100 protein-coding genes, 1 tRNA gene and 1 pseudogene (2 of these 102 cut by a window edge) are annotated in these 115,343 nt (G+C 64.8%); 45 read left to right on the top strand and 57 right to left on the bottom strand.

Annotated features, from left to right (window positions below; translation table 11 throughout):
• The 3 genes from atpD to IVB26_RS37730 all read left to right on the top strand — a co-directional run.
• A protein-coding gene (gene atpD, locus IVB26_RS37740; RefSeq protein WP_246931249.1) for a F0F1 ATP synthase subunit beta crosses the window boundary here: on the top strand, positions 1–937 show its 3' portion. Its footprint begins 506 nt before the window's first position; 937 of the gene's 1,443 nt are visible here — the last part of the coding sequence; its start codon lies beyond the left edge, outside the window; the stop codon is at positions 935–937.
• Positions 938–1,032: 95 nt separating this feature from the next.
• Positions 1,033–1,440 carry a F0F1 ATP synthase subunit epsilon gene (locus IVB26_RS37735; RefSeq protein WP_247969906.1) on the top strand — a complete coding sequence of 136 codons (408 nt, stop codon included), beginning with the start codon at positions 1,033–1,035 and terminating at the stop codon, positions 1,438–1,440.
• Positions 1,441–1,592: 152 nt separating this feature from the next.
• Positions 1,593–3,260: an adenylate/guanylate cyclase domain-containing protein gene (locus tag IVB26_RS37730; RefSeq protein WP_247969905.1), complete on the top strand. Its 1,668-nt coding sequence runs from the start codon at positions 1,593–1,595 to the stop codon at positions 3,258–3,260.
• Positions 3,261–3,549: 289 nt separating this feature from the next.
• Here IVB26_RS37730 and IVB26_RS37725 read toward each other — a convergent pair whose 3' ends face one another.
• The 10 genes from IVB26_RS37725 to proB form a co-directional block, all read right to left on the bottom strand.
• Complete coding sequence (locus IVB26_RS37725; protein ID WP_247969904.1) at positions 3,550–4,053, bottom strand: RNA pyrophosphohydrolase; 504 nt, start codon at positions 4,051–4,053, stop codon at positions 3,550–3,552.
• Positions 4,054–4,245: 192 nt separating this feature from the next.
• Positions 4,246–4,752, bottom strand: coding sequence for an RNA pyrophosphohydrolase (locus IVB26_RS37720; RefSeq protein ID WP_247969903.1), 507 nt, complete (start codon positions 4,750–4,752; stop codon positions 4,246–4,248).
• A 76-nt stretch (positions 4,753–4,828) separates the two neighbouring features.
• A complete protein-coding gene (locus tag IVB26_RS37715) occupies positions 4,829–6,058 on the bottom strand; it encodes a divergent polysaccharide deacetylase family protein (RefSeq protein WP_247969902.1) in 1,230 nt (409 codons plus the stop codon).
• A 159-nt stretch (positions 6,059–6,217) separates the two neighbouring features.
• Complete coding sequence (locus IVB26_RS37710) at positions 6,218–7,576, bottom strand: S41 family peptidase (protein WP_246930276.1); 1,359 nt, start codon at positions 7,574–7,576, stop codon at positions 6,218–6,220.
• The gene (locus IVB26_RS37705; RefSeq protein WP_247969901.1) at positions 7,573–8,898 is read right to left on the bottom strand and encodes a murein hydrolase activator EnvC family protein; all 1,326 of its coding nucleotides are present in this window, start codon (positions 8,896–8,898) and stop codon (positions 7,573–7,575) included. Before IVB26_RS37705 ends, IVB26_RS37710 begins: the two co-directional genes overlap by 4 nt.
• A gap of 32 nt (positions 8,899–8,930) precedes the next feature.
• A complete protein-coding gene (rlmH, locus tag IVB26_RS37700; protein ID WP_246931392.1) occupies positions 8,931–9,413 on the bottom strand; it encodes a 23S rRNA (pseudouridine(1915)-N(3))-methyltransferase RlmH in 483 nt (160 codons plus the stop codon).
• A 111-nt stretch (positions 9,414–9,524) separates the two neighbouring features.
• Entirely contained in the window at positions 9,525–9,881 is a 357-nt protein-coding gene (rsfS, locus tag IVB26_RS37695; protein WP_027515020.1) for a ribosome silencing factor, read from the bottom strand.
• Between the two features lie 214 nt (positions 9,882–10,095).
• The gene (locus IVB26_RS37690) at positions 10,096–10,740 is read right to left on the bottom strand and encodes a nicotinate-nucleotide adenylyltransferase (protein ID WP_247969900.1); all 645 of its coding nucleotides are present in this window, start codon (positions 10,738–10,740) and stop codon (positions 10,096–10,098) included.
• 20 nt (positions 10,741–10,760) lie between these two features.
• The gene (locus tag IVB26_RS37685) at positions 10,761–12,056 is read right to left on the bottom strand and encodes a glutamate-5-semialdehyde dehydrogenase (protein WP_247969899.1); all 1,296 of its coding nucleotides are present in this window, start codon (positions 12,054–12,056) and stop codon (positions 10,761–10,763) included.
• A gap of 239 nt (positions 12,057–12,295) precedes the next feature.
• On the bottom strand, positions 12,296–13,417 hold the full coding sequence (proB, locus tag IVB26_RS37680) for a glutamate 5-kinase (RefSeq protein ID WP_247969898.1): 1,122 nt from the start codon (positions 13,415–13,417) through the stop codon (positions 12,296–12,298).
• A 187-nt stretch (positions 13,418–13,604) separates the two neighbouring features.
• Between proB and IVB26_RS37675 the strand changes: the two genes are divergently transcribed.
• The gene (locus IVB26_RS37675) at positions 13,605–14,570 is read left to right on the top strand and encodes a Bug family tripartite tricarboxylate transporter substrate binding protein (RefSeq protein WP_247969897.1); all 966 of its coding nucleotides are present in this window, start codon (positions 13,605–13,607) and stop codon (positions 14,568–14,570) included.
• A gap of 148 nt (positions 14,571–14,718) precedes the next feature.
• Here IVB26_RS37675 and IVB26_RS37670 read toward each other — a convergent pair whose 3' ends face one another.
• The 3 genes from IVB26_RS37670 to IVB26_RS37660 form a co-directional block, all read right to left on the bottom strand.
• Positions 14,719–16,353, bottom strand: coding sequence for an alkaline phosphatase family protein (locus IVB26_RS37670; RefSeq protein WP_247969896.1), 1,635 nt, complete (start codon positions 16,351–16,353; stop codon positions 14,719–14,721).
• A gap of 258 nt (positions 16,354–16,611) precedes the next feature.
• On the bottom strand, positions 16,612–17,652 hold the full coding sequence (gene obgE, locus IVB26_RS37665) for a GTPase ObgE (RefSeq protein WP_247969895.1): 1,041 nt from the start codon (positions 17,650–17,652) through the stop codon (positions 16,612–16,614).
• 102 nt (positions 17,653–17,754) lie between these two features.
• The gene (locus IVB26_RS37660) at positions 17,755–18,234 is read right to left on the bottom strand and encodes a MaoC family dehydratase (RefSeq protein WP_247969894.1); all 480 of its coding nucleotides are present in this window, start codon (positions 18,232–18,234) and stop codon (positions 17,755–17,757) included.
• Between the two features lie 261 nt (positions 18,235–18,495).
• On the opposite strand from IVB26_RS37660, the gene IVB26_RS37655 reads away from it, so the two are divergent.
• Positions 18,496–19,410 carry a DMT family transporter gene (locus IVB26_RS37655; RefSeq protein WP_247969893.1) on the top strand — a complete coding sequence of 305 codons (915 nt, stop codon included), beginning with the start codon at positions 18,496–18,498 and terminating at the stop codon, positions 19,408–19,410.
• A 31-nt stretch (positions 19,411–19,441) separates the two neighbouring features.
• Here the strand turns inward: IVB26_RS37655 and IVB26_RS37650 are convergent, their stop codons facing one another.
• The 3 genes from IVB26_RS37650 to rplU form a co-directional block, all read right to left on the bottom strand.
• Positions 19,442–20,035: a GNAT family N-acetyltransferase gene (locus IVB26_RS37650; RefSeq protein WP_247969892.1), complete on the bottom strand. Its 594-nt coding sequence runs from the start codon at positions 20,033–20,035 to the stop codon at positions 19,442–19,444.
• 149 nt (positions 20,036–20,184) lie between these two features.
• Complete coding sequence (rpmA, locus tag IVB26_RS37645) at positions 20,185–20,454, bottom strand: 50S ribosomal protein L27 (protein ID WP_011083253.1); 270 nt, start codon at positions 20,452–20,454, stop codon at positions 20,185–20,187.
• A 102-nt stretch (positions 20,455–20,556) separates the two neighbouring features.
• Positions 20,557–20,943: a 50S ribosomal protein L21 gene (gene rplU / locus IVB26_RS37640; protein WP_063198396.1), complete on the bottom strand. Its 387-nt coding sequence runs from the start codon at positions 20,941–20,943 to the stop codon at positions 20,557–20,559.
• A gap of 318 nt (positions 20,944–21,261) precedes the next feature.
• Here rplU and IVB26_RS37635 point away from each other — a divergent pair, with 318 nt between their 5' ends.
• Together IVB26_RS37635 and IVB26_RS37630 are read left to right on the top strand one after the other, a co-directional pair.
• Entirely contained in the window at positions 21,262–22,392 is a 1,131-nt protein-coding gene (locus IVB26_RS37635) for an ROK family protein (protein WP_247969891.1), read from the top strand.
• Positions 22,393–22,813: 421 nt separating this feature from the next.
• Positions 22,814–22,903, top strand: a tRNA-Ser gene (locus tag IVB26_RS37630).
• Positions 22,904–23,025: 122 nt separating this feature from the next.
• Here IVB26_RS37630 and IVB26_RS37625 read toward each other — a convergent pair.
• The 4 genes from IVB26_RS37625 to IVB26_RS37610 all read right to left on the bottom strand — a co-directional run bounded on the left by IVB26_RS37625 (position 23,026) and on the right by IVB26_RS37610 (position 27,343).
• Positions 23,026–25,299, bottom strand: coding sequence for a xanthine dehydrogenase family protein molybdopterin-binding subunit (locus IVB26_RS37625; protein ID WP_247973372.1), 2,274 nt, complete (start codon positions 25,297–25,299; stop codon positions 23,026–23,028).
• Positions 25,300–25,340: 41 nt separating this feature from the next.
• Complete coding sequence (locus IVB26_RS37620; RefSeq protein ID WP_247969890.1) at positions 25,341–26,327, bottom strand: FAD binding domain-containing protein; 987 nt, start codon at positions 26,325–26,327, stop codon at positions 25,341–25,343.
• Complete coding sequence (locus IVB26_RS37615) at positions 26,324–26,833, bottom strand: (2Fe-2S)-binding protein (RefSeq protein ID WP_247969889.1); 510 nt, start codon at positions 26,831–26,833, stop codon at positions 26,324–26,326. The genes IVB26_RS37620 and IVB26_RS37615 overlap by 4 nt, the downstream gene beginning before the upstream one ends.
• 75 nt (positions 26,834–26,908) lie before the next feature.
• Positions 26,909–27,343 (bottom strand): MarR family winged helix-turn-helix transcriptional regulator, encoded by a 435-nt coding sequence (locus IVB26_RS37610; RefSeq protein ID WP_247969888.1) that lies wholly within the window; start codon positions 27,341–27,343, stop codon positions 26,909–26,911.
• A 177-nt stretch (positions 27,344–27,520) separates the two neighbouring features.
• On the opposite strand from IVB26_RS37610, the gene IVB26_RS37605 reads away from it, so the two are divergent.
• The 4 genes from IVB26_RS37605 (at position 27,521) to IVB26_RS37590 (ending at position 30,770) form a co-directional block, all read left to right on the top strand.
• Positions 27,521–27,778, top strand: coding sequence for a hypothetical protein (locus tag IVB26_RS37605; protein WP_247969887.1), 258 nt, complete (start codon positions 27,521–27,523; stop codon positions 27,776–27,778).
• Positions 27,779–27,936: 158 nt separating this feature from the next.
• Positions 27,937–29,208 (top strand): DUF2157 domain-containing protein, encoded by a 1,272-nt coding sequence (locus IVB26_RS37600; protein ID WP_247969886.1) that lies wholly within the window; start codon positions 27,937–27,939, stop codon positions 29,206–29,208.
• A complete protein-coding gene (locus tag IVB26_RS37595; protein WP_247969885.1) occupies positions 29,205–29,801 on the top strand; it encodes a GDYXXLXY domain-containing protein in 597 nt (198 codons plus the stop codon). The genes IVB26_RS37600 and IVB26_RS37595 overlap by 4 nt, the downstream gene beginning before the upstream one ends.
• 108 nt (positions 29,802–29,909) lie before the next feature.
• Entirely contained in the window at positions 29,910–30,770 is an 861-nt protein-coding gene (locus tag IVB26_RS37590) for a DMT family transporter (protein ID WP_247969884.1), read from the top strand.
• 10 nt (positions 30,771–30,780) lie between these two features.
• Here the strand turns inward: IVB26_RS37590 and IVB26_RS37585 are convergent, their stop codons facing one another.
• Positions 30,781–31,995, bottom strand: a complete 1,215-nt coding sequence (locus IVB26_RS37585; protein WP_247969883.1) for an EAL domain-containing response regulator — start codon at positions 31,993–31,995, stop codon at positions 30,781–30,783.
• 626 nt (positions 31,996–32,621) lie between these two features.
• A complete protein-coding gene (locus IVB26_RS37580; protein ID WP_247969882.1) occupies positions 32,622–33,785 on the bottom strand; it encodes a hypothetical protein in 1,164 nt (387 codons plus the stop codon).
• A gap of 337 nt (positions 33,786–34,122) precedes the next feature.
• Here IVB26_RS37580 and IVB26_RS37575 point away from each other — a divergent pair, with 337 nt between their 5' ends.
• Entirely contained in the window at positions 34,123–34,746 is a 624-nt protein-coding gene (locus IVB26_RS37575; RefSeq protein WP_247969881.1) for a helix-turn-helix domain-containing protein, read from the top strand.
• Between the two features lie 74 nt (positions 34,747–34,820).
• Here the strand turns inward: IVB26_RS37575 and IVB26_RS37570 are convergent, their stop codons facing one another.
• The 4 genes from IVB26_RS37570 to IVB26_RS37555 all read right to left on the bottom strand — a co-directional run bounded on the left by IVB26_RS37570 (position 34,821) and on the right by IVB26_RS37555 (position 37,186).
• Entirely contained in the window at positions 34,821–35,069 is a 249-nt protein-coding gene (locus tag IVB26_RS37570) for a hypothetical protein (RefSeq protein WP_246928461.1), read from the bottom strand.
• A gap of 99 nt (positions 35,070–35,168) precedes the next feature.
• Positions 35,169–35,543, bottom strand: coding sequence for an Hpt domain-containing protein (locus tag IVB26_RS37565; RefSeq protein WP_247969880.1), 375 nt, complete (start codon positions 35,541–35,543; stop codon positions 35,169–35,171).
• Positions 35,544–35,690: 147 nt separating this feature from the next.
• Positions 35,691–36,389 carry a Crp/Fnr family transcriptional regulator gene (locus tag IVB26_RS37560; RefSeq protein WP_247973371.1) on the bottom strand — a complete coding sequence of 233 codons (699 nt, stop codon included), beginning with the start codon at positions 36,387–36,389 and terminating at the stop codon, positions 35,691–35,693.
• Between the two features lie 197 nt (positions 36,390–36,586).
• Positions 36,587–37,186: a Crp/Fnr family transcriptional regulator gene (locus IVB26_RS37555; protein ID WP_247969879.1), complete on the bottom strand. Its 600-nt coding sequence runs from the start codon at positions 37,184–37,186 to the stop codon at positions 36,587–36,589.
• A 601-nt stretch (positions 37,187–37,787) separates the two neighbouring features.
• Here IVB26_RS37555 and IVB26_RS37550 point away from each other — a divergent pair.
• The 7 genes from IVB26_RS37550 (at position 37,788) to IVB26_RS37520 (ending at position 44,250) form a co-directional block, all read left to right on the top strand.
• On the top strand, positions 37,788–38,201 hold the full coding sequence (locus IVB26_RS37550; RefSeq protein ID WP_247973370.1) for a response regulator: 414 nt from the start codon (positions 37,788–37,790) through the stop codon (positions 38,199–38,201).
• A 416-nt stretch (positions 38,202–38,617) separates the two neighbouring features.
• Positions 38,618–41,425, top strand: a complete 2,808-nt coding sequence (locus IVB26_RS37545; RefSeq protein WP_247969878.1) for a hybrid sensor histidine kinase/response regulator — start codon at positions 38,618–38,620, stop codon at positions 41,423–41,425.
• A gap of 27 nt (positions 41,426–41,452) precedes the next feature.
• On the top strand, positions 41,453–41,929 hold the full coding sequence (locus IVB26_RS37540; protein WP_179739766.1) for a chemotaxis protein CheW: 477 nt from the start codon (positions 41,453–41,455) through the stop codon (positions 41,927–41,929).
• Between the two features lie 33 nt (positions 41,930–41,962).
• A complete protein-coding gene (locus tag IVB26_RS37535) occupies positions 41,963–42,349 on the top strand; it encodes a response regulator (protein WP_028143851.1) in 387 nt (128 codons plus the stop codon).
• Positions 42,350–42,409: 60 nt separating this feature from the next.
• Positions 42,410–43,288 carry a CheR family methyltransferase gene (locus tag IVB26_RS37530; protein WP_247969877.1) on the top strand — a complete coding sequence of 293 codons (879 nt, stop codon included), beginning with the start codon at positions 42,410–42,412 and terminating at the stop codon, positions 43,286–43,288.
• Positions 43,289–43,290: 2 nt separating this feature from the next.
• Complete coding sequence (locus IVB26_RS37525; protein ID WP_018321617.1) at positions 43,291–43,608, top strand: hypothetical protein; 318 nt, start codon at positions 43,291–43,293, stop codon at positions 43,606–43,608.
• Between the two features lie 138 nt (positions 43,609–43,746).
• Positions 43,747–44,250 carry a response regulator gene (locus IVB26_RS37520; protein ID WP_247969876.1) on the top strand — a complete coding sequence of 168 codons (504 nt, stop codon included), beginning with the start codon at positions 43,747–43,749 and terminating at the stop codon, positions 44,248–44,250.
• A 54-nt stretch (positions 44,251–44,304) separates the two neighbouring features.
• On the opposite strand, the gene IVB26_RS37515 is transcribed toward IVB26_RS37520, so the two are convergent.
• Positions 44,305–44,646 (bottom strand): hypothetical protein, encoded by a 342-nt coding sequence (locus IVB26_RS37515; RefSeq protein WP_247969875.1) that lies wholly within the window; start codon positions 44,644–44,646, stop codon positions 44,305–44,307.
• 150 nt (positions 44,647–44,796) lie between these two features.
• Between IVB26_RS37515 and IVB26_RS37510 the strand changes: the two genes are divergently transcribed.
• Positions 44,797–45,432, top strand: coding sequence for a response regulator transcription factor (locus IVB26_RS37510; protein WP_246931233.1), 636 nt, complete (start codon positions 44,797–44,799; stop codon positions 45,430–45,432).
• 163 nt (positions 45,433–45,595) lie between these two features.
• Here the strand turns inward: IVB26_RS37510 and IVB26_RS37505 are convergent, their stop codons facing one another.
• From IVB26_RS37505 to IVB26_RS37495, 3 genes are all read right to left on the bottom strand, one after another.
• On the bottom strand, positions 45,596–49,189 hold the full coding sequence (locus IVB26_RS37505; protein ID WP_247969874.1) for a PAS domain S-box protein: 3,594 nt from the start codon (positions 49,187–49,189) through the stop codon (positions 45,596–45,598).
• Entirely contained in the window at positions 49,167–49,586 is a 420-nt protein-coding gene (locus IVB26_RS37500; RefSeq protein ID WP_063198352.1) for a response regulator, read from the bottom strand. The genes IVB26_RS37505 and IVB26_RS37500 overlap by 23 nt, the downstream gene beginning before the upstream one ends.
• Before the next feature lie 191 nt (positions 49,587–49,777).
• A complete protein-coding gene (locus IVB26_RS37495; RefSeq protein ID WP_247969873.1) occupies positions 49,778–50,494 on the bottom strand; it encodes a GntR family transcriptional regulator in 717 nt (238 codons plus the stop codon).
• Between the two features lie 94 nt (positions 50,495–50,588).
• On the opposite strand from IVB26_RS37495, the gene IVB26_RS37490 reads away from it, so the two are divergent.
• The 6 genes from IVB26_RS37490 (at position 50,589) to IVB26_RS37465 (ending at position 56,994) form a co-directional block, all read left to right on the top strand.
• A complete protein-coding gene (locus tag IVB26_RS37490; RefSeq protein WP_247969872.1) occupies positions 50,589–51,608 on the top strand; it encodes an ABC transporter substrate-binding protein in 1,020 nt (339 codons plus the stop codon).
• On the top strand, positions 51,608–52,369 hold the full coding sequence (locus IVB26_RS37485) for an ABC transporter ATP-binding protein (protein ID WP_247969871.1): 762 nt from the start codon (positions 51,608–51,610) through the stop codon (positions 52,367–52,369). The genes IVB26_RS37490 and IVB26_RS37485 overlap by 1 nt, the downstream gene beginning before the upstream one ends.
• Before the next feature lie 10 nt (positions 52,370–52,379).
• Entirely contained in the window at positions 52,380–53,240 is an 861-nt protein-coding gene (locus tag IVB26_RS37480) for an ABC transporter permease (RefSeq protein ID WP_247969870.1), read from the top strand.
• A complete protein-coding gene (gene araD / locus IVB26_RS37475) occupies positions 53,237–54,976 on the top strand; it encodes an L-arabinonate dehydratase (RefSeq protein ID WP_247969869.1) in 1,740 nt (579 codons plus the stop codon). Before IVB26_RS37480 ends, araD begins: the two co-directional genes overlap by 4 nt.
• A 131-nt stretch (positions 54,977–55,107) precedes the next feature.
• Positions 55,108–55,827: a ribonuclease activity regulator RraA gene (locus IVB26_RS37470; RefSeq protein WP_247969868.1), complete on the top strand. Its 720-nt coding sequence runs from the start codon at positions 55,108–55,110 to the stop codon at positions 55,825–55,827.
• Positions 55,828–55,902: 75 nt separating this feature from the next.
• Entirely contained in the window at positions 55,903–56,994 is a 1,092-nt protein-coding gene (locus IVB26_RS37465) for an SMP-30/gluconolactonase/LRE family protein (protein WP_247969867.1), read from the top strand.
• A gap of 118 nt (positions 56,995–57,112) precedes the next feature.
• On the opposite strand, the gene IVB26_RS37460 is transcribed toward IVB26_RS37465, so the two are convergent.
• Positions 57,113–59,158: a S9 family peptidase gene (locus tag IVB26_RS37460; RefSeq protein WP_247973369.1), complete on the bottom strand. Its 2,046-nt coding sequence runs from the start codon at positions 59,156–59,158 to the stop codon at positions 57,113–57,115.
• A 324-nt stretch (positions 59,159–59,482) separates the two neighbouring features.
• Here IVB26_RS37460 and IVB26_RS37455 point away from each other — a divergent pair, with 324 nt between their 5' ends.
• Both IVB26_RS37455 and IVB26_RS37450 read left to right on the top strand, forming a co-directional pair.
• A complete protein-coding gene (locus IVB26_RS37455; protein ID WP_247969866.1) occupies positions 59,483–60,919 on the top strand; it encodes an MBOAT family O-acyltransferase in 1,437 nt (478 codons plus the stop codon).
• Positions 60,919–62,022, top strand: coding sequence for a hypothetical protein (locus IVB26_RS37450; RefSeq protein ID WP_247969865.1), 1,104 nt, complete (start codon positions 60,919–60,921; stop codon positions 62,020–62,022). Before IVB26_RS37455 ends, IVB26_RS37450 begins: the two co-directional genes overlap by 1 nt.
• 162 nt (positions 62,023–62,184) lie before the next feature.
• On the opposite strand, the gene IVB26_RS37445 is transcribed toward IVB26_RS37450, so the two are convergent.
• The 3 genes from IVB26_RS37445 to IVB26_RS37435 form a co-directional block, all read right to left on the bottom strand.
• On the bottom strand, positions 62,185–63,372 hold the full coding sequence (locus tag IVB26_RS37445) for a pyridoxal-phosphate-dependent aminotransferase family protein (RefSeq protein ID WP_247969864.1): 1,188 nt from the start codon (positions 63,370–63,372) through the stop codon (positions 62,185–62,187).
• Between the two features lie 100 nt (positions 63,373–63,472).
• Positions 63,473–64,198 carry a thermonuclease family protein gene (locus IVB26_RS37440; RefSeq protein WP_247969863.1) on the bottom strand — a complete coding sequence of 242 codons (726 nt, stop codon included), beginning with the start codon at positions 64,196–64,198 and terminating at the stop codon, positions 63,473–63,475.
• Between the two features lie 164 nt (positions 64,199–64,362).
• A complete protein-coding gene (locus tag IVB26_RS37435; RefSeq protein WP_247969862.1) occupies positions 64,363–66,093 on the bottom strand; it encodes a hypothetical protein in 1,731 nt (576 codons plus the stop codon).
• Positions 66,094–66,526: 433 nt separating this feature from the next.
• On the opposite strand from IVB26_RS37435, the gene IVB26_RS37430 reads away from it, so the two are divergent.
• On the top strand, positions 66,527–67,375 hold the full coding sequence (locus tag IVB26_RS37430) for a caspase family protein (protein ID WP_246932049.1): 849 nt from the start codon (positions 66,527–66,529) through the stop codon (positions 67,373–67,375).
• A gap of 244 nt (positions 67,376–67,619) precedes the next feature.
• On the opposite strand, the gene IVB26_RS37425 is transcribed toward IVB26_RS37430, so the two are convergent.
• From IVB26_RS37425 to IVB26_RS37415, 3 genes are all read right to left on the bottom strand, one after another.
• A complete protein-coding gene (locus tag IVB26_RS37425; RefSeq protein ID WP_247969861.1) occupies positions 67,620–68,510 on the bottom strand; it encodes an efflux RND transporter periplasmic adaptor subunit in 891 nt (296 codons plus the stop codon).
• A 242-nt stretch (positions 68,511–68,752) separates the two neighbouring features.
• On the bottom strand, positions 68,753–68,923 hold the full coding sequence (locus IVB26_RS37420) for a hypothetical protein (RefSeq protein WP_247969860.1): 171 nt from the start codon (positions 68,921–68,923) through the stop codon (positions 68,753–68,755).
• Positions 68,924–68,993: 70 nt separating this feature from the next.
• Positions 68,994–70,121: a lactonase family protein gene (locus IVB26_RS37415; protein WP_247969859.1), complete on the bottom strand. Its 1,128-nt coding sequence runs from the start codon at positions 70,119–70,121 to the stop codon at positions 68,994–68,996.
• A 397-nt stretch (positions 70,122–70,518) separates the two neighbouring features.
• Here IVB26_RS37415 and IVB26_RS37410 point away from each other — a divergent pair, with 397 nt between their 5' ends.
• Together IVB26_RS37410 and IVB26_RS43070 are read left to right on the top strand one after the other, a co-directional pair.
• On the top strand, positions 70,519–70,695 hold the full coding sequence (locus IVB26_RS37410) for a hypothetical protein (protein WP_247969858.1): 177 nt from the start codon (positions 70,519–70,521) through the stop codon (positions 70,693–70,695).
• A gap of 82 nt (positions 70,696–70,777) precedes the next feature.
• Positions 70,778–70,900, top strand: coding sequence for a hypothetical protein (locus IVB26_RS43070; protein WP_256468902.1), 123 nt, complete (start codon positions 70,778–70,780; stop codon positions 70,898–70,900).
• Between the two features lie 79 nt (positions 70,901–70,979).
• Here IVB26_RS43070 and IVB26_RS37405 read toward each other — a convergent pair.
• Positions 70,980–71,187: pseudogene (locus IVB26_RS37405) on the bottom strand (MBL fold metallo-hydrolase); the annotation flags it as partial.
• A 128-nt stretch (positions 71,188–71,315) separates the two neighbouring features.
• Between IVB26_RS37405 and IVB26_RS37400 the strand changes: the two are divergent.
• The gene (locus IVB26_RS37400; RefSeq protein ID WP_247969857.1) at positions 71,316–72,314 is read left to right on the top strand and encodes an ABC transporter substrate-binding protein; all 999 of its coding nucleotides are present in this window, start codon (positions 71,316–71,318) and stop codon (positions 72,312–72,314) included.
• 87 nt (positions 72,315–72,401) lie between these two features.
• Here IVB26_RS37400 and IVB26_RS37395 read toward each other — a convergent pair whose 3' ends face one another.
• Positions 72,402–75,065, bottom strand: coding sequence for a bifunctional diguanylate cyclase/phosphodiesterase (locus IVB26_RS37395; protein WP_247969856.1), 2,664 nt, complete (start codon positions 75,063–75,065; stop codon positions 72,402–72,404).
• A gap of 273 nt (positions 75,066–75,338) precedes the next feature.
• Positions 75,339–76,034 (bottom strand): hypothetical protein, encoded by a 696-nt coding sequence (locus IVB26_RS37390; protein WP_247969855.1) that lies wholly within the window; start codon positions 76,032–76,034, stop codon positions 75,339–75,341.
• A 176-nt stretch (positions 76,035–76,210) separates the two neighbouring features.
• Between IVB26_RS37390 and IVB26_RS37385 the strand changes: the two genes are divergently transcribed.
• Both IVB26_RS37385 and IVB26_RS37380 read left to right on the top strand, forming a co-directional pair.
• Positions 76,211–77,251: a LysM peptidoglycan-binding domain-containing protein gene (locus IVB26_RS37385; RefSeq protein WP_247969854.1), complete on the top strand. Its 1,041-nt coding sequence runs from the start codon at positions 76,211–76,213 to the stop codon at positions 77,249–77,251.
• 330 nt (positions 77,252–77,581) lie between these two features.
• A complete protein-coding gene (locus tag IVB26_RS37380; RefSeq protein ID WP_247973368.1) occupies positions 77,582–78,850 on the top strand; it encodes a Spy/CpxP family protein refolding chaperone in 1,269 nt (422 codons plus the stop codon).
• Here IVB26_RS37380 and IVB26_RS37375 read toward each other — a convergent pair whose 3' ends face one another.
• The 3 genes from IVB26_RS37375 to IVB26_RS37365 all read right to left on the bottom strand — a co-directional run bounded on the left by IVB26_RS37375 (position 78,851) and on the right by IVB26_RS37365 (position 85,382).
• Positions 78,851–79,678, bottom strand: a complete 828-nt coding sequence (locus tag IVB26_RS37375; RefSeq protein ID WP_247969853.1) for a hypothetical protein — start codon at positions 79,676–79,678, stop codon at positions 78,851–78,853.
• Between the two features lie 948 nt (positions 79,679–80,626).
• Positions 80,627–83,074 carry an adenylate/guanylate cyclase domain-containing protein gene (locus IVB26_RS37370; protein WP_247969852.1) on the bottom strand — a complete coding sequence of 816 codons (2,448 nt, stop codon included), beginning with the start codon at positions 83,072–83,074 and terminating at the stop codon, positions 80,627–80,629.
• A 244-nt stretch (positions 83,075–83,318) separates the two neighbouring features.
• A complete protein-coding gene (locus IVB26_RS37365) occupies positions 83,319–85,382 on the bottom strand; it encodes an AsmA family protein (protein ID WP_247969851.1) in 2,064 nt (687 codons plus the stop codon).
• Between the two features lie 247 nt (positions 85,383–85,629).
• Here IVB26_RS37365 and IVB26_RS37360 point away from each other — a divergent pair, with 247 nt between their 5' ends.
• A complete protein-coding gene (locus IVB26_RS37360) occupies positions 85,630–86,304 on the top strand; it encodes a Crp/Fnr family transcriptional regulator (RefSeq protein WP_247969850.1) in 675 nt (224 codons plus the stop codon).
• 73 nt (positions 86,305–86,377) lie between these two features.
• Here the strand turns inward: IVB26_RS37360 and IVB26_RS43580 are convergent, their stop codons facing one another.
• The 6 genes from IVB26_RS43580 to IVB26_RS37335 all read right to left on the bottom strand — a co-directional run bounded on the left by IVB26_RS43580 (position 86,378) and on the right by IVB26_RS37335 (position 93,550).
• A complete protein-coding gene (locus IVB26_RS43580) occupies positions 86,378–86,653 on the bottom strand; it encodes a DUF5615 family PIN-like protein (protein WP_458309304.1) in 276 nt (91 codons plus the stop codon).
• Between the two features lie 14 nt (positions 86,654–86,667).
• Positions 86,668–86,907: a DUF433 domain-containing protein gene (locus tag IVB26_RS37355; protein WP_246930292.1), complete on the bottom strand. Its 240-nt coding sequence runs from the start codon at positions 86,905–86,907 to the stop codon at positions 86,668–86,670.
• 66 nt (positions 86,908–86,973) lie between these two features.
• A complete protein-coding gene (locus IVB26_RS37350) occupies positions 86,974–90,108 on the bottom strand; it encodes an efflux RND transporter permease subunit (RefSeq protein WP_247969849.1) in 3,135 nt (1,044 codons plus the stop codon).
• The gene (locus IVB26_RS37345; RefSeq protein ID WP_247969848.1) at positions 90,108–91,037 is read right to left on the bottom strand and encodes an efflux RND transporter periplasmic adaptor subunit; all 930 of its coding nucleotides are present in this window, start codon (positions 91,035–91,037) and stop codon (positions 90,108–90,110) included. Before IVB26_RS37345 ends, IVB26_RS37350 begins: the two co-directional genes overlap by 1 nt.
• A 158-nt stretch (positions 91,038–91,195) precedes the next feature.
• Positions 91,196–91,867 carry an OmpA family protein gene (locus tag IVB26_RS37340; protein WP_247969847.1) on the bottom strand — a complete coding sequence of 224 codons (672 nt, stop codon included), beginning with the start codon at positions 91,865–91,867 and terminating at the stop codon, positions 91,196–91,198.
• A gap of 144 nt (positions 91,868–92,011) precedes the next feature.
• Positions 92,012–93,550 (bottom strand): caspase family protein, encoded by a 1,539-nt coding sequence (locus IVB26_RS37335; RefSeq protein WP_247969846.1) that lies wholly within the window; start codon positions 93,548–93,550, stop codon positions 92,012–92,014.
• 380 nt (positions 93,551–93,930) lie between these two features.
• On the opposite strand from IVB26_RS37335, the gene IVB26_RS37330 reads away from it, so the two are divergent.
• The gene (locus IVB26_RS37330) at positions 93,931–94,737 is read left to right on the top strand and encodes an N-acyl homoserine lactonase family protein (protein WP_247969845.1); all 807 of its coding nucleotides are present in this window, start codon (positions 93,931–93,933) and stop codon (positions 94,735–94,737) included.
• Positions 94,738–94,841: 104 nt separating this feature from the next.
• Here IVB26_RS37330 and IVB26_RS37325 read toward each other — a convergent pair whose 3' ends face one another.
• Entirely contained in the window at positions 94,842–95,381 is a 540-nt protein-coding gene (locus IVB26_RS37325) for a MarR family winged helix-turn-helix transcriptional regulator (protein ID WP_247969844.1), read from the bottom strand.
• A gap of 110 nt (positions 95,382–95,491) precedes the next feature.
• Here IVB26_RS37325 and IVB26_RS37320 point away from each other — a divergent pair, with 110 nt between their 5' ends.
• From IVB26_RS37320 to fahA, 5 genes are all read left to right on the top strand, one after another.
• Positions 95,492–97,132, top strand: coding sequence for an FAD-dependent oxidoreductase (locus IVB26_RS37320; RefSeq protein WP_247969843.1), 1,641 nt, complete (start codon positions 95,492–95,494; stop codon positions 97,130–97,132).
• An 8-nt stretch (positions 97,133–97,140) separates the two neighbouring features.
• Positions 97,141–97,365, top strand: coding sequence for a DUF2783 domain-containing protein (locus tag IVB26_RS37315; RefSeq protein WP_246925979.1), 225 nt, complete (start codon positions 97,141–97,143; stop codon positions 97,363–97,365).
• Positions 97,366–97,389: 24 nt separating this feature from the next.
• On the top strand, positions 97,390–98,346 hold the full coding sequence (locus IVB26_RS37310) for an MBL fold metallo-hydrolase (protein WP_247969842.1): 957 nt from the start codon (positions 97,390–97,392) through the stop codon (positions 98,344–98,346).
• A gap of 2 nt (positions 98,347–98,348) precedes the next feature.
• Positions 98,349–99,695, top strand: coding sequence for a homogentisate 1,2-dioxygenase (hmgA, locus tag IVB26_RS37305; RefSeq protein WP_247969841.1), 1,347 nt, complete (start codon positions 98,349–98,351; stop codon positions 99,693–99,695).
• 179 nt (positions 99,696–99,874) lie between these two features.
• Positions 99,875–101,149: a fumarylacetoacetase gene (gene fahA / locus IVB26_RS37300; protein ID WP_247969840.1), complete on the top strand. Its 1,275-nt coding sequence runs from the start codon at positions 99,875–99,877 to the stop codon at positions 101,147–101,149.
• A gap of 99 nt (positions 101,150–101,248) precedes the next feature.
• On the opposite strand, the gene IVB26_RS37295 is transcribed toward fahA, so the two are convergent.
• Together IVB26_RS37295 and IVB26_RS37290 are read right to left on the bottom strand one after the other, a co-directional pair.
• On the bottom strand, positions 101,249–101,560 hold the full coding sequence (locus IVB26_RS37295) for a DUF1272 domain-containing protein (protein WP_247969839.1): 312 nt from the start codon (positions 101,558–101,560) through the stop codon (positions 101,249–101,251).
• Between the two features lie 72 nt (positions 101,561–101,632).
• A complete protein-coding gene (locus IVB26_RS37290; RefSeq protein WP_247969838.1) occupies positions 101,633–102,112 on the bottom strand; it encodes an Lrp/AsnC family transcriptional regulator in 480 nt (159 codons plus the stop codon).
• A 117-nt stretch (positions 102,113–102,229) separates the two neighbouring features.
• Here IVB26_RS37290 and hppD point away from each other — a divergent pair, with 117 nt between their 5' ends.
• Positions 102,230–103,345 (top strand): 4-hydroxyphenylpyruvate dioxygenase, encoded by a 1,116-nt coding sequence (gene hppD, locus IVB26_RS37285; protein ID WP_247969837.1) that lies wholly within the window; start codon positions 102,230–102,232, stop codon positions 103,343–103,345.
• Positions 103,346–103,467: 122 nt separating this feature from the next.
• Here hppD and IVB26_RS37280 read toward each other — a convergent pair whose 3' ends face one another.
• From IVB26_RS37280 to IVB26_RS37265, 4 genes are all read right to left on the bottom strand, one after another.
• Positions 103,468–104,592 carry a CaiB/BaiF CoA transferase family protein gene (locus tag IVB26_RS37280; RefSeq protein WP_247969836.1) on the bottom strand — a complete coding sequence of 375 codons (1,125 nt, stop codon included), beginning with the start codon at positions 104,590–104,592 and terminating at the stop codon, positions 103,468–103,470.
• A gap of 254 nt (positions 104,593–104,846) precedes the next feature.
• Positions 104,847–105,647: an FAD binding domain-containing protein gene (locus IVB26_RS37275; protein ID WP_247969835.1), complete on the bottom strand. Its 801-nt coding sequence runs from the start codon at positions 105,645–105,647 to the stop codon at positions 104,847–104,849.
• 15 nt (positions 105,648–105,662) lie between these two features.
• Positions 105,663–108,005, bottom strand: coding sequence for a xanthine dehydrogenase family protein molybdopterin-binding subunit (locus tag IVB26_RS37270; protein ID WP_247969834.1), 2,343 nt, complete (start codon positions 108,003–108,005; stop codon positions 105,663–105,665).
• A gap of 85 nt (positions 108,006–108,090) precedes the next feature.
• A complete protein-coding gene (locus IVB26_RS37265; protein WP_247969833.1) occupies positions 108,091–108,576 on the bottom strand; it encodes a (2Fe-2S)-binding protein in 486 nt (161 codons plus the stop codon).
• Between the two features lie 385 nt (positions 108,577–108,961).
• On the opposite strand from IVB26_RS37265, the gene IVB26_RS37260 reads away from it, so the two are divergent.
• The gene (locus tag IVB26_RS37260) at positions 108,962–111,001 is read left to right on the top strand and encodes a methyl-accepting chemotaxis protein (protein WP_247969832.1); all 2,040 of its coding nucleotides are present in this window, start codon (positions 108,962–108,964) and stop codon (positions 110,999–111,001) included.
• Positions 111,002–111,332: 331 nt separating this feature from the next.
• Positions 111,333–113,366 carry a methyl-accepting chemotaxis protein gene (locus IVB26_RS37255; protein ID WP_247969831.1) on the top strand — a complete coding sequence of 678 codons (2,034 nt, stop codon included), beginning with the start codon at positions 111,333–111,335 and terminating at the stop codon, positions 113,364–113,366.
• A gap of 186 nt (positions 113,367–113,552) precedes the next feature.
• On the opposite strand, the gene IVB26_RS37250 is transcribed toward IVB26_RS37255, so the two are convergent.
• A complete protein-coding gene (locus tag IVB26_RS37250; protein ID WP_458309303.1) occupies positions 113,553–113,981 on the bottom strand; it encodes a DUF3175 domain-containing protein in 429 nt (142 codons plus the stop codon).
• Positions 113,982–114,108: 127 nt separating this feature from the next.
• Here IVB26_RS37250 and IVB26_RS37245 point away from each other — a divergent pair, with 127 nt between their 5' ends.
• A protein-coding gene (locus tag IVB26_RS37245) for an MFS transporter (RefSeq protein ID WP_247973367.1) crosses the window boundary here: on the top strand, positions 114,109–115,343 show its 5' portion. The gene runs 250 nt beyond the window's last position; only the first 1,235 of its 1,485 coding nucleotides appear in the window; it begins with the start codon at positions 114,109–114,111; the stop codon falls past the right edge of the window.

Raw genomic sequence — 115,343 nt, 5'->3', positions numbered from 1 at the left:
CAACGTCGCGAAGGCGCACGGCGGTTACTCCGTGTTCGCTGGCGTCGGCGAGCGTACCCGCGAGGGCAACGACCTCTATCACGAGTTCATCGAATCCAAGGTCAACGCCGATCCGAAGAATCCGGATCCGAGCGTGAAGTCGAAGTGCGCGCTGGTGTTCGGTCAGATGAACGAGCCCCCGGGCGCCCGCGCCCGCGTCGCGCTCACCGGTCTGACCATCGCGGAAGACTTCCGCGACAAGGGCCAGGACGTGCTGTTCTTCGTCGACAACATCTTCCGCTTCACCCAGGCCGGTTCGGAAGTGTCGGCGCTGCTCGGTCGTATTCCGAGCGCCGTGGGTTATCAGCCGACGCTCGCCACCGACATGGGCGCGCTGCAGGAGCGCATCACCACCACGCAGAAGGGTTCGATCACCTCGGTGCAGGCCATCTACGTTCCGGCCGACGACTTGACCGACCCGGCGCCCGCGACCTCGTTCGCGCATTTGGACGCGACGACCACGCTGTCGCGCTCGATCGCCGAAAAGGGCATTTATCCGGCGGTGGATCCGCTCGACTCGACCTCGCGCATGCTCTCCCCGCTGGTCGTCGGCGAGGAGCACTACGCGGTTGCCCGTCAGGTCCAGCAGGTGCTGCAGCGCTACAAGGCGCTCCAGGACATCATCGCCATTCTCGGCATGGACGAGCTTTCGGAAGAGGACAAGCTGACGGTGGCCCGCGCCCGCAAGGTCGAGCGCTTCATGTCGCAGCCGTTCCACGTCGCCGAAATCTTCACGGGATCGCCGGGCAAGTTCGTCGAGCTCGCCGACACCATCAAGGGCTTCAAGGGCCTGGTGGAAGGCAAGTACGACCACCTGCCGGAAGCTGCCTTCTACATGGTCGGCACCATCGAAGAAGCCGTCGAGAAGGGCAAGAAGCTGGCGGCGGAAGCCGCCTAAGGGGCGAATGGCGAATAGGGAGTAGCGAAAAGACGCGCTGCTCCCTCGTTCGGTTCGCCACTCGCCATTCGCTATTCGCTACTCGCAGGTACACCATGGCCACCTTCCACTTCGATCTCGTCTCTCCGGAAAAGCTCGCCTTCTCGGGCGAGGTCGATCAGGTCGACATCCCCGGCGTCGAGGGTGATTTCGGCGTGCTGGCAGGACATGCGCCGGTCGTGGCCGCGATCCGGCCGGGCATTCTCACCATCACCACCGCTGGCCGCCACGAGAAGGTCATCGTGCTCGGCGGTCTCGCCGAAGTTTCCGAAAGGGGCCTGACCGTGCTCGCCGATGTCGCGACCTCGCTGGCCGAGCTCGACCGCGCCCGGTTCGCCGAGACTATCTCGGAGATGGAAGAGGGCCTGAAGGAGCACGAAGGCAGCGAGCTCGACAACGCCATCGAGCGGCTCGACCACTACAAGAGCATCCAGCAGCAGCTCAACTCGACGGCTATGCACTAAGCCCCGGGGCACCGCTCCGGGGCTTTAGGCCTAAAATTCCTGAACAAGTTCAGCGCTCGTCACTGACCGTGGCGGGCGCTGAAACTTTGTTGCACCGCGCTTCCGATAACGGCATTCTGCCTTGCGAATTTTGTTCCCGGGGCGGGTGACAGATGAAACGCAAGATCGCAGCGATATTCGCAGCGGATATTGCCGGTTATTCGAGGCTGGTCGCGGAAGACGAGGAGGAGACGCTGCGGCGTCTGGCCTCCTATCGCGAGGTCATCGACGATTTCATCGCCAGGGCCGGCGGACGCATCTTCAACACGGCGGGCGATGCCGTGCTGGCGGAATTCCCGAGCGCGGTCGATGCGGTGCGTTGCGCGATCGACATCCAGGAGTCGTTGCGGACCCGCAACATGGCCTATCCGCCGAGCCGGCAGATGTCGTTCCGCATCGGCATCACCATCGGCGACGTGGTCGAGCGCAACGGCGATCTGCTGGGCGACGGCGTCAACATCGCGGCAAGGCTGGAAGGTCTCGCCGAGGTCGGCGGCATCTGCGTCTCCCGCGCCGTGCATGAGCAGGTCGCCAACAAGCTCTCGGTGCAGTTCGCCGATATCGGCGCGCAGGAGGTCAAGAACATCCCGACGCCCGTGCATGCCTACATGGTGGCGATGCGGCGCGAGGACGGGACCTATAGCAAGCCGCAACTGAAGAAGCCGGGCTCGAAGTTGGCCGCCGCCCCCGTGTGGATGTGGCCGCTGGTGGTCGCGGTGGTCTCGATCGTCGCCATCGCCGTCACCGGCTTTCTCTACAACACCAAGCTCAAGCAGACGGCAAATGTCGCAGCGGCGCCGGCCGCGGCACCAAGTGCCGCGCCGACGGCAAACGCAGCGGCGCCGAGCCCAATGCCGACCCAGCTTGCCAAGGCGCCGATGACACCAATGGCGCCGCAGAATGCCGGAGCTGCCATGGCTCCGATGCCTGCGCCGCCGCCGTCGGCCGCGCCGATGGCCGGCAAGTTTGCGGCCGACAGCGTGCCCTTCATCAACGAGCGTGTCCGCAACTTCCTCGCCGGCGACTATTCCACGGCCGGCGACTACAAGGCCTTCGCGCTCAATGTCGGCGGCTTCACCGGCTCGGCGCTGAACCAGCCGAACGAGGAGGCCGCGCGCAACGGCGCGCTCGAGCAGTGCCAGAAGCGCGCCGATGCCGCGCAATCACCACGGCGCTGCGAGCTCTATGCGGTCGGCAACACTGTCGTCTACACCCACGGCAAGCCGCCGATGCCGCCACAGCCCTGGGTGCGGCATGACGCCATGACCGAGCGGGCGTTCGCCTCAAAGGACTTTCCGATCGTGCGCGAACCGCAAAAAGTCCGGCTCGAGAACATGTTCGTGCCGGCAGCGAAATCGCGTTCGGTCGCACTCGGGCCGGGCGGACAATATTTCATGGTGCTCGGCGCCTCGTCCGCCGACGACGCCGCGCGCCGCTCCCTGGAATCATGCGGCGCGATCGCCGGCGTGGCGTGCCTCGTGGTCGCGGTCGACGACAATTTCGTCGTGCCGATCCCGACCCTGTTCAGGATCACCGGCTTTTTCAATGCCGCCTCCAATGCCTCGATCGTGGCCGATGCGCGCGGCGAGGTGGTGCGCAAGCTCGCGGACGCCATGGGCTGGAATGCGATTGCCGTCGGCACTGCCGGCCGGCCGGGCCTCGGCCTCAAGGCCGCCGACGAGCAGACCGCCGTCAACTCCGCGCTCGCCGACTGCGCCAAGTGCGACAGCGATTGCCACGTCCTCGCAATCGGTCCGTTCACGGTGGGACCGATCAATTAGCCTGGAATGTGCTTAGGTTGAATCAAGCGGCTGCGTGGCTCGGTGCACCTCTCCCGCCTGCGGGAGAGGTCGGCGCAACGCGCCGGGTGAGGGCTCTCTCCTCTTGGGGGTTCTCGGTTGCGGAGATACCCTCTCCCCAACCCTCCCCCGCAAGCGGGGGAGGGAGCGCAGCGGAGCAAGCGGTGGCAGTCTTGCTGACGAGAATGGTGCCTCAGGCGCAAATCTCCGGCGGAAATTCTCCAACGACTTCAACCCCCGTCCTACTGTGCATGGGGTTGTTTTCGCGGTTCTAGTTTCCAAAGGCCGCAAACTCTCGCGCCACCGCGCGATAAACCTCCCGCCGGAACGGCACCACGATGTCGGCGACGCGATCCAGACGCTCCCAGCGCCAGGCGTCGAACTCCGCGGGCTGGTCGTTGCGCGGCGTCAGCGGATCGATCTCGTCATCCTTGCCGGTGAAGCGCAGCGCGAACCATTTCTGCCGCTGCCCGCGAAACTTCGCCAGCCGGTGTGTCTGCGGGCCGTCATAGGGCGGGAATTCGTAGGTCAGCCAATCGGTCTCGCCGAGATAGTCCGCACTGACGACGCTGGTCTCTTCCCAGAGCTCGCGCATCGCGGCATCGCGCAGATTCTCGCCCTCGTCTACGCCGCCCTGCGGCATCTGCCAGTCGAGCCCCGGCAGGATGATCTCGGGGCCGTCGCCCTTGAAGCGGTGGCCGATCAGCACGCGGCCATCGGCGTTGAAGAGGGCAATCCCCACATTGGGGCGGTAGGGCTTTTCCTGGTCGGTCACGGGCTACTTCTCTTCGTCATTCCGGGGCGCGCGAGAGCGCGAGCCCGGAATCCATAACCACAGGCGGTCGTTGGTTGAAAGGTCGTGGTCGATACCTGCCGCCAACTTCGCCCTGGGGTTATGGATCCCCGCCCCCCGTGCGCAATTTGCGCACTAGGTGGAGATGACGGGCGAGGGTGGAGCGACCGCAAATCATTCATCCGCCAGCGCGGAAAATTCCTGCACCACGCGCTCATAGACCGGGCGCTTGAACGGGATGATCAGCCCAGTCAGATTCTTCATCGATTCCCAGCGCCAAGTCACGAACTCGGCCTTGTGGCCGCCGCCGCCGGGCTTTTCGACGTTGATCTCGCTGTCCTTGCCGGTGAAGCGCACCGCGTACCATTTCTGGCGCTGGCCGCGGTAGCGGCCCTTCCAGGCGCGACCGGCGACCGTGCGCGGAATGTCGTAAGTGAGCCAGTCCGGGACCTCACCGAGCCGCTCGACCGAACGCACGCTGGTCTCCTCATAGAGTTCGCGCTTGGCGGCCGCCCAGGTGTCTTCGCCGGGATCGACGCCGCCCTGCGGCATCTGCCAGACATGGGTGTCGTCGACATGTTCGATGCCGCCGGCGCGGCGGCCGATGAACACCAGGCCTTTCGTGTTGATCAGCATCACTCCGACGCAGGTCCGGTAGGGCAGATCCTCGTAACGCGCCATTCCGCCAGACCTCTCGCATGCTGTCGGTAGGGCGCGAATGGCCCCGCGAGGACCCGTGCCGTACCAATCCGTTGATTTAGCTGGATTTTGATTTCAGCATCGCGGTTGTCAATGGCACCAAAAGAATACCCCGGTCGCCCAATGTCTTGGTCCAGGCGCCGATGCGCTCGATCGAGACGGGCAGGGCGGAGGCGGTGCCGACAGCCGCGCCGCGCTCGCGTGCCGCCGATTCGAGCTTGTTCAGGGCGCGGTCGATCTCGGTCGGGGTCGGCACCACGTCGATCGCGATGTCGCCCTTGCCGAACGGCATGGCCTGGTTCGCCGCGGCCTGTGGCGCGATGCTGCGCGGCGAGGAGCCGTCGTCGAAGAAGCCGAGGCCGCGCTTGGCCGCCTCGCGGATGATCGGCTGCATCGCCGGCTCCGTCGCGATGAAGCGGGCGCCCATGAAATTGGTGAGCCCGGCATAACCCTGCATCCGGCTCAAATGCCAGTACAGGCGGTCCATGTTCTGGTCGGCGCTGAGCGAGGTCAGCAGCGTCTGCGGCCCGGGATCGTTGTCGGGGAAGTCGTAGGGCTCCATCGGGATCTGCAGGAAGATCTCGTGGCGCTGCGCGCGGGCCCGCTCGGCGAGCTTGCCGGGATCGGCGCCGTAGGGCGTGAAGGCCAGCGTCACCGCCGGCGGCAGCTTCATGATGGCGTCGGTGGTCTTGGCGGCGCCGACGCCGAGACCGCCGATCACGATGGCGACCACCGGCATCTTGGCCGCCTTGGCGCGGTCGGCATCCGCTGCGTAGACGTTGAACGGCTTCAGCCCGTCGGCGACCACCGGGATCATGCCGTAGCGTGACTTCTCCAGCAGTTTTGGATTGATCCCGGCCATGACTGGCGGCGGTGCCGACCCTGCGGCATCGCCCTTGTCGGCGGCCTCGCCGGCGCCGATCACCACGTCGTGGCGGGCGCCGGTGGAGCCGTCGATCATGGTGACGGTCTTCTGCTCGCCGGGAGCGGCCTGCTTCGGCGCTTCGTTGGTTTCGTGCTTGCCCTCTTGCTTGGTTTCGGACCCATGGCCTGCGGCGGCGGGCTTCTCGTCCGATGCCTTGTCCATCGGCTTGAGCGCGATCCGCGTCATCGGCTCGCCGCCGAGCGGATCCTTGTTGAAGATGGCGAAGCCGGCAAAGGTAGCCAGGAACAGGCCGAGCAGGACGGCGAGCAGCTGCATGGCCGTGAACGGCAGCCGCAGCCGGCGTTTCCGGCGCGGCTTATCCTGTCCGAGCGGGGCGCTCAGATCATCGGCCGTTTCAGTCATGCGCGATCCCGAATCACTGCGAATGACGATACCACGCCGAGGTCAAGCGGCGGCAGGCCGGGATAGGCCGGGGATGCCGGGAGTTCCAAGCAAAAAGGGCGGCTCCAGGAGCCGCCCTTTCGTGATGTCGCAGGATGCCAAAACCTGGCTTGAAAAGACCTAGTTCGCCGCCTTCGGCTTGTCGGTCGTGGCCTTGTTGTCGCCGCCAGGGGTGGGCGCGGCGGAGGCGCTGTTCTTGATGCCGTGGAGCAGGTCGTCGGCGAGCTTGAGCGCCTTGTCGTCCTTGGCGTCCGGCGGGACGTAGGACTGCGAGCCGGTCTTCTCGTCGCCGTCGTTCTTGAGATGGCCGCGCAGCGAAGCTTCGCCCTTGGTGTCGGTGCGCGACTTCAGCTCGTCCGGCACGTCCTGCAGCACTTCGATGTCGGGCACGATGCCCTTGGCCTGGATCGACTTGCCCGACGGCGTGTAGTAGCGCGCGGTGGTCAGACGCAGCGCGCCGTTGCCGCTTCCGAGCGGAATGATGGTCTGCACCGAACCCTTGCCGAACGAGCGGGTGCCGACGATGGTCGCGCGCTTGTGGTCCTGCAGCGCGCCGGCGACGATTTCCGACGCCGAAGCCGAGCCGCCATTGACCAGCACGATGACTGGCTTGCCCTTGGTGAGGTCGCCCGAATGCGCGGTGCGGCGCTGGGTTTCCTCGGCATTGCGGCCGCGGGTCGACACGATCTCGCCCTTCTCCAGGAACGAGTCGGAGACAGTGACCGCTTCCTCGAGCAGGCCGCCCGGATTGTTGCGGAGGTCGATGACGTAGCCCTTGAGCTTGTCGCCGATCTGATTCGAGAGGTTGGCGACCTCGCGCTTCAGGCCTTCGGTGGTCTGCTCGTTGAAAGTGGTGATGCGGATATAGGCGATGTCGTCCTGCTCGACACGCGCGCGCACCGAGCGGACGCGGATGTTGTCGCGCACCAGGGTGACGTCGATCGGATTGTCCTGGCCCTTGCGGATGATCTTGAGCTTGATCTTGGTGTTGACCGGGCCGCGCATCTTCTCGACCGCCTGGTTCAGGGTCAGGCCCTGCACCGCCTCATCGTCGAGATTGGTGATGATGTCGTTGGCCATGACACCGGCGCGCGAGGCCGGCGTGTCGTCGATCGGCGAGACCACCTTGATGAGGCCGTCTTCCATCGTGACCTCGATGCCGAGGCCGCCGAACTCACCGCGGGTCTGCACCTGCATGTCGCGGAAGCTCTTGGCGTCCATGTAGCTCGAATGCGGATCGAGGCCGGTGAGCATGCCGCTGATGGCGGATTCGATCAGCTTGGTGTCGTCGGGCTTCTCGACATAGTCGGAGCGCACGCGCTCGAAGACGTCGCCGAACAGATTGAGCTGGCGATAGGTGTCCGCGGTGGCAGCTCGCGCGCTCGAGCCCATGAACACCGCGCGCGGCTGCGTCACGAACAGCGTCAGCGCCGCACCGGTGGCTGCGCTGAGGAGGATTACTGAAGTCTTGCGCATCATCCGCGAACCTTCTCGCCTTCATTTGCGGCCCACCATGGGCCTGGATCGATTGGAGTGCCGTCCTTACGGAACTCGACATACAGCACAGGTTGACTCGCGTTCGTCGCGAGAATGGAAGCGACCTGAGAGGTCGACCCCATGGTCGCGACCGGCTCCCCCGTGAGCACAAACTGTCCGATGTTGACCGAAATGCGCTCCATCCCGGCGATCAGGACATGATACCCGCCCCCGGCGTTTAGGATCAAGAGTTGTCCATAGCTGCGGAACGGGCCGGAATAGACCACCCAGCCGTCACACGGCGTTGTGACCTGGGAGCCGGGCTTGGTCGCCAGCGAAATACCCTTCTGGACCCCGCCGACCCCGTCGGAACCGCCAAAATCCCTGATCTTGTTACCGTTAACCGGAAGCGGCAGCAGACCCTTGGCCGAGGCGAAGGCAATCGCGGGGGTGGTCCGGGACCGGTCCTTGAATGCGCCCGGGCCGGATTTGGCGCTGGCGGCCGCCTTGGCCTCGGCGAGCTTTGCCGCCTCCGCGGCCTTCTCGGCTGCCTTGGCGGCGCTTTGCAGGTCCTGCTCCATCTTGGTGATCAGCCCCTGGAGATCCCCGACCTGCTTTGAAAGCATGATCGCGCGAGAATTCTCGGCGTCGAGATCCTTTTCGCGCCCCGCCTGCTGGCGCTGCCGCTCGTCGACGAGCGCGGTGAGCCGGGTCTGGTCGCTGCGGACCCGGTCGCGGTCAGAGGCGAGCTGGTCGCGCTCGGTGGCGATGGACTTGCGCAAGGCGACGAGCTCGCCGAGCTCGCTTGCGATCTTTTCGGCGCGGCCGCGCAACTCCGGCACCACGGCGCCGAGCAACATCGCCGTGCGCAGCGATTGCAGCGCATCTTCGGGTCGCACCAGCAGCGCCGGCGGCGTGCGCCGCCCGGCCCGCTGCAACGCTGCCAGCACTTCGACGATGTCGGCGCGGCGCGAATCCAGCGAGGTGCGCATCGCCTGCTCGCGTCCGTTCAGCGCGCGCAGCCGTGCTTCGGTCTCGTCGATCTTGGTCTCCACGCTGCGCACATTGGCGGCGGTGTCGATCAGCTGCTGGTTGAGCTGGGTGCGGTCCTGGCCGAGCGCGGTGATCTCGGCCTTGAGCTTGGCCTGTGCTTCCTCCGCGCTCTTCTGCCTGGCGCGGGCGGCTTCCAGCTCCTGCTCGCGCTGCTTGATGGCATCGGGCGAGACGGCTGCGGTCTGCGGCGCCGGATTTGCCGTCTGAGCTTGCGCGAGGCTTGCGCCGGCAACGCTTGTGATCAGCAACAGGTTGAGGAGCGGCGCTCGCATCGTGTCGGCAAAGGTGCTCGTTGTGGCGCGCATCACGCGCGGTGATAGGGGTGGCCGGCCAGAATGGTGGCGGCCCGATAAAGCTGTTCCAGAAGCATGACGCGGACCATTTGGTGCGGCCAGGTCGCAGAGCCGAACGCGATCGCGAGCTTGGCCTTACGGCGCAATTCGGGCGAAAGTCCGTCCGCCCCTCCGATCACGAAGATAGTATGTCCGGCCCCCTCGTCGCGCCAGCGGCCGAGATGCCGTGCGAATACGGTGGAATCCAGATTCTGGCCGCGCTCGTCCAGCGCCACCAGGATCGACTTTTCCGGAATATGGACGGAGATCGCCGCGGCCTCCTCGCTCATCCGCGTCGCGGTGTCTCGCGCGCGGCTTTCGGGGATCTCGTGGACCAGGAGCTCGCGGAATCCGAGCTTGCGGCCGGCCTCATCGAACCGCTCGAAATAGCGGTCGGCAAGCTCCCGTTCGGGGCCCTGCTTCAGCCGGCCCACCGCAATGACAGCAACACGCATGATATCTTCAGGGTCTGATATCTTCAGGGTCGCGTTTTCAAGACCGCGCGCAATAAGCGCGCGCACGACGCTAGCATGCGCGTCAGCCGATTCGAAATCGGCCCGATGAGCCTAGATCGCCTTCGCCGCCCCTGGGCCCTGCGTGTACAATCGCTCGAGATTGTAGAACTCGCGGACCTCGGGTCGGAAAACGTGCACGATCACGTCGCCGGAATCGATCAACACCCAGTCGCAATTGGGCAAGCCCTCGACGTGGATGTTCTTGATGCCGTTTTCCTTGAGGCCCTTGGCGACGTTTTCCGCGATCGCGCCGACGTGCCGGTTCACCCGGCCGGTGGTGACGATCATGTAGTCGGAGTACGCCGATTTGCCGCGAAGGTCGATGGTGACCGTCTCTTCCGCCTTCATGTCGTCGAGGCGGGAGAGGATCAGGCTCAGCGTCTTGTCGGCGTCGGGTTGCGCCTTCAAGGCCGCAGCTTTGGTCGATGTTTTACGCGCCGGCTTGGCAACCTTGGGTAAAACAGACTCTGTCTTGGACAATACAGATGTGGTCAGGGACCATTCCTTTCACTGTATCGCGAACACCGAATCCGGCGCTCACTGGTTACACTACATCATGTGGGGTTAAGGGTTTCAATATGCCAGAGAGCCCGAAGTCCACACCACGTCGGCATAGTCTCACTCACTTCGTACCTTTCCAGCTCCCGTCCGGGTTCCGCAGGCCCGTCGAGGAGAGATTCAGCTTCAATCCGGTCAAAAACACCCAGGCCGGCGGCCTCCGGTCCGCCAGCAGTGCCGCTTTTTCCTCGGGAAGGCGGTAGCGCGATAATGCCTGTCCCGCGGGGGAGGCGAGGGCGCGAAAACTCTGCGGCGGGCGATCGATGATGGCCATCGGCACCTGGGCGGCGATGCGCCGCCAGTCCTGCCAACGGTGGAATTGAGCGAGGTTGTCGGCGCCCATGATCCAGACAAAGCGCAAGCCGGGAAAGCGGCGGCGCAAGATGTTGATCGTGTCGATAGTATAGCGGGTACGAATGACGGATTCGAGACAGCTGACCTCGATGCGCGGATCATCAGCGACCTCGCGCGCCGCCTGCATGCGCGCGCCGAGCTCATGCAGCGCGCCGTTCTCCTTGAGCGGGTTGCCAGGCGTCACCAGCCACCAGACGCGATCGAGTTGCAATCGCTTCAGCGCAAACTGGCTGATGGCGCGATGGGCCTGGTGCGGCGGATTGAACGAGCCGCCGAGCAGGCCGATGCGCATGCCCTTCGTGGTGGGCGGGACCGCTTGCGCCGGGAAACGCGGCACGACGAAATTGTTGCTCAATGCCCGCCCCGCGACATTGCTTACGGCCGCGTCTGCCCGGTGCCGCGAACGCGATATTTGAAGCTCGTCAGCTGCTCGGCGCCGACAGGGCCGCGAGCGTGGAAGCGGCCGGTGGCGATGCCGATCTCGGCGCCGAAGCCGAACTCGCCGCCATCGGCGAACTGCGTCGAGGCGTTGTGCAGCACGATCGCGGAATCGACCTCGCTCAGGAATTTGTTCGCAGCCGCCTCATCCGCGCTCACGATCGCATCGGTGTGATGCGAACCGTGGTTCTGGATGTGCGCGATCGCGCCGTCGACGCCGTCCACCACCTTCGCCGCGATGATCGCGTCGAGATATTCGGTGTCCCAATCATCTTCGCTCGCAGGTTTTACGCGCGCATCCGTCCCTTGCACTGTTTCATCCCCGCGCACCTCGCAGCCGGCTTCGATCAGCATCTCGACCAGCGGCTTCAGATTTTTGCCGGCAGCAGCGCGATCGACCAGCAGCGTCTCGGCCGCGCCGCAGACGCCGGTGCGGCGCATTTTTGCGTTCAGCACGATCGACTTCGCCATGGCAAGGTCGGCGCCGGCATCGACATAGACGTGATTGACGCCTTCGAGATGCGCAAACACCGGCACGCGCGCTTCCTGCTCGACGCGTGCGACGAGGCTCTTGCCGCCGCGCGGCACGATCACGTCGACGGCGCCGTTCAAACCCGACAGCATCATGCCGACCGCCGCGCGGTCGCGCGTCGGCACCAGCGTGATCGCAGCTTCAGGCAAACCCGCTTCGCGCAGGCCTTGCACCAGGCAGTCATGAATTGCGCGGCACGACCGGAAACTGTCGGAGCCGCCGCGCAGGATCACGGCATTGCCGGATTTCAGGCACAGCACGCCGGCGTCCGCCGCGACGTTGGGCCTGCTCTCGAAAATCACACCGACGACGCCGAGCGGCACGCGCACGCGCTCGATCGTCATGCCGTTCGGTCGCTGCCAGCTCTCGATGACGATGCCGATCGGATCGGCGATGCCGCGCACGATGCCGATGCCTTCGGCCATCGCCTCGACCCGCGACGGCGTCAGCGTCAGGCGGTCGATGAAGGAGGAGGTGGCGTTACTGGAGGCGCGGGCCTCGGCGACGTCCTCGGCATTGGCGGCGAGGATCGCCGCAGCATTGCCGCGGATCGCCCGTTCCATGGCTTCCAGCGCCCGGTTCTTCTGCTCCGGCGGCGCCAGCGCCAGCACGCGCGCGGCAGCGCGGGCACGGGTTCCGAGATCGGTCATCAGGGCCTGAAGATCGGCGTTGCCGTCGACGGCTTTGAGGGGAGCGGCCATTGGAGTTTCAACCTTCTGCTAAGGCGGTGTCCTAGCACGGAAATCCCGCTTTTGCGAAGGGCCGGGAGGGTATGGCTGGGCTTCCGCCGGATGGGACGAGGCCTCGGCCACTGGCCCAGCCCAGACGTCATTCCGGGGCGATCTGAAGCATCGCACCCGGAATCTCGAGATTCTCAGGTGCGCAATTGCGCACCATAGTTCGGCGCTGGCGCACCGCCTCGGAATGACGGAGGAGGCCCCTATCCGCCCATCACCAGATCGTCGCGGTGGATCATCTCCGACCGCCCGCTGATGCCGAGGATGGCCATCACGTCCGGGGATGAGCGGCCCTTGATCTTCTCGGCGACCTCGGCGTCATAGGCGATCAGGCCGCGACCGACCTCGCTGGCATCAGGGCCGCGCACGATCACGGCATCGCCGCGGGCGAACTGGCCCTCGACCTTGATCACGCCGGCCGGCAGCAGGCTGGCGCCGGCGCGCAGCGCCGTCACCGCGCCGGCGTCGATGGTCAGCGTGCCCTTCGGCTCCAGCGTGCCCGCGATCCAGCGCTTTCGCGAGGTGATGGGATTGGCCGGCGTCAGGAACCAGGTGCAGCGGCCGCCATCGGCGATCGCCTGCAGGGGATGCTCGATCTTGCCGGAGGCGATCAGCATATGCGTGCCGCCTGTCGTCGCGATCTTGGCGGCCTCGACCTTGGTGCGCATGCCGCCGCGCGACAGCTCCGACTCGGCGTCTCCCGCCACGGCCTCGATCTCCGAGGAGATGCTCTCGACCACCGGAATGAGCTTTGCGTTCGGGTTGTTCTTCGGCGGGGCGTCGTAGAGCCCGTCGATATCGGACAGCAGCACCAGCAAATCGGCGCTCGCCATGGTCGCGACGCGCGCGGCGAGGCGGTCGTTGTCGCCGTAGCGGATCTCGTTGGTGGCCACCGTGTCGTTCTCGTTGATCACGGGGATGGCGCGCCATTCCAGCAGCTTGCCGATGGTGGAGCGCGCGTTGAGGTAGCGGCGGCGCTCCTCGGTGTCCTGCAGCGTCACCAGGATCTGGCCGGCGCCGATGCCGTGCGCGCCCAGCACCTCCGACCAGATCCGCGCCAGCGCGATCTGGCCGACGGCGGCGGCGGCCTGGCTCTCCTCCAGCTTCAGCGGACCGCGCGGCAATTTGAGGCGGCTGCGGCCGAGTGCGATCGAACCTGAGGAGACGACCAGCACGTCGCGACCCTCGCGGTGCAGTTTGGCCATGTCGTCGGCGAGCGCGGCGAGCCAGGACGCTCGCACCTCGCCCTTGCCAGAATCGACCAGCAGCGCGGAGCCGACCTTGACGACGATGCGGCGGAATTGACTGAGTTCGGGGCTGGCCATGGCGCGTCTGATCGATTGCTCTGTTGGAAACGGCGAGCGACAGGCGGCGCCGGTAAGGCCTGCTTTTGCAGCAGGACAGTGACCGGCGCAAGGCAGCCGGCATGGTAAACGGCGCATCTCGACCTTGTGTCGGACGTCCGCCTGGCTCTAATTGCGGCCAACGAGAACGGGCCGAAAGAGGAAACGAATGGATCGCCGCAAATTCATGGCCGGATGCCTGGGGTTGCCGCTGCTCTCGCAGGCGGGCGAAGCGCAAGCGCAGGCGGGACTGAGCAAGATGATCTTCCCGTTCGCGGCGGGGGCGGGCGGTGACACGCTATGCCGGCTGATCGCGCAGGAGATGGCGCCGGCGCTGCAGCGGACCATCGTGGTCGAGAACCGCACCGGCGGCGACGGCCTGATCGGCATCAAGGCGGTGAAGGGCGCAAGCCCCGACGGCAGCATGGTGCTGGTGACGACGGGGCCGACCATGTACCTGCTGCCGATGGTGGAGACGACACCGAGCTTCGACTCGGCGAAGGACTTCATGCCGGTGTCGCTGCTGGCGCGGTTCGAATTCGCGCTGGTGATCAATCCGGGGGTCGAGGCCACCGATTTCAAGAGCTTCGTGACGTGGCTGAAGGCGCATCCGGACAAGACCTCGTTCGGCGTGCCCAGCAATGGCACCATTCCGCACTTCATGGGTTCCAAGCTCGAGAAGGACCTCGGTATCCCCCTGACCCGCGTGCCCTATCGCGGCAGCGCGCCGATCCTCAACGATCTCGTCGGCGGTCACATTTCTTTTGGGATCACCACACTGGCCGATGCGCTGCCGCAGCATCGCGCCAAGGGCGTGAAGATCATCGCCGTCTCGAGCGCAGAGCGTTCGCCCTTCGCAGCCGAGGTCCCGACGCTGAAGGAGAGCGGCATCGATCTCGTCGCCGATGCCTGGTACGGCATGTGGCTCCCCGCCGGCAGCCCGCCGGAGTTTGCGAGCAAGCTCGGCGCGGCCGCAAGCGCGGCGCTCGCCAAGCCGGAGGTGAAGGAGAAGCTGACGGCGATCGGGCTCATTCCGGTCGGCAGCAATGCGGACGGGCTATCCAAGGAACTCGCCGCGAACATTGCGTTGTGGCAGCCGATCGTGAAGGCGACGGGATACAAGATCGAGAATTGAGGCTCTCCTCTCGTCATTGCGAGGAGCACTTGCGGCGAAGCAATCCAGAATCTCTCCGTGGAAGGAATCTGGATTGCTTCGCTGTGCTCGCAATGACGGTGTGGATGGAGTTTCGATTGTGTCGATGATGCAGACTCGCGATGAGGGTCTACATCTTCGCGCGTTGCGCTATCCCGTCCTTGATCGCCGCAAGCTCTTTCTCATCCCAGATGCCGATCAAAACGCCGGCCTTCACCTGGAGCTGGTTGTCGGCATAGGCCGCGATCTTCTCGCGCGGCGTGGTGATATGGTCGTTGGGATGCAGCGCCCAGTCGAACAGCTCGGCCTGAAGCCGCGCGATGATGCCGGCGCATTCCGGATCGTCGCCGCGATCCAAATACTCTTCCGGATCGGTTTCGAGGTCGTACAGCATCGGGCGGAAGCCGGAGGCGTGGATGTATTTCCAGCGGCCGTCGAACACCATGAACAGGCGGCAGCGCTCGATCGGCTGGTTCAGCTTCAGCCGCACATCCTGCATCGCATAGTCATATTCGGAGAACGCGACCTTGCGCCACTCCGGCGGCGTGGAGCCGCGCAGCAGCGGCAGCAGCGAACGTCCTTCGAGAATGTGGCCCGGCGCCTTGCCGCCGAAATAATCGACGAAGGTCGGTGCCAGATCGATGGCCTCGACCAGCGCATCGCTGCGCGTGCCGCGCGTGGCATCGGCCTCTTGCGACGGGTCGATGATGATCAGGGGGATCTTCGCCGATTGTTCGTGGAATAGATCCTTCTCGCCCATCCAGTGATCGCCGAGATAGTCGCCGTGGTCGGAGGTGAACACGATCATGGTGGTTTCCAGCAGGCCACGCGCCTCCAGAAACTTCATCAGCACGCCCATCTGGTCGTCGATCTGGGTGATCAGGCCCATATAGGTCGGGATCACCTTCTCGCGGACGTCGTCGCGCGCCATGTTGCGGGAATAGCGCATGTCCATGTAGGCGCCGAACACCGGATGCGGATTCTGCCGCTCGCGCTCGGAGCGGATCGCCGGGATCATGTCGTCCGTCGAATACATGCTCACGTAAGGCTCCGGCGCGATGTAGGGCCAGTGCGGCTTGATGTAGGACAGGTGCAGGCACCACGGCCTGCCGTCGGTCTCGGCCTCGCTGATGAAGTCCATCGCGCGCCGCGTCATGTAGGGCGTCTCGGAATGCTCGTCCGGCACGCGCGCGGCCTTGTCGGCGTGCACCAGCAGCCAGCCGTTCTGCAACGAGCCGTCGTCCGCCGCGCCCGAATTGGCCCAATGCTCCCAGGGATTGGTGGCTTCGAAGCCGTGCTTACGCAGATACTCGTCGTATTTCGGCCGGGGCCGGCCGGTCGGGTGCAGGCCGTCGTCGCGCTCATAGGGTTCGAAGCCGCATTCGGCGACATGCACGCCGATCATCGATTCCGGCGGGATGCCGAGCGCCTTCATGCCTTCGAGATCGGGCGCCATGTGGGTCTTGCCGACCAGCACATTGCGCACGCCGATCTTCTTGAGATGATCGCCGAGCGTCGGTTCGCCGACGCGCAGCGGCCAGCCGTTCCAGTGCGAGCCGTGCGAGCGCATGTAGCGTCCCGTGTAGAACGACATCCGCGACGGCCCGCAGATCGGCGATTGCACATAGGCTTTGCTGAACAGCACGCCGCGCTTGGCCATGGCGTCGATGTTCGGCGTCTTCAACGTGGGATGGCCGGTGCAGGCGAGATAGTCGTAGCGAAGCTGGTCGCACATGATCCAGAGAACGTTCTTCGCGCGCGCCATGCGTCATCCCTGCCGTTTCTTGATTGTGTGATGCTGCGCTACCGGAGCGGCGATGACAAGGTGTCAGCGATGCGTGTGTTCTGTGGCTACACATTCCACTGTCGACCCCGCCCCGTGCGCAATTGCGCACGGGGCGCGGGGACCCATAACCACAGGGAGAGGTTTGGCGAAGACTGGAAGTTCGGTACTGTAACCACCCGCTATCGATAGATCACGCGGTATGGGTCCCGCGTTCGCATGGACGACAGTGGAGAGAATCTACACCGACCAGGGCTCCGCTTCCGCCGCGCTCTTGGCCTTCGCCGACACCGGGGCCTCGCCGATCACCTCGACGAGCGCGCGCAAGGCTTCCTTGACGCCATCGCCGGTGATGCCGGAGAGCAGCAGCGGCGTCTTCTTGGCCGCACGCTTCAGCCGGTCCTTCTGCTTCTTCAATTCGTCCGGCTCGACCGCGTCGATCTTGTTCAGTGCGACGATCTCGATCTTGTCGGTCAAGAGCCCGCCATAGGCGTCGAGCTCCTTGCGCACCGTCTTGTAGGCCTTGCCGGCATGCTCGCAGGTGGCATCGATCAGATGCAGCAGCACGCGGCAGCGCTCGACATGGCCGAGGAAGCGGTCGCCGAGACCGGTGCCTTCATGCGCGCCTTCGATCAGGCCAGGAATGTCGGCTAGCACGAACTCGCGGCCGTCGGCGTTCACGACGCCGAGCTGCGGATGCAGCGTGGTGAAGGGATAGTCGGCGATCTTCGGCCGCGCCGCGCTGACCTTGGACAGGAAGGTCGACTTGCCGGCATTGGGCATGCCGACGAGACCGGCATCGGCAATGAGTTTCAGTCGCAGCCAGATCCAGCGCTCTTCGCCCACTTGGCCGGGATTGGCGTTGCGCGGCGCGCGGTTGGTCGAGGTTTTGAAATGTGCGTTGCCGAAGCCGCCATTGCCGCCCTCAGCCAGCACGAACTTTTCGCCGACATTGGTGAAGTCGTGGATCAGCGTCTCGCGGTCCTCGTCGAAGATCTGCGTGCCGACAGGAACCTTCAGCACGATGTTCTTGCCGTTGGCGCCGTGGCGGTCCGAGCCTGAGCCGTTCTCGCCCTTCTGGGCCTTGAAGTGCTGCTGGTAGCGGTAGTCGATCAGCGTGTTGAGGCCGTCGGCGACCTCGATGATGACATTGCCGCCGCGGCCGCCATTGCCGCCGGAGGGACCGCCGAATTCGATGAACTTCTCGCGGCGGAACGCCACGCAGCCGTTCCCGCCGTCACCGGAGCGGATATAGACCTTTGCTTCGTCGAGGAATTTCATGGGCCATAGGTAGGCCAGCCGGTCCCGTGCGGCAACCCGGATTGACCCGCAAATCGGCCGAATTTCTTGCGATTTCGGCCCTTGCTTAACCCCAGGACGACTTCAGAGGGGCCGCCGCCGGATCAGGAATTTCTGCGTGCCCTCCAGCACCAGCTCCTTGCGCTGGTTGAACACGGTACTGCCCAGCGTCACCACGCCGGTCGTACGGCCCGGCACCAGCTCGGTGACCTCGAGCGCGGGATAGAGGGTGTCGTCGGCGAAGACCGGTTTGAGAAACCGGCTCGATTGCTCGAGGAAGCCGACCAGGGATTCCTCGACCATGAACGGAAACAGGCCGGCGCCGGGCGCGGTGTGGATCAGGGTCTGGAAGCCGTGGGCAAGCAGGTGCGGCATGCCGCGGCTGCGGCAATATTCCAAATCGTAGTGCACGGGATGGGTATCGCCGCTCGCGGTCTGAAACGCCGCGAAGATCGCCGGCGTCTGGGTCCGGCTCGGCAGCACGAAGCGTTCGCCGATGACGAAATCCTCAAACCAGCGTTGCGTGGGGATCATGCGATGCTGGGTCGGATCGAAATCGGTCATGTCCATGCTCTCTGCTCGTGGTCGGCCTATCGCTACCGCGGCGCGAAGAGTGCGACAATCCGTTCAATTCGGCGTTGCGGGCTTGTCGCGGCGGCTCACGTCATTAAAACGACCGCAAGCGACACTACCAGCCGATTCCTAACGCTCTCTCCTCCGTCATTGCGAGCGCAGCGAAGCGACGAAGCAATCCAGACTGCCGCAGCGAAAGACAGTCTGGATTGCTTCGCTTCGCTCGCAATGACGACCCCTCACAGTCCGATCATGCCCTTCTTCAAATCTCTCTCCGCCTATGATGATCGATCCGCGCGCCTGGCCGGCATCGGCCTGATGGTGCTGTCGATCTTCATGTTCTCGTTCGGCGACGCCATGGGCAAGTTCCTGGTCGGGACCTATTCGGTGGGGCAACTCCTGTTCCTGCGCGCCTGCGCGGCGCTGCTGCTGCTGTCGCCGCTGATCTGGAAGCAGCGGCACCAGTTCCTGCATCTGGAGCGGCCGCGCCTGCAGCTGTTCCGCGTCGTGCTCTCGACGCTGGAGGTCGCCGCCTTCTTCCTCGCCACGGTCTATCTGCCGCTCGCCGACGTCATCACGTACTATCTGGCCGGGCCGATCTTCGTCACCGCGATGTCGGCGATCTTCCTGGGCGAGAAGGTCGGCTGGCGGCGCTGGACGGCGATCCTGATCGGCTTCTGCGGCGTCCTGATCGCGCTGCGGCCGTCGGCGCAGACCGTCAGCCTACCGGCCCTGATCGCGCTCGGCGGCAGCCTGTCCTTCGCGACGCTGATGCTGATCACACGCAGCCTGCGCAAGACGCCCGACATCGTGATGGCATCCTCGCAATTTGTCGGCACGTTTTCGCTGGGGGCGGTGCTGTCGGCATTCCACTGGGTGCCGCCGACCTCGGGCAGCCTCGTGATCTTCGCTACCGCCGGGCTGGTTTCGGTGACCGCGTTGTTCTGCGTCAACCGGTCCCTGAAACTCGCGCCGGCGAGCGTCGTGGTGCCCTACCAATATTCGATGATCGTCTGGGCCGTGATCTTCGGCTTCGTGGTGTTCGGCGACGTGCCGTCAATGGCGACGCTGATCGGCGCCGCCATCATCATCGGCGCGGGGTTCTACATTTATTTGCGCGAGCGGGATTTGGGGCGTGAGGGCGCCGACGTGAATCCGCCGGCGTGATGCCCACCCTCCCCCTCCAGGGGAGGGTAAGTCACCTCATCCGTCTCGCGCTACTCCAGCTCTTCAGCGAGGCCCACACCCCGCGCGACAGGCGGAAGCAGTCGACGGGCGTCGAGGAGCCCAGCGCGAGAAAGCGATGCAGCTGCACGCCGCTCCACTGGAAGCCGCACTTCTCCAGCACCTTGCGCGAGGCCGGGTTGGTGACGCGCGCGCCGGCATAGAGATGCTCGTCTTCGAACTCCTCGAAGAAGAAGTCGATCGCGCCGCGCGCGGCCTCGGTGGCAAAGCCCTGGCCCCAATGCTCGACGCCGAGCCAGTAGCCGAGCTCGGCATCGCCGGGCTTTGAGCAGTCGATGCCGACCATGCCGACCGGTCCGGTGTCGTGCTCGATCAGGAATACGGTCTCGCTGCCGAGCGCGGCGGTGGCGCGGACGAATTCGATGGCGTCGTCCTGCGAATAGGGATGCGGGAGGCGGCGGGTGTTTTCCGCGATGCGGCGGTCGTTGGCGAGCTGGGCGATGGTCCTGACGTCGGCAAGGGTCGGCCGTCGCAAGGTCAGCCGTTCGGTGGCGACAACGCTGGGTCTCGCCTCAGCCAAGGTCACGCTCGAGAAATCCTGCAACATGTCCGGCTCCGTGAAAGTCACTAAGTCAAAGTGAGCAAGTCAAAAGAAAAGGGGAGGCCGGTTTCCCGCCTCCCCTTGGAGCCTTCGATCTCTATGATCTGGACTCCGCCGGTTCAGTGGGACCGGCGGATTCCAATTTGATCCACCGTCTATTCAGCCGCCTCTGCGATCGGGAGTACCGATACGAAAGTGCGGCCGTTGGCTTTGGCCTGGAACGTGACGCGACCCTCGATCTTGGCGAACAGAGTGTGGTCCGTGCCCATGCCGACATTAAGGCCGGGGTGCCAGGTGGTGCCGCGCTGACGCGCAATGATGTTGCCGGGAATCACAACTTCCCCGCCGAACGCCTTGATACCGAGGCGCTTACCCTTGGAATCGCGTCCGTTGCGCGATGAACCGCCTGCTTTTTTGTGAGCCATGGCCCGTCTCCGAAATCCTGCGTATTTCTAGATCAATTCCTTGACGGAATCATTTCAAAATTTCTCACGCATCAATTCGTGAATTGGCGTGATCAATTCTATTTATTCGGCGGCTTCCGCTGCCGGCTCCTTCGCCACCTTCTCCCGCTTCGGACGCGGGCCCTTGGTGGGCTTGGCGCCGTCGGTCAGGATCTCGCTGATGCGCAGAACCGTGATCTCGTCGCGATAGCCGCGTTTGCGGCGCGAATTCTTGCGGCGGCGCTTCTTGAACGCGATGACCTTGGGGCCGCGCTTGTGGTCGAGCACCTCGACCGCAACGGACGCGCCTGCGACCGTCGGAATGCCCAGCACCGGCGTGTCGCCGCCGACGACCAGCACTTCATTCAACTGCATGATCGAGCCGACTTCGCCTTCGATCTTGCCTACTTCGAGAACATCATCCGGCTCGACGCGGTATTGCTTGCCGCCGGTTTTGATGACTGCGAACATCGTTTTTTCTCCGTGTTCAATCCCGGCCTCGCGACGGATTGTCGGGGCCGGCTTTTTGCCAGTCGCTATGGTTTATGCGCGTTTTGTGCGGGCGGGACTTATCCCATTGAAAACCCACGCAAAAACAGGCGGCGCGAGAAACGCCCCGCGCCGGTTGCGGGACTTATAGCCGCAAGGGGCGAAGAGTCAAGGAAAACTGCCGGGATTTGAAGGATTTGGCCTGCCTTCCAACGCATCGGCCGAATCTGCAGCCGGTTTGCAACCAACGGGTTCCCTCCCCGTTGTCCTCGCAAATTGGACATGCGGGCAAGGGTTATCATGGCAACAGACGAATTGGTGAAGACGACGGGCATCGCCCAGCACGGGGCCGGCCGCCTGCCGTCTGTCGAGGTCGACAGTTTCAACATCGAGATCAAGGACGAGGACGGCTTTCTCGGCGACCGCGCCAGCAAGGGGGCGTTTCGCGAGATTCTCGAGGCGTGGCGCAAGCCGCTGCGCAAGAGCGGCGAGGATCCCTTCGGCGACGAGCCGTCCGACAAGATCAGCAAGAAGGTCCTCGATGCCGTTCTGGTCGGCGACGATACCGAGGCCACCGCCGTGGTGCACAGCGCGATCGAGGATTTTGCGCAGGAGCTGGCTTACGTCACGCGGCGGTTTCTCAAGACCAAGGCTTGGGCCAAGACCGAGTGCATCGTGGTCGGCGGCGGCTTTCGGGCCTCCAGGCTGGGCGAGATTTCCATTGCCCGGGCCGAGATCATCCTGAAATCGGAAGGCTTCAAGGTCGACCTGGTGCCGATCCGCTTCGATCCCGACGATGCCGGGCTGATCGGGGCCCTGCACCTCGCACCGTCCTGGATTTTCGAGGCCTATGACAGCATCCTCGCGGTCGACATCGGCGGCACCAATATCCGTTGCGGCATCGTCGAGACCCGTTGGAAGAAGGCGCCTGATCTGTCCAAGGCGGTCGTCTTCAAATCCGACCTGTGGCGCCACGCCGATGACGAGCCGAGCCGCGAAGCCGCGGTCAAGCGGCTGGTCAAGATGCTCGAAGGCCTGATCGAGGACGCCGCGGCCGAAGGCTTCAAGCTCGCGCCGTTCATCGGCATCGCCTGTCCCGGCGTGATCAACAAGGACGGCTCCATCGAGAAGGGCGCGCAGAACCTGCCGGGCAATTGGGAGAGCAGCAAGTTCAACCTGCCGGCGAGCCTCGTCGAAGCCATCCCCGTCATCGGCGAGCACGACACCGCGGTCCTGATGCACAATGACGGCGTGGTTCAGGGCCTCTCGGAAGTGCCGTTCATGCAGGATTTCCAGCGCTGGGGCGTGCTCACCATCGGCACTGGCCTCGGCAATGCGCGCTTCACCAACCGCCGCAAGGAGAACGGCAACGGCAAGGACCGGGATTCCACGGAGAACGGGAAGAAAAAAGGTAAGAACGACAAGGAGTAACCTTGACTGGTTAGGTTAAGGACCGGATTGCGTTGCGAGACGCCGCCCGCGCGCTAGGGTCGAATCGTCGCCTCGCCTGGCCTGCGAAGCCGCCCTTCCTGGCCAGAGTTTCAATGAGCGGCACGGGACCGCCAGTGTTTACCGCGTCTGGCGGTCCCACCCCCTCGTTCCTCCCCCAGACCCGTGATTCGTCAATCCGTGCGCGGCCTCAGCCGCGCGCCGCGCCAGAAGCGAACGGGCCGGGCGAATTGGCTCAAAGTGCCGCCGAAATCCGCAATCGGCCCCGCCACCACCGCGACGTCGTGCGGTCCGGCCGGAAAACGGAGCTGATTTTCGTCTCCCGCGCCTTGTCTGGCCCGCCATCCTCGCCTATTAACGCCCCCAACCACAGGGGCCGCAGCTCCTAGCCTTGGCGCCTTCAGGAGAGGTGGCAGAGTGGTTGAATGCACCGCACTCGAAATGCGGCATAGGTGCAAGCCTATCGGGGGTTCGAATCCCTCCCTCTCCGCCAGTCAAATCTAAAATTGCCGGTAAGCGGCGAGCCCTTTGATCCGAAAGCAAATCCAGTGCTTTCCGGGCCGCAGCAGTCCACGCGCTCGGCACGCCCGGCGTGTCCCCGATGCGCCTGCCGCCTCAAGCCAACAGCAGCTTGTCCGGCGTCATCGGCAGATCGCGGATGCGCTTGCCGGTGGCGTTGAACGCGGCATTCGCGATCGCCGCAGCGACGCCCGCGATGCCGATCTCGCCGATGCCGCGCGCGCCCATCGGAGTGCGAGGATCGGGAATATCGGTCCACAACACGTCGATCTCGGGCACGTCGAGATGGGCCGGGATATGATAGTCTGCGATGGACGCACTGATGATCCGCCCGCTGCGCTCATCGAGCAGGGTCTCTTCCGTCAGCGCCATGCCTAGTCCCATGATCATGCCGCCGCGAAACTGGCTGGCTGCTGTCTTCGGATTGAGGATGCGACCGCAATCGAACGACCCGACGAGACGGTCGACGCGCACTTCCCCCGTCACCTCGCTGACGCGCAATTCGCAGAAGATCGCGGACCGGCTGTGCATCGAGAATTTCAGCACCTCCAGGGGCGCCGAGCTTTCGCCGACGACGCTGATTTCGCTGCGCGCCGCCCGCTTGAGGATCGATGCGAAGCTTTCATGGCGCAACGGATCGCCGACCTTGCGCAAACCTGCATCGGCGAATTCGATCTCGTTCGCCCGCAGGCCGGCCAGCGGCGTGTCGTTGCCGGCCAGGCGCAGCAGTTCGCCGGCGAGCTTCGTGCTCGCCGCGTTGATCGCTGCGCCAAGCGACGCCGTTTGCGACGAACCGCCGGCGAAGCTACCGAACGGCAGGCTGGTGTCGCCGATCCGAACGGTGACGCGGTCGAGCGGCAGTCCGAGACGATCGGCGGCATGCTGCCGCTGCACGGTTGCCGTACCCATGCCCATCTCGTGCGCGGCACTCGCCACGGTCGCGCGACCATCGGTGTCGATCGTGATCCGGGCCGACATGCCCGGCATCCGCACGTAGGGAAACGAGCCTGACGCGCATCCCATACCAACCAGCCACTCGCCCTCCTTGCTCGAACGCGGTCTGGATGGACGGCGCTCCCAGCCGAAGCGTTTCGCGCCGAGCTCGTAGGCCAGCATCAGGTCACTCTGCGAATGCGGCGCACCGCTGACCGGATCGGCGTGGCCGATGTTGCGACGCCTCAGTTCGATCGGGTCGATCTGAAGTTCATGCGCCAGCTCGTCCATCGCACTCTCGATCGCGAACGTCCCTGGCGCCTCGCCCGGCGCGCGCATGAACGTGTTGGCGAGCAGGTCGAGGTCGATGGCGTGCTGCACGATGTCGAAGCTTCCTGCCGCGTAGAGCGATCGGCTGGTCAGCGTGAACGCCTCGTCGGTCACGCTGTGCGCGGGCTTGACCGAATAGCCGTGATGAAGAAGCGCCGTCAGCTTGCCGTCGCGGTCGGCCGCGAGCGCCACGCGTTGCTCGGTCTGCGAACGGCCGCCGACGAGGCGCTGCATGCTGGCCCGCGACAACACCAGCCGGACTGGCCGCTTTGCGAGTTTTGCCGCCGCGGCGCCGAGGATCTGATGATCCCACAATCCCTTGCCGCCAAAGCCACCGCCGACGAAGGGCGAGCTGACGAAGACCTGCGCCTCTTTGATGTCGAACACCTTTGCCAGCGAACCGGCCGTGCCGTTCAACATCTGGGTGGCGTCATGCACGATCAGCCGGTCACCGTCCCAACGGATGGTCGCAGCATGGGGTTCGATGGGGCTGTGACTTTCCCAGGGCGTGCGATAGACGGCATCGACAACGGTGGCTGCTGTCCTGAATGCGGTATCCGCATCGCCCTTCTTCAGCCGGTTTCGCTCGATCATCAACGAATCCGGCGTGCGGGCATTCGCCTTGCCGGCCTCGAACTCCGTCCGCGCAGCGACCGGCTCGTAGCGGACGATGACCAGCGACGCGGCGAAGTTCGCCTGTTCCTGCGTCCGTGCGAGCACGACGGCCACCGTCTGGCCGTTCCAGCGGATCTCCGCGTCCTGCATCACGGACAGGATGTTGTTGCCGGCGGCTTTCAGATTTGTCAGGCCGATCGGCGGCGGCAGTGCCATTTTCGGGGCGTTGCGGTGGGTCATCACCAGCGCCACGCCGTCCGCCGCCTCGGCGGCAGCGACGTCGATTTGGGCAATGCGTCCGCGCGCGATCGTGGAGTGGACGAAAGCCGCGTAGAGCAGCCCTTCCATGGGAACTTCCGCCGCAAAGCGAGCGGCGCCCTTCACCTTGTCGGGGCCGTCGATGCGCGACTGCTGCGTCCCGAGGTTGACCCGCTTGTCGATCAGCGGATCCGGCGTGCCGCCCGGCAGCCAGCTGCCGGGAACGTAGCCCATCGCGGCGCGGACGCCGCCGACGATCGCATTCTGCAGCTTGCTCATGCGTCCGCTCCTGTCAGTTGGGCGAGCACGGCCACGATGGTCCGCTTCGCGAGCTCGACCTTGAAGGTATTGCCGTCAAGCGTGCTGGCTGCCGCCAGTTCGGCGTCGGCCGATGCACGAAAGCGATCCGGCGTCGGCGCCTCGCCCAGCAGCATTTTCTCGGCCTGCCGCGCGCGCCATGGCTTGGCGGCCACGCCGCCGAGCGCGATCCGGACATCCCGGATCTTTCCGTCGACGACATCTACACCGGCTGCGACTGATATCAGCGCGAATGCGTAGCTCGAACGATCGCGGACCTTGCGATAGGTCGAGCGCGCGGCCGCCGGGCCCGGCGGCAGCTCGATCGCGGTGATCAGTTCGCCGGGATGCAGGACCGTCTCGATCTGCGGCGTCTCGCCCGGCAAGCGATGGAAATCGGTCAGAGCGACGCTGCGCTCGCCTCCGTCGCCGGCGAGATGAACCGTCGCATCGAGCGCCGCAAGCGCGACGCACATGTCCGATGGATGGGTGGCGATACAGTGCGGCGATGCGCCAAGGATCGCATGATAGCGGTTGAAGCCGCCGATGGCGTCGCAGCCGGCATGCTGCTCGCGCTTGTTACAGTGCGAGCCCTCCGCATCGTAGAAATAGGCGCACCGCGTGCGCTGAAGGATGTTGCCCCCGACCGTCGCCATGTTGCGGATTTGCGCGGAGGCTCCGGCCAGCAACGCGCGCGACAGCATCGGATAGCGCGCACGCACGGCGGGATGCGCAGCCAGCGTGCTGTTGCGCACCGCCGCGCCGATCTTGAGGCCTCCGTCCGGCATTTCGATGATCTCGGCCGGCAGGCGCGAGACATCGACCAGCGCCTGGGGCGCCTCGATATTCTGTCGCATCAGATCGACGAGATTGGTGCCACCACCGAGGTAGCGGACGGGTCCGGCGGCCGCGGCGGACAGGGCCGAAGCCTGATCGGCGACGCGCTGATAAGCGAAGGTTCTCATGCCGCTTCTCCGTCCATCAGCTTCTCGATGGCATCGATGATCCCGTTGTGAGCGCCGCAGCGGCACAGATTGCCGCTCATGCGCTCGCGGATTTCGTGGCGCCGTGGGCCTGTTGGGCCTTCGGTGAGGTCGGCCGTGACGTAGCTGGGATCGCCACGACGCAATTCCTCGATCATGGCGATCGCCGAGCAGATCTGGCCTGGCGTGCAATAACCGCACTGGAAGCCCTCGTGCTCGATGAAGGCATGCTGCAGCGGATGCAGCTCTCCGTCTTCAGGCGCCAAGCCCTCAATGGTGCGCACCTCGCGGCCATCGGCCTGAACGGCCAGCGTCAGGCACGACAGGACCCGCTCGCCGTCGATGAGGACGGTGCACGCGCCGCAGCCGCCCTGGTTGCAGCCCAGCTTCGTCCCGGTCAGCCCGAGACGCTCCCGGAGTAGATCGAGCAGGGAAATCCTGGGGTCGTCGGGCGCAGGATGTGCGATTCCGTTGATGACGATAGCCATGGACGCCTCCATCTCTGGGCCGAACTTTCCTCAAGCTCTGGCAGCATCACCAAGATAATACGAAATTCGTACTATTCAAGTTTCGTTGTCGGCAATTTTTTCAGTCAGACGGATCAGTTCGTCCTGTTCGGACGTCTCCAGCGCCTGGAGCATGGTCCGACATGCCTGCCGGTAGCCTTCGATGTGCTCGTCAACCACCTGGCGCCCCTTTTCGTTCGCGCTCAGGGCGACCGCGCGGCGATTGTCCTCGGGACGGCGACGCTCGATCAGGTCTTTCTTCACCAGCCGATCGACGGCAGAGGACATCGTCGTCATCGCGACATTGAGATAGCGCGCGACATCGCCCATGCCGCAACCAGGATGTTCGGCGATGAACATCAGAGTCTGGGCATCGAGCGCGTTGAGTGCGTTTTCGGCCGCAGCGACCGCCTCGGCCACCTTGAACCGGCGCGTGAAACGTTCGAACGCGCGCGTCAATTGCTCGACTTGTTCTCGGGTTGGTTCAGGCATGGCGGCAGCAAAACATGTTCGGCAGTTCGGGGCCAGAGATCGATACACGAAACGAGGGATTGTCGCTGCAGGGAAGCAGCGTGAAGGTGTGCCGCCGGCTCGGCTACCGCTTCAGCTGCTAGCGCCTTCCGCTCGGCCGATGGCGACCTCGTCATCGCGCGTGGGGAAGGCAGAGGCGTGGCACCCGATGGCAAGCCCTATTCGAACAGCTATGCGTGGATCATGCTCATGCAGGACGGCAGCGCGGAGGTGACGGCCAATCTCGACCTCGCACCCTACGACGACATCCTGCGGCATGTTCTCTTGCCAGCGCAATCGCGCTGGCTGCCTGTGGCGATGCGACTGCTCCATGTCGAAGGTGCAGCGCTGGACGCGCTGGGGATCGATGACTTGCAGAGGTGCGAGGTCCGATTCCTGCCTTCCGTAAGTCTTTGATATCGTGGGCCCCGCCTACTGTGCATGGGGTTGTTTCGCCATTATCGTCATTCGGCCCTCCGAAAGCCCGCAGCCCGCCAGCCCGTTTGAACCCACTCCCCGCCCGATCCGACCCAGCAATGCCCCGCCCTCCGGCGGCACCGAGGTAATCCACCACGATGTTCGAGAAGACCTACCGGGACCGCCTGGACGCTGATCTTGCGCGATGGGAGGCCGATGGCGTGATTGCGCCGGCGGCAGCCGCATCGATCCGCAATGCGCTGCCGCCGCTGCCTGCGGGCATCAACATCGCCGTCGTCGTCGGCATCGTCGGCGGCTTGTTGATCGCGGCCGCGTTCCTCGCCTTCGTCGCGGCGCACTGGACGGAGATCGCGCGGCTGGTGCGGTTCGCGATCCTGCTCGCCGGCATGGTCGTCACCGGCAGCCTTGGCGCCTGGTTCGCTTCGAGGGGCCGCGACGTTCTCGCCGATCTCTGCGCGAGCGTCGGCGCCATCATCTTCGGTGCGGGCATCGCGCTGGTCGGCCAGATGTACCATCTCGGCGAGGATTTTGCCGGCGGCATGCTGCTGTGGTCGATCGGCGCGTTCGCCGCGGCGCTGTTGACCGGCTCGCGCGGGGCGCTCGCGGTCGGCCTCGTCGCCGCCAGCATCTGGACCTGCATGCGGATCCACGACGCGCCCGACTTTCTGCATCTTCCGTTCGTGGCGGTCTGGCTGATCGCCGCAGGCCTCGCCTTCGCCTGGAATTCCCGCGTCGCTGCCCACCTCGTCGCGCTCGCGGTGCTGCCGTGGTGGATCGCGACGTCGCTTCGCTTCGAGTTCGAGGGCGCCCAGCCGTCCTTCCTGCTCGCGAACGGGGCCGCCCTGCTGTTCGGCGCCGGGCTTGCGATCGCAGCCATGCCCTCGCCGAGGGCGCGCCAGCTTGGGAGCGTTCTGTCGATCTACGGAGCGTTCTCGCTGGCCGGTGTCGCGTTCCTGGAGGTGACGACGGTCGATGACTTCATTCGCTTCCGGACCAGCACGGTGTCCGCCCAGCCGATCTGGGCGATCCTGTCTGGAGTTGCGGGGGTGATCCTCGCCCTCGTCTCCGCCATTCTCACGAAGCGCGCAGGTGAGTTGCTCGCAGCCTGCGCGATCGGGCTCGTGCTGCTCGCCGCGCCGATCTGGCCGGTCTCCACGGCCGGCGAACCCTGGTTCGCTTATGCCGCGCTGCTGTGCGCCATGCTGTGCCTCGTCGTCTCCGGCGTGCTCGATGACGTGCGTCCGCGGATCGTCGCCGGCTGGCTCGGCATCGCCGGAATCATCGCCGGCATCACCTGGGCGGTGAAGGGTTCGCTGCTGCGCCGCTCGGCCTTTCTCGCGGGGGCCGGAATCGTCGCCGTGGTCTTTGCAACCGCGCTCAATCGCATGCTGCCGAGGGCTGAGCGATGATTGGAGCCATCACAAGATTCTGGCAGCGCATCCCGAAAGCCGTCCTTTTCGGTGTCGCCGTCCTCGTGCAATGCGCGTTGCTGGTGCTGATGGTCGCCGACCGGATGCAGATCCTGCGCGAAGGCCGTGAGGTGACCCTGCAGACGCAGCCGGTCGATCCGCGCGATCTTCTGCGCGGCGACTATGTCGTGCTCCGCTACGACATTTCGCAGCTGCCGGCCGGCGCGCTCGCCGGCAAGCCGGCCGACGCACGTAACCCGATCGTGTTCGTCAAGCTCGCGCCCAATGCGGACGGCCTTTACGCTGCCGTCTCGGTGCATGCCGCGCCTGTGCCGGTCACGACGCCCGAGGTGCTGATCCGCGGCCGCGTCAGCTATTCCTGCGGATCGGACGTCCGCACCTTCTGTGACAAGCTCACGATCAAATACGGCCTCGAAAGCTATTTCGTGCCCGAAGGCGAGGGCGGCAAGCTCGAGCAGGCCCGCAACCAGCAGAAGCTGCGCATCGTCGCCGCCGTGCTGCCCTCAGGCCGCGCCGCCATCAAGCGGCTGCTGCTCGACGGCGAGCCGGTGTATGAGGAGCCGCTGTACTAACCGGCGATCATTTCGGCGCCGCCATACAGTTTCGCCAGATTGTGAAATTGTGACTGGCCTCGCCACCGCGGAAGCCCCAATGTCGCGACTCCAGGAAATGGGACGGACATGCAATCTGCGGGCAGCGGCTGGGGCAACGGGCTTCTCGGCGTCATCATCTTCAGCGGCTCGTTGCCGGCGACGCGGGTGGCGGTCGGCGGCTTCTCGGCGCTGTTCCTGACGTCGGCGCGCGCAGTCATCGCGGCGCTGATCGCTGTCGCCGTACTCGGCCTGCTCCGTCAGGCGCGGCCGCAGCGAAAGGATCTCGCCTCGCTCGTCATCGTCGCGATTGGCGTCGTGGTCGGCTTCCCCCTGCTGACGGCGCTCGCGCTCCAGCACATCACCTCGGCGCATTCGATCGTCTTCATTGGCCTCTTGCCATTGTCGACAGCGATCTTCGCCGTGCTGCGCGGCGGCGAGCGGCCGCAGCCGCTGTTCTGGCTGTTTGCGATCCTCGGCAGTGCCACGGTGGCCGGCTTTGCCTTGTCCGGCGACGGATCGGCCTCGCTTGCCGGCGATCTCCTGATGGTCGCCGCCATCGTGCTGTGCGGGCTCGGCTATGCCGAAGGCGCCGCGCTGTCGCGCCGGCTCGGCGGCTGGCAGGTGATCTCCTGGGCGCTCCTGCTTGCGCTGCCGCTGATGGTGCCGGTCGCGCTATGGACCTGGCCGCCGGCCTGGAGCGGCGTCAGCGTGCCCGCCTGGATCGGGCTCGCTTACGTCTCGATCTTCAGCATGTTCGTCGGCTTCATCTTCTGGTACCGCGGCCTCGCGATCGGCGGCATCGCGCGAATCGGTCAGCTGCAGCAGCTCCAGCCGTTCTTCGGTCTTGCGCTCGCGGGCTTGTTGCTGCACGAGCCGGTCGCCTGGAGCATGATTGCCGCAACTGCACTCGTGGTTGCCTGCGTCTTCTTCGCGCGCCGGTTCGCGTGAGGCTTTCGCCTCACGCCTGCCCCATCACCGTCCGCGTCAGCGCGCTCCTTGCAAATTTCTTCAGCGGCATCGGCTTGCCGAACAGAAAGCCCTGCACGAGGTCGAAGCCGAGCTCGTTGGCCGCAACGAGGTCGGAGCGGCTCTCGACGCCCTGGGCGACGCTGCGCGCGCCATAGCTCTGCGCGAGCTCGACGATGTCGCGGCACACCGTGCGCTTCAGCCGATCGTTGCCGCTGCCGGTGACGAACTGCCGGTCGGCCTTCAGCTTGACGAAGGGAATCTTGTCCAGGCCCATCAGCGCCGGCCAGTTGGCGCCGAGATTGTCGATCGAGAGGCCGATATTGTGCAGGCCGACCTCGCGCGCGACCTCGGTCAGGTGATCGAGATCGCGGATCGCCTCGTCGCTGTCGATCTCGACCGTCAGCCCGCCGAAGGCCGGATGCGTCGGCATGCTGCGGCAGAGATCGCGCACCGCCTGCGGCTCCTTGAGATAAGACGCGGGAAGATTGATCGACAGGTCAACCGGGCTTTGTTGCTCCAGAAGATAGTGCCAGTCCTGCATGGCGCGCCCGATCACGAACTCCGACAGATCGCGCAAATGCGGATCGTGCGGCTCCGGAATGAAATAGGCCGGCGGCACCACGCCCCAGGTCGGATGCCGCATCCGCACCAGCGCCTCGGCGCCGCTGCGGACCAGCGTGCGCGCGTCGATCTTGGGCTGGTACCAGAGCTCGAGCCAGCCGGCATGCAGGGCCTCGCCGACATGCACGGCCGGGCTCGGCGCCGGCTCCTCCGGCAGCAGCATGGCGACGCGCTCGCGCAGCGTTTCCGCGGCAAAGGGCGTGGTCAGCGGCGGCAGCATGGTAAGACCATATTCCTCGCCGACCTGCTGCACGGCCCTGACGATGATCGACTCACGGGCGCCGACGGCCAGAACCTTGCCGGCAAAAGCCTCCCGCACCAATATTTCGAGGAATCTCCCCGGCTCGATGCCGTCAGTGGCGACGCCGAGCAGGATCAGGTCGGGCAGATCGGTGACGAGCACGGTCTGCAGTTCGTCCGCGCTGGCGCATTCGCTGGTGACGAAGCCGAGATCCTCCAGCACCTCGCTGAGAAAGGCGCGCAGATGCCGCTTGCTATCGGCCACGCAGGCGCGCGGCGTTACCTTTCGTCGTCCGAAGGTCACAGGCCTTCGTCCGACGAGCTCAACCATCCCATCGTTCATCAACACCACTCCCGTTCCGTGACGGTTTCTTAAACGCGGAGCGTGGGTTCAAATAAGGAGAGCATCACATCATTCTTGAATTATCTGAGTAACGTTAAACCCTGCAATTCGAGCTAATTTTTCGACAGTCTGTTCGAAAAGAATTCGCATACTCGAGCACCGCAGGCGCAACGACTGCCAGCGCACGCGAAATTTCTCTCGTGCGATGTAACTGGCGTCGTGCTCGCCGATGGACGGAGGCGGGCAATGCGATTGTGTGCCCTTTCGAAGCAATGCGAGATCGTTGGAGGATTGTGACCGGTGGCTTTTTCGAGATGCGCGGCGAGTGCTCGACGACGGTGAACAGGACCGCGTCGTCTTCTTTCCCGCGATGCGCGCAGGTTCCGCTTTCGCTCGCGACAGTTCTGCGACAACGCGGCCAGGCCCGCGGCCGGAATGTGAAGCGCATCACACGTGGGTTGCTGCACTTGCGCTATTGCTCGGCTCAGCCGGTGGTGGGCTGTCGAGGATTGCGACAATGACGACGCGGCGTTTGATGTATTGGTGGTTCAGGATCGTGATGTCAGGGCGATTTCTCGATCGCTTCCTGTGCCTGCCGCGCGCGCATTGAAGCGCGCCGCGCGATATCAGGTCTGCCCGATCAATTTGCGGAACGCGGCCGCGCCGTCCTGCATCGCGTCGCGTCCCTTCCAGGCCAGATAAGTCAGCTTGCCGCCGAGCGTGTCGTGGCTGCGCAGCCGGCGAGAGCCGAGGATGTGGCCGACATTGGAAGGGAAGCGACTCACCTCGGCGGACACCAGCGCCGCGATCGCATCCATCAATTGCTGGAGCCGGGTTCCCCATTCGCTGTTTTCGATGCCGTCGATGCGCACCTTGAGGGCATATTCGGTGTCATAGATCTCGGTGAGCAGGTCGCGGGCGACCAGCACCCGGTTGTGCCGGAGCGCGATGCGAAGCGCGAGGCGCTTGTCGTCGAGCCGGTCGAGCACCATGGGAACGACGCAGGCATAGGGCGCGGCGGCGACGTCGGCGGGGCTCTTGCTCGCGGCGGCCTTGGTGGCGAGGCTCACCAATTGCCATGACGTCGCAAGGCGCCTCGCCACCAGCGTCAGCGCGAAGGGCAGTGCCTCGGGATGAGCCTTCTTGAAGGCGTCGAGCTGCGCGGTGATCTTTGCAACCTGGCCGTCGTCGAATCTCGCGATTTTTGCAGGCAGTTTTTCATCGAATTTCGGCAGCGCATCGCCGGCGCGCAGCACATGCTGCATCTTCCTGACGTCGTCGAAGGCGCTGCGCGACGCCGTATACTGCGCGAGCTTGGCCCGCGCGAATTCGGTGCTCTCAGCCGAAGCGAAGGTGCTCTCGAGCACCTTGACGACCTTGGTCTGGAAGGTCGCTGCGATCTTCGAGACTTCCTTCGGATTGTTGGCGGCAACCTGGTCGCTGATCGCCTTGATGTAGTCGCGTGCCATGGTCGGCAGCAGGTCGCGGCAGATCCACTCCCAGATCGGGGTGAGGGTGTTGCGCGAGATCCGCCCCATATTGGCATGCTCGGGCGCGCCATCGATCAGGAGCAGCTCGAGCGGCGCGAAGAAATAGCGCGACGGGCTGGTGGCGCGCGCCTGGGTCGATCCGTCCTTGCGAAACTCGGCGCGCAAGCGGGACTGGACGTCGGCCGAGCCCGGCATGTCGATGCCGCACAGCTCGAGCCGCTCCAGCTCACTGAGCAGACAGCTGCGCGACAGCGGCGTCAGCCTCTGCAGGAATTCCGACAGCCGATCGATCTCGTCCATGGCACGCAATCTTTCGCAGCGTGTCCCGCGGGCGTGCGGGCCAATGCGTGGAGGCATTTGCGCGCTCTCAACCTCCTAAGAGAAGCAAGTCGCCGTTAATTATTCCGTAAAAGCCGGGGGGGGGGGCGGCCTCGGGCGAAAGCGGTGGTTAAGGAGTTTTCGACCCGTTTGCCCAAGACCTGAGCAGGAACTCAACCCTTGCGAGATCGAGCGCCGCGCGCCGCAAGCACAAATTGTGCCGACGTCGCCATTTTAGCGCAAAACCGCCGAAATCACCGTAGTCTTACGGAGCAAAAAGTTAACCACAGACCGCCCCGGGTTCCGCTACATGAGTGACATGGGGTCACAGAATGATACGGCCACCGATTCGCGGCCGTCGGAATGGTACGAAAGCAGCGCTGCTCCAACTGATGAGCTCGAATTCGTCCGCCTGAGCGCCGCCCGGGCCAAGGCGGCCGACGAAATGGCCGCTGCCATTGCCCGCGAGCTTAATGGCCCCCTGACTGCGCTGCTGCTCTACATGGGCGAGATCAAGCATCACAGCGATCAGTTCGCGCCTGTCACCGGCGACCGTGCCTATTTGCAGCGGGTGGTCGAGAACGCGCTGGCACAGACCGAGCGGGTTTGCGGCCTGGTCAAGCAGCTTGCGGGTCCTCACAAGGGTGGCTTGTCGATCCCGTCCAGTGCCGAGGACGCAGAATCAAAGGCCGTCCGCGCCCAGCAAGCACAGCGCGTGCCGAGCGCCGAACTTCTCGGCCTGTCGGGCCAGAAGCGGCTGACCAAGCGCGAGCGCGAGGTGCTGAGGCTGATCAGCGAGGGATACTCGAACAAGCAGGGTGCGCTTCGGATGCAGATCAGTCCGCGCACGTTCGAGAGCCATCGTGCCGAGGCGATGCGCAAGCTCGGTGCGCGCAACACCGCGGATCTCGTCCGTGCGGCGCTGCTGCATTCGATCGATTGAGGCTGGCGTGTTGCATCGCCGGCCAGGCGGTGCGGACAAAGGCCGGAAAATATCTATCGAGAACCCGATCGCGCTCAGAAATAGTCTTCGGCGAAGGGACGCGCGCGCGAGGCGGGACGCAGCGGCTTGATCTCTTCCTTCGGCCCGTTCGGGATGATGGTGATGGTCCAGCGGGGAGGCATGCTCGATTCCTGCTCCAGCACCGAACGCACGAAGCCGGTCACCGTCGACTCGCCAGCCCTCACCGTCGCCATCCGGCCGTTGAACTGTGCGATGCGGAAGCGGCGAACCTCCTTCTGGTCCGCGGTCTCGTAGGTGAACATGGAAACCCTCCTGGTTTCCCGCGACTATCACCACCTATGATTAGCCATCTCTAAAAATCACCAACCGTAGAAGTACGGCGGGAATGCACGCCCGAGTGATTAGCGCGGCTCCTGTGCGCGCGCGGCGACATAGGCGGCATCCATCCGGTCCAGAAGATCGCGGAATTCGGCATCGCCGAGCCTCTCTGCCGACCTCTCCAGCGTCAATGCCAGCGCCGCGAGCCTGACATAGCCGAACGTCCCGGCCGCGCTCTTCAGCGAATGCGCTTCGCGTGCGATCCTGCCATGGTGCTGAGCGAGCGAGAGCGTGCGGAACAGTTGCAGGCGCGCGCAGGTCTCGCTCCAGAACACCTCGCGCACTTCACAGGCACCGTCCTCGCCGATCTCGCGCACCAGCGCTTCGTATGCGCGCGGCTCGCGCGCGGGTTCGGCATCGAGCGCCTTCTGTGCGGGCGCGACGGTGACTTCAAACATGGTGGCCTTGATCACGGGTCATTGTCGCGCGGCACGTCCCGGCGCGAGGGCCCCCCGTGTCTACGGCATTCGCATTTCAGTTCCGGTAGCAGGACATGAGGTGTTTGCAGACCGGCATTAGCCGGCGGTTTACCATCCGAGCCGCGGTCAGCGTGGGCCGAGCAGCCGGTCGTACTGGGCCTTCACGGTGGCGTAGCATTCGCACGCCGTCTGGCGCAGGCCGTCGAGGTTGACGATCTGGATGTGCCCGCGGCTGTAATGGATGAAATTGGCCTGCTGCAATGTATTGGCGACCAGCGACACGCTGTTGCGCCGCGCCCCGATCATCTGTGCCATGGCCTCCTGGGTCAGCAGCAGCCGGTAGTCACCCGAGAGATCATGAGTGTGCAACAGGCAGCGCGACAGCCGTGCCTCCACCGGATGGGCGGCGTTGCAGCCCGCGGTCTGCTGGACCTGGGCGTAAACCGCCAGCCCGTGACGCATCAGCAACGTGCGCAGGGTGCTGCTTTGGTCGGCGGCGATCCGCAGCCGGTCGAGATCCATCATCGACGCAAGGCCCGGTACGAGTACGATGGCGGTGTTCAACGCGCACGCATCGCCCATGGTCGAGAGCGCCCCGAGCAGGCTGTCGCGGCCGACCATGGCGACCTGCACATGCTCGCCCTTGGCGAGTTTGACCACCAGCGAGATGACGCCGCGGTGAGGAAAATAAGCGCGCTTGAGCGTCTCGCCGGTCTCGACCAGGACGTAGTCATGGGGCAGGTCAACTGTTCGCAGGTGCGGGCGGATCAATTCAAAATCGTCCGCCGGCAGTGCGGACAGGAAACCGTTGGATGGGCGCACCATCGTTTCCAAAGCTGCCTCCCCTCTCCTCCACCAGCGGGCGCGGCAGGTGAAACCGCTCCCTGGGCGAGCAAGTTCCATCATCTTCCCGTCGGGATATATTGGCAATTGGGACAAGATGTCCGACGGTGGCACATCGGGCGATCGTCCCACCGGCATGTGTGCACGTCGGCGTGCAGTCGGGCGCGTGGAGTTTCTCGTCACCGCAAGGGTCCCATCAGGCGGATGTGGTGGGCCTTCACCGCCGAATGGCACCGGCAGGAGGTCGCTTCCAGCGCCCGCAAGTCGAGGATTTCGATCTGGCCGCGTGCGTAGTGAATGATGCCGGCACGCTGAAGCGCATGTGCGACGAGCGAAATAGCGTTGCGCCGTACGCCCATCATCTGCGCCAGCGCTTCCTGCGTCAGCGGGAGGAGCTCGCTGTCGGACAGGTCGGGGGCACGCAACAACCAGCGCGCCAGCCGCGCCTCGACGGAATGCAGCGTATTGCAGAGCAGGGACTGCTGAGCATGAGCGAGCAGGGCCTGCTCATGGCGGACCATCAGGCTGCGAAACGGCGCGCTTGCGGCTGCGACTGCCCGGAAAGCCGCGATTTCAAGCACACAAGCCGTGCCGGGAAACAGCACGACAGCGTCTGCCGGCATGATGCCATCGGCCAGCGCTGCGCCGCCGCCCACGACGCCATCACGGCCCAGCATCGCCACCTCGATCATCTGTCCGTCGGACAGGCCCACCGTGATCGAAACGGAACCGCTGTGTGGAAAGTAGACATATTTCAGCGCGAGGCCCGCCTCGCCCAAGTCAGCTCCCCTGACCATTCCCGCTGTCGCGAGATGAGGCGCAGCAGATTAAAATCTGCCGCATCGAGCATTTGCAGCGCCTGATTGGGCGGGTGGCCGCTCGCGGTCATGCAGGTCATCTGGCGCGTCGATAGTCCGATGGGTGCCGCGCGCGTTCGTCATCCAGTTGCGCGGCGGAAAAACATATTGTAACGGTTGTGGAGATGTCCATATACCCATTAGAGGGCAGACAGCCTGGGGCATCTGCGGCGGAAATAAGGGTGACGCGCTGATTCGCTTCGGCGCCTGCGCGTCCGTCCTGTTAGGAGCGCAGGAAAAAGCGGCAAGGGGCTTTCATGAGCCGGAAGCATTGCATCCGGGCTGCGATCGGGCGCCGGTCGGCCCGCGCATTCTCCTGCATCGGACGAGTGCTTATCCGACACCGCTCCCGATCATGGCGCCATCTGGCCGCAGATTTTGCATCCATCGTCTTCGTTTTCCCGGCGCCGCCAACGCCCTTAGCAACCAATCCATTTCTCGATCGAAACCAGAGGAGAAAGGCGTGCGCCACGGCTCCATGATTGAATTGCCGAAACGGGACGCTCAAATGGGACGAGACGGCGTGCGCCATATTCTCGTTGTCGACGACGATCCGATGGTGTGCATGGCCATCGAGATCTATCTCCAGCGCAACAATTTTCGGGTCACGATCGCTGAGGGCGGTGAAGCCGGACTGCGGGCCCTCGAACACGAACAGTTCGATCTGATGATCATCGACATCTTCATGCCGCACATGCGCGGGTTCGAGTCGATCCGGATCTTCCACGAGCGGGCGCCTGTCATTCCGCTGATCGCGATGTCGGGTTACGCCTTTGCCAATCTGGATTCGCCGGCGCCCGATTTCCTCCGGATGGCGCTGGAGCTCGGGGCCGCACGCTGCCTGCGCAAGCCGTTCACGCCGCACGCGCTGCTCGCCGCCATCAATGATTGCCTGGCGGAGCACCGCGACATTGCGTCGGCCGCGCGACTGGGTTAGCGCCGCGCGCGCCGCAGCGGTCACGGGGTAACGGTTCGTTTACCGAAAGCGCGAACTTTGCCGATCTCGGCGAGCGCGAAACGACGGCCGCGAGGGCGCTCTCGATTGCGGACGGCTTCGTTCGATCCTGCGCAGACCGTGCCTATCGTCCTTCACGAGCAGGACTTTCTCGTGCGTCCCGCCGCGCCGCTATCGGCGCGTTGCCCTCACGCGTCTCGCCGCCGCGCGCCATGGCGGTTTTGCCGAAAAGGGCCCTCGCGCGCAGCCGAACGGCAAACTTCTCTTCAATATCCGTATTAGCACGGAGGATGAAATTAACGGGACCGTGAAAGGGGATGTCTAACGATCGAAAGAGGGCTTCCGTCGATTCCAAGTGCGGCCCAGGCGTCGAAGTCCAGCTCAGTAAGGCGTAGCTCATGGATGATCTGTTGCGGGAGTTCTTGACGGAGACCAGCGAGAGCCTGGATACCGTGGACAACCAGCTGGTGAAGTTCGAGCAGGAGCCGAACAACGCCAAGATCCTGGATAACATCTTCCGCCTGGTCCACACCATCAAGGGCACCTGCGGCTTCCTCGGCCTGCCGCGGCTGGAAGCGCTGGCACATGCCGGCGAGACGCTGATGGGCAAATTCCGTGACGGCATGCCGGTGACCGGGCAGGCGGTGACGGTGATCCTGTCCTCGATCGACCGCATCAAGGAAATCCTCGCAGGTCTCGAAGCGACCGAAGCCGAGCCGGAGGGTAACGACCGCGACCTCATCGACAAGCTGGAAGCGATGGTCGAGCAGGGCATGGCGGCCATGTCAGGCTCGGCGCAGCCGATCGCGGCCGGCGCCGCTGCTCCCGTCGCTGACGCCCCGCCGCTGGTGCCGGAAGCACCGGTAGCTGCCGCGCCTGCGCCGGCAAACATGACAACCGGCTCGCTGATCGACCAGACCCTGGAGCGTCCGCTGCGTCCGGGCGAAGTCTCGCTCGACGAGCTCGAGCGCGCCTTCCGCGAGACCGCGATCGAAGCGCCGGTGCCTGCGCCTGTTGCTAAAGCCGAGCCCGCGGCGGCGGCTGAAGCCCCGGCGCCCGCTGCCAAGGAAGCCGCAAAACCCGCCAAGGAGAAGCCCGCGGTCAAGAAGTCGATGGCCGACGAGGCTGTCGGCGAAGGCGACCGCATCGCCAACCAGTCGATCCGCGTCAACGTGGATACGCTGGAGCATTTGATGACCATGGTCTCCGAGCTGGTGCTGACCCGCAACCAGCTCCTGGAGATCTCCCGCCGCAACGAGGACACCGAGTTCAAGGTGCCGTTGCAGCGCCTGTCCAACGTCACCGCCGAGCTGCAGGAAGGCGTCATGAAGACGCGCATGCAGCCGATCGGCAATGCCTGGCAGAAGCTGCCCCGCATCGTCCGCGATCTCTCCAGCGAACTCGGCAAGCAGATCGAATTGGAGATGCACGGCGCCGACACCGAGCTCGACCGCCAGGTGCTCGATCTGATCAAGGACCCGCTCACCCACATGGTGCGCAACTCCGCCGATCATGGCCTGGAGACCCCCGCCGAGCGTCTTGCCAGCGGCAAGGGCGAGCAGGGCACCATTCGCCTCTCCGCCTATCACGAGGGCGGCCACATCATCATCTGCATCGCCGACAACGGCCGCGGCCTCAACACCGAGAAGATCAAGGCCAAGGCGATCTCCTCAGGTCTCGTCACCGAGGCCGAGCTCGAGAAGATGAGCGAAGCCCAGATCCACAAGTTCATCTTCGCGCCGGGCTTCTCGACCGCGGCCGCCATCACCTCGATCTCCGGCCGCGGCGTCGGCATGGACGTGGTCCGCACCAATATCGACCAGATCGGCGGCACCATCGACATCAAGAGCGTGGCCGGCGAAGGATCTTCGGTCACCATCAAGATCCCGCTGACCCTGGCCATCGTCTCCGCGCTGATCGTGGAAGCCGCCGGTGACCGCTTCGCGATCCCGCAGCTCTCGGTGGTCGAGCTGGTGCGTGCCCGCGCCAACTCCGAGCACCGCATCGAGCGCATCAAGGACACCGCGGTGCTTCGTCTGCGCAACAAGCTGCTGCCGCTGATCCACCTCAAGAAGCTGCTCAAGATCGACGACGGCGCGGCCTCCGATCCCGAGAACGGTTTTATCGTGGTCACGCAAGTCGGCAGCCAGACCTTCGGCATCGTCGTCGACGGCGTGTTCCACACCGAAGAAATCGTGGTCAAGCCGATGTCGACCAAGCTCCGTCACATCGACATGTTCTCCGGCAACACCATCCTGGGCGATGGCGCGGTCATCATGATCATCGACCCCAACGGCATTGCCAAGGCGCTCGGCGCCGCCGGTTCCTCGGCCCATGACATGGGCGACGAGAACGGCGCCCATCACATCGGCTCGGGCGAGCAGACCACTTCGCTGCTGGTGTTCCGCGCCGGCTCGTCCCAGCCCAAGGCGGTCCCGCTCGGGCTGGTCACGCGCCTCGAAGAGCTGCCCGCCGACAAGATCGAGTTCTCGAACGGCCGCTACATGGTGCAGTACCGCGAGCAGCTGATGCCGCTCGTCGCCATGGAAGGCGTCACCATCGCCAGCCAGGGCGCCCAGCCGATCCTGGTGTTCGCCGACGACGGCCGCTCCATGGGCCTCGTCGTCGACGAGATCATCGACATCGTCGAGGAACGGCTCAACATCGAGGTCGGCGGCTCCAGCCAGGGCATTCTGGGCTCGGCCGTGATCAAGGGCCAGGCCACCGAGGTGATCGACGTCGGCCACTTCCTGCCGATGGCATTCGCCGACTGGTTCACCCGCAAGGAGATGAAGCCGTCGCTGCACTCGCAGTCGGTGCTGCTGGTCGACGACAGCGCGTTCTTCCGCAATATGCTGGCCCCGGTGCTCAAGGCGGCCGGCTACCGCGTCCGCACCGCGCCGACCGCGCAGGAGGGCCTCGCTGCGCTCCGCGCCCAGAGCTTCGACGTGGTCCTGACCGACATCGAGATGCCCGACATGAACGGGTTCGAGTTCGCCGAGGTGATCCGCTCCGACAACAATCTGGGCTCGATGCCGATCATCGGCCTCTCCGCCCTGGTGTCGCCGGCGGCGATCGAGCGCGGCCGTCAGGCCGGCTTCCACGACTACGTCGCCAAGTTCGACCGTCCCGGTCTGATCGCGGCGCTGAAGGAGCAGACCGCGGGCGCCGCCGGCGCCTCCGAGCTGAGCCGGGCAGCGGCCTAAGAGCAGGACAGGGATCAGGAGATACCTATGACCAGCAAGAAGACCCAGTCCAGCGAAGGCGCCATGGTCGAATACGTCACCGCGATGATCGGCGGCCAGCTGTTCGGCCTGCCGATCTCCCGCGTCCAGGACGTGTTCATGCCCGAGCGTGTCACCCGCGTGCCGCTATCCTCGCGCGAGATCGCGGGCGTGTTGAACCTGCGCGGCCGCATCGTCACCGTGGTCGACATGCGCGCCCGCCTTGGCCTGCCGCAGCCTGAGGACGGCAAGGTGCCGATGGCGGTCGGCGTCGACCTGCGCGGCGAATCCTATGGCCTGCTGATCGACCAGATCGGCGAGGTACTGCGCCTGCCCGAAGCCGGCATGGAAGAGAACCCCGTCAACCTCGACCCCCGCATGGCCAAGCTCGCCGGCGGCGTCCACCGCCTCGAAGGACAGCTCATGGTCGTCCTCGACGTCGATCGCGTCCTCGAGCTCGAAACCAAAGTGCAAATGGCTGCGTGAGCCAACGAAAAACATCGAAGCCGGAGAACCAAAATGAAAACGTGTTTGGTGGTCGATGATTCCAGCGTCGTACGCAAGATCGCACGCCGGATCCTGGAAGGCCTGGAATTCCAAGTCACCGAGGCCGAGGACGGTTCGAAGGCGCTCGAGATTTGCCAGCGGCAGCTGCCCGATGCGGTGCTGCTCGACTGGAACATGCCGGTGATGGACGGCTTCGAATTCATGGGCCACATGCGCCGCCTGCCCGGCGGCGACCAGCCCAAGGTGGTGTTCTGCACCACCGAGAACAACGTGGCTCATATCGCCCAGGCGCTCAGCGGCGGCGCCAATGAGTACATCATGAAGCCCTTCGACAAGGACATCATCGCCGACAAATTCGCAGAGGTTGGTTTGATCCCGGTCGGACAAGCCATGGTCTGAGTGTGTCTGGCCGAAGTGCTTTGGCCAGAGTGTTCCAGTACAGCTTCGAAGAGGCCATCCGTGACCCCGACCGAGTATGAGTATCTGCGCAAATTCCTGAAGGACAATTCCGGGCTCGACCTGTCCGCAGACAAGCAATATCTGATCGAAAGCCGCCTGCTGCCGCTCGCCCGCAAGGCCGGGCTCTCCGGTATCGCCGAACTCGTGCAGAAGCTGCAAGGTGGCTCGCGTACGCTGATCACCGACGTGGTCGAAGCCATGACCACCAACGAGACGTTCTTCTTCCGCGACAAGGTCCCGTTCGATCATTTCCGCGACACCATCATGCCCGAGGTCATCAAGGCGCGCGCGGCGCGCCGGAGCGTGCGCATCTGGTGCGCCGCCGGCTCGACCGGGCAGGAGCCCTATTCGCTGGCGATGAGCCTGAAGGAGATGGGTGCGGCCCTGACCGGCTGGCGTGTCGAGATCATCGCGACCGATCTGTCGCAGGAGGTGCTGGAGAAGGCCAAGGCCGGCATCTACAGCCAGTTCGAGGTGCAGCGCGGCCTGCCGATCCAGATGCTGATGAAATATTTCAAGCAGATCGGCGAGACCTGGCAGATCAATCCCGAGCTGCGGGCGATGATCCAGCACCGGCAGCTCAACCTGCTGCACGATTTTTCCCAGCTCGGCACCTTCGACGTCATCTTCTGCCGCAACGTGCTGATCTATTTCGACCAGGATACTAAGATCAACATCTTCAACCGTCTGGCGCGCCAGATCGAGCCCGACGGCTTCCTGGTGCTGGGCGCGGCCGAAACCGTGGTCGGTCTGACCGATACGTTCAAGCCTATTCCGGAGCGGCGCGGCCTCTACAAGCCGAACGACCCGCGTGCCGCGGCCGCCAAGCCGGCTCTCGCCGGCGCCGCACCGCGCATGGCGGTGATGGCAGGACGCTAGACATGGCCGAGGATGGCAAGGGCACGGAACGCGTGACGTTCAGCCGCGGCTATGACGTCTGCATCATGGCCATCGACGGCACCTGGCGCCGCGACTGCAAGCTCAACGCGATCTCCGACACCGACGCCATCCTGACGGTGGAAGGCTCGATCCAAGGCTTGAACCTGAAAGAGTTCTTCCTGCTGTTGTCGTCAACGGGCCTCGCCTACCGTCGCTGCGAGCTGGTTCGCGTCAACGGCGCCGAAATGGACATCCAGTTCCTGCGCGGCAAGAACAGGAAGAAGCGCGGCGCGGCCGGCGGCCGTGACGAAGCGGCCTGATCGGCGTGGCAGCCGCGGCGCTGTCCGCCAGGTTGCTTTATATTTGCTGAAACATCCGAGCGAATTTGCCTTGGCCGCTTTACGTCGCTTAAGCGCGAGCCGTGTATCCATCGACGGCCTCAATCTCAGGATACGGAAATGCCCAGAAGTTCTCTTTCCCCCATCTCGTCAAACCTGCCCGATGGCGCCGAACGGCGTGCGCTTCAGCTCCTGGTGGTCGACGACGACGCCACGCAGCGCAGCCTGATCACGGTCGCCGCCAAGCAGGCCGGCCACGAAGTCACCGTGGCGCCGTCGGTGGCGGACGCGATCGAGAAGCTCCGTGCGGCCCGCTTCGATTGTGTGACGCTCGATCTCGTGCTGGAGGATGGCGACGGCATCGACGTGCTGCGCGAGATGGCGGCGGCGAAGTTCGGCGGCGCCGTGATCGTCATCAGCGGCATGGACGGCAAGCGCCGCAGCGCCGCCCGCAGCTTCGCCCGGTCCGTCGGGATCGAGCTCCAGAGCCTGCCGAAGCCGCTCGACCTCGCGGCCTTGCGCATCAGCCTCGCCAATCTCGGCAAGACCGCGATGGGCCTTCCGGCGATGCACACCTGGGGTGGTGTCGCCACCGACGCGATCGTGGAACGGCACCGCGCCTAGGCCGCGGAGCTGCCATGCGATGGCATGCGGCTGCTGGACCGTGTTGATCGCGCGCTATGCCGGGCTACCGGATTCCGACAGACATTGCAGGGCGTGGCCAAGGCCCGCCCGGCAGGCATTGAGGGCGGCGTTCGCCGTCGCATAGCGCGGCGTGACGTCGTCGAGCACGAAAATGTCGGCGGAACCCGCCGGATCGCCCTGCGCCAAGCCTGTTTCCAGCAAGCCTGTTTCAAGCAAGCCTGTTTCCAACATGCCAGTTTCCATCATGGCTGCGTCGATCAGGCGCATGCTGCTCTCGATCCGTGTGATCAGAGCGCGAAGTTCGGCAGCGATCAACTGACGGCTGTCAGTTTCGGGCATCGCGACGAGCGGGGGTGTGCCAGCGAAATTTAGCATGGATATTCTCCGTACCCCGCAATTAGGCACCCTGCCGCTACTTGTGCGTTAAGTCCATGTCCCGTACAAATACGGGTGGGCCGAATCCGCGCCGAACGCCATAAACGGTTGGCGCGCACGCGAGTCCTTCATGCCAACCGGATGTGGCACATGGCCGAACAAAGCTCTCGCGGTGAAATCTTCGTCGTCGACGACGACCCTGCCGTTCGCGACACTCTGTCGATGGTGTTGAAGGCGGCGGGCTATGAGGTGATCTGTTTTGCGGACGGCGCAGCGCTGCTCTCCGTCGCGCGAAACCGGACACCGGCTGCGATCCTGCTGGACGTGAACATTCCCGGCAAGTCGGGCCTCGACATTCTGAAGGAGCTGCAGGGCGAGGATTATCCGGCGCCGATCTTCATGATCTCCGGACAGGGCGACATCGCGATGGCGGTGGGCGCGATCAAGAGCGGCGCGCTCGACTTCATCGAGAAGCCGTTCCGGGGCAGCGAGATTGTCGGCCGGCTCGACGAGGCGATCGGCGCCTATGCGCGCAGGCAGGCGGAGAACGCCTCGCCGAAATTCGGCTCGCTGCATTTCCCCGGGCGCGAACCGCTGACGCGCAGGGAGCGCGAGGTGCTCGAGCAGTTCGCGGCAGGCGCGTCGAACAAGGAAGCCGGCCGCACGCTCGGCATCAGCCCGCGCACCATCGAGGATCACCGCGCCAACATCATGAAGAAGCTCGGTGCGCGCAATGCCGCCGATCTGATCCGTATCGTGATGACCGCGGCCCAGCGCGCGTCGTAGGGCGACTGGGCTCTCCTCTCGTGCCCCGGACGCAGCGCGTCACGCAGTGATGCGCTGCAGAGCCGGGGCCCATCTTTCCAATCTCACCGGTCAAGCTTCTGGGTCCCGGCTCTGCACAGCAGCGCTTACGCGCCGAAGTGCGTCCGGGACACGAGATTGCGCCTCAAGCGCTCAGCGCCTTGCGGATGATCCGCGCCAGATCCGACTTGCGATAGGGCTTCGCCAGCAGCAGAACGCCGGAATCCAGCCGGCCGTGATGGATGATCGCATTCTCGGTATAGCCCGATGTGTAGACCACCCTGAGATCGGGGCGCGTCTTCTGGAGCTCGTCGGCGAGCTGCCGTCCGTTCATCTTGCCGGGCATGATGACGTCGGTAAACAGGAGGTCGAACGGCTTTCCGGCGGCGACGATCGCGAGCGCCTCCGCGGCGTTTGCGGCCTGCAAGGTGACGTAACCCAGCGAATGCAGCTGCGCCAGCACATAGTCGCGCACCAGCCTGTCGTCCTCGACCACCAGGATCGTCTCGTGGCCGCCCTCGATCGTCGCCGGCGTCACGCCCTCACCGGCCGCCGTCGGCGTCTTGCCGGGCGGCAGGTACATCTTGATCGTGGTGCCGTGGCCTTCCTCGCTGTAGATCTTGATGTGGCCGGCGGACTGCTTGATGAAGCCGTAGACCATCGAAAGTCCGAGACCCGTGCCCTTGCCCGGTCCCTTCGAGGTGAAGAAGGGGTCGAACACCCTGGGCAGCATGCTCGCGGGAATTCCGGCGCCGGTGTCGCTCACGGCAATCAGTACATAATGGCCGGGGCGGACGTCGTTGACGCTGGCATAGGCCTCGTCGAGATAGGCGGCGCCGGTCTCCACGATCAGCTTGCCGCCACCGGGCATGGCGTCGCGGGCGTTGAGCGCGAGGTTGAGGATCGCGGTGGTGAGCTGGTTGGGATCGACGATCGCAACGCAAATCTCGTCTTCGAACACGGATTCGATCAGGATCTGCTCGCCCAGCGTCGGCCGCAACAGTTTCGCGGTGTCGACGACCAGCGAGTTGATGTCGATCTCGCGCGGCTGGAGCGGCTGCTTGCGCGCGAAAGCGAGCAGGTGCTGGGTCAGGTCGGCGCCGCGCGCGGCGGCCTCGTCGATCATCTTGGTGATGGCCGCAAGTTGCGGCTCCTTCTCGACGGCCTCCGCGAGGATCTCGATCGTCCCGGTGATGACGGTGAGGATGTTGTTGAAATCGTGCGCCACGCCGCCGGTGAGCTGGCCGACCGCCTCCATCTTCTCGGCATGGCGGATGCGCTCGTCGGCGGCGATCTTGTCGGTGAGGTCGCGGTAGAAGACGTTGAACAGCAGGCCTTCGCGGCGCTTCAGCGCGGTGACGCTCAGCTCGGCCTTGAATTCCTTGCCGTCGCGGCGGCGGCACACGAGTTCGCGGCGGCGATTCAGTGATCTGCCGTCCTCGCTCTCCAGGAACTGCTTCAGGCCCGCCCTGACCCTCTCGCGTTCGCTCTCGGCGACGATGAGGTCAATCGTGCTCTTGCCGAGCACCTCGTCGCGGCGCCAGCCGAAGAGCTGTTCGGCCTGCGAGTTCCAGCTCAGGATGCTGCCGGTCTCGTCGGTCTGGATAAAGGCGTCGAGCGAGGTCTCGACGATGTTGCGGGCGAGCCGCTCGCTCTCGCGCAGCGATTCCTGCGCGTGCCGCGCTTCCGTCATGTCGCGCCCGGCAAAGTAGAAGCGATGCGCCTTTTCGGACCAGCTGCCGAGCCAGGACAGCCAGACCTCGTGTCCGTTCTTGTGGAAGCAGCGGGTGTCGCCGAGCTTGGGGCGTTCGCCGCGCCGTAGCGCGCGCATGGCCTCGCGCGATTGCGCCAGATAGTCCGGATGAACGAAGTCGGCGCCGCTGCGGCCGATCATCTCGTCCGGCCGGTAGCCGAGAATGGTCTCGCTGCTCGGACTGATCTGCGCGACATGGCCCCGCGCATCCATGATCATGATGAGATCCTGCGAGGTGTCGAAGATCTGCCGGCGCTCCTCGAGTTGCCGCTGGAGCTGCCGCTCGGCCCGCCGCGCCTCGGTGAGGCTGTGCGCGGTCCCGGAGACGCCGACGATCTCGCCCGAAGGTCCTTTGATCGGTGAGAGGCTGAGCGAGATCTCGACGTGTGTGCTGTCCTTGCGCAGGCGCACTGTCTCGAAGCGTTCGATCGGCTCGCCCCGGGCGATCCGCTGCAAAATGTCCTTGCCCTGCCCGCGGCGGTCGGCGGGTACGATGATCGCGGTGGACTTGCCGATCGCCTCGTCCGCCGAATACCCGTACAATCGCTCGGCAGCCGGATTCCAGCCCGTGATGACTGCATCGAGCGTCTGCATCACGATCGCATCGTCGGAGGACTCCACCGCGGCGCTGAACAAGCGCTCGCGCTCTTCATGATGGCTTCGCGCGGCCTCGGTGCGGCGATGTTCCTCGATCTCGCGTTCGAGCGCTGCTGTCTTCACCCGGGTTTCCTCAACCATCTGCGCAAAGGCCCGTGCCAACACGCCCGTCTCGCCGCTGGCATCGACGGGGATGTCCGCAGGCCGTCCGCTGCCGATGGCCTGCACCGCCGCAGTCAAGCGCCCGATCGGGCGTGTCAATGAGCGCGCCAGGAGCACCGCGAGTGAGCCGGCGGCGAGCACCGCCAGTGTGCCGACCAGCAGAGACGTCTTCTGGATTGCTGCCGGCACCAGGCCGAACACGGGCGCGGGAATCGTTTCGATGATTGCGACCCATTCCTTGCCCGCGAGCAGCGCAGGCGCGATCGCCGCGCCGCTCGGCCGGCCCGATCCATCGGTCAGGAGCCGCGTGGATCCTTCCAGCGTGCCGGCCAAGGCTCCAAAGTATGGAAAGTCCTTGCGCCAGTCGTTGGGGCGGTCATGCAGCGCGCCGAATTCCCGCGCACGGTCGGGATGGACGAGATAATCGCCGCGCGAATTCACGACGTAGATCTCTCCCCCCGAAGTCACCGTCGCGCGGACCCGCTCGAGAGCCGGACGCATGTCGATATTGGCGACAATGATGCCGAACGGCTTGCCGTCCTGAGCGAACAGCGGCGTGGCTGCCCGCAGAGTCGGAGCGCGAAGAGCCGTCGTGCCGCCCTGGCGAGTCGCGAGATCAATTGGCGACACATAGATCTCGCCGGGCCCGAGCCGTATCGTTTCCTGAAAGTAGGCCCGGTCGCTCTTGCGCTCCAGTTCGTCGTCTGGGGCGATCCGTGCTGCTCCGTTCGGTCCGGAGCGATCGACGCGAACCAGCTCACGCTGGTCGTTATCGACACCGATGATCCGGAATTGCCCGTAGATGGGCTTGGCCTCGACCTCGGCCGCGAGCCGCGTGGCGATACGCTCGCGCCAGGTTTGCTCCGAGACACCGTCAGAAGGGTCGATTCCGCCCCCGGCCTGAGCGCGGATCAGGCCGTTGATGGCTGCGGCGGCGCGATAGCCGATCAGATCGCCGCGCACGCCGGCGACGTAGGTTTCGAGGTTGGTCGCCAGCAGGCGCGACTGGGCCTCGACCCGCTCCAGCACGCGCGGAATCACCGCTTGCGTGGTGTTGCGAAAGCCCAGCCAACCGACCGCGGCCACAGTGACCGCCACCAGCAAGATCATTGCGATGGCCAGCCGCGTCGCGAGCGTCAGGGGGATGCTCGCAGGACGTCCCGGACGATCGCGGCCGATCTGGCCTGAAGCGGCGGAGCCCTCATTATCGGTGGCCGGAGCTGACATCGGACCCCTCCGGCTCGCCCGCCTTCAGGCAGCCGTCGACCGCGGCGAGCAGTGCCCCGGGTCTGAATGGCTTTTGCAGGCTTGCCACGGCGCCGAGCTTGGTCGCCATCTTCAGGAAATCAGGCTCTGCATAGGCGTCCGGCGTGATCGAGCGGCCGGAAATGACGATGATCGGAATGGCCGGGACCAGCGCCCGGATGTGACGCATCGTCTCCAGCCCGTCCATGCCAGGCATGAAGATGTCGAGAAACAGTAGATCGAACCGGCCCGCCTCGAACAGCGCAAGTCCCTTGCGGCCATCGCCGGCGACGGTGACGTGATGACCGGCCCTCTCCAGGAGCAGCCGGATCGTGATTTGCACGGCCGGGTCGTCATCCACGATCAGGATGTTGGCCACGTCTGAATTCCTCCGGGCCGGATGGAGATTCCACCGGCCGCAAATCAAATCCATCAAAGATGAAATTGTTGCGCGGATTCCGTCCAGCCTGCAAGCACTTCGCGAATGTCCGGTGAATGCTCGCGTAAGCCGAAATCCGGAAGCCATGCCTATGCACAGTTGCGTGCATAGGGGGTCGTCACGCCGGCCGCCTAATCCGTCAGATATTCCGGATAGTTGCTCCGGATCCTGTCGAGCTCGCTCAACGTGCCTGACAGATGCTGGCGCAGGTGCTGTTGCGCAGCGTCGGGGTCTGCGGCCTCGATCGCACGCGTGATCAGCTTGTGGTGGCGCACGATGTTCTGGGCCTTGCCGGGGGAGGGCAGGTGCAGCCGGCGCAGCCGGTCGCTGTGTCCGCTGCGGCTGCGCACCAGCGCCCACAGATCCTGCTTGCCCGCAGCTATGTAGAGCTGGGCGTGAAAATCGTTGTCGGCGGCCATGAAGGCCTCGAAGTCTCCAGCCCTGGCGAATTGCTGTTGCAACGCAATGGTATGGTCCAGGCGCACGATCAGGGACGCCGCAGGACCCGTTGCGAGCAGGCGGACGATCTCCAGCTCCAGCGCCTGGCGCAGGAAATGCGCCTGTTGCGCGCGATCGACGTCGATGCGGCTGACCACGGTGGCATGCTGCGGGAACACGTCCACCAGGCCTTCTTCCTCGAGCCGCATCAGCGCATCGCGCACCGGGGTCGAGCTGACGCCAAACTGGCCGGCAAGTTCCGCGCGTGACAGCGGGGCGCCGGGCGGCAGTTCGAGGGCGATGATTGCGTTGCGCAACCGCTCGAACACCTGCGGTGCGGCTTGGCGGCCGCGGTCGAGCCGGGCGGCCGGTCGTGCTGCCGCGCGCGGCGCGGGGTGGGGTGATTCCATCGCGGGTCCTGCGGGCTTGCCTTTGATGCACTAATATATTAGTGCATCAGTAGCGTCAACGCAGCTCGACGATGACCGGAGGAAACACACAACAATGATCACGCATCTTCGCAGCAAGCTTGCGGCTGCCGTCTTGATCGCCGCAGCCGTCCTGGCGGCAAATGCCGCGCACGCCCAGCAGAAATCCGAGGTCGCGCTGTCGCGCCAGCCCGGCATTTTCTACATGCCGAGCCACATCATGGAGAAGCTGAAGCTGATCGAGAAGCATGCAGCTTCCCTCGGCGTCGCCGGCGTCACCACCAAATGGATCACATTCTCCGGCGGCGGCGCGCAGACCGATGCGCTGCTCGCGGGCGGCGTCGACATCCTCAACACCGGCACCGGCAACCTCCTTCTGCTGTGGGATCGCACCCGCGGCGGCGTGAAGGGCATCGTCGCGACCTCGGCGCAGCCGATGACGCTGATCAGCCGCGACGCCAATATCAAGTCGATCAAGGACTTCGGCCCCTCCGACAAGATCGCGGTGCCGACCGTGAAAGTCTCGACCCAGGCGATCGTGCTCCAGATCGCAGCTGCCGAGGCGTTCGGCGCTGACCAATGGTCGAAGCTCGATGCCAACACCGTGCAGCTTGGCCATCCCGACGCCTATGCGGCGCTGTCCAACCCCAAGCACGAGGTGCACAACCACTTCTCGATCCCGCCCTTCACCTTCCTGGAGCTGAAGAACGTGCCGGGCGCGCATATCGTGCTGTCATCGCCCGACGTGATGGGCGGACCGCTCAGCCAGGCCCAGTTCTTCACCACGACGAAGTTCGCCGACGCCAATCCAAAGATCATCCAGGCCGTGCGCGACGCGACCAAGGAAGCGCAGGACCTGATCCGCAGCGACACCAAGCAGGCGGTTGAGATCTACAAGGAGATCACCGGCGACAAGACCTCGGTGGAGGAGCTGCTCGATCTCCTCAAGGAGCCCGGCATGATGGAGTGGAATCTCGAGCCGCAGGGCACGATGAAGTTCGCGGCACATCTGTTCAAGACCGGCACGCTGAAGAACCAGCCCAAGGCGTGGACCGATTATTATCTGCCCGTCGCCCACGATCTGAAGGGCAACTGATGGCGCTGCTCGACGTTAGTGGAGTGACGCTGCGCTACAAGACCTCCAGCGCCGTCGTCACCGCCACGGAGAGGGTGAGCTTCACCGTCGACAAGTCCGACCGCTTCGTGCTGCTCGGTCCCTCCGGCTGCGGCAAGTCGACCCTGCTCAAGGCCGTCGGCGGCTACATGAGCCCGAGCGAGGGCCGCATGACGATCGGCGGCCGTGAGATCCACGGCCCCGGCGCCGATCGCATGATGATCTTCCAGGAGTTCGATCAGCTCCTGCCCTGGAAGAGCGTGCTCGCCAACGTGATGTTTCCGCTGCTGACCGCGCGAAAGCTGTCGCGCAAGGACGCGGAAGCGAAGGCGCGGGCCTATATCGAGAAGGTCGGCCTGACCCGCGTCGTCGACGCCTATCCGCACACGCTGTCGGGCGGCATGAAGCAGCGCGTCGCGATCGCGCGCGGCATGGCGATGGAGCCTGATATCCTGCTGATGGACGAGCCGTTCGCCGCGCTCGATGCGCTGACGCGCCGGACCTGCCAGGACGAGCTGCTCCAGCTCTGGAGCGAGACCAAATTCACCGTGCTGTTCGTGACCCATTCGATCGCGGAAGCGATCCGCATCGGCAACCGCATCCTGCTGCTGTCGCCGCATCCCGGGCGCGTCAAGGCCGAGGTGGTCGACGTCGACAAGGTCTCGAACGAAGACGGCAGCGCCGGCCGGCTCGAGAAGGAGATTCATGATCTCCTGTTCGCGCAAGAACTGACCGCGCATTGAGGAGCCTCTGATGGGCGAAGCCAAGATATTGCTGCGGGCCGAGCCGGCCGCCGTTTCAGGTGCTGGCGAGGTCGAGCGCAAGCTGAGCGTGGTTGAGCTGCTCTGGAACGACGGCTTCGTCCGCAAGTCCGTCATCATTCTGTTCCTGGCGGCGATCTGGGAGGCCTACGGCGTCGCCCTCGACAATCCGCTGCTATTCCCGACGCTGCACGACACCGCGATCACGCTGTTCGATCGCGTCAGGGACGGCACCATTCCCATGCGCGCCTGGACGTCGCTGAAGGTGCTGTTCATGGGCTATTCGGCCGGCATCGCGCTGGCCGCGATCTTCACCATTCTCGCCATCTCGACCCGCATCGGCACCGACTTCCTCGAGACCGTGACGGCGATGTTCAACCCGTTGCCGGCGATCGCGCTGCTGCCGCTCGCGCTGATCTGGTTTGGCCTCGGCAATGGCAGTCTCGTGTTCGTGCTGATCCATTCGGTGCTGTGGCCGGTCGCGCTCAACACCCACTCCGGCTTCAAGAGCGTGTCCAACACGCTGCGCATGGTCGGCCGCAATTACGGCCTGCGCGGCTTGCCTTACGTGGCCAAAATATTAATCCCCGCAGCCTTCGGCTCCATCCTCACCGGCCTCAAGATTGGCTGGGCCTTTGCCTGGCGCACGCTGATCGCGGCCGAGCTGGTGTTCGGCGTGTCCTCGGGCCAGGGCGGGCTTGGCTGGTTTATCTTCGAGAACCGCAACCTGCTCGACATACCTGCGGTCTTCGCAGGCCTCTTGACGGTGATCATCATCGGGCTCTTTGTCGAGAACCTGATCTTCCGCGCCATCGAGCGGAACACCGTGCAGAAATGGGGCACCCAATCATGACCAAGAAGAAAATCACGCCCGACCAGCTCCGCAGCGCGCGCTGGTTTGCGCCGGACGATCTGCGCTCGTTCGGCCACCGCTCCCGTACCATGCAGATGGGCTACGCGCCGGAGGAGTGGAAGGACCGTCCGATCATCGCGATCCTGAACACATGGTCGGATGCGCAGCCCTGCCACATGCACTTCAAGTCGCGCGTCGACGACGTCAAGCGCGGCATCCTGATGGCCGGCGGCTTTCCGATCGAACTGCCGGCGCTGTCGCTGTCGGAATCGCTGCTCAAGCCCACCACCATGCTCTATCGCAATCTGCTGGCGATGGACGCCGAGGAATTGCTGCGCAGTCATCCCGTCGACGGCGTGGTGCTGATGGGCGGCTGCGACAAGACTACGCCGGCGCTGCTCTTGGGCGCGACCTCGATGAACATCCCGGCGATCTATCTGCCGGCAGGCCCGATGCTGCGTGGCAACTGGAAGGGCAAGACGCTCGGCTCCGGCTCGGACGGCTGGAAGTACTGGGACGAGCGGCGCGCTGGAAAGATCTCCGACAAGGACTGGCTTGATATCGAAGCCGGCATCGCCCGTAGCTACGGCACCTGCATGACCATGGGCACGGCTTCGACCATGACCGCGATCGCGGAAGCGATCGGCATGACGCTGCCGGGCGCCTCCTCGATTCCCGCGGCCGACGCCAACCACATCCGCATGGCCTCCGAATGCGGCCGCCGCATCGTCGAGATGGTGTGGGAAGATTTGACGCCGAAGACGATCCAGACCCGGAAAGCCTTCGAGAACGCCATCGCGGTGGCCATGGCCATGGGCTGCTCGACCAACGCGATCATTCACCTGATCGCGCAGGCCCGCCGCGCCGGCCAGGACATCGGGCTCGACGATTTCGAGATCGCGAGCCGCAAGGTGCCCGTGATCGCCAACGTCCGTCCCAGCGGCGATGCCTATCTGATGGAGGACTTCTTCTATGCCGGCGGCCTGCCGGCGCTGATGGGCCAGATCAAGCCGCATCTGCATCTCGATTGCATCACCGTCACCGGCAAGACGATGGGCGAGAACATCGAGGGCGCCGAGGTCCACAATGCCGACGTGATCCGCTCCATCGACAATCCCATCTACAAGGAAGGCGCGCTGGCCGTGCTCAAGGGCAATCTCGCGCCCGACGGCTGCGTTATCAAGCCCTCCGCCTGCGCGCCGCGCTTCCTCAAGCACACCGGTCCGGCGCTGGTGTTCGACGATTATCCCTCGATGAAGAAGGCGGTCGACGATCCCAACCTCGACGTCACCGAGGATCACATTCTCATCTTGCGCAATGCGGGGCCGCAGGGCGGACCGGGCATGCCGGAATGGGGCATGCTGCCGATCCCGACCAAGCTCGTGAAGCAGGGCGTGCGCGACATGGTGCGCCTCTCGGACGCGCGCATGAGCGGTACCAGCTATGGGGCCTGCATCCTGCACGTTTCGCCCGAGTCCTACATCGGCGGCCCGCTGGCCCTTGTGCAGAACGGCGATCGCATCACGCTCGATGTCGCCGCCCGCACCATCAACCTCGATGTGAGCGAAGCCGAGCTCGCAAAGCGCCGCGCCGCCTGGAAGCAGCCCGAGCGCCGCTTCGAGCGCGGCTATGGCTGGATGTTCACAAAACACATCAAGCAGGCCAATGACGGCTGCGACTTCGACTTCCTCGAGACCGATTTCGGCGCGCCGATCGGCGAGCCTTCGATTTACTGATGACCCTGTCATTCCGGGGCATCGCGAAGCGATGAGCCCGGAATCCATCAAGCGGCACAGACTGCGGCCTGATGGATTCCGGGCTCGCGCCAAGTGGCGCGCCCCGGAATGACGACCAGAGAGAGCATGAGATGTCCAAACTTTCCGAAGCCACCCGCACCAAGCTCAAATCCGTCTCCACGGCTACCGTCGCCACCGCTTTGTTCAAGCGCGGCCTGCGCGTCCAGATGATCCAGGATGTGCATCCCCTCGGCGCGGACCAGCCGGCCATGGTCGGTGAAGCCTTCACGCTGCGCTACATGCCGGCGCGCGAGGATCTCAACACGATCGAGGTCTTCAAAGATCGCTCGCATCCGCAGCGCAAGGCGGTCGAGGATTGCCCGCCGGGCGCGGTGCTGGTGATGGACAGCCGCAAGGACGCGCGTGCGGCCTCGGCCGGCGCGATCCTGGTGACGCGGTTGATGAAGCGCGGCGTCGCCGGCGTCGTCACCGACGGCGGCTTTCGCGATTCCGCCGAGATCGCCAAGCTCGGCATCCCCGCCTATCATCATCGCCCCTCGGCGCCGACGAATCTCACGCTGCATCAGGCCATCGAGATCAACGTCCCGATCGGCTGCGGTGATGCGCCGGTGTTTCCCGGCGACGTCATCCTGGGCGATGCCGACGGCGTCATCGTGATCCCCGCGCATCTCGCGGACGAGATCGCCAACGAAACCTTCGAGATGACCGCGTTCGAGGACTTTGTCACCGAGGAAGTCGGCAAGGGTCGCGGCATCTTCGGTCTCTATCCCGCCACCGATCCGCAGACGCTGACCGACTTTGCCGAATGGCGGAAGAAGAACGGCCGGTAAGGCCGACACGAACCCGTATCAAGTCGTGAGCCGGCGCAGCAAGCGCCGGCCTTTTATCAAGCAGGGAGGACTTTTATGAATTTCACGCGACGGAACCTCGTGACCGGCGCTGGCGCAGCAATGGCGTCCACGCTTCTCGCCCGCGCCGCCGGCGCGCAATCGTTCGCGTTCACGCCGAACCAGCGCTATCCCGATCCCGCCGTCCAGATCCTCGATCCCAGTTTCACAAAGTACCGGCTCTATTCCTCGACGGTCGAGCAGGTTGCTTCAGGCATGCGCTGGGCCGAAGGCCCCGCTTATTTCCCCGAAGGCGGCTATCTGCTGTTCTCCGACATTCCCAACAACCGGATCATGAAGTTCGACGAGAAGACCGGGCAGACCAGCGTGTTCCGCGCCAATGCCAATTACGCCAACGGCAATGCCCGGGATCGCCAGGGCCGCCTCGTCACCTGCGAGCATTCCGTCACCCGTCGCATCACCCGCACCGAGAAGGACGGCAAGATCACCGTGCTCGCCGACAAGTTCGAGGGCAAGCGGCTGAACGCGCCGAACGACATCGTGGTGAAGTCCGACGACAGCATCTGGTTCACCGATCCGCTGTTCGGCATCAATGGCGAGTGGGAAGGCAAGAAGGAAAAGGCCGAGCAGGCCACCACCAACGTCTACCGCATCGCCAAGGACGGCAAGATTAGCGCGGTCCTCACTGACCTCGTCAATCCCAACGGTCTTGCCTTCTCGCCCGACGAGAAGAAGCTCTACATCGTCGAATGGAAGGGCACGCCGAACCGCAGCATCTGGAGCTACAATGTCAGCGACGATGGCGCGCTCAGCGGCAAGACCAAGCTGATCGACGCCGCCGACCAGGGATCGCTCGACGGTGTCCGCGTCGACCGCGACGGCAATCTCTGGTGCGGCTGGGGCTCCAACGGCGCGCTGCAATCCGAGCCCACCGATATCGGCGGCCGCAAGGTGTTTCAGCTCAAGGCCAGGTCCGAAGATCTCGACGGCGTGATGGTGTTCAGCGCGGACGGCAAGCCGCTCGCCTTCATCAAGCTGCCCGAGCGCTGCGCCAATCTCTGCTTCGGCGGCCCCAAGAACAACCGCCTTTACATGGCGAGCAGCCATTCGGTCTATGCGCTGTATGTGGAAGCGCACGGGGCGGTGTGAGGTAGTCGCCACACGAGTCAGGCTGCCGTAGGGTCGGCAAAGCGGAGCGTGCCCACCTCGCCCTAATTATTGAGAGATGGTGGGCACGGCGCGATGCGCCTTTGCCCACCCTACAAGATTACACCCCAGCCTCCGCCATTCCCGCCGCCCACAGCGCAAACGCGTACACGATCGCGACTTCGTCGAGCCGGTCGAACCGCCCCGAGGCGCCGCCGTGGCCGGCGCCCATATTGGTGCGCAAGAGGACCGGGCCGCCGCCGCGCATGGTCGCGCGCAGGCGCGCGATCCATTTGGCGGGTTCCCAGTAAGTGACCCGCGGATCAGTCAGCCCGCCCATCGCCAGGATCGCCGGATAGTCCTTCGCGGCGACATTGTCGTAGGGCGAGTAAGACAGGATCGTCCGAAAATCCTTTTCGCTCTCGATCGGGTTGCCCCATTCCGGCCATTCCGGCGGCGTCAGCGGCAGCGTGTCGTCGAGCATGGTGTTGAGCACGTCGACGAAGGGCACTTCGGCGACGATGCCGGCGAAAAGCTCGCCGGCGCGGTTGGCGACCGCGCCCATCAGCATGCCGCCGGCCGAGCCGCCATGGCCGACGATGCGCCTGGCGCCGGTGTATTTCGCATCGATCAGCGCGCGGGCGCTGGCTGAGAAATCGTCGAACGAATTCGTCTTCTTCTCGCGCTTGCCGTCGAGATACCAGCCCCAGCCTTTGTCGGCGCCGCCGCGGATATGGGCGATGGCGTAGACGAAGCCGCGATCGACCAGCGACAGGCGGTTGGCGCTGAAGGAGGCCGGCATTGCCATGCCGTAGGAGCCGTAGCCGTAAAGCAGGAGTGGCGCCGAGCCGTCGAGCGTGAGCCCGCGGCGATAGAGGATCGACACCGGCACCTCGGCGCCGTCTTGCGCCTTCGCCATGATACGCGTCGTGACGTAGTCGGCCGCGTTGTGGCCGGACGGGATCTCCTGGCGCTTGCGCAAGGTGCGCGTGCGCTTGACCATGTCGTAATCATAGACCTCCGACGGCGTCGTCATCGACGAATAGGCAAAGCGCAAATTCGTCGTCTCGAATTCGTAGGAGCCCATCGTATCCAGCGAATAGGCGGCCTCGTCGAAGGCGATGGCGTGCTCCTCGCTCAAAGCGAGATCGCGGATCACGATCGACGGCAGCGCATTGGCGCGCTCCAGCCGCACCAGATGGCCGGCATAGAGATCGAGGTCGATGATGTAGATGCCCGGACGATACGGGATCAGATCGCGCCAGTTCTTGCGCTCGGGCGAAGAAAGCGGCGCGGTGACGATCTTGAAGTCGATGGCCTCATCGGCATTGGTGAGGATGAAGAACTGATCGCCGCGGTCGGTCAGCGAATATTGCACGCCTTCCTCGCGCGCCGCGACGAGGCGCGGCGGCGCCTCGGGATTTGCGAGATCGATCAGCCGCTGCTCGCTTGTCTCGTGATCGCCGCCCGCGATCACGCAGAAGCGGCCGCTGGTGCTCTCGTGCAGATGGGTGAACCAGCCGGCATCCTGTTCCTCGTAGACGAGTGTGTCGTCGGCCTGCCTGGTGCCGAGCCTGTGCCGCCACACCTGCATCGGCCGGTGATTGTCGTCGAGCTTTACATAGAAGAAGCTCTTGCAGTCCGCGGCCCAGACGATGCCGCCGTCGGTCTCCTCGACGAGGTCGTCGAAATCCTTGCCCGTGGCCCAGTCGCGCACGCGGATCGAAAAATACTCGGAGCCCTTGGTGTCGGCGCTCCAGGCCTGCAGCTTGTGATCGTGCGAGTGCCGGCTGCCGCCGAACTTGAAATATTTGTGGTTCTTGGCGAGCGCGTCGCCATCGAGCACGATGTCGCCATCGCCGCCCTCGCGCGGCATGCGGCCGAACAACTCGTGCTGTCCGCCCTCGCGAAACCTGCGGAAATAGGCGAAGGGGCCGTCGGGCGAGGGGACGCTCGAATCGTCCTCCTTGATCCGCCCGCGCATCTCCCGCACCAGCGTCTTCTGAAGGCTAGCGGTGTGGCCGAGCAGGCTCTCGGTGTAGACGTTCTCCTCGTCGAGATATTTACGGATGTCGGGGTCGAGCACCGTGGGATCGCGCAGCACCTCCTGCCATTTCGCGTCCTTCAACCAGGCATAATCGTCGGTCACATTGATCCCGTGCCGCATGAAGGAATGCGGCCGGCGCGGGGCGACGGGGGGCTGGGAAGGTGTCTTGGCTGAAGGCGTCTTGGCTTGTGTCACTCGATCCTCATTCGTCTCACCGAAACTTATCTCGTCATGCGAGGGCTTGACCCGCGCATCCATCAAAGACGAATCCTTTAGCGATGGATTGCCGGAACAAGCCCGGCAATGACGGCCGTCGAAGGCAGCGGGTCGCCCATAATATGGCGACAAGCCCCCGAATTGCCAGCGCGCCCGCGCCAGGTCGCCGGGTTGTTGACCGGCCCCGTGTATGCTTTACGGACATATCCCCGCCGCCGGTCCAGCCTGATGCTGTTCAATTCCTATCCGTTCATCCTGCTGTTCCTGCCCCTCGTGCTCGCAGGCTATTTCTGGCTCGGGCGGCGCAGCAATCTGACGCCGGTGATCTGGCTGGCGCTGGCCTCGCTCGCCTTCTACGCCATCGGCAGCTGGCAGTTCGTGGCCCTGTTGCTGCTGTCGATCGCCTTCAACTACGGCGCCGGTCATCTGCTGATCGTGGCGAAGCTCGGCCCGTCGCAACGAAAGGCGGTGCTCGCGCTTGGCGTCGCCGGCGATCTCATCTTGCTCGGCATCTTCAAATATGCCGGCTTCGTCACCGAGAACGTCAACGCGCTGTTCGGCACGCATGCCGCGGTCCACATCCTGCTGCCGGTCGGCATCTCCTTCTACACCTTCACCCAGATCGCATTTCTGGTGGATGCATATCGCGGTCAGGTCGCCGCCTACGCGCTGCCGCACTACGCGCTGTTCGTGACCTATTTTCCGCACCTGATCGCAGGACCCATCCTCCACCACAAGGACATGATCCCGCAATTCGAGCGGAAGGACGCCAAGCATCCGGACGCGCATCTGATCCTGTGCGGCGTCATCATCTTCGCCATCGGACTGTTCAAGAAGACCTGCCTTGCCGACGGCATCCAGCCGCTGGTCGCGCTTGCTTTCGAGGCGCGCTCGCCGAGCTTCGACCAGGCCTGGCTGGGTGCGCTCGCCTACACGTTCCAGCTCTATTTCGACTTCTCCGGCTATTCCGACATGGCGATCGGGATATCGCTGATGTTCGGCATCTTTCTGCCCGTCAACTTCAACTCGCCCTACAAGGCCACGAGCATCGTCGAATTCTGGCGCCGCTGGCACATGACGCTGTCGCAATTCCTGCGCGACTATCTCTATATCCCGCTCGGGGGTAACAGGCGCGGCCGCGTGCTACGCTACGCCAATTTGATCGTCACGATGCTGCTCGGCGGGCTCTGGCACGGCGCGGCCTGGACCTTTGTTATTTGGGGCGCGCTGCACGGTGCTTATCTCTGTATCAATCACGCCTTCAATGCGCTGGTGCCGGCCATTCCATCTGTTCTCGCGCGCCCGGTCCGCATCGCCGGAGCAGCGCTGACTTTCCTGGCTGTCGTCGTCGCCTGGGTGTTCTTCCGTGCGGAGAGTGTCGCCTGGGCGCTGCGAGTTCTCCATGCCATGGCTGATCCCTCGAATATCGTGTTCGGCCGCGAGGAGATCGCGGCGCTGGTGCTGGTCTCCATCTACGCTGCGCTGGTGTGGCTGGCGCCGAACACGCAAGCGCTCATGGGATATGATCACGGCAACCGCAGGGTCGGCGAGACCTTGCGGGCAGGGCGCATGCGGCCGCTGGTCCTCTATGCGGCGTCGCTGGTGCTCGCATTCGGGCTGCTGGGCATCCAGAGCCACAGCGAATTCATCTATTTCCGCTTCTGATGCAGGGCACGTTCACACAGCTGAGGCGTCTTCTGCTCGCCAGCATCGCGGGCGTGCTGGGCGCGGCTTTGCTCACCTACGTCGTCGATCCCTTGCAATTGTTTCGCCCCTCGCGTCTGGCGGCCTTCTATTCCGACGACACGCGCGTGCAGAATGCCGGACTGATCCGCAGCCAGTCGTTCGACACCGCCTTCATGGGCACCTCGCTCGCGATCCATTTTCGTCAGAGCGCCATCGACCGCGCGCTGGGCGTCCACTCGCTCAAGCTGGCGATGACCGGCTCCAATTCGCGCCAGCAGGGTTTTGTGCTGGAGCAGGCCATCGATCACGGCGCCCGTCGCGTGATCTGGGCGATGGACGATTTCATCTTCGTCGATGCCGCCGACATCGAGACGGATCCTTATCTGTCCGTCGATCTCTATCGGGGGACGGCCAAGGGGTTCGCGTCCTATCTGTTCAGTGCCGCGATGGCGAAGGAATCCCTGTTCGCATTGCTGCGCTCGGTTCCGCCGCTGCGAGGGCCGCTGACGCGGGCGGCGCCTTATCTCCCCATCAAGTTTGCGCTTTCCGATGTCGACGACATCTATGCGTTGGCCAGGGATTTCGACGTCGCGGGCGGCTACAATGCGAGGCGGACGCTCGCGGCCTTTACCTACATCACCGCTCCCACGCGCAGCCGGTTTCTCGGTGAAGGCTACGGCTACGACGCCATGGTCAGTCATTTCGAGCGCGATGCCGTCGGCCTGATCACGCGCCATCCCGACGCGACCTTCGACATCTATTTCCCGCCTTATTCGATCCTGCAATTCGTCGCGATGCGCGATGCATCGCCTGCGACGCTGAAGCTCGTCACCGATCTCACGGCGCACATCGCTAGGCGCCTGACGCAGCTTCCCAACGTGCGTCTGTACGATTTCCGCGCGATCAAGGCGGTGACGCACGATCTCAACAATTACGGTGATGTCATCCACCACTCGCCGGTGATCGATGCGATGGTGCTGCAGTGGCTGGCGAACGGGGAATATCGGGTCGATCCGAAGGCGCCGACCGCATCGCTGGACGAGCTGAAGACGCAGGTCGAGGCGTATCGCGTCGAGCGCTGATCTCACCCTCGCCCCTTGTGGGAGAGGGTGGCTCGCCGCGTAGCGGCGAGGCGGGTGAGGGGTCTTTTTCCACGCGCGCAACTCGCAGTGAACTTCGCGGATAGAACCCCTCATCCGGCGCTTCGCGCCACCTTCTCCCAAGAAGGGGAGAAGGAAGAAAGCTTACGCCGCCACCTCTTCTCCGAGATACGCGACCGCGGCTTCCAGTCCGCCCTTGCCGTGCGGGATCTTCAGCGCGTTGAGCCCAATCTCGATCACCCCGAGCGTGCCGAGCAGCATCGGCGCATTGACGTGGCCCATATGGGCTATGCGGAAGGCTTGTCCCGAGAGATCGCCGATGCCGGTGCCGAGCACGACGCCGCACTTGTCCTTGCAATAGCGTTGCAGCACCGCGGGGTCGTGGCCGTTGCTCATCGTCACCGTGGTCACGGTATTGGAGCGCTCGCTGGCTTCCGCGACGTTGAAGCCGAGCACCTGGCCTTCCGACCATGCGGCAACGGCGCGGCGCGCAGCTTCGCCGAGCAGGCTGTGGCGGCGGAAGGCGTTCTCCAGGCCTTCCTCGTGCAAGAGGTCGATCGCCTGGCGCAGCGCGAACAACAGATGCACCGGCGCGGTGCCGGCATATTTGCGATAATTCTCCGTGCCCTCGCGTTCGCTCCAGCTCCAATAGGGCGTCGACATGTTCGCCTTCTTGTGCACCTCGAGCGCACGCGCATTGGCGGCGACGAAGCCGAGGCCGGGCGGCGTCATCAGGCCCTTCTGCGAGCCGGACATCGCGACGTCGATGCCCCATTTGTCCATCTCGAACGGCATGCAGCCGAGCGACGCCACGGTGTCGACCATGTACAGCGCGGGATGGCCGCTGGCCTTGATCGCCTTGCCGATCGCCTCAATGTCGTTCTGCACGCCGCTAGCGGTGTCGACCTGGACGACGACGACGGCCTTGATGGTGTGGTCCTTGTCGCGGCGCAGGCGCTCCTCGACCTCGTGCGGCCGCACCGCGCGGCGCCAGTCGCCCTTGAGCACCTCGACCTCGGCGCCCATCAGCGCTGCCGCATTGCCCCAGCCGATCGCGAAGCGGCCGCTCTCCAGCACCAGCACCTTGTCGCCGCGCGACAGCACGTTGCTGAGCGCCGCTTCCCAGGCGCCATGACCGTTGGCGATGTAGATGTAGGATTTGCCCTTGGTCGCAAACAGCTTCGAAATATCCGCGAGCAGGCTCTCGGTCAGATCGAGCATCTGCTTGGAATAGATGTCGATCGCCGGACGGTGCATCGCCCGCAGCACCTCGTCGGGCATGTTGGTGGGCCCGGGGATGGCCAGAAACTCCCGGCCCGCGCGAACGGTCATTGCTGTCATTCCTTGTGTCGTGGAGACGGTGGAAGGTTGATGATTTATGTTTCTACGCGTTGGAGGCGCTCAGGAAAAGCACGGAAAACGCAGGTCTGGGTTATCGTTTGGTCTCGCGGCAGCCGGCGGCTTCCGCCTCCTCGACCGAGCAGAACCAGCGGGTGCCCTTGCTGATCTTCATCTTGATCTGGGTGTACCAGCGGCTGGTCGGCTGGTGAAAGATGCACTCGCCGGCGCTGTTGACGTTGCCCTTGATGGTGCAATCCGGGGAGGGCGCGACCGGCCCCGAGGCCGAGGCGAGCAGCACCGCATGCGCGCCGTCGGGTGGCTTGGTCGCGCCGAGGATGGTGGTCTTCTTGTTGCGGACGCGCCAGTCCCAGGGCGCGATGAAGGCGCCCTGCCACATCCCGGCTTTTGCCTCACGCGCGGCGGCCTCGTCAGGCTCGTAGTCCTTGGAGATGCGGGTGTAGGCCAGCGCCCAGCCGCTTCGCACCAGCCATTTCTGGATGTCCTCGCCGCCGACCTCGCAGCGCGCCACGGTGCGGCCGCGCCGGTCGATCGACCTCGTGTGGCAGACCCAGCTCTTGCCGTCGGCGTATTTGGCGAGTTCTTCGCGCGCCGCGACGCCGCAGGTCCAGCGCTCGGCCTTGGTGTTGAGGCAGAGCTGGTCGACTGCGGGTGCGTCGATGCCGCCAAGCCGGATGCGCGTGTTGCCGATCACGACGGCATCGCCGGCGCGGACCTTTGCCGTGCCCGCGATGTCGGCGGCGTGCGCCATCGACGGGATGGCAAGCAAAGACAGCGCAATCAGGAATTTTCGCAACATGCCGGTCCGCGTGTGATGAAAATCTCGATAGACCGCGCAATTGTGGTCGGCTTTTGTCCGCTCGGCCAGCGCTCGCCTAACGGATGAGCTTTCAACTTCCCGTCATCGAAGCGGGCGAATTGCGAATAGGGAGTGGCGAATAGAGCTGTGATCAGCCCCATTCGCTACTCGCCATTCACCATTCGCCTGCGCGCCACCGCCAGCCCCATCAGCACGAACGCCGACGTCACCTCCGGCCCGCCGACCAGGATCCGCGTCGGCGTCTTCATCTTGTTCCACTCATAGGCGCGGAACGGGCCGCGGCGGCCGCCTTCGCCGAGGTTCGCGACGATCACGTTCAGCGCCGGTGCGAAGGCGCGCGGGTCGGCGCCGAGATGGCCGAGCGCGATCAGCGCCAGCGCCGCGTCGAACACGTTCATCTCCGCGGCCATCAGCTCGCCCTTGACGTAGGACAGCACGCGATGGCGGATGAAATCGAAATCGCCGGCGGGATCGATCGCGGCCTGCGCCGCCAGCGGCAGCGCCAGGAAGGCCGCATAGCAGCGGCCGAAATAGGCGCTGTAGAGCTCCGGCAGGTAATAGATGTGCGAGCGCGGATTGGCGAAGGCGCCGCTGGCGGCCAGCCGCTTCTGGAAGCCGATGATGCGATGCACCGTGGCGAGCCGCGACGGCGTCTCCAGGATCTGCCAGCGTGCGAGGTTGCGAAAGCTGACCTCGAGAATGTCGAGATTGAGCGTCGGATCGAGATCGTTGCCGTAGGGTCGCTCGCCCGCGAGATTGTCGATCCAGGTCGCGACCCCGCCCTCATAGTCGATATTGTCGTTGAGCGGCACGGTCACGCGCGGCGCGTTGATGCCGGCGCGCACCTGATAGCCGGAATAGAAGTCGAGCAGCGGCTGGTCGATGATCGCGTCGGTACAGCCGGCCTGCGTCGCTGCCGAGATCGAGCACGCCGTGGTGTCACAGTCAGGCACGTAGATGCCGAAGCCGAGATCCTGCTTGATCTGCGCGAAGTAGCGAGAGAAGCGCGGATGCGGCGCGGGCGCCAGCGCAGTGATGACGTTGAAGCGCGCGCCGTCGATGCCCTCGACCTCCTCGCGGCTGATGTTGACGCAGAAATCCACCATGTCGGCGATGGCGCGCTCCGCGGCGATCTTGTCGGACTGCGAGGCGAGCCCGGTCTCGCCATAGCTCAGCAGCGCCTCGATGAAGAACGCGTCGTAATAGGCCGAGCGGTGCCGGATCTGCACCGGCTCCCACATCGGTTCGGCGATGCCGGTCCAGGGCGGATTGACGATGGCCCGGGCCGGCGAGCGCGCGATGAAGACGCGGGCGAGGTTGAACAGCAGCGAGGAATTCTTGTAGCCGCGGGCGTTGAGGCCCGTGAGCGCCATGATCAGCTCGCGGCCGCGGAAATCGGGATCGCCGATCAGGTTGAAGGCGGCATAGGTCGGCAGGAAACCGTTTCGGCGGTAGGAGCCGAGCAGATGCTGCGCGCAATCGCGGATCACGCCGTCGATCTGCGCCTGCGGCGGCGCGGAGCCGGTGAATATCGCCGGCGGCGGCTTGGGATGGTCGGTAGCGATGCTGTCGACGAGATCGGCGACCGGCTGGCCGACCGCCGCCCAGTCGGGTTCGGTCTCGTCGCGGGCGCGAACCAGCGCCTTGCGCAGCGCCGTCAGCCTGGCCTCGTCGCGCAGCTCGGGCAGCCCGGCCCGCCGCAGCAGCACCCGCAGCGCGGGATTGCCGAGCGCGGTCTTGTAGAATTTGGCCAGATGCGGATCGCCGCTGGCTGTAGCAGATAATACGGGATCGCAGACGTCGTAAAGCGAGGGACCGTCCTTCGGCGCCAGCAACGCCCGGCAGGCGGCGCCGGCAAAATAATGAAAGCTCATGAAATACCTGGTCGCGGGGACTCTGGCGGGGTTTTTGGCCGGGGGGCCGGCCAGCGCGCTCCCAACGCGCCACCCCCCTTGCAAGTCGTTGAAAAGGCTACCCGGATTCGCAGGAAAAACAAATGTGATCACAGTCACGGGAAAAGCCGGCACGAAGGCTGCATGATTGAGGCTCGGGAAGCGTCCGCGGAGGTGGAAACGCACAAATCTGGCTTGAGAAATTAACTAATGTCTTCAGAGTCTTAGCTCAAATTTTGGGCAATCTATTGCCGGGGAGGCGATATCCGGTTAAGGGTTTGTTTGGTGCGGCGCCGCAAATTGCGCGCAATTCGGGGGCACATCCCCGGCCATCCCTCAAACCTAAAGACGCTATCGCGCTACTCAAACAGTGTGCGCGCGCTTGGCTGGTCTTTGGCACAGGAAACGAACCGAGATGAATGTAAAGCAGCTCGACCTTTCCAGACGCACGATCGCGGTGGCCGCGGCCCTCATCGGCACGGTTTCGCTGGTGATCGGCGCCCATGCTGCTCTCAACATGCGCGCGATCGATGCCGCCAAGGCCGTCTCGACCGACCAGGTTACGGGTTCGATCGCCCAGACCTCCCGCCTCGCACTCGTCATCGGCAATGGACATTATCCCGACGCCAGCGCGCCGCTGACGCAGTCGATCAACGACGCGCGCGCGCTGTCCTCGTCCCTGCGCAAGAACGGCTTTGACGTCGACATGGTGGAAGACGCGACCAAGGACGACATGGTCCGTGCCGTCAACCGCCTGAAGTCGCGGATCAAGCGCGATACCGTCGTCATGCTGTTCTTCGGCGGCTACGGCGTGCAGGCCGGCCGCGAGAGCTACATGCTGCCGGTCGATGCCGCGATCTGGAAGGAAAGCGACGTCCGCCGCCAGGGCGTTTCCATCGATGGCGTGCTCGACATGATGAAGGAGCAGGGCGCCAAGGCCAGGCTCGTCGTCGTCGACGCCTCCCGCCGCAATCCCTATGAGCGCCGCTTCCGCTCCTACAGCCACGGCCTCGCGCCGATCAGCGCGTCCGACAATGCCCTGATCCTCACCTCGGCCTCGCCCGGCAAGGTCGTCGACGACGGCAAGGGCGAGCACAGCGTGCTGGTCAGCGAATTCCTCAACAACCTCAACGCACGGGGCAGCGCCGAAAGCGTCTTCAACAAGACCCGCGTCGCCATCTCGCGCGCAAGCGAAGGCGACCAGGTCCCGATGGTTTCCTCCTCGCTGCTCGAAGACGTCCATTTCGGCGAAGCCGGCGGCTAGTTTTTTCTGAGGGCTCGCGAGCCCTCGTAGGGTGGGCAAAGGCGCGAAGCGCCGTGCCCACCATTTTTCCAAGATTTCGATAGAAAGACGTGGGCACGCTTCGCTTTGCCCACCCTACGGCGTGCGTGCTTGGGCACGTCTGCCTCTCCACCGTCATTGCGAGGAGCGAAGCGACGAAGCAATCCAGAATCCTTCCACGGAAAGATTCTGGATTGCTTCGCTGCGCTCGCAATGACGATCGTGGTTACTTCGCCGCTTCCGCGGCCATCACCGGACGCACCGGATCGCCTTCACGCAACAGCGCGCCGGCGCGGGCGACGACGACATCGCCTTCGTTGAGACCGTCGCGGACCTCGATATTGCCGCCGGACATCAAGCCGACCTCGACACGCTTGGTCTCGACGCGGTTGCGGCGGATCACCTGCACGACGGTGCCGGCGGAGGAATATTGCACTGCTGTCAGCGGCACCGCGACGTTGCAGCTCTGCCCGGTCTTGATCAGCGCGCGCCCACTCGCCTTCAGCAGCAGCCGCTTCTGCGAGGAGATGCCGATATAGACCATGCCCTGCTGGATGTTCGGCTCGACGGTCGGGCCGATGCGGCGCACCTTGCCGTCGATGTCGCCGGCGCCGGCGATCCGCACCGTGGCCGGCTGATTGACGGCGAGCTTGCGCATATCGGTGGTCGCCACCAGGCCGACGAGATCGTATTCGCTGCGCGCCACGATCGTGAACAGCGCCTCGCCCTTGGCCGAGGCGAGATTGCCGATCTGGGCCGTCGAGGTCGCGATCACGCCCGCCACCGGCGCGGTGACCTGCAGCGTGCCGCCCTCGGGGAGCGCTAGCCGCGCCAGCACCTGGCCGGCGGTGGTGGTGTCGCCGGCTTCCGCCAGCACGTCCGTGACCTTCAGGCCCGGGCGCTCGGGCCGCACCGACGTTTCCTCCCGCGCGATGATCGTGCCGGTGGCCTCGACGATGTCGGAGAAGCAGGATTTTGCGACCTTCAGCACCGTGACGGCCGGCCCCTTGGGCGCGTCGTCATCGGCAGCTCTGGCCGGATATTGACCGAGGAGCAGCACGCCGGCGACGGCTGCGGGACACAGGCTTCGAACAACGGCACGGGGCAAATGACGCATCGGAAATTCCACGGGGTTCAAGCCCTTCGATCGATAGCAGATGGCAACGGGCCGGACTACGGCCGCGTTGCCCATGTCAGGATGCCACGCCGGCGCGCGCCGCCGCGGCAAGTCATTGATTAGTCGCGGGATTGGAGATCAGGTTCGCCGCCCCCGGGCGCGGGGCGGCGTGATTGCGGCCGTCCATGGGGTGTGGATCACGTCAAGAACGTCACGCCGGAGACCGCGGCAATGGCTGGCCGTCAGCTCGGGCGCTCGCCCAGCAGCTTGCCGGTGGAACGATCGATCAGGTGCAGGCGCGTACAGGCCTGGCACGGCACGGAAACATGCGTGCGACCGCTCGGCTCGTCGTCAAGCCGATGCTGCACGTTCATGCCGGTTCGGGGGCACCTGAAAACGATCTGACGGTCCATGCCCGGTGATATGACTCCAAGCCGGGCCTCGCGAAATTACGGATGATTACGTAGCTCCGCCGCGCCTGCCTCACGGCAGGTTCAGAAACTCCACCCAATTCGGCTTCTTGCCGGTCGGATAGGATTTCAGCTTGGCCAGCGCGCCGCTGCTCTGGTCGATCCCATAGACCGTCATGCTGTCGGCGAGTTCGCCGACCGCGGCGAGGTAGCGGCCGGAGGGATCGACGTTGAAACCGCGCGGTTGCTTCTCGGTCGGCACGCTGCCGATCGTGGTCAGCCTGCCGCTGGTCGCGTCCACCTTGTAGGCGGTGAGCGTGTTGGTGGTGCGCTCGGAGGCATAGAGGAAGCGGCCGTCCGGGGTGATGTGGATGTCGGCGGCCCAGGGTTTGCCGGAAAACCCTTCTGGCAGCGCGGTGGTGCGCTGGATCTCGTCCCAGGCGCCGCTCTTGGCCTCATAGGTGAAGGCTGCGACGTCGCCGTTCAGCTCGTGGAGGAGATAGACGAACTTCCCGCCCGGATGAAACACGAAGTGCCGCGGCCCCGATTTCTCCGGCACCTTGTGGGTCGGCGGATCGCTCGGCGTCAGCGTGCCGGCGGTGACATCGAACGCGAAGCTCAGCACCTGGTCGGAGCCGAGATTGGTCGCGAACGCGAAGCGGTTGTCGGGCGAGGGCAGGAAGGCATGGGCATTCAGCCCGGTCGGGATCACCTGCTTCGGCTCGCCGGCGACGCCGTTTGCAAGCAGCGGATTCAGCGCGACCTTGTTGCCGCCATAGGAGGCGCTGAACAGGAACTTGCCGCTGTGGTCGACGGCGATATTGGCCATGCTGTCGGCGAGCGGTCCGTTGCCGATATGGCTGAGCTGGCCCGTCTTGGGATCGATCGCAAAACTCACGGCGAGGTACGGCTGCGAGCGGATTCCGGCAATCAGCACGCGGTGGTCGGGCGTGATCGCGAGCGGCGTCGAGGAGCCGGGCTTCTCGACGCCCTTGAAGGCGGCCGTCTGCACGGGCGTCATCTCGCCGCTGGCGGTCATCTTGAACACGCTGATGTCGTTGCTGTCGGCGTTGCCGACATAGGCGAAGGTCTCGGCCATGCCGGCGTGGACTCCAGAAATGAGAGTGAGGGCTGCGAACAGGGTGGTGGCAATCGCAGCGCGTGGCGCTTTGGATGCGATGCGTCGGGTCGGTCTCAACATGGGCTCCTCCTGAAGGCCGGGTCGCGGCATCGTCGTTTTGCCGGCGAGGATAGCCGGCGGCGCGCCACCGCACCAAATTCCAATTGGGATCGATCGATGCCGAAATTGGATCGGTCGCCGGGAGGGCTACCGCATGGAAGCCGTCCGGGAGGGCAGATGCGGGCTGGACGGAGGAGCGGGCGGTCCGAGCACGGTCCAGACTGTGACCGCAACCAGGGCGGATGTCAGGATGGTCCAGGCGATGAGCCGCTTCCGCATCAGGCCGAATCCATAGGTCAAGAATGTCCGGGGCACCCGAGATCCTGCACTGCAAACCGCGGCAATCCTATGAACTCGTTCACAGGCGAAAACCGCCGGCGCAATCCGAACCAATGCCGCGGCAGCGCATTGAACCGGCATGCCCCGCGAAAACGATCTCGAAGGTAAGCCCGACATGGGCGGCAAGCATGGCGGCCAGAAAGGCCAGCCCAAGCCGCCGCAGCGCCCGCATGAGGGCGAGCGCGACGCCGACGTCGTGGCAAAGCGCCACACCAGTCAAACCGATCCCGCGTCGCCGCCGACCAAACAAAAATAGCCTGCACCCGCACCGGGAACGGCGGCCTCACCTTGCCGTTACCCTGATCCCGCGGGCGGATGAATCGAATGGAGGCTGGCACGTGTTTTGGATCTATTGGAACACCGCCTGGTCGCTCATCATCAGCGGCATCATGTTCGCCACCATCGTCAGCCATCCCGACTCCGAGATCGCCGAAGTGCGTGCCGCAAAACGTTTGATGTGAGCACGTCGCTCCTGCGTCATGTCATGCTGCGCGAAAGCGCGATGACGATCGTCATCGCGCTTCCGACCCGAGGCGCGGGTCAGTAGTCCCACAAGGCCGGACCCAGCGAAAGTGGTCGCCGTCGACCGCACCCGGCCGACCGAGGGGAACGGCATGTGCGTGGCGACGAGGAGCTCTTCGCTCGCCGCCAGCTCCCGCAACAGACCGACCCGAACCCGAGCGGCCTCTTCGGGATCATGCTCGAAGCCGTTGTGCCAGTCGGGGTGGTCGAATCCGACTGTCGCGATCGGGCCCGTCCGCGCCGGACAAATCGAGCTTCCTTCCCGACGCGGATGTTCGCGCCGAAGGGTTCGGAGGCTGCCTAAGCACTTCCGAACCGCGGTATTTGCCGTTACCGTCCATTCTCCGATCGGGCATGAACATGAGACGGCGAGAGTTCATCATCATCCTGGGCGGCGCGACCACCTTGGGTGCGTTGCCCGCGCGCGCTCAGCAGCGTGAGCATGTTCCGCGTGTGGGCATTGTCTGGATCGCTCCGCAATCGGTCGTAAGTCCGTTTCACGACGCATTCCGCGCGGGACTGCGCGAGCTGGGTTATATCGAAGACCGGACGATTGCTCTCGAAGCGCGCTTTGCGCAGGGAAAACTCGAGCTTCTGCCGGGGATCGCCGAAGAGCTGGTGCGAGCCAGGGTAGATGTCCTCGTTGCGCCGGCGAGCGTCATTGTTCAATCGCTGAAGCAAGCAACAACGACGATCCCGATCGTGATGGCCAATGTGACCGATCCGGTCGGCTTCGGATTCGTCAAGAGCTTGCAACACCCCGGTACAAACATCACCGGCTTTTCGAACTTGATGGTCGAGCAGGTCGGCAAGAACATCGAGTTGTTGAGAGAGATGCTTCCGGGCCTGATGCGGCTGGCGGTGCTGGTGAATCCGGCGGTGCCGGATGCTGCACTCGTCTTGAGGGAGGCGCGCGCCTCCGCGCGCGTCCTGGGCTTTGCGGTGCATCCGGTAGAAGCCCGCCAGGCGGAGGACTTTGACGGCGCTGTCCGGCAGGCGAGCGATCAAAAATGTGATGGCCTGCTGGTATCGACGGTCGAGGGCCTGTTCTTCGTCAACCGGGCCCGCATCATCGAAGCCGCTGCCAAACACCGGATGCCGGCCGCCTTCGCCGCGCCGCCGTTCGGGCTGGCCGAGGCAGGCGCCTTGTTGAGCTACGGTGCGAACACGCCCGACATGCTGCGGCGCTCCGCCCGCTACGTCGACCGGATCATCAAGGGCGCGAAGCCGGAAGATCTTCCCGTGCAGCAGCCGGTCAAGTTCGAGCTCGGGGTCAATTTGAAAGCAGCCAAGGCCCTTGGTCTCGCCATTCCCACCTCCATTCTGCTGCGGGCCGACGAAGTGGTCGAATGACACCGACCAGGAGATGAACGCGAGACTGGGACCGCTTCGAGCATGCGGGCTTTGTCGAGGGAGCGCGGCGATGAACTGCGCCGCCCGCTAAGCCGCCGCGGCGTGCGCCGACAAGAGCTGCTTCAATTTCGCTGCGGGCACGGCCGGGCTGAACAGCCAGCCCTGCATCTGGCTGCATCCGAGCTGGCGCAGCACCTCGCGCTGGGCCTCGGTCTCGACGCCTTCGGCAGTCGTCGCCATGTGGCGGGCGGCGGCCATGTGCACCACGGCCCGCACGATCGGGGAGGAATCCTCGGGTTCGCCGATGTCGCTGATGAAGCTGCGGTCGATCTTGATCTTGTCGAACGGGAAGCGGTGCAGATAGCTCAGCGACGAATAGCCGGTGCCGAAATCATCGAGCGCGATGCGCACGCCGAGCTCGCGCAGCTGCTGCAGGATCGTCAGCGCCTCCTCGTCGTCGCGGATGAGGACCGTCTCGGTGATCTCGAGCTCGAGCCGTCCGGGCGCAAGCCCGGACTCCGCAAGCGCCGCGGCGACCTTGAGCGCCAGCGTCCGCGAGCGGAACTGCACCGGCGAGACGTTGACTGCGATGTGAATCTGGCCGGGCCAGGAGGCGGCCTCGGTGCAGGCCTGCTTTAGCACCCATTCGCCGATCTCGCCGATCAGCCCGGTGTCTTCCGCCACGGGAATGAAGTCCGCCGGCGAGATCATACCGCGCTCCGGATGGCGCCAGCGCAGCAGCGCCTCGCAGCCGGTCACGACATTGGCCGCGAGATCGACCAGCGGCTGATAGTGCACCTCGAACTCGCCGCGAACGAGCGCCTGACGCAGATCGAGCTCGAGCTGACGGCGCAGCCTCGCCTTGGCGTCGTATTCGGGCGCGAAGACGCGGTAGGTGCGGCGCCCTTCCGACTTCGCCGCGTACATCGCAAGATCGGCGCGCTTGAGCAGATCGTCGAGATTGTCACCGTGGTCGGGCGCGATCGCGATGCCGATGCTGGCATCGGTCGGGATGTCCTGGCCCTTGCAATCCACCGGCGCGCGCAACGCCGCGAGGATGTTCTCCGCCAGCGCCGTGAGCTCGGCCTTGTCGCGGGTGCCGGCCTTGACGATGGCGAATTCGTCGCCCCCTAGCCGGGCGACGAGATCGTTGCCGCTGACGCAGGCGCGCAGGCGCATCGCCACCTGGCGCAGCAGCTCGTCGCCGACCTCGTGCCCCAGCGAATCGTTGACGCCCTTGAACTCGTCGACGTCGATATAGAGGATGGCGAACGGCTTGCCCTCGCGGAGCTCGGCAACGCGCCGCTCCAGATGCCCGCGCATCAAGACGCGGTTGGGCAGGTCGGTCAGCGCGTCGTAATGCGCCATATGCGCGATGCGCTCGTCGGCGCGGATGCGGGCGGTGACGTCCTCATGGGTGGCGAGCCAGCCGCCGGCCGCGCCGGGCTGGTTCTTGACCTCGATCAGGCGGCCGTCGGCGGTCTCGACGATCGTGTTCTGCGTGCGCCCGACATTGCTCAGGATGTCGTCGCAATAGGACGCGACGTCGCCGTGGAACGATCCGGTGTCATGGCGATGCTGGATCACGTCGCGGAAATGGGCGCCGGGCTTCACCACATCAGGGGACAAGCCGTACATCTCGATGTAGCGCCGGTTGCAGACGATCAGCCGCTCGTCCTGATCGAACATCAGGAGCCCTTGCGTCATCGTGTTCATCGCGGTGTCCAGCCGCTGCTTCTCGATCGAGAGCCGGTGCGTGACCTGGCGGAAGATCAGGAACAGCGTGAGCACCAGGAGGCCGATCGACAACACGGCGACGGTGACGAAGAATTTCGTTTGCGTGCGCCAGGTCGCGAGCGTCGCGTCCAGCGATTTGGTCGCGACCACGACCAGCGGCTCGCCGGCGAGGAGGCGCGAGGCGACGATGCGGTCCTTGCCGTCGATCGGGCTTGCGATCTGCATGGAGACGAAGGTGCGCTCGAACACCGCCATCTGCTCCGGTGTGCCCTTGCGAAAATTCTGCCCGATCATCGCATCGACACGCGGAACGCGCGCCAGCAATTGGCCGTTCTGGTGGTGCATCGCGATCGAGGATTCCTCGCCGAGCCCGGTCGAGGCGAAGAAGGACTCGAGCTGCTCGGGCGCGATCGCGCGCGAGACCAGCCCAAGGAATTCGCCGTGCGGGCCGGACACGCGCCGTGCGAGCACAATCGCCGGTCCGTTGCCGATCCGGCCCTGTACGACCTCGATCTCTTCCTGCGCGGCCGGATCGTTCTTGAGGCGGTTGAAATAGCCGCGGTCGGCGACCGAGACGTCGGCGACCGGCCAGCGCCGCGACGAGTTGATCAGCACGCCGCTGGCATCGAACAGATTGGCACCGGCAACGTCGGACCAGCCGCTGGCTTTTGCACGCAGCACCTCGTGCATGGCCAGCGTGCCCATCTCGCTGCGGAAGATGTCGGCGGATTCGATGCCGCGGCTCTCGAGCTCGGCGATGATGCTCTTCTGGAGCACCGCGAAATCCTCGAACTCGCGGTCGAAATGCCGGGCCAGCAGGCGCACGGAGTTTTCAAGGCTTTCGCGGCCGCTCTCGATCGCGTTCTGCCGGAAGCGGTCGACGGTGAGCGCGGTGCCCACGGCCATCGCGGCCATCAGCACGAAGCCGCCGACGATCAGCCATGTCAGTGGCGCTCCCCGCCAGCGACGGAGCAACGCGCGCATACGCGCGGTCCATCGGATCGATGTGCCCATGCAGCCCTCCCGTGGGATGCAAGATGCAGCCAAACCGAAAAGACCCCGTTACCATCAAGGGTTAGGGAACTATGAATCGGAGCGGAATCAGTGGGTTGGTTCCCTGGACTCGAAGGCCGACGCGCTCACCGCCGGATGCCCAGCTCAGGTCTTGTAGGGTGGGCAAAGGCGCGCTTCGCGCGCCGTGCCCACGATCTGTCCATGATGGATGGAGGTGGTGGGCACGCTTCCGCTTTGCCCACCCTACGAAGCCACGAGCCTACGAAGCCGTCCTCACCGCTTGATCTCCCAGTTCAACGCTTCCGCATTGCCCTTGGCGAACATCTTGGGGACGTCGAACTTGCCGGTCGTGAGGTCATAACGGCATTTCCAATCCGCCAGACCCTTCACGGCGACGTTCTTCGGATGCTTGTCCATTTCGCCCGACAGCGAGATCACGAGGTAGCGGTTGCTGGGCCAGTCGACGCCGAGCCAGCGATAGGCATCTTCCGTGCCCTTCATCAGGTTGGCGGAGATGTGGTAGTCGAGCTTCATGTTCCCAGTGTCGGGCCGGCTGTGGAAATAGGCCCAGGCGAGGTCGCTGAGCGACTTCTTCGTCGCGTTGACGAAGGCGCCGTTCTCGACGTGATAAAGAAACAGATCCTGCGAGCCCGAGCCGGTCTTCTGCATCCGTACCAGCCATTGCGAATCGCTGGTGAAGCGGAAGCCCGCGCCGTAGCCCTGCTCCGGCTTCAGCTCCGTCATCTGCTCGCCGCGTCGCGCCCAGACCTGCCATTTGACGCCGAAAAGGTCTTCGCTGTCCTTCATGTACTGCTCAAGCCTGGTGGCGCCGTCGGGCGAGGTGAAGGTGAGGTCGGCGTTGTCGGTGAGGACGAAGCCCGGCGGCGGGCCGGAGGCCGCGAGCGCGGGAGAAGCGGCGAGCGTCAGGGCAAGCGCCAGCCATGGCGCGGTGCGAAAAAATGCGGTCACGGGAAAATCCTAAAATATAGCCGCGGTGCGGCCTCGCTGATTTGACGCCGAGGGGGCCGCGCCGGTTCATCCCCGGCGCATTGGCTAAGCGATCATCCCTTCGACCGACTTGCTGCGGTGGCCAAATCGGCGCACCTTGCCGGCCTCGCTGATTTGTCACCCAAGGTTCGTTTCCGATGATGACCGCATCCAAGGCCTTCATTGCGTTCTGCCTGCTCGCCCTGGTCGGCACGGTGCTGGTGATCGGCCCGACCGAGCTGCGCCGTCTGCTGCCGGATGGGACCAAGACCGCAATCGCCGCCAAGCCGGAGACCAAGGCCGAACCCAAAGTCGAGGCCAAGGTCGACCTCAAGCCCGCGCCGAAACCGGAAGCGCCCAAACCGGAACAGCCAAAGCTTGCCGCCGCCACGCCGCCTGCGCCAGCACCAGTGGCGCCGGCGCCGAAGGCCGGCGCGCTGGCCGAGACCCAGAAGCAGGTCGCGGCGCTGGGGGATCTCGCGCCGGTCAAGCCGCCGGCGGTCGCCGACACGGGTCCCCGTTTCGACGTCGCCCGCGTCGACGATCACGGCGAGGCGGCGGTGATTGCCGGCCAGGCCGCGCCGGGCGCGAAGGTTGAGCTGCTGCGCGATGGCAAGCCGCTCGATACGGTGGTCGCCGACGCCTCGGGCCAATTCGTGATGACCCCGCCGCAACTTCCCTCTGGTTCCTATGAATTGACGCTCCGGGCCAGGGCGCCGGATGGCACGGTCACGCAGTCCGGCCGGACCATGCCGGTGACCATCGCCGAGGCGGCGCCGCCGCCTGCGCGTCCGGTGCCGGTCGCGAAGCAGGAGTCGAAACAGGCCGAGAAGGCGGATGACAAATCGGACGTCGTGGCGTCGCTGCCGTCGGGCGCGCCGCATCTTGCCTCGACTCCCGACAGGTCCCCCATCCGGTCGAAATTGACCGGCGCACCGAGACCCAAGGTCATGGCGCGGGCCCCCGCCGCGACGAATGTGGCATCGGCCTCGCCGACGGACGCGCTCCAGGCCGCACCGGCGGAGGCAGGCGGCAACCGCGTGATTTCCCGCGGCGACAGCCTGTGGGCGCTCAGCCGCCTCGCCTACGGTGACGGCGCCCGCTACGCCGTGATCTTCAAGGCCAACCGCGACAAGATCCACAACCCCAATCTGATCTATCCCGGCCAGACGTTCGTCATGCCGCAGAAGGCAGAGTGAGGGGGCTTCCCTCTGCGGCCATCCTTCGAGACGCCCGCCTTTGGCGGGCCCTCAGGATAAGGACGGAGTGCGCGGGCACTCGCTTCAACGAGCACCGATGCCAGTTAGCCTTATCCTGAGGAGACCGCGAAGCGGCCGTCTCGAAGGACGAGGCGCGCTCAGGTCGCGCAAAGCGCCATACGCGATAGCCTGCGCAAAAGGAAAGAGTCATCGCCCGCGACGCTTTGCCCTGTGCCGCCTGGGAACAATTGGTTCCCTCGCGCGTCATCTCGATGCGGCGCAGTGCGCGCTTGGCGCTGGGAGGAGGCCGAATTGGTCAGGTCAGCGGTCATGTCGGGACGCATGGGACTGGCGCTGACCGGCGCGACCCTCCTGATTGCGGCAGTGCTGTTGCCTACCAGAGCCGAGGCCCAGTTCGGATTGCGCGGCGGTCCGCTCGGCGTTGCGCGTTTCGCCGTCGGCCACATGATCGGCGCGTCGCGACTGCGCCATTCCCGCATGGCGGTGCGGGGTAGTCGATACCGCTCCGCCGCGCTGAGGTCGCAAGATCCGCGCGGTGCCGAGCGCGGCCAGCCTTCCAACCCCTACATCGTCCGTGCGGCTCTCTCGGCGCAAGCCGCGCTGGCGGGCTGGCGCGGCGGCCGCCGCCCGCAGGGCTGGTGGCGCCATCCCGACGGCAGCTATGGCTGGGCCGGCCCGGTGTTTTGGCCGTTCGCGCATGACGATCTCGCCAATGCGATCATCTTCGCCGACACCACCAGTATCTCGCTTTATGGCTATGGCGACATCTATGCCGCGATCTTCTCGCCTTACGCCGCCACCGAGCTCGCCGCCTACACCGCGCCGCAAGGCAGGCGCGCGCGCAAGATCCCGTCGGCGCAAAACATCTGCGATGTCAGCGATCCCGCCGGCTTCCCTGCGGAACTCATATCCGCCGCCGTGCAGCCCAACGAATTGCAGCGCGTCGCGCTCGACGAGCTCGTGAACGCCTGGCAGGCTGCCCGCGATAGCATCCGCGCCACCTGCCCGGCCGAGGTACCTGCGACCGCAGCGGAGCGCCTTGGCCTGATGCGCGAGCGTCTCACGGTCATGATCAAGGCGATGGATACGTTCGCGCCACCGCTCGCGAAATTCGAGGGGCTCCTTGACGACGGCCAGAAGGCAAAGCTTGACGGGCTGGCCAAGGAGCGCCGCGCCGCGCTGGCCGCGGGCCAGAAGAAGGATGCGCAGGCTGCATCAGCGTGCGACGCCGACAGCGATCCCCGCTATGACGAAAAGCTGCAGCGTCAGTACGAGCAGTTGGTGCAGCAGCAATGGCCCGCGGGCGATATCGCCTCGACGCTCCATCTCGACGACACCGCCCGCGCCCGTTTCGAGGTGCTGCAGGACACCACCCTGCGCACCATGGAAACGCTCAGCGCCTGCCCGTCACAGCCCGCCGCGACGCCCCAGGCCCGCCTCACCGCCGCCAAGGCGCGGCTGGAGACGATGCTGCAGGCCGTGAACGGAGTTGCTGACGCGCTCGATGATTTCGAAGCCGACTTGAGCGACGAGCAGAAGGCGGGGTTCGAGGCGATTGGGCCGAAGCGAGGGGCGTGATCACCCGCACGCCCAGTCGAACTTCATATCCCTGAAGTCGAGCTGCGCGTTGCCGGTGCCGAAATTGTAGCCGCCGAAATATTCCTCGAACTCGATGTAGAACGGGCTCATCTCCGGCACCGCCTGGCACGGCCGCATGGTGCCGCCGAGATGGTTGTGGGCGTGATCCTTGGCCCAGTCGTGCAGGCGGTAATTCTCGGTGCTCGGGACGCCGCCGACAAAGTAATAGTAGGGCTGATAGTCGCTCGGCGGGTTGCGCGGGAAGTGCGGATCCTGCGGGTCCCTGCCGGCGTTGGGATCGGTCGCGCGCGGCATCAAGGCGATACCGAGGTTCTCTGTCGGATCGGTGCGCGGAGGGCCCGCGAACATCCTCTGCGCAAAGGGCGGGGCGGCCCCGTAGAAAGCGCTGGCGCCGCCGACATCGAGCCAGCGCGGCCGATCAGCCGTCGCCAGCGCAAGCGGCGCCGGCGGTGTCGCGAACGCGCCTTCGTACTCGCTCTTGGTCAGCAACAGCGCAGCATATTCGTAGTCGAGGATGTCGGTCATGCGCGACAGACGCGGATGCGATGGCCGCGCCATCACCGCCTCGCGGATCTCGGGGGTATCGGTTGCGCCGCCGTCAGTGTGATCAGCCGGAGTGGCGAAGAACGACACCGCGACGATGTCCGCGCCATGCACGCGATAGTCTTCCGGCAGCAGAAGCGTGAAGCCGTGCATCAGCGGATAGCCGGTGACCGGATCGAGCGGCCATTGCTCGCTGCTGATACCCGGTGGCAGCCCGTAGACCCAGCCGTGATCGCGCGCCCGGTCGGCCGGACGATCCAGCATCTGCAGATCATAAGCACGCGAAGGCAAGGCAAACGTCACAGGTCGTCTCCGATCAGAGTCGCCGCGCCGTTGAGGCGAGGGTTAGTCGCGGGGAGGTGGGATGTGGTTCGGGGGTGAGACCGTTCCGCCGGTGTTTTGCCCGACGTGCCAAAGAACGTTTACAAGTATCGTCTGGCCGTCCTTCGTAACCCATTGATCTCAAAGCCCCGTCTACTGTGCATGGGGTTGTCTTTCATATTTGTTGGCCCGTAGCCCGGATGGAGCGAAAGCGCAATCCGGGGCTGTCGCTTGTGGCACGACCCCGGATTTCGCTCCGCTTCATCCGGGCGACCGCGCATGATATTCGGATAAAGAAAAATTCTCTTTACCAGAAGGGCGACACACCCTATGCTCCCTCCCAACTCATCCCATGGTAAGGGACGGATCGCGATCGTCAGGGTTCGTGGGGTGAGGGGCGGTGGACGCGGGCGGCGTTGGCGCCAGATGCGGTCGCAGGGCGGGTAGTCCCCGTGAGCGATCAGCGGGCGCGTGTACGACGATGTCGAACGCGTACGGCAAAATCGTGTGGTCGTGACGCCCGAATTTCTGGCGTCAAGTGTTGCAGCGGTGCGCTGGTCCGACCGGACCGGCGCATCCGATGAAAGCTGCAAGACGACGGTGGCAACAGAGAATCGACTCACCGGCGAGAGCGCGACATAAGCCGTTTCAACCACTGCGCAGGGAAGGCCGGGCATTCGGCCACACCTGTTTCTCCCCTGTGAGCGACTATCACGCACTCACGCACAGGGGGCTTGCGGGTGCCAGCCGGTGCCCGGTCTTCCCTGCGCCCTTCCATTTCGAAGGGTAGCAAGACCTACGCAAAACCCGGGCGCGATGTGCCGCGGGATCGCGACATCTGTCGGTGCGCGCTAACAAGCGATGCCTCACCAGGTGAGGCAGGCGAGGAAGTTAACCCCGCATCCGAACCGCCGCGGCATCCACCACGTTCGCCACCTCCTCGCGCCAGCTCAAAATCTCCATGGCGAGTACGGGGTGATTGAAGCCCTTGAGCTGGAGATCGTCGAGGGCGCGGGCTTCGACGAAAGGCTCGACGATGCCGTAGACGCGGCGGCTGACCACGATCTGGTTGGGCTTGGCCTCGCCGCAGAGGCGCGAGGCAAGGTTGGTGACGCTGCCGATCGCGGCATATTCCAGCCGCTGCTCGAAGCCGACCTGGCCGAGCGTGGCATAGCCGACCGCAATGCCGATGCCGAAGCCCAGACTGTGCCCGCGGTTGCGCCAGCGTTCGGTCAAGGGGCCGATGGTTTCGCGCATCTCCACCGCCATCTTCACGGCGCGCTTGGTGTGGTCCTCGAACTGGATCGGCGCGTTGAACAGAATCATCACGCCGTCGCCGGCATATTTGTCGAGCGTGCCCTCGTATTTGAAGATCAGCTTGCCGAGCGCTGCGTGATATTCGCGCAGCACGTTCATCGCCTCTTCCGGCTCGGTCGCTTCCGTGAACGCGGTGAAGCCGCGCAAATCGCAGAACACCACGGTCACCTCGCGGCGCTGGCTGGTGAGTAGCCCTTCCGGGCTGTCGGACGACGCGATCAGCTGCGCCACCTGCGGCGCCAGGAAACGCTCGAGCTTGCGGATGCGCTCGATCTCGCCGAGCTGGGTCTTGACGCGTTCCTCCAGCGACTTGTTCCAGTCCTTGAGCTGCTCGGTCTGCTGCTTGAGCTTGTCGGCCTGGGCGCGCACGGTCTCGCTCGCCGCCTCCAGCTCGCGGCCCTTGTGATCGACCTCGGTGAACAGGCGCGCATTGCGCATCGCCAGCACGGCCTGGTTGGCGAAGGTGCGCATCAGGCCGATGATGCTGCCGGCGAACTCGCCACCGGCGCGGCGCAGCACCACCAGCGAGCCGAGCGTGCCCTGCTGGTCGACCAGCGGCACAACCAGCACCGAGTGGAAGCCGGCGGCGATCGCGACCTCGCGCAGCGGCTGCTCGGCGGCATGATCGAGATCGGGAAGCGCGATCGGCTCGCCGCTCCTGGCGGCATCGCTCAGGATGTTCTCGCCTTCGTCGATGGTGACATGGGCGCCGTCTGCGGATTTGTCGATGCCATTGGCCTCGACCAGGTGGAAGCGGCGCCTCTCGGCATCGAAGCCGTAGATCAGCACCGCGTCGGCATGGGTGATCTCGATCGCGCGCGCGGCGATCGTCGGCAGCACGGCGTTGAGATCGAGCGAGGAGGCAACGGCGCGGCCGACTTCCTCCAGAACTTTCAGCTCGTTGATCGACTGCGCGAGATCGCGCGTGCGCTCATCGACCTTGGTCTCCAGGTTCGAATAGGTCTCCTGGATCTGGCCGGCCATGCGGTTGAACTGGCCGGCGAGATCTTCCAGCTCGTCCGAGGTGCGCACCTCGATGCGGTGGCTGAAATCGCCCTCGCCGAGCTTGTGCGCGCCGTCGCGCAGCGCCGTGATCGGGATAATCATGCGACGGGCGAGCAGCGTGCCGGCGAGGATCGCGACCATCAGGCCCATCCCGATCAGGAGCGCGATGCGCACCAGCTGGTCGCGGATCGGCATCAGCGCCTGCGTGGTCGGCTGCTCGAACAGCACGCTCCAGCCGAGCTTCGGCACGGTGCTCGCGGCGCTCATCACCGCATGGCCGTTGAAGTCGGTGCCCGAGGTGTCGGGCTCGTGGCCGGGCGCGATCGCGGCCGCAACCTGCGGCAGCTTCGACAGGTCCTTGCCGACATCGGGCCCTTTCGACGATGTCGCCAGCACGCGGCCGCGCGGATCGACCACATAGGCAAAGGCGGCCTTGCCGACTTGCGCGTCCGACAGGAAGTCGGAGAGGAAGCTGAGATCGATCTCCGCCACGGTGACGCCGGCATTGAAGCCGGAATGCGCCACCGAGATCGACATCAACGGCGTCCGGTCGACGAACCATGCTGGCGCATAGCTGACGCCGCGGGCGACGGTCTCGGTGAAGCGCATGTCGCGGGAGAGGTCGGCGTTGCTGCCGGTCGTGGTCGACTGGCGCGAGACGCGCAGCACCTCGCGGCCGTCACCGTTGAGCTGGAACAGCTGGTTGACGACGGAGACCTGGTGCAGCAGCGATGCGTAGTCGGCGCGGCGCTTCTCGAGGGTGTCCTGGCTCGCCCGCGTCACCCAGCTGATCTGGCGATCGAGCTCCGAGATCGACTGCTCGATCCGGCGGGCCGCTGCTTGCGCCTTGTCCTCGAGGCCGTCGGTGAGCTGCGTCCGGGTGGCGCGGTAGGAGATCCAGGTCTCCATCGCGCCGTTGACGGCGAGGACGAACACGACGAGGCCGACGAGGGAGACGACGTATTTGGCGAACAGGCCCTCGCGCAGAAACCGTCTCTTGTCGTTCGCTCCTGCCATCCCGATCCTCTCGCGCCGCCATCGACGCCGGCGCTACGGGCGTAGCCCCTTCGGGGCCGTTCTATCACAATTTGGGCCAAAGGACCGCCGCGCGGCGGGGGACCGGCCGGCGTGGTTACTCCCTGTGGACGTGGGGCGGGTGGAAGGGGGAGTGAATTGGCGCAGCCTCGTCCGTTCGAAGGAAGCCGGGGCGAGAGGCTGATGTAAGGGGATGGCCGTGGAGTTCAGCCCGCCAGTCAGCCCATCACCGGTTAAAGAGTTGCCGCAGCACGTCGTTCATTGGCTGACTGTCCTGCTGCGCGGCCGGTGGGTCGTCCATAGCTGGGGGCGCGGGCGAGGCCTGCGGCGCCGGTGTGGCGGGCGTTGCCGGCAGGCTGCGGCTGCGGCCGGTGCCCGGCGCGGTGCCAGTGCTGCTTCCCGCGCCATTGGAAAGCCCCTGCTGAATCAAATTGCCGATCGCCTCCCCGAGCCCGCCGCCGAGCAGATTGTTCTGGCCCGGCTGCTGGGTTTGCGGATTGGCATTGCCGGCCGCATTGCCGCCGGGCGCTGTCGTGCCGCCGAGACCGAGGCTACCCAGAATGTTGCCGAGCCCGGCGCCGTCAGGGCCGAACAGGCCCTTGCCCATCTCGCGCAGCTTGGCATAGGCGGCATCCGGATTGTCCAGCATGCCGGCCATATCAGGATAGATCCGCGGCTGCGACCAGCTGCCCTGGATCATCACGGGAATGCCGAAGCCGACCGGCTCATTGGCGCGGCCCTGACCTTCGGTCGTCATCACCAGCTTCGGCTCGACGCGAAAACCCATCATCTTGGTGTCGAGCGCGATGGTGCCGGCGCCGGTGACGCGGACCAGCGGCCCGATCAGATTGAGATCGGTCGTCACCGCCTGACCCTTGTCGATGCGGAACGAGGCCGAGAGCTGCGACAAATCCGTGCTCTGCTCCCGGCCTTGGTCCTGGTTGTCTTGCCAGCCGGACAGCGTGCCCGAGGTCAACGAGCGGATCATCTGCGCGACGTTGATGCCGCGGATGGCGCCGTCCTGGAAATTGACGAAGGCCGTGCCCTGCATGTTCGCCATCAGCGCGCGCTGGCTGGTGCCGGCGCTGCGCAAGGCGAGCTTGGCCTGCAGCTTGCCGTCGATGCGGTCGAATTCGGCAAGGCCCTGAAGCAGCGGCAGCGCGCGCACGCCGACGAGATCGGAATGCATGGCAAAGCTCGGCGCGCCGGTGGTCGCGTCCAGGATCACCTCGCCCGAGACCTGGCCGCCATAGGCGCCGAGATTGGCGGTGCCGGCCTTCAGCACGCCGCCGGCGAGCTTGCCATCGAGCGCCAGCGGCGCGATGCGTGCATCGCCGATCACGGCCTCGTTCGCGGAAATCCTCACCTGCGCATCGACATAGTTGAGCCCGGACACGTCGATCGGCGCATTGCTCCAGGGTTGCCCGGCCGTGCCCTCCGGCGATTTCGCCAGCGGAATCGCAAGCCGCTGGAAGTCGAGGTCGACCTTGACCAGGGGCTTGCTCGCAATGTCGACCGAAGCCCAGCCGTTGAATGCGCCGTCGCCGAGCTTGCCATTCACGCCGTTGATCATCACGACATCGCCGCTCAGCCGCATATCGGCGTGACCGGTGAGTTGAGACTTCAGCACGCTAGGCATGTCGATGGCGAAATCCACCGGGATGGTCGGTCGGTCGGCCGGCGGCGCCGGCGTGGTCGCCTTGATGTCGAATTTGGTCGGGTGGTCGCCGACGCGCGCGGTGCCGGTGATGTTGACCTTGCGGTCGTGGTCGACGGTCGCGTCGGCGTTGATGGTGCTGATGCGGCCCTCGACACGATCGCGCACGCGGGAGAATGCGACTTCGCCGTCGGTGACCTTGACGCGGGCGATGGACGCGCCGCCGACATCGGGCGCGAGCGGCTTCGACGAGGAGCCCGGATTCGGCAGGCGCTCACGCAGCAGCGGCTGGTAGAGCACGGGATGGGTGACGACGAGCTCACTGATCTCAGGGCGGCCCGACCATACGCTCGAGAGCGACATGTCAGCCTGCACGCTGTCGACCGTCAGGCGCGTGATGCCGCTGCGATCCCGGGGGTCGGCAAGCGTAAGGTCGTTTAGGGTGACGTGCAGCGTCGGCCACAGGCTGATCCTGGTGGTGCCGTCGACCGACAGACGATACCCGGTCGCGCTCTCGACGCGCGAGGCGATCGTCGAGGTCAGGAAGCCCGAGGGGATCCCGACCACCAGCAGGATTGCGATCACGAGGATGACGGCGGCCAGAGCCGCGCCGGCGAATTTTACTGCTCTCATCTCGACTTTCCAGCGACGGACAATCGGCGTCGAATCCCGCAGACGACCACCCTTCGCACCCATCCTTTGCGCCTGAGTTTATCCCCGGACGGGAAGCAGCTCCAAGCGCGTAAAAATAGTCAGGGGGTGCTGCAAAGTTATGTGACTTATGACACACTTCCCCGGCGCGGTTTTACGCGATCCTGATGTTGATGGTTTCCAGCGGTTTGCCAAGAAAACTGACCAGGACGTTCACAAGGACATTGAAATGAGCAAGCAGGCCGAATTTGCGGTCATCCTGAAGATGAACGCGATGTTCGCGGATCTCGGTACAGACGAGCTCCAGCGGTTGTCCAATCTCTGTCACACCCAGCATCTGGGGAACGGCGAGGTGCTGTTCCAGAAGGGCGATCCCGGCGACGCGCTGTTCGGCGTGCGCCGCGGCCAGGTCCGCATCGAAACCGGCGCCTCCGACGGCAGCCGGCTGACGTTGAATTTCATGGGGCCGGGCGACCTGTTCGGCGAAGTCGCGGTGCTGGATGGCCAGAATCGCACCGCGGATGCGACCGCGGGCGAGGCCAGCGAATTGTTCGTGCTGCGGCGCGAAGATTTTCTCAGCTTCCTCGAACGCGAGCCGAAGGTCGCGATCAAGATCATCGCATTGCTCTGCCAGCGCATCCGCTGGCAGAGCGAGCGCATGGAGGAATCCATGCTGCAGCCGCTGCCGGTGCGTTTGGCGCGGCGGCTCTGCGCACTCGCCGCCGATTTCGGCTCCGAGGTGCACATCTCGCAGGAGCAGCTCGGCGTCTTCGTCGGCGCCGCCCGCGAGAGCGTCAACCGCCAGCTGCAGGCCTGGCGTAAAGAAGCGATCCTCGATCTCCAGCGCGGCCGGATATTGCTGCGGAACATGAACAAGCTGACCGCGATCGCGCGGAACGAGTAGGGCTCAACCGATCGGGAGCCAGCGTCGGCGCACACGATTCCGGTCGATAGTGATGCTGCTCTGAATCTCGTCCTCAGTCAGAGCGGATAGAACCTCCGCCAGTCGGCGTTCGGACACCTTCTTCTGTCCAATCGCCGCCTCGGAAGAGAACGAGACTTGGGCTGTCGGTGCCCGCGGTTGCGATGAGACGAGGATAGTCGAGGTCCGCTGTCACGACCGTACGCGCCTCCCGCCTGGCGCGCTCGATGATCTCAATATCGCTCGCAGCATGAAGGCCAGCCTCGGAGGCGTGAACGGCATCATGCCCCCTCTCTGTCAGCCAGCGCGACAACGCCGGCGAGAGCGGCATGTCAACGAGGAATTTCACGATGCCGGGACGGTGGAGGGCAGCTCGACAGCCTCGTCTTCCGCGAGGAAGGCCGCGTAGCGCAGCGCTTCATCGATGTCTTCGCGTTCGAGATACGGGTAATCGTTGAGGACCGACTCCCGGGTCTCGCCGGCCGCCAACAGGCCGAGCAACCGTGCGACAGGAAAACGCAGCCCGCGAATGCAGGGCTTGCCGGTGCAGACCGTAGGGTCGATCGTGATCCGCGTGAAAGTCATACAGGTAACATAACGCCTGGGGGCGCCCTTCGCCAGTGCGTCCCTTTGGCTGCTTGCCTTCGAATCTCATTCCGCAGCGCGATGTGCGACGTCCTTCGATTCCGGTGCCGCTCCGTGATGACCGTCCGTCTCGGCATCCTCGCTGTGGACAATCAGCCGCTTGGCGAAGCGCCAGATCAGGGCGCCGAAATCGTCCATCACCATGAACATCGCGGGCACGAACACCAGCGACAGGATGGTCGAGAAGATCAGGCCGCCGATCACCGCGAGCGCCATCGGCGAGCGGAACTCGCCGCCGGCGCCGACCGCGAGCGCGCTCGGCATCATGCCCGCGGCCATCGCGATCGTGGTCATCACGATCGGGCGGGCGCGCTTCATGCCGGCGTCGATCATGGCCTCGTCTCGCGGCTTGCCGGCGTGAATGGCTTCGATGGCGAATTCAACCAGCATGATCGCGTTCTTGGTGACGATGCCCATCAGCATCAAAATGCCGATCCACACAGGCGTGGTGAGCTGCTTGCCAGTGAGCAGCAGGGCCGCGATCGCGCCGCCGATCGAGAGCGGCAGCGAGAACAGGATCGTGATCGGCTGCAGGAAGGTGCCGAACAGCAGCACCAGCACTGCGTAGACCATCATAAGGCCCGCCGTGATCGCGGTGGCAAAGCCGTCGGACAGTTCGTTCAGGCTCTCGGCATCACCGGAGGGAGAGACCCTCACGCCCTTCGGCCGGCTCTTCATCACCGGCAGGTCGTAGATCTTCTTGGTGGCGTCGCCGAGCGCGGCGGAACCGACGAGGTCGGCGGCGACGGTCGCCTGCCGTTCACGATCATAGCGGTTGATGCTGGTCGGACCCTGGTCGAGCTTGACGTCGGCGATGACCGAGAGCGGCACGCCGCCCTTCTCTCCGTGCTCGCCGAGCGGGACGCGCAGCTGTTCGAGCGTCTTCAGATTGCCGCGGGCGGCATCCTCGAGCTGCACGCGGATCGGCACCAGTCGGTCGCCGACGTCGAATTTGGCGAGCGCGGGTCCGACATCGCCGATGGTGGCGACGCGGATGGTTTGCGACAGGCTTTCGGTCGAGACGCCGAGCCGCGCGGCGAGATCGGCGCGCGGTTCGACGCGCAATTCGGGCCGCTCCAGCGTGGTTTCCGAGATCACGTTGGAGATGGTCGGAATCCGCTTCATCTGCGTCGCGAGCTCGCTCGCGAAATTGTTGACGATGTTGGCGTCGACGCCGGTCACGACCAGCGAAATGGCGCGCAGGCCGTTCTCGTCGAGGAACCAGAAGCGGATGTCCGGAATGTTCTCCAGCTCCTGGCTGATCGAAAATTCGAGCTCGCGCTGGGTGATGTCGCGGGCATCCTTGGGCGTGTAATTGATGATCAGTGCCGCGCGCCGGACTTCCTGGGTGCCCGGCGGAACGCGCCCGCCGTCGACGAAGATGCTCTTCACCTCGGGCCGTTTGCGCAGGCGCGCGACGATGTCCTCGGTGACCTTTTCGGTGTAGGCGAGCTGGGTGCCCGGCGGCAGCTCGAGGGCGAGCAGGGACCGCGCGCTGTCCTGCGCCGGCAGGAATCCCTGCGGCAGCAGCGTGATGCTCCAGATCGAGGCGGCAAAGACGCCGAAGCCGACCAGCACCGTGATGAAATAGTGCTTCACCGACCAGGCCACGATCCGATGATAGGACCGCAGCACGCGGCCGGGCGGCGGCTCTTCGTGATGGCCGTGCTTGAGGAAGTAGGCTGCGAGCACCGGTGTGACGAAGCGCGCCGCGAGCAGCGAGAAGAAGACCTGCACCGAGACGGTGATGCCGAACTGCTTGAAGAACTGTCCGGCGATGCCCGACATGAAGCTTGCGGGCGCGAAGATCGCGATGATGGTCAGCGAGATCGCGATCACCGCGAGGCCGATCTCGTCGGCGGCTTCGAGGGCGGCACGATAGGGCGATTTGCCCATGTTCATGTGCCGGACGATGTTCTCGATCTCGACGATGGCGTCGTCGACGAGAATACCGGTCGACAGCGTGATAGCGAGGAAGCTGACGAGGTTCAGCGAGAAGCCGAGGAGGTCCATCGCCCAGAACGCCGGGAAGATCGACAGCGGCAGCGAGATCGCGGCAATGATGGTGGCGCGCAGGTCGCGCAGGAACAGCAGCACGATGACGACGGCGAGGATAGCGCCTTCGAACAGGGTCGAGATCGCCGCGTGGTAATTGCCGTTGGTGTATTCGACCGAGGTGTCGATCACCTTCAGGTCGACGTCCGGATAGGCGGCCTTGAGCGCGTCGACGCGCTTCTGCACGGCCTCGGCCACCTTCACGTCGCTGGCGCCCTTGGAACGCTTGATGCCGAGCGCGACGATCGGCTCGCCGTTGAAGCGAGCGAAGGTGCGGCGGTCGGCGATGGTGTCGGTGACGGTACCGAGATCGTCGAGCCGGACCTCGCCGCCGCCGAACAGCGGGATCATGGTGCCGGCGAGATCGCTCAGCGTCTTGGCGCCGGCGAGGGTGCGGATCGCCTGGTCGTTCTTGCCGATCTCGGCGCGGCCGCCGGCGACGTCGACATTGGTGCCGCGCAGGCTCTGGCTGACATTGACGGCGGTCAGACCCATTGCCTGCAAACGGTCCGGGTCGAGCGAGACCAGGATCTCGCGCTCGACACCGCCGATGCGCTCGACCTGGGCGACGCCGCGGACGCCTTGCAGCGCGCGCTTGACCACGTCGTCGACGAAATAGGAAAGCTGCTCCGGCGTCTTGCCGGGCGATATCGCGGCATAGGTGACGATCGGCAGGCCGATGACGTCGACGCGCTGGATCAGCGGCTCGGTGACGTTCTGCGGCAGGTTCGAGCGCACACGCGTCACCGCGTCCTTGACGTCGTTGAGGGCGCGGTCGGTGTTGGTCTCCAGCGCGAACTGGATGGTGGTGACCGACACGCCGTCGGTGATCTGTGAGGTGATGTGCCGCACGCCCTCGACGCCGGAGACCGCGTCTTCGACCGTCTTGGTCACCTGCGATTCGAGCTCGGCGGGCGCCGCGCCGAACTGCGAGACCACGACCGAGATCACGGGAATGTCGGCCGAAGGCAGCCGCGTCACCGCGAGCTTGGTGAAGGACACCCAGCCGAGAATCAGGAGGATGATCGAGAAGACGACCGACGGCAGCGGATTACGGATCGACCATGCCGAGATATTGAGAGCCATCAGCGTACCCGCGTGCGATCGAGTTCATCGGCGAACATGGTCTTGATCTGGTCGCCGTCATGGAGCGAAGAGCCGGCGTCGGCGACGACGATTTCGCCGACGTCGAGGCCTTCGAGGATTTCCGTCGCGCTGTCGGACGACAGTCCGACCCGTACCTTGCGCGTCTCGATCGTGTTGCCCTTGACGACCTGAATGGTGAGATGGTCGATCGCGGTCTTGGGGATCGAGACACCGCAGCTTCGCTTGGCGTCGATCGAGGCGCGGGCGAACACGCCGACCTTCAGCGAGGGATTGTTGGTGACGCTGATGCGGACGCGGCCGAGCTGCGTGGCGCGGTCGATCTCGGGCGCAACCAGCCGGACCCGGCCGATCAAGTCGGGCGCGTCGTCGCGGCTGATGCGCACGGTGGCGCCGGAACTGAGCTTGGGCATGTGCACTGCCGGGACCTGAGCATCGAGCTCGATCTCGTTGTTGACGGCGATGCGGAACATCGGGCCGGCCTGCGGGGATGCGGGCGCGCCGACGATCGTGCGGACTTCGGTGACGAGGCCCGGCGCAGGCGCCTTCAGCGAGATCGGGCCTTGCGGGCCGGGTCGCTGCGGCTGGCCCGGGATCTGCGGCGGCGCAGTCAGGCGCGCCAGCTCCTGGTTGTCGGAGACGACGGTGCCTTCGGTGACCAGGAGGTCGGTGACCCTGGATCCCTCCTGATCGGCGATGACCACGGCCTCGCGGCGCGGCACGAAGAAGCCGGTCACCCGCACCAGGTCGGAGAAGCAGGCATTGGTCGACTTCGTCACGATGACGAGCGCCTCGCTCTGCGTCTCCTTCGGCTCGGGGCGCTTGCGATGCTCGAACAGATAATAGCCGACGCCGAGCGCGACGACGAACACCACGGTGCCGGCAGGCTTGAGATATTCGGAGAGGTTCATCGCCGGATCATCCTGGCCTGGCTCACGGCCGTCCGCGCGAGGCCCATCAAGAGCGTTTCCATGAAACGAAGCGGCGTCCCGCAAGGCTGCGGGACGCGCTTTGGAAGCGAGACCTTACACCACATCACGACTTGTCACTGCAAAGGATTACGTCGTGCTCACTTCGATGCGGTGGTCTTGTTTTCCATGTTGACGACCTGCACGCGGCGGTTGGCCTCGGCCATCGGCTGGCTCGGGTCCTTCAGCTTGCTCTTGCCGTAGCCGACGGTGACGAGGTCGGTTGCCGAGATGCTGTACTTGTCGACGAGGTAGCGCTTGATCGAATCCGCGCGGCGCTCCGACAGGTCCTGGTTGTAGGTCTCGCCGCCGGCGGCGTCGGTGTGGCCGGCGACCACGAAGGTCGATCCCTTCAGGTCGGGGCTCGTCAGCGCGCGGCCGAGCGCCTGCACGGAGGGCATCGATTTGGCGCTGATATTGGCCGAGTTGTAGTCGAAGGTGATTTCGAGATCGATGTTCGGCTTGTCCTTGGCGACTGAGGCGATTTCCTCGCGTTCGGTCGATGAGAGCGAGCGCGTCGAGCGGCCGCGAACGGACTGGATCAGCTTGGTCTCCGCCGCGTTCGGCGCGGGATCGGCCTGCGGGGCCATCGAGAGGCCGCGGGTCAGAGGCTTCTTCGCGGGTGGGGCGAGTGCGCGGACGATCTCGTCCTCAGTTACGTTCTTGCTGTTGCTTTCTTCGCCGGCGAAGGCGGACGAGGTCGGCAGCGACAGAGCGGCACCGATGGTGATGATGGACAGGATCGCGGTCAGTCCCTTTGCAGCCAATCTCATAGCCAGTCCCTCCTGCGCAGCCAGCTTGCGTGCTTCCAATTTCCAGCAATAGGCCTCGGAAAAGACCTGTCGCGGCATCCGCCCATTAGTCTTCCTTGGGCTGTTCAAGGTTCGAGGCGTCGACCGCCTCAACCCAAAAAAATATCAACGCACTCCGTAGCTTGCGAACTCCTGAACGATGTTCGGATCCATCGCCTTGGCGTTGGCGATATCGAGCGCGCCTTCCTGGGCGGAGCCGTTGCGCTGCTTGGCGAGGCCGCGCCCATAGAGCGAGGAGGTCAGGCGCGGGTTGATCTTCAGGGCTGCGTCGAAATCGGCGATGGCATTCTTGACCGCGCCCGACTTGAGGTTGACGAGCCCCCGGCTATCCAGCGCATCGACGAAGTTCGGCCGCAGCCGCAACGCCTCGTTGCAATCCTTCAGCGCGCCCTGGAGGTCGCCAACGACGGTGCGGGTCCAGCAGCGGTTATTCAGCGCCTCGACATCCTTGGTGTTGATCCGGAGCGTGTCGTCAAAATCCTTGATGGCGAGGTTGTAGGCACCCTTGCTGGCATAGACCTGGCCACGCCGGTACAGCGCGTTCACGTCGTCCGGATTGGCGGCAATCTTGGAGGTCAGGCTCTTGATCGTGGGATCGTCGGCCAGGGCGGCGGCACTCGGCCCGCTGTCCGTGCTCGGCGCCGGAGCGGGGTCGATCGGTTTCACCGGCGGTGGCGGCGGAGGCAGGGCGGCCTCGACCTGAGGCTTCGGGGCCGGCGCGGGAACAGGCGCAGGTGGCGGAGCAGGCGCAGGCGCAGGTGCCGCAGCGGTGTCGGCCGGCTTCGGCGGCGGAGGCGGTGTCGGCGGCGCGGGCGGCGGCGGGTTGTTGGCGACGACCGGCGGCGGCGCGGGAGGCGCAGGCGGCGTCGCCGGTGCCGGACGCGATCCGCCGGCTCCCGGGCTGAACGAGAAATCTTCGGCCAATGAAGAGGATATCCACGGCACCTGCTCGCCGCGGGAAGCGCGGGTGACGCCCATCTTGGTCCGGTTCAAAGTCTCCTCGGCCATCAGGTCGGGGACGCGGATTTCCTTGAGGAGCTCCTGGACGAACAGGCTGTGATCGCCACCGGCGTCCGAGACCACCGAGGCCAGCGCGGCCGAATACATCACCAGCGTGCCGTTCGGCGCGATGACCGGGGTCAGGCCGGCCGAGAAGCTGCGGAACCGGCGCTCGAACGGGTTCCGCCTGGAGGCGTCGATCAGCGCGATCTTCACGCCGGCGCCGCGGGTATTGAGCTCGCCGAGAACGGTCTCGAGGCTGAAACCGTCGCGGCGCACGTCGGATTCCGTCCAGATCTGCGCATCGATCGGCAGCATGTAGCTCTGGCGCGCCGATTGGATGCCGAAGCCGCTGAAAAACACCAGCGCCACCGATCCCGGCTTGATCTTGCCGTAGAGCTTGTCGAAGGCGCGGCGCATGCCGTCGCCGGTCAGATTCTCGCCGATCTCGACGGCAAAGCCGTCGCGCTTGAGCTCGTCGGCGACGTTGCGCGCATCGTTGATCGGTTCCTTCAGCGGGGCATCCGCGTCCGGATATTTGGCATTGCCGATGACCAACGCAAAACGGTCACCGGCCGCAAGCGATGGAGCAGTCGGGACGAGTGAGATGAGCAAGGGTAGAAGAAAAAAGAAGCGAATTTTCATATTCAGCGCGGTCCAGCCAAAAAGGCGCCGTTCCCAGCTTGCGCCGCGGCGACCTTAACTTACGCTTCCTGCATTATCAAACCGGGGACGGGGGGCGTCAACCACTTGGAGATTCGGCGTTATCGCGACGATTGACCGCAACGTCCGGGTGCGCCGCAAGGGGGATAAGCAGTCTGTCATGTTTGTGCTCGACGTGATCCGGCTCGATTTTACCGGCGGCACGTTAGGACCTCCATGGCGACGAAAATGTGATTGGTCTCACGTTGAAGGCCTGCTCCCTCGCGCCGCGAAGCGTTTGACCTTTGCAGCGGACAATGGCTTGCTGCGCAGGATCGTCCCGGAAGGTCCACTCAGAAAAGCAAAGCAAAAAAGCAAGAATCATGGGAAACGCCTACGAAATCTACGCCCTGCGCTATGCGACGATGTCGCCGCGCACCCCCAGCATGAACTTCCTTCAGCCCGATCCGCATGACAGCGCGGCGCAGGACCTTGACTATTTCGTCTGGCTGATCCGCGGGGGCGGCCGCGACATCTTGGTCGACACCGGCTTCAATGCCGAGGAGGCGAGCGCGCGGGCGCGCAAGCTGACGCTCAATCCGGTCGATGCGCTGGAGCGCTTTGGCGTTGCGGCGTCAAACATTCGCGACGTCATCGTGACGCATCTGCATTACGACCACGCCGGTAATCTCGATCGCTTCCCGAATGCGCGCTTCCATCTGCAGGAGCGCGAGATGGCTTACGCGACCGGCCGCTGCATGTGCAACGGCCTGCTGCGCCATCCGTTCTCGGTCGAGCACGTCACGCAGATGGTGCGCCACGTCTATGGCGAGCGTGTCACGTTTTACTCCGGCGACGGCGAGGTCGCGTCCGGCGTCACCGTGCATCGTGTTGGCGGTCATTCCGACGGCTTGCAGGTGGTCAAGGTCGAAACCGCGCGTGGACCGGTGGTGCTGGCGTCCGATGCCGCGCATTATTACGCCAATCTGCAGCGGCGCAGCCCGTTCCCGATCGTCTACAATGTCGGCGACATGGCGGTGGGTTGGGAGACGATCGAGCGCCTCGCCGGCCACCCCGATCGATTCATCCCCGGACACGATCCGATCGTGACGGAGATCTATCCGCGCGCCAGCGACAAGGTCGAGGCCTGGGCGCTGCACCTGCCGCCGTCGCGGTCGTTTGCGAAGTGACGGCGTAAAGCGAGCGCGACCCCATCGCCGTCACCCTGAGGTGGCCGCTTATTCAGCGGCCCTCGAAGGATGAACGGGGCTGGCGCTACCCGCGGGCGACTCAATCAGTACGCCTGCTTCGCGTCGGCCTCTTCGCTGGTCTGGATCAGATCGAGGCTCTGCTCGATCTTGCCGAGCAGCGCCGCGAGCTGCTTGCGCTCCTGCGCGGAGAGGCAGGCGAGGATTTCGTCTTCCCGCCGCAGCAATTGCGGGAACAGCTCTTCGTAGAGCGCGCGGCCCTTCTTCGTCAGTTGCAGGCGGAATTCGCGGCGGTCGGCTTCGTTCTCGACCCGCTCGATCAACTCCTGATGCAGCAACGTCGTCACAGCCCGGCTGATGGTCGATTTGTGCGTGCGGGTGCATTGCGCGATGTACTGCGCGCTGCAGGCATCGTTGCGGAACCCGAGCGTGGCGATCACGCGCCAGGCCGGAATGTCGAGACCATGCCGTTCCTGATACTCGACCGAGAGCGCGGAACTGACCTCGGCCGCGAGCCGGTTGAGGCGGAACGGGACGAACTTGAACAGGTCGAGTCGTGCCTTTGGCCGCGCAGAAGCCTCATCGGCTTCGCGGGCCTTCAATGCGATGTCGCTGGTTCTCGCCAAGGAGCGCGCTCCGAATTCCAGTTGACGGCCGGCCGGCTCCGGTCCAAAATAGTTGCACGTGAGACTATCTAGCAGATCGGTCCAGTCCTGACCAGAGCCGAGGATAGTGTATGGCGCAGGCCAAGACGCATCAGGCCAAAGCCCAGTTCGGTTATCGCCGCCATCCCGATCAGGACCGCGCTGGCCAAAGCCCGGCCGAGCATCCGGTCGTGGTTGTCGGCGCCGGCCCGGTCGGGCTGTCGCTCGCGATCGATCTCGCCCAGCGCGGCCAGCGCGTCGTCCTTCTCGACGACGCCGACCGCATCGGCGAGGGCTCCCGCGCGATCTGCTTCTCGAAGAGGTCGCTGGAATATTGGGACCGGCTCGGCGTCGGTGACCGCATGGTCGCCAAGGGCGTGGTGTGGAGCGTCGGCCGCATCTTCCACGGGGACTCTCAGCTCTACCAGTTCAACCTCCTGCCCGAGGACGGCCACAAGCGGCCCGCCTTCATCAATCTGCAGCAATACTACGCCGAGGCCTATCTGGTCGATCGCATCCAGGATCTGCCCGAGATCGACCTGCGCTGGCGCAACAAGGTGACGGCGCTGGAGCAGCGCAACGATTCCGCCCTGTTGACGATCGAAACGCCTGAGGGCGCCTATCGCCTGCACGCGCAATATGTCATCGCCTGCGACGGCGCGCGCTCCTCGCTGCGGCAGATGGTCGGCGCCAAGTTCGCGGGACAGGTGTTCGAGGATCAGTTCCTGATCGCCGACGTCAAGATGACCGCGGAATTTCCGACCGAGCGCTGGTTCTGGTTCGATCCGCCATTCCATGCGGGACGCTCGGCGCTTCTGCACCGGCAGCCCGACGATGTCTGGCGCATCGATCTCCAGCTCAATCGTTACGCCGACCCAGTCGTCGAGAAGAAGCCGGAGAACGTGCGGCCGCGGATCGCCCGCATGCTCGGGCACGACAAGTTCGAGTTCGAGTGGATCTCGCTGTACAAATTCCAGTGTCGGCGGATGGACCGCTTCATCCATGGCCGTGTGATCTTCGCGGGCGACTCCGCGCATCAGGTTTCGCCGTTCGGCGCGCGCGGCGCCAATTCCGGACTCGAGGACGCCGAAAATCTGTCCTGGAAGCTCGACCGCGTGCTGCGCGGCGCCTCGCCCGCGAGCCTGCTCGAGAGCTATCATACCGAGCGCAGCATGGCCGCCGACGAGAACATTCGCGAATCCACGCGCTCGACCGATTTCATGGCGCCGAACTCGCATCAGGAAGCCCGGCTGCGCAAGGCGGTGCTGTCGCTCGCCAAGGAGACGGCGTTCGGCAAACGCATGGTCAATGGCGGCAGGCTGTCGGTGCCGTGCAGCTATGATTCGCCGTTGTCGTCGCCTGATGCGGATGCGTGGCGCGGCGGACCGGCTCCTGGCTGCTCCATGCTCGATGCCCCCGTTGCGATGGGTACGGGCGAGCACGGCTATTTGACGGATGCATTCCGGACGGGTGGAACGGACTTTGCGCTGCTGTCGTTCAGCAACGGCGCGGCGGTCGCTGCGCCCGATGGGGTGAAGGACATCCGCATCGACGGCACGGGCGGACCTGCCGATCCCGCGGGCCTCGTTGCAAAGCGATATGACGCCGAGCCGGGCGCCGCTTATCTGCTCCGGCCGGACGGCTACGTCGCGGCGCGCTTCCGCCATCCGACGCGGGCGGCGATCGCGGCGGCGCTGTCGCGGGCGCAAGGCCTGACACAAGGCCTGAATTGAGGTTTTTCATGCCACTCTCCACCAGCTCCAACTTCGCGCGACCTGACGATGCCTTCCGTGCCATCGCCGAGGCCCATCGTGGTCTCACGGAGGAGCAGAGCGCCGACTTAGACGCAGCACTGGTGCTGATCCTCGCCAACCATATCGGCGACATCGATGTGCTGCGCGAGGCGATCACGCTCGCCAAGCGGCGCATGATCGACGGCCAGCAGCAGCAACAGCAACAACAATGACCCCGTGAATTGAAGGACGAATTGATGGCGAAGAACTTCGCATCCACCGGCGACCTCTCCGAGAAGACAATCACCTTCTCCGAGATCGGTACCGATCTCTATGCCTTCACCGCCGAGGGCGATCCGAACACCGCAATCATCGTCGGCGACGACGGCTGCCTGGTGTTCGACGCGCAGGCGACCCCTGCGATGGCGAACAAGGTGATCGAGCGCGTCCGCACTGTCACCGACAAGCCGATTAAATATGTCGTGCTGTCGCACTATCATGCCGTGCGCGTCCTCGGCGCCTCCGCTTACAAGGCGCAAGGCATCGTCGCCTCGCAGGAGACGTATCGACTGATCGAGGAGCGCGGCAAGCAGGATTGGGATTCCGAATACGGCCGCTTTCCGCGGCTGTTCCAGGACGCGCAGAGCATTCCCGGCCTGACCTGGCCGACGTTGACCTTCGAAGGCGAGATGTCGATCTATCTCGGCAAGCGCGAGGTGCGGCTGATGCAGCTCGGGGCCGGTCACACCTCCGGCGACATCGTCGCCTGGGTGCCGGACGCTGAGGTGATGTTCTCCGGCGATCTCATCGAATATCACTCGGCCTGCTATTGCGGCGATGCTCACTTGCGCGAATGGCCGCTGACGCTGAACGAGATACGCAACTTCAATCCGAAGGCGATCGCGCCCGGCCGCGGCGATGCGCTGAAGGGTACAGCCACGGTGCGCGAAGCCATCGCGATGACGCGCGACTTCGTCACCTCGCTCTATGGTGCGGCCGAAATCTCGGTTGCGAAGGGGCGTACGCTGAAGGAGACGATGGCGGCAACGCGCGAGGTGATGGATCCGAAATTCCACAGCTTCGCAATTTACGAGCACTGCCTGCCGTTCAACGTGTCGCGCGCCTTCGACGAAGCGTCGGGGATCGACGATCCCGTGATCTGGACCGACAAGCGCGACCAGGAAATGTGGGCGGCCTTGCAAGGAGGAGGGTAGTCATGAACATCAATACCTCGCCTGATCAGATCATCCGAAGCTCGGCTCAGGTCACGCCGGGCTATATGTCGGGCTTCGGCAACAGCTTTGAGACCGAGGCGCTGCCGGGCGCGCTGCCGATAGGGCGCAACTCGCCGCAGCGCTGCGCCTATGGCCTCTATGCCGAGCAGCTCTCGGGCTCGCCCTTCACCGCGCCGCGCGGCACCAATGAACGCTCCTGGCTCTATCGTATTCGCCCCTCGGTGAAGCATTCCGGGCGTTTCGAGAAGGTCGATGCCGGACTGTGGCGCTCCGCGCCGTGCCACGAATACGATCTGCCGATTGCGCAGATGCGCTGGGACCCGACGCCGCTGCCGAAGGATGATGTGACCTTCGTCCAGGGCGTGCAGACCATGACGACCGCCGGCGATGTGAATACGCAGGCTGGCATGGCCGCGCATGTCTATCTCATCACCAAATCGATGGTGGACCAGCATTTCTACAATGCCGACGGCGAGTTGATGTTCGTGCTGCAGCAGGGCAATCTTCGCCTCGTCACCGAGTTCGGCCGCATCGACGCCGAGCCGGGCGAGATCGTGGTGATCCCGCGCGGCGTCAAGTTTCGCGTCGAGATCCCGAACGGCCCGGCGCGCGGCTATCTCTGCGAAAACTATGGCGGCGCGTTCACGCTGCCCGAGCGCGGGCCGATCGGCGCCAATTGTCTCGCCAATGCGCGCGACTTCCTCACCCCTGTCGCGCATTACGAGGACAAGGACACGCCGACCGAGCTCTACGTGAAATGGGGCGGCTCGCTGTTCAAGACGGCGTTGCCGCATTCGCCGATCGACGTCGTCGCATGGCACGGCAATTACGCGCCTTACAAATACGATCTGCGCACCTTCTCGCCGGTTGGGGCGATCGGGTTCGACCATCCCGATCCCTCGATCTTCACGGTGCTGACCTCGCCGTCCGAGACGGCGGGCACCGCGAATATCGACTTCGTGATCTTCCCCGAACGCTGGATGGTCGCCGACAACACCTTCCGTCCGCCCTGGTATCACATGAACATCATGAGCGAGTTCATGGGCCTGATCTACGGCGTCTATGACGCCAAGCCGCAAGGCTTCGTCCCCGGCGGCATGAGCCTGCACAATTGCATGCTGCCGCACGGCCCGGACCGCGACGCCTTCGAGCACGCCAGCAACGGCGAGCTGAAACCGGTGAAGCTGACCGGCACCATGGCCTTCATGTTCGAGACTCGCTACCCGCAACGCGTCACCGCGCACGCCGCGAATGCCTCGACGCTGCAGGACGATTACGCGGATTGCTGGAAGGGTCTCGAGAAGCGGTTCGATCCGAGCAAGCCGTAGCTTTTCTTCCCCTCTCCACTTGTGGGAGAGGGTGGCTCGCCGCGAAGCGGCGAGACGGGTGAGGGGTCTCTCTCCGCGTGTGACTCTCTTACTTCTGCATTCGCGGAGAGAAACCCCTCATCCGGCGCTTCGCGCCACCTTCTCCCACAAGGGGAGAAGGAAGATAGGACGGAGCCAAAGTGACAACGCACCCCAACGACCCCAGCCTCCGTTCCTTCATCCACGTCGATCCCGCCTCCGACTTCCCGATCCAGAACCTGCCTTACGGCGTGTTCTCGACCGCGGCCAACCCGACGCAGCGTGTCGGCGTCGCGATCGGCAATTACGTACTGGATCTCTGGGAGCTCGAACAGGATTCCCGGCTCGATGTCGGCCCGCTTGGCGTCTTCTCCGGACCCTCGCTCAATCCGTTCATGGCGCTCGGACCAAAGGTCTGGAGCAACAACCGTGCCCGCATCAGCGAGTTGCTGCGACACGACCATCCGGAGCTGCGCGACAACGAGGAGCTGCGTAAGCAGGCGCTCGTGCCGATGCGCGATGCCAGACTGCATCTGCCGTTCGCGGTCTCCGGCTACACCGATTTCTATTCCTCGAAAGAACATGCCACCAATGTCGGCGTGATGTTCCGCGGCAAGGACAATGCACTGCAGCCGAATTGGCTGCATATGCCGATCGCCTATAACGGCCGCGCGTCCACCGTCGTGGTGTCAGGCACGAGCGTGAAGCGCCCCCGCGGGCAACTGAAGCCGCCGAATGTGGACGTGCCGAGCTTCGGGCCGTGCAAGCGGCTCGATTTCGAGCTGGAGATGGGCGTGGTGATGGGCCAGCCGTCGCCGATGGGCGGCATGCTGACCGAGCAACAGGCCGAGGAGATGATCTTCGGCTTCGTGCTGCTCAACGACTGGAGCGCGCGCGACATCCAGCAATGGGAGTATGTGCCGCTCGGCCCGTTCCTCGCCAAGGCGTTCGCGACATCGATCAGCCCCTGGGTGGTGACGCGCGAGGCGCTGGAGCCGTTCCGCCTGAAGGGCCCGGAGCAAGAGCCGGTGCCGCTCGACTATCTCAAACAGGCGAAGCCGCAGAACTACGACATCGCGCTCGACGTCTCCTTGCGCGCCGCGGGCGGCAATGCGCCCGCGAGCATCGGCCGCACCAATTTCAAGTACATGTACTGGTCGTCGGTGCAGCAGCTCATGCACCACGCCTCCTCTGGCTGCGCCATGAATGTCGGCGATCTCCTGGGGAGCGGTACGATCTCAGGCCCGGAAAAGAACCAGCGCGGCAGCTTGCTGGAGATCAGCTGGAACGGCACCGAGCCGGTCGAATTGCCGGGCGGAGTGAAACGCTCATTCCTGGAAGACGGCGACAGCCTCGTGATGCGCGGCTGGTGCCAGGGCAACGGCTATCGCGTCGGCTTTGGTGAGGTCGAGGGGACGATCCTGGCGGTGGAGTAAGTCGCGTTCTCGGGTTCGTAGGGTGGGCAAAGGCGCGCTAGCGCCGTGCCCACGCGATGGACATGGTGGGCAGGCTTCGCTTTGCCCACCCTACGAGACCTATCGCTTCTCCGGCGGCACATCCCTGATCCGCGCGCAATGCGCCGCGACATCCTCGAAGCTGTACTTCAAATGCACCCGCTTGTCGGACGGAACCTGCCTGGTCGTGCAGACGCCCGGCCGCCATTCCTGCGTGGGACGGATCGGGCGCGGGGCAAAGCCGCCGCCGCAATTCGGGCAGACATTGGAGAGCTTCGTCTCGACGCAGTCTGCACAGAACGTGCATTCATACGAGCAGATCCGCGCATCCGTTGCATCAGGCGGCAGGTCGCGGTCGCAATATTCGCAATTCGGTCGAAGCTGGAGGGCCATGGCAGAATCTCCGGATTGGACCGGATCATCGCAGATCGCCTGGGCTGCGCGAATGCCGCATTTCCCTCGATTTCAGCCGGCCTTGATCTCCTTGAGCGGCAGCCGCGAACTCTCTTTCAGCCTATCCAGCACGATCGAGGAGCGCACATGCGCGACGCTCTGGTGCGGCATCAGCACGTCGTTGACGAGGTTGGAGAGGCCCTTGAGATCGCGCAGAACCGCCTTCAGCACGTAATCGGCGTCGCCAGTGAGCGAATATGCCTCCTGGATTTCGTCGATGCGGCCAACGAGCGCGCGAAACCGCTTCGAATTATCCGGCGAGTGAGTCGCGAGCGTCACCTGGATGAAGGCGACCACGCCGAAGCCGAGCGCCTCGCTGGAGAGATCGGCGTGATAGCCCGCGATCACCTTCTCCTCCTCGAGGCGCATGCGCCGGCGCGAGCATTGCGAGGCCGAGAGCCCGGCGAGGTCGGCGAGTTCCTGGTTGGTGAGGCGGCCGTCGTCCTGGAGCGCGCTGAGGATCTTGAGGTCGAACACGTCTATTGAGATCATGCGCGTTTTGTCCATTTCATGCACGGATCGTGCGCATTATGTCAAAATCGTACCCCATTTGCACGCCCTTTGCGTGCCGCATGAAGGATAGTTCCTCCCAGCAACAGGGAGAACACCATGGGACCGTTTCCGCATGATGCACCGCCGGCCACTATTAGCGCCGACAATCCGATGGGTACCGACGGGTTCGAGTTCGTCGAATATGCGCATCCCAACCCGGGCGAGTTGCACGCGCTGTTCAAGTTGATGGGCTATGCGCCCGTTGCGCGCCACAAGACCAGGAAGATCACGGTCTATCGCCAGGGCGACATCAACTATCTCGTCAACGAGGAGCCAGGCACCCACGGCTACGACTTCGTCGCCGCGCACGGGCCTTGCGCTCCGTCGATGGCGTTCCGCGTCGTCGACGCGAGGGCGGCCTATGACCGGGCGATTTCGCTCGGTGCGGAGCCGGCGGACGTATCATCCACACAGAAGACGCTCGACGTGCCCGCGATCAAGGGCATCGGCGGCAGCCTGCTGTATCTGGTCGATCGCTACGGTTCCAAGGGTTCGGCCTATGATGCCGAATTCGAATGGCTTGGGGCGCGCGATCCGCGGCCGGTCGGCGCCGGCCTATTCTATCTCGACCACCTCACCCACAATGTCCATCGCGGCCGCATGGATGTCTGGGCAGGCTTCTACGAAAAGCTGTTCAACTTCCGCCAGATCCGCTTCTTCGATATCGAGGGCCGCGCCTCCGGCCTGTTCTCGCGCGCGCTGACGAGCCCCGACGGCAAGATCCGTATTCCCATTAACGAGGACGCCGGCGATTCCGGCCAGATCGAGGAATATCTGAAGACCTATCGCGGCGAGGGTATCCAGCACGTCGCCTGCGGGTGCCGCGACATCTACCGCACCATCGAAGACCTGCGTGACGCCGGCCTGCCGTTCATGCCGGCGCCGCCCGAGACCTATTTCGAGAAGATCGATACGCGCCTGCCCAAGCATGGCGAGGACCTCGCACGTCTCCAGAGGAATGGCATCCTCATCGACGGCGAAGGCGTGGTCGAGGGCGGCCAGACCAAGGTGCTGCTGCAGATCTTCTCGGCCAACGCCATCGGTCCGATCTTCTTCGAGTTCATCCAGCGCAAGGGCGACGACGGATTCGGCGAGGGCAATTTCAAGGCCCTGTTCGAATCGATCGAGGAGGATCAGATCCGCCGCGGCGTGTTGAAGGTGGATGCGGCGTAAGGCGCGCCGTCCCCGTAGGGTGGGCAAAGCGTAAGCGTGCCCACCACCTTTATCCAATTGCGGAGAGAACGTGGGCACGGCGCAAGAGCGCCTTTGCCCACCCTACGGATTAGAGCGTAGGACTACTTCGCTGCCTTCCACGCCTTTGTCACAGCCCCAATCTCAGCACCTTCCGGCTCCCGCACCGCCGACGGCGTGCGCGAGAAACGCGGTGCGGGGGCAGGCTGTTTCACGCCGTGGCGCTCGACGAAGACGTTGCGGGCGACCATGTGTGGATGCTTTGTTGCCTCCGACATGGTCAGCACCGGCGCGAAGCAGATGTCGGTGCCTTCCATGATCTTGCACCAGTCCTCGCGCGTCTTGCTCTTGAACACGGCCTTCAGCTTCTCTTTCAGCGCCGGCCAGGCCTTGGGGTTCATCTGCGCGTCGAAGTCGGCGTCCGTCAGGCCCGCGTGCTCGCGCAGCAGGGCGTAGAATTGCGGCTCGATCGAGCCGATCGAGACGAAATGGCCGCAGGCGCATTCGTAGACGCCATAGAAATGCGCGCCGCCGTCGAGGAAGTTCTGGTTGCGCCCTTCGGTCCAGCGTCCCATCGTGGTCATGTCGAAGAAGAACGACATCAGCGAAGCCGCGCCGTCGCACATCGCGGCGTCGACGACCTGGCCCTTGCCGGACTTTGATGCTTCCAAAAGCGCTGCAAGCACACCGACGACGAGATAGAGCGCGCCGCCGCCGAAATCGCCGACCAGGTTGAGCGGCGGCACCGGCGCCTCCTTCGTGCCGATCGCGGCGAGCGCGCCGGTGATGGAGATGTAGTTGATGTCGTGGCCGGCCGCGTTCGCAAGCGGGCCTTCCTGGCCCCAGCCGGTCATGCGGCCGTAGACCAACTTCGGGTTACGCGCGAGCACGACGTCCGGCCCGAGGCCGAGCCGCTCCATCACGCCGGGACGAAAACCTTCGACCAGCGCATCGGCGCTCGCGAGCAGGTCCAGCGCTTGCGCGATCGCCGCCTTGTCCTTGAGGTCGAGCTCGATCACCTTGCGGCCGCGGCCCGCCACCGACTTCATGCTCTTCTTCGCGCCGATACGGTCGAGCGTGACGACATCGGCGCCCATGTCGGCCAGCATCATGCAGGCGAACGGGCCGGGGCCGATGCCGGCGAATTCGACGATGCGGAAGCCCGAAAGCGGGCCGGAGGCGCGGACGGAGGAGCCGTCTGATTTTTCTTGGGCTGGTTTGTCGAGCACGTTGTTGTTTCCTCGGGTCGCGGGCGGATGCCGGTGGCGCGGCAATCACCTCTGACATTGCTCTTAGGGGCGAGTTAATTGGCTGATTAACTTTTCTCGCCTTCACGCCAGCGAGGCAAGCAGTTTTCATGCCGCAGGGCCAAAAATAAAACGGCGCGCACCGAAGTGCGCGCCGCGGAAAATTTGTGTCGAGACGCTAAGTCGCGACCGCTCTTTAGTTCATTTTGAGCACGATCTGGCTTTCCGGATCATGCTCAGCTCGCGGCGGCGACCGCGCGCTGCGCCATCACCTTGACGAGGTTGGCGCGGTATTCCGCCGTGCCGTGGATGTCGGCCAGCAATCCGTTCGCCGAAATGCTGACGCTGTCGATCGCCGATGGCGACCAGTTGGCCTTCAGCGCGGCTTCGATCGCAGGCACCCGCATCACGCCGCTCTGCGAGGCCCCTGTGGCGGCCACCCGAACCTCGCCCGATTTGGTCTGCGCCACGAACACGCCGGTCAGGGCGAAACGCGAGGCGGGGTGACGCATCTTCTCATAGCCCGCCTTCGCCGGCACCGGGAACGACACGGCCGTGATGATCTCGCCGTCTTCCAGCGCCGTCGAGAACAGGCCCTGGAAGAAGTCCTCCGCCGCAATCGACCGCTTGTTGGTTTTGACGGTTGCGCCGAGCGCGAGCAGCGCGGCGGGGAAGTCCGCCGCGGGATCGTTGTTGGCGATCGAGCCGCCGATCGTGCCGCGATAGCGCACGGCAGGGTCGCCGAGCACCGAGGTGAGATGGGCGATCGCGGGAATCGCCTTCTTCACATCGGCATTCGTCATGATGTCGTAATAGGTCGTGGCGGCCTTGATTGTCAGCGTATCGCCCGACAATTCGACGCCCTGCAACTCCTTGATCTTGCCGAGGTCGATGACGTCAGAGGGACTGGCGAGCCGCTGCTTCATCACCGGCAACAGCGTCTGGCCGCCGGCCAGAAACTTGGCCTCGCTGCCCTTGGCGAACAGGCTGACGGCCTCGTCGACCGAGGAGGCGCGATGATATTTGGTCTGGTACATCTTCGTTGCTCCCTCTCAAGCCGCGTGGATCGTGCGCCACACCCGGTCGGGGGTTGCGGGCATTTCCAGATTGTTCTTGCCGATCGCATCCGTGATCGCGTTGATCACGGCCGCAGAGGCGCCGATCGCCCCGGCCTCACCGCAACCCTTGATGCCCAGGGGATTGCCCGGACACAGCGTCGTGGTGTGGGAGAGGTTGAAGGAGGGCACATCGTCGGCGCGCGGCATGGCGTAATCCATGAACGAGGCCGTGACCGGCTGGCCGCTGGCATCGTAGATCGCATGCTCGAGCAGCGCCTGCCCGATGCCTTGAACAAGGCCGCCATGGACCTGGCCCTCGACGATCATCGGGTTGATCAGCCGACCGAAATCGTCGGCCGCGACGAAGTTGACGAAGGAGGTCTTGCCGGTGCCGGGATCGACCTCGAGCTCGCAGATATAGGTGCCGGCCGGGAAGGTGAAGTTGGTCGGATCGTAGAAGGCGCTTTCCTTCAGACCCGGCTCCATCCCGTCAGGCAGATTATGCGCGGTATAGGCCGCGAGCGCGACCATCGGCAGGGCAATCGCCTTGTCGGTGCCGGTGACCTTGAACTCGCCGTTCTCGATGACGATGTCGGCCTCGGAAGCTTCCAGCGCATGCGCCGCAATCTTCTTGGCCTTGGATTCCATCTTCTCCATCGCCTTCAGGATCGCGGTGAGGCCGACGGCCGCCGAGCGCGAGCCGTAGGTGCCCATGCCGAACTGCACCTTGTCGGTATCGCCATGGACGATCGAGACCTGGCTGATGGGAACGCCGAGGCGCTCCGCGACGAGCTGGCAGAACGTGGTCTCGTGACCCTGGCCGTGGCTGTGCGAGCCCGTGAGGATCTCGATGGTGCCGACCGGGTTGACGCGCACCTCGGCTGATTCCCACAGGCCGACGCCGGCGCCGAGACTCCCGACCGCCTTCGACGGCGCGATGCCGCAGGCCTCGATGTAGCAGGACACGCCGATGCCGCGCAGCTTGCCGTCGGCTTTGGCCTTGGCCTTGCGGGCGGGGAAGCCGGCATAGTCGATCGCCTTCATCGCGGCATCGAGCGAGGCGTTGAAGTCGCCGGTGTCGTAAGCCATGATGACGGGTGTCTGGTGCGGGAACTGGGTGATGAAGTTGGTCCGGCGCAGCTGGGCCGGATCGACCTTGAGCTGCCGCGCCGCCGTTTCCATCAACCGTTCGATCAGATAGCTCGCCTCGGGGCGGCCCGCGCCGCGATAGGCGTCGACCGGCGTGGTGTTGGTGTAGACCCCGATCACCTCGGCATGGATCGCCGGGATGTTGTACTGGCCCGACAGCAGCGTCGCGTAGAGATAGGTCGGCACCGAGGACGAGAACAGCGACATGTAGGCGCCGAAATTGGCGTAGGTCTTCACCTTGAGGCCGGTGATCTTGTTGTTGGCGTCAAATGCCATTTCGGCATGGGTCACATGGTCGCGGCCATGCGCGTCGGTGAGGAAGGCCTCGGTGCGGTCGCCGGTCCATTTCACGGGACGGCCGATCTTCTTGGAGGCCCACAGCGCCACCATCTCTTCGGGATAGATGAAGATCTTGGAGCCGAAGCCGCCACCGACGTCGGGCGCGATCACCCGCAGCTTGTGCTCGGGCGCGATGTTGTAGAACGCCGACAGAACGAGGCGGGCGACGTGCGGGTTCTGCGAGGTCGTGTAGAGCGTGAAATGCTCTTCCGCAGCGTCGTAATCGGCGATCGCCGCGCGCGGCTCCATCGCGTTGGGGGCGAGGCGGTTGTTGGTGACGTCGAGCTTGACGACGTTGGCGGCCTTGGCGAAGGCAGCATCGGTGGCGCCCTCGTCGCCGATCACCCAGTCATAGACCTGGTTGCCGGAGGCCTCGGGATGAAGCTGCGGCGCGCCTGATTTGATCGCGGCCTGCATGTCGGCGACGGCGGGAAGCTCTTCGTAATCGACAACGACGGCTTCCGCCGCATCGCGCGCCAGATTCTTGCTGTCGGCGATCACGACCGCGACGGCCTGACCGACGAAGCGTACCGTCTCCGGCGCCATTGCCGGCCATGCGCCCATCTTCATCGGGCTGCCGTCCTTGGAGGTGATAGCCCAGCCGCAGATGAGGTTGCCGACCTTGTCGTCCACGATCTGTTGGCCCGTGAGCACGGCGACCACGCCCGGCATCTTCAGCGCGGCGGAGGAATCGATCCCCTTCACCTTGGCGTGGGCGTGCGGGCTGCGGACGAAATGTGCATGGGTCATGCCCAGCAGTTTGATGTCGTCGACGTAGCGGCCCTTGCCGGTAATGAAACGCTTGTCTTCCTTGCGCACGACGCGCGCGCCGATGCCTTCAACACCCATGTCTGGTCCTCCCGACCGGAAATTCTATGGCTGCGCTTTCCTTCGAGAGCGGCAGCGGTGATTTGTTCTATCGAGGCGCGCCGCTCTACTCGGCCGCCTGCGAGACCTTCATGCGTCCGGCCGCATCTAGCACGGCTTTGACGATGTTGTGGTAGCCGGTGCAGCGGCAGATATTGCCTTCCAGCTCGCTGCGGACGGTGGCCTCGTCGAGCTGGCCACCATGGCGCTGCACGATGTCGATCGCCGACATGATCATGCCCGGCGTGCAGTAGCCGCATTGAAGGCCATGATTGTCGCGGAAAGCGGCCTGCATCGGGTGCAGTTCGTCTCCCTTGGCGATGCCCTCGATGGTGGTGACGCTGGCGCCGTCGGCCTGGCCCGCCAGCATGGTGCAGGATTTCACCGCCCTGCCGTCCATATGCACGACACAGGCGCCGCACTGGCTGGTGTCGCACCCGACATGGGTCCCCGTGAGATTGAGGTGATCGCGCAAAACGTGGACCAGCAGCGTGCGGTCCTCGACGTCGACAGCAACGGCCTTGCCGTTCACTGTCAGTTTGACTGTAGACACGGTGTAGTCCTCCCGGGATCGATTTTGATTGTTTCTAATTAGAGACAGCGACCCGGAACTTTGCAACTAGGATTTTGGTCGCCCGCGTCATGGAAAAGTCATTGATCCTGCCGGGCCCACGGGGCTCTGCGAGTCGGCGTCCGCGGTTCGGCAGCTGAGGCGGGGGGCGAGGGCGATCCCCAGCATGTTCTCATTATTAAGGTGCACTGCTTGCGTGGGATGCCAGCCGGTGCCCCATTCGGTGGGCCTTTGGCCAAGAAGCCGGAGCGCGCGGAGATAGGACGAATTTACCGCCCCTTGACGTTTCTGCCTTAGTTTTGCGCACGCGGTCGGGGAGGCGGGGCGCCTTCGGATCGCGGCTTTGGAATAAATAATGGGGGTGGGAATGTCCGGGCGTATCGCGTCGCCGTCAAAGAGCACAATATTTCCCACGCTCAGGTTCCGCGCCAAGATCATCCTCGGCTTTGCCGTCGTGCTGGCGATCTCCGCCGGCAGCATGGCCTTCTCCTATCTCGGCTTCGAGCGCGTTTCGGAAGGCGTCGGATCCTACCGGAGCAGCGTCTCGGAGGCCGATCTTGCCCGCAATATCGATCGCGAGCTGCTCGGCTATCGCTCGGCCGCCCGTTACTTCGTGGTGACCGGGAAGGACGACGATGCCAAGGCGGCGCTGGACGCCGAGGCCAGCCTGAAGAATGCCATCGATCAGGCGATCAAGAATGCCAAGCAGCCGGCGCGGCTGGAGAGCCTCAACAAGCTCGCCAAGGAATTTTCCAACTTCTCGGCGACCTTCGCCAAGATTCTGCAGGCCAAGCGCGACAGCGCGCTTCTGGTCCAGAATCAGCTTCAGCGCAACGCCAACCTCCTGAAATACAAGCTGGACGACGTCGGCAACAACGCCTCGGACTCCGAGGCGCAGGCGATCGAATTCGGCACCAAGCAGGTCAACGCCCAATTCCAGACCGCGAGCGCGGCCGCGAGCAATTTCATTCTCAACTCCGACCAATCCATCGGAGCGAGCGCGATGGCGCGACTGAAGTTCGTCGAGAACTCGCTCGGCGCGATCTATTCCATGGACGACAAGATCGTCGCCGGCCTGAAGGAGGCCAAAGCGTTTCTTACGGCCTATCGCGAAGCGCTGGAGAAGCTGATTGCGCAAGCCAAGTTGGTCGACGACCTCGTCACCGCGATGAGCGGCTCGGCCGGCGCGATCCTGCAAGGAGCGACCGCCATGAAGGCGGACCTCGTCGCTGAACAGCAACGGCTGGAGTCGGAGTCGGAAGCGACCATCGGGCAGACCGAGCACCTGGTTCTGATCCTCGCCATTGGCGGTACGCTGCTTGGTGCGGTCCTCGCCTTCCTGCTCGGAACCGGCATCTCGCGTCCGATGATCGCGATGTGCAAGGCGATGCGCGAGCTGGCCTCGGGTAATTTCGACGTCGTGCTGCCGGGCCTCGGCCGCAAGGACGAGATCGGCGAGATGGCCGGTGCGGTCGAGGAGTTCAAGGTTCAAGCCGTTGCCAAAGCCGAACGCGATGCCGCCGCCAGCGAGGTCCAGAACCGCGAGCAGGCTGCAGGCCGGCGCGCCGAGCTGATTCGCTTTGCGGATGATTTCGAGAACGCGGTCGGCGCCATCGTCTCCAACGTCTCGGCCTCCGCCGTGCAGCTGGAATCGGCGGCTTCGACGCTGACCCGCACCGCCGAGACCACGCAGAGCCTGTCGAGCCAGGTCGCGGGCGTCTCCGAGCAGGCGTCCTCCAACATGCAGTCGGTCGCGACCGCGACGGAAGAGCTCTCGGCCTCGGTCGAGGAGATCGGCCGCCAGGTCCGCGATTCCAGCCGCATTGCCGAGGCCGCCGTGGTTCAGGCCAGGGAGACCGACGGGCGCATCGGCAAGCTGTCGCATGCGGCCCAGCAGATCGGCGAAGTGGTCAAGCTGATCACGGCGATTGCCGAGCAGACCAACCTTTTGGCGCTCAACGCCACCATCGAGGCGGCACGCGCCGGCGAAGCCGGGCGTGGCTTTGCCGTCGTTGCGAGCGAAGTGAAGTCGCTGGCGAGCCAGACCGCGAAGGCCACCGACGAGATCTCCTCGCACATCACGGGCATGCAGGGCGCCACGGCGGAATCGGTTGCCGCGATCAAGGAGATCGGGGCGACCATCGGCCAGATCTCGTCGATCTCGACCTCGATCGCGAGCGCGGTCGAACAGCAGGGCGCGGCGACCCAGGAGATCGCGCGCAGCGTCCAGACCGTCGCGCAGGGCACCCAGACCGCGGCCACCGACATCGGCGAGGTCAACCGCGGCGCTGCCGAGACCGGCTCGGCCTCGGAGGAGGTGCTGCACTCGGCCAAGACGCTGTCATCCGAAAGCACCCGCCTGCGCGCCGAGCTGGATCGCTTCATGGGAAATATCCGGGCGGCGTAGAACCCGCGGAACCTGTAGGGTGGATTAGCGAAGCGTAATCCACCGCCTCGCAGTCGGCGTGGAAAGTTAAGTGGTGGGTTACGGCTGCGCCTAACCCACCCTACTGATCTTCGTCCGCTTGTCCGCGACGACAGCGGACACTGGCGCGGCATTCAATTGTCCCCGCGTCGGAAAGCGCGCCTTAACAAATTCCCCGCGTCATATAACCGCCAGTTGCGGCGTCGCAAATTTACCACAGCTTATCCTTTGCCCCGTACCGTGCCGGCGAGTCTGGAAGCGGGCTGCTTCCGGGCTGCGCCTGGTTTTCCGCGAATGGAATGGGGTGGGGGGAATGTCGGTCACGTCGAAGTCGCGCCTATCGAAGCTGCCAACGTTGCGTTTTCGTGCAAAAATCATCCTCGGCTTCGTGGCAGTGCTAGCCATCCTCGCCGTCAGTATGGCTTTCGCCTATTTCGGCTTCGAGCGGATCCAGGGCGCCGTCGCCTCCTACCGAACCAGCGTGTCGGAAGCCGACCTTGCCCGGACGGTCGATCGCGAGCTGATCGCCTATCAGGGGTTGGCGCGGGCCTATACCCTGACCGGCGCGGCCGATGACGAGACCGCGGCCAAGGCGGCTGAAGAGAATCTGAGGAGCGCGATCGCAAAGTCGATGGCCGCCACGACCGGTGCCGCCCGCCGTGAGCAGGTCGGCAAGCTCGAGGCTGAGTTCCAGCGCTTCACGAAGGTGTTCGGCGAAATCATCACCCTGACGCGCGAGAACAACAAGATCGCGGCCGATGAGCTCAACAGCGTCGGCAACAAGATCCGCTTCAAGTTCGACGACCTTGCCGATACTGCCGCGCTGGCCGGGCTGGCCTCGGTCCAGACCACGGCCAAGGACATCACCTCGCAATATCTGGCGGTCTCCACCTCGGTCAGCGCCTTCGTAGCCAAGCCGGAGCCGAAGACCGCCGATGGCGTGATCGCGCGAGTCAAATTCCTGGAGACCCTGCTGGTCTCGATCTATGCGAACGACCAGAAGATCACCGACCGCGTGACCGAGATCGGCAACCTTCTGAAGCAATACCGCACCTCCTTCACCAAGCTGTCGGAGAATGTGAAGATCATCGTCAAGCTGAACGGCGATATGACCAAGACGGCGGCAGGCATCCTCAAGCTCTCGGGCGAGCTGCGGTCGGATCTGACTGCCGATCAGCAGCGCATCGAAGCCAGCGCCAATGCGACGATCATGGACACCGAGCGGCTGATGGTGATGTTGGCGCTCGGCGGCCTCGCCATCGGCGCTGTGCTCGCCCTGATGCTCGGCAACGGCATCTCGCGTCCGATGATCGCGATGTGCAAGGCGATGCGCGAGCTGGCCTCGGGTAATTTCGACGTCGTGCTGCCGGGCCTCGGCCGCAAGGACGAGATCGGCGAGATGGCCGGTGCGGTCGAGGAGTTCAAGGTTCAAGCCGTTGCCAAAGCCGAACGCGATGCCGCCGCCAGCGAGGTCCAGAACCGCGAGCAGGCTGCAGGCCGGCGCGCCGAGCTGATTCGCTTTGCGGATGATTTCGAGAACGCGGTCGGCGCCATCGTCTCCAACGTCTCGGCCTCCGCCGTGCAGCTGGAATCGGCGGCTTCGACGCTGACCCGCACCGCCGAGACCACGCAGAGCCTGTCGAGCCAGGTCGCGGGCGTCTCCGAGCAGGCGTCCTCCAACATGCAGTCGGTCGCGACCGCGACGGAAGAGCTCTCGGCCTCGGTCGAGGAGATCGGCCGCCAGGTCCGCGATTCCAGCCGCATTGCCGAGGCCGCCGTGGTTCAGGCCAGGGAGACCGACGGGCGCATCGGCAAGCTGTCGCATGCGGCCCAGCAGATCGGCGAAGTGGTCAAGCTGATCACGGCGATTGCCGAGCAGACCAACCTTTTGGCGCTCAACGCCACCATCGAGGCGGCACGCGCCGGCGAAGCCGGGCGTGGCTTTGCCGTCGTTGCGAGCGAAGTGAAGTCGCTGGCGAGCCAGACCGCGAAGGCCACGGACGAGATCTCCTCGCACATCACGGGCATGCAGGGCGCCACGGCGGAATCGGTTGCCGCGATCAAGGAGATCGGGGCGACCATCGGCCAGATCTCGTCGATCTCGACCTCGATCGCGAGCGCGGTCGAGCAGCAGGGCGCGGCAACGCAGGAGATCGCGCGCAGTGTCCAGACCGTCGCGCAGGGCACCCAGACCGCGGCCACCGATATCGGCGAGGTCAACCGCGGCGCCGCCGAGACCGGCTCGGCCTCGGAGGAGGTGCTGCACTCGGCCAAGACGCTGTCATCCGAAAGCACCCGCCTGCGCGCCGAGCTCGATCGCTTCATGGGCAATATCCGGGCGGCGTAAGCTCGCTGCGCCACACTCCGCTGTCGTCCCGGGGCGCGAAGCGAACCCGGGACCCATAACCACAGGGAGCGGTTATGGAGCAAGCCGGCAACTCCGAGTCGTCGCCAAACTTTCTCTGTGGTTATGGGTCCCCGATCTGCGCTTCGCTTGTCGGGGACGACAGCGGAATTGGAGCGCCACCTGGCCTCACTCCCTCCCAAACTCCCGCTTCAGCTCCACCTTCGCCTTCTCCAGCCGGGCGCGTTGTGTCTGCGGCAGCGTCTTGCCGGCGCGGTTGATGTAGAAGGTCAGCATCGACAGCGCCGAGCGATAAGCCCCCGCCTTGCGGCGTGAACTGTGCTCGGCCGAGCGCTTCAGCGAGGCCGCGATCTTCTTCGCGCTGGTCAGCTTGAACACGCCTTGCTTGAGGTCGAGCGCGTCGCTCTGCTTCGTCACGCGCTGCGACCAGCGCTTCGGCGCGCCGCGCTTGGGCTCTTGCGCGCCGTCGTGGGACGCCTCGCGCTGGTCTTCCTGCGCGCGGCTGTTTTGCGGGATTGTGTCGTCTTTCTGACATGAGCCATGCGTCAATTCCTTGCGGCCCCATCGGAAACCAGCGGCACGAAGCGCCGTTCCCATGGGAACCTGGTCTCGCCGCAGACGTTGTCGCAGGTGGCAGGCGGAATGCCGCACCCCGATGATCGGATCGACCCCGTCCACAACACGTGAGCCGGGGGCACTTCCATTGATCAGACACAACAACCCGATGGCATTGCAGCAAAGCCCAGCGCCGAACTATGCTCCTGTGGTCGCGGCGGCCGCCGCCGATCGCATCGTCGAGACCAGCATTCCCTCGCGCCTCGACGCGCTGCCCTGGAGCGGCTTTCACACTCGCGTCGTGCTTGCGCTCGGCATCACCTGGATCCTCGACGGGCTCGAGGTGACGCTTGCCGGCGCGCTCTCGGGCGCCCTGAAACAGAGTTCGTCGCTGCATTTCACCAACCTCGATCTCGGCATTGCCAATTCCGCCTATCTCGCCGGTGCCGTGCTCGGCGCGCTCGGCTTCGGCTGGCTCACCGACCGCATCGGCCGCAAGAAGCTGTTCTTCATCACGCTGGCGCTCTATCTTTCGGCGACGGCCGCGACGGCTCTGTCGTGGGATGTCGCGAGCTACGCGCTGTTTCGTTTTCTCACCGGCGCCGGCATTGGCGGCGAATACACCGCGATCAATTCGACCATCCAGGAGCTGGTGCCGGCGCGCTATCGCGGCTGGACCGATCTCGTCATCAATGGGAGCTTCTGGATCGGGGCTGCGATGGGCGCGGTCGCGGCCATCGTCCTGCTCGATCCTGCCGTGATCAACCCCGACCTCGGCTGGCGTCTCGCTTATCTGATCGGCGCGACGCTCGGCCTCGTCGTGCTCTTGATGCGGATGTGGATTCCGGAAAGCCCGCGCTGGCTGATGATCCACGGCCGTCCCGACCAAGCGCATGCCATCGTCGACGAGATCGAGCGCTCGGTGGTCGGACACGGCCAGGATGCGGCCGACGGGCGCTTCACGAAGATCCGCCTGAGGATGCGCGACCACACGCCGATCCGCGAGGTCGTCCACACGCTGTTCTCGGTGTACCGGCAGCGCGCGCTGGTCGGCCTCGTTCTGATGAGCGCGCAGGCGTTCTTCTACAATGCAATCTTCTTCACCTTCGCGCTGGTGCTGACCGATTTTTACGGCATTAGCGCCGAAAACGTCGGCTGGTACCTGCTTCCCTTTGCTGCCGGCAATTTCCTCGGGCCGCTGCTGCTCGGCCGGCTGTTCGATACGCTGGGACGCCGCGCCATGATCATGTTTACCTACGGCATGTCGGGCCTGCTGCTGGCGCTCTCGGGCTATCTGTTCTCCATCGGCGTGCTCACCGCCCAGGGGCAGACCATCGCCTGGATGGTGATTTTCTTCTTTGCCTCGCCGGCCGCGAGCGCGGCCTATCTCACCGTCAGCGAGAC

It is taken from the genome of Bradyrhizobium sp. 195, from assembly GCF_023101665.1.
Taxonomy (GTDB): domain Bacteria; phylum Pseudomonadota; class Alphaproteobacteria; order Rhizobiales; family Xanthobacteraceae; genus Bradyrhizobium.
This window is presented reverse-complemented; position numbering and strand designations above follow the sequence as displayed.

Coding starts and splice junctions, on each gene's coding strand:
- IVB26_RS37735 (WP_247969906.1), top strand. CDS start 1,033: ATGGCCACCTTCCACTTCGATCTCGTCTCTCCGGAAAAGCTCGCCTTC.
- IVB26_RS37730 (WP_247969905.1), top strand. CDS start 1,593: ATGAAACGCAAGATCGCAGCGATATTCGCAGCGGATATTGCCGGTTAT.
- IVB26_RS37720 (WP_247969903.1), bottom strand. CDS start 4,752: ATGGCGCGTTACGAGGATCTGCCCTACCGGACCTGCGTCGGAGTGATG.
- IVB26_RS37715 (WP_247969902.1), bottom strand. CDS start 6,058: ATGACTGAAACGGCCGATGATCTGAGCGCCCCGCTCGGACAGGATAAG.
- IVB26_RS37710 (WP_246930276.1), bottom strand. CDS start 7,576: ATGATGCGCAAGACTTCAGTAATCCTCCTCAGCGCAGCCACCGGTGCG.
- IVB26_RS37705 (WP_247969901.1), bottom strand. CDS start 8,898: ATGCGAGCGCCGCTCCTCAACCTGTTGCTGATCACAAGCGTTGCCGGC.
- rlmH (WP_246931392.1), bottom strand. CDS start 9,413: ATGCGTGTTGCTGTCATTGCGGTGGGCCGGCTGAAGCAGGGCCCCGAA.
- IVB26_RS37685 (WP_247969899.1), bottom strand. CDS start 12,056: ATGGCCGCTCCCCTCAAAGCCGTCGACGGCAACGCCGATCTTCAGGCC.
- proB (WP_247969898.1), bottom strand. CDS start 13,417: ATGGCCAGCCCCGAACTCAGTCAATTCCGCCGCATCGTCGTCAAGGTC.
- IVB26_RS37675 (WP_247969897.1), top strand. CDS start 13,605: ATGGATCGCCGCAAATTCATGGCCGGATGCCTGGGGTTGCCGCTGCTC.
- IVB26_RS37670 (WP_247969896.1), bottom strand. CDS start 16,353: ATGGCGCGCGCGAAGAACGTTCTCTGGATCATGTGCGACCAGCTTCGC.
- obgE (WP_247969895.1), bottom strand. CDS start 17,652: ATGAAATTCCTCGACGAAGCAAAGGTCTATATCCGCTCCGGTGACGGC.
- IVB26_RS37660 (WP_247969894.1), bottom strand. CDS start 18,234: ATGACCGATTTCGATCCGACCCAGCATCGCATGATCCCCACGCAACGC.
- IVB26_RS37655 (WP_247969893.1), top strand. CDS start 18,496: ATGCCCTTCTTCAAATCTCTCTCCGCCTATGATGATCGATCCGCGCGC.
- IVB26_RS37650 (WP_247969892.1), bottom strand. CDS start 20,035: ATGTTGCAGGATTTCTCGAGCGTGACCTTGGCTGAGGCGAGACCCAGC.
- rpmA (WP_011083253.1), bottom strand. CDS start 20,454: ATGGCTCACAAAAAAGCAGGCGGTTCATCGCGCAACGGACGCGATTCC.
- rplU (WP_063198396.1), bottom strand. CDS start 20,943: ATGTTCGCAGTCATCAAAACCGGCGGCAAGCAATACCGCGTCGAGCCG.
- IVB26_RS37635 (WP_247969891.1), top strand. CDS start 21,262: ATGGCAACAGACGAATTGGTGAAGACGACGGGCATCGCCCAGCACGGG.
- IVB26_RS37625 (WP_247973372.1), bottom strand. CDS start 25,299: ATGGGCTACGTTCCCGGCAGCTGGCTGCCGGGCGGCACGCCGGATCCG.
- IVB26_RS37620 (WP_247969890.1), bottom strand. CDS start 26,327: ATGAGAACCTTCGCTTATCAGCGCGTCGCCGATCAGGCTTCGGCCCTG.
- IVB26_RS37615 (WP_247969889.1), bottom strand. CDS start 26,833: ATGGCTATCGTCATCAACGGAATCGCACATCCTGCGCCCGACGACCCC.
- IVB26_RS37610 (WP_247969888.1), bottom strand. CDS start 27,343: ATGCCTGAACCAACCCGAGAACAAGTCGAGCAATTGACGCGCGCGTTC.
- IVB26_RS37600 (WP_247969886.1), top strand. CDS start 27,937: ATGTTCGAGAAGACCTACCGGGACCGCCTGGACGCTGATCTTGCGCGA.
- IVB26_RS37595 (WP_247969885.1), top strand. CDS start 29,205: ATGATTGGAGCCATCACAAGATTCTGGCAGCGCATCCCGAAAGCCGTC.
- IVB26_RS37590 (WP_247969884.1), top strand. CDS start 29,910: ATGCAATCTGCGGGCAGCGGCTGGGGCAACGGGCTTCTCGGCGTCATC.
- IVB26_RS37585 (WP_247969883.1), bottom strand. CDS start 31,995: ATGAACGATGGGATGGTTGAGCTCGTCGGACGAAGGCCTGTGACCTTC.
- IVB26_RS37580 (WP_247969882.1), bottom strand. CDS start 33,785: ATGGACGAGATCGATCGGCTGTCGGAATTCCTGCAGAGGCTGACGCCG.
- IVB26_RS37575 (WP_247969881.1), top strand. CDS start 34,123: ATGGGGTCACAGAATGATACGGCCACCGATTCGCGGCCGTCGGAATGG.
- IVB26_RS37570 (WP_246928461.1), bottom strand. CDS start 35,069: ATGTTCACCTACGAGACCGCGGACCAGAAGGAGGTTCGCCGCTTCCGC.
- IVB26_RS37565 (WP_247969880.1), bottom strand. CDS start 35,543: ATGTTTGAAGTCACCGTCGCGCCCGCACAGAAGGCGCTCGATGCCGAA.
- IVB26_RS37560 (WP_247973371.1), bottom strand. CDS start 36,389: ATGGTGCGCCCATCCAACGGTTTCCTGTCCGCACTGCCGGCGGACGAT.
- IVB26_RS37545 (WP_247969878.1), top strand. CDS start 38,618: ATGGATGATCTGTTGCGGGAGTTCTTGACGGAGACCAGCGAGAGCCTG.
- IVB26_RS37540 (WP_179739766.1), top strand. CDS start 41,453: ATGACCAGCAAGAAGACCCAGTCCAGCGAAGGCGCCATGGTCGAATAC.
- IVB26_RS37535 (WP_028143851.1), top strand. CDS start 41,963: ATGAAAACGTGTTTGGTGGTCGATGATTCCAGCGTCGTACGCAAGATC.
- IVB26_RS37525 (WP_018321617.1), top strand. CDS start 43,291: ATGGCCGAGGATGGCAAGGGCACGGAACGCGTGACGTTCAGCCGCGGC.
- IVB26_RS37520 (WP_247969876.1), top strand. CDS start 43,747: ATGCCCAGAAGTTCTCTTTCCCCCATCTCGTCAAACCTGCCCGATGGC.
- IVB26_RS37515 (WP_247969875.1), bottom strand. CDS start 44,646: ATGCTAAATTTCGCTGGCACACCCCCGCTCGTCGCGATGCCCGAAACT.
- IVB26_RS37510 (WP_246931233.1), top strand. CDS start 44,797: ATGGCCGAACAAAGCTCTCGCGGTGAAATCTTCGTCGTCGACGACGAC.
- IVB26_RS37505 (WP_247969874.1), bottom strand. CDS start 49,189: ATGTCAGCTCCGGCCACCGATAATGAGGGCTCCGCCGCTTCAGGCCAG.
- IVB26_RS37495 (WP_247969873.1), bottom strand. CDS start 50,494: ATGGAATCACCCCACCCCGCGCCGCGCGCGGCAGCACGACCGGCCGCC.
- IVB26_RS37490 (WP_247969872.1), top strand. CDS start 50,589: ATGATCACGCATCTTCGCAGCAAGCTTGCGGCTGCCGTCTTGATCGCC.
- IVB26_RS37485 (WP_247969871.1), top strand. CDS start 51,608: ATGGCGCTGCTCGACGTTAGTGGAGTGACGCTGCGCTACAAGACCTCC.
- IVB26_RS37480 (WP_247969870.1), top strand. CDS start 52,380: ATGGGCGAAGCCAAGATATTGCTGCGGGCCGAGCCGGCCGCCGTTTCA.
- araD (WP_247969869.1), top strand. CDS start 53,237: ATGACCAAGAAGAAAATCACGCCCGACCAGCTCCGCAGCGCGCGCTGG.
- IVB26_RS37470 (WP_247969868.1), top strand. CDS start 55,108: ATGTCCAAACTTTCCGAAGCCACCCGCACCAAGCTCAAATCCGTCTCC.
- IVB26_RS37465 (WP_247969867.1), top strand. CDS start 55,903: ATGAATTTCACGCGACGGAACCTCGTGACCGGCGCTGGCGCAGCAATG.
- IVB26_RS37460 (WP_247973369.1), bottom strand. CDS start 59,158: ATGCGGCACGGGATCAATGTGACCGACGATTATGCCTGGTTGAAGGAC.
- IVB26_RS37455 (WP_247969866.1), top strand. CDS start 59,483: ATGCTGTTCAATTCCTATCCGTTCATCCTGCTGTTCCTGCCCCTCGTG.
- IVB26_RS37450 (WP_247969865.1), top strand. CDS start 60,919: ATGCAGGGCACGTTCACACAGCTGAGGCGTCTTCTGCTCGCCAGCATC.
- IVB26_RS37445 (WP_247969864.1), bottom strand. CDS start 63,372: ATGACCGTTCGCGCGGGCCGGGAGTTTCTGGCCATCCCCGGGCCCACC.
- IVB26_RS37440 (WP_247969863.1), bottom strand. CDS start 64,198: ATGTTGCGAAAATTCCTGATTGCGCTGTCTTTGCTTGCCATCCCGTCG.
- IVB26_RS37435 (WP_247969862.1), bottom strand. CDS start 66,093: ATGAGCTTTCATTATTTTGCCGGCGCCGCCTGCCGGGCGTTGCTGGCG.
- IVB26_RS37430 (WP_246932049.1), top strand. CDS start 66,527: ATGAATGTAAAGCAGCTCGACCTTTCCAGACGCACGATCGCGGTGGCC.
- IVB26_RS37425 (WP_247969861.1), bottom strand. CDS start 68,510: ATGCGTCATTTGCCCCGTGCCGTTGTTCGAAGCCTGTGTCCCGCAGCC.
- IVB26_RS37420 (WP_247969860.1), bottom strand. CDS start 68,923: ATGGACCGTCAGATCGTTTTCAGGTGCCCCCGAACCGGCATGAACGTG.
- IVB26_RS37415 (WP_247969859.1), bottom strand. CDS start 70,121: ATGTTGAGACCGACCCGACGCATCGCATCCAAAGCGCCACGCGCTGCG.
- IVB26_RS37410 (WP_247969858.1), top strand. CDS start 70,519: ATGCCCCGCGAAAACGATCTCGAAGGTAAGCCCGACATGGGCGGCAAG.
- IVB26_RS37400 (WP_247969857.1), top strand. CDS start 71,316: ATGAACATGAGACGGCGAGAGTTCATCATCATCCTGGGCGGCGCGACC.
- IVB26_RS37395 (WP_247969856.1), bottom strand. CDS start 75,065: ATGGGCACATCGATCCGATGGACCGCGCGTATGCGCGCGTTGCTCCGT.
- IVB26_RS37385 (WP_247969854.1), top strand. CDS start 76,211: ATGATGACCGCATCCAAGGCCTTCATTGCGTTCTGCCTGCTCGCCCTG.
- IVB26_RS37380 (WP_247973368.1), top strand. CDS start 77,582: ATGTCGGGACGCATGGGACTGGCGCTGACCGGCGCGACCCTCCTGATT.
- IVB26_RS37375 (WP_247969853.1), bottom strand. CDS start 79,678: ATGCTGGATCGTCCGGCCGACCGGGCGCGCGATCACGGCTGGGTCTAC.
- IVB26_RS37370 (WP_247969852.1), bottom strand. CDS start 83,074: ATGGCAGGAGCGAACGACAAGAGACGGTTTCTGCGCGAGGGCCTGTTC.
- IVB26_RS37365 (WP_247969851.1), bottom strand. CDS start 85,382: ATGAGAGCAGTAAAATTCGCCGGCGCGGCTCTGGCCGCCGTCATCCTC.
- IVB26_RS37360 (WP_247969850.1), top strand. CDS start 85,630: ATGAGCAAGCAGGCCGAATTTGCGGTCATCCTGAAGATGAACGCGATG.
- IVB26_RS43580 (WP_458309304.1), bottom strand. CDS start 86,653: ATGCCGCTCTCGCCGGCGTTGTCGCGCTGGCTGACAGAGAGGGGGCAT.
- IVB26_RS37355 (WP_246930292.1), bottom strand. CDS start 86,907: ATGACTTTCACGCGGATCACGATCGACCCTACGGTCTGCACCGGCAAG.
- IVB26_RS37350 (WP_247969849.1), bottom strand. CDS start 90,108: ATGGCTCTCAATATCTCGGCATGGTCGATCCGTAATCCGCTGCCGTCG.
- IVB26_RS37345 (WP_247969848.1), bottom strand. CDS start 91,037: ATGAACCTCTCCGAATATCTCAAGCCTGCCGGCACCGTGGTGTTCGTC.
- IVB26_RS37340 (WP_247969847.1), bottom strand. CDS start 91,867: ATGAGATTGGCTGCAAAGGGACTGACCGCGATCCTGTCCATCATCACC.
- IVB26_RS37335 (WP_247969846.1), bottom strand. CDS start 93,550: ATGAAAATTCGCTTCTTTTTTCTTCTACCCTTGCTCATCTCACTCGTC.
- IVB26_RS37330 (WP_247969845.1), top strand. CDS start 93,931: ATGGGAAACGCCTACGAAATCTACGCCCTGCGCTATGCGACGATGTCG.
- IVB26_RS37320 (WP_247969843.1), top strand. CDS start 95,492: ATGGCGCAGGCCAAGACGCATCAGGCCAAAGCCCAGTTCGGTTATCGC.
- IVB26_RS37315 (WP_246925979.1), top strand. CDS start 97,141: ATGCCACTCTCCACCAGCTCCAACTTCGCGCGACCTGACGATGCCTTC.
- IVB26_RS37310 (WP_247969842.1), top strand. CDS start 97,390: ATGGCGAAGAACTTCGCATCCACCGGCGACCTCTCCGAGAAGACAATC.
- hmgA (WP_247969841.1), top strand. CDS start 98,349: ATGAACATCAATACCTCGCCTGATCAGATCATCCGAAGCTCGGCTCAG.
- IVB26_RS37295 (WP_247969839.1), bottom strand. CDS start 101,560: ATGGCCCTCCAGCTTCGACCGAATTGCGAATATTGCGACCGCGACCTG.
- IVB26_RS37290 (WP_247969838.1), bottom strand. CDS start 102,112: ATGATCTCAATAGACGTGTTCGACCTCAAGATCCTCAGCGCGCTCCAG.
- hppD (WP_247969837.1), top strand. CDS start 102,230: ATGGGACCGTTTCCGCATGATGCACCGCCGGCCACTATTAGCGCCGAC.
- IVB26_RS37275 (WP_247969835.1), bottom strand. CDS start 105,647: ATGTACCAGACCAAATATCATCGCGCCTCCTCGGTCGACGAGGCCGTC.
- IVB26_RS37270 (WP_247969834.1), bottom strand. CDS start 108,005: ATGGGTGTTGAAGGCATCGGCGCGCGCGTCGTGCGCAAGGAAGACAAG.
- IVB26_RS37260 (WP_247969832.1), top strand. CDS start 108,962: ATGTCCGGGCGTATCGCGTCGCCGTCAAAGAGCACAATATTTCCCACG.
- IVB26_RS37255 (WP_247969831.1), top strand. CDS start 111,333: ATGTCGGTCACGTCGAAGTCGCGCCTATCGAAGCTGCCAACGTTGCGT.
- IVB26_RS37250 (WP_458309303.1), bottom strand. CDS start 113,981: ATGGGAACGGCGCTTCGTGCCGCTGGTTTCCGATGGGGCCGCAAGGAA.